The sequence below is a fragment of the Rufibacter roseolus genome, assembly GCF_017916365.1.
In the GTDB taxonomy this organism is placed as follows: domain Bacteria; phylum Bacteroidota; class Bacteroidia; order Cytophagales; family Hymenobacteraceae; genus Nibribacter; species Nibribacter roseolus.
The window spans coordinates 518,715-634,057 of record NZ_JAFMSU010000003.1 but is presented as its reverse complement, the minus strand read 5'-3'; the positions used below and the strand labels follow the sequence as shown (position 1 = coordinate 634,057).

Sequence of the window (115,343 nt, the reverse complement as noted above, 5' to 3'; positions counted from 1 at the left end):
ACAGAAAGACCAAGAAGACAAGATTTTAAAGGCCTTTTAATGGAGAATGGTGCTTTTTACATAAATAAAGTATCAAGCATAAGAAGAGATAAAAATAGGTTGAGTGGAAAAATTGCTATTTATGAAATGGCAGAATATACCGCCACAGAAATAGATGAAGAGGATGATTGGATAATTGCTGAAGCTCTGATGAGAAAGCATAGGTTTGAAGAAAAAAAAACCAAGATAAAGCCTAAACTGTTCTTATCCGATATTGATGGTGTATTGACAGATGCAGGTATGTATTACAGTGAGAATGGGGATGAATTAAAAAAATTCTGTACATATGATGGTAAAGGCTTTGAACTTTTGCGGGAGGCTGGAATAAAAACGGGGGTGGTTACTGCTGAAGATAGGAAACTTAATCAGAAAAGGGCTGAGAAGTTAAAGCTTGATTTTGTATATCAAGGAGTAAAAGATAAGCTTACATTTGTTAGAGAGTTGTGTAAAAGAGAGGGAATTTCATTGCAGGAGGTAGCATATATAGGCGATGATTATAACGATTATGACCTGCTTTGTGAAGTTGGTATTGCTGCAACTCCAGCCAATTCTTTTCCAAAGATTAAACAAATACCTTCTATAATTCACCTTGAAAAAAGAGGAGGTGAAGGTGCTGTAAGAGAGTTTGTAGAAATAATTCTTAGATAAAATTTTGTAAATATTCCAAGCTAAAAAAAATAGACTCTATGAAGTATTTATTCTTTGTTCAAAGTAATATCACTAAATACTTAGTTAAGTATCATATACAATTGAATAACCTTCAGGAGGAAGATATAATAATACTTTATTATAGAGTAGGTTTGGAAGATTTAGAGGATATTAAAGGTCAAAAGATTAACTTCTTAGATACTTTTTATAGGAAATTTGTTACAGTTAATAAGAAAATATGGCAAGTGTTTTATTTAACTTGGTATTCTATATATAAAGTAGATGAATTTATAGATAGTAAAGTTAAAGGTTCCTATGAGCTTTTCGTCCCTCAATTTTTTTGGGATACAGTTCAGTTGCTTGCAACCAACACTAAATGTAAAAAAATTACTTACATTGAAGAAGGTGATATGTCCTATGCAACTGAAGATGAATTGGTTCAAAAATTATCTTTAATGACAACACGTAAAGAAGAGTTGCAGAGGATGGTGTTTTCCATGGGTAGATTATTTAGAAAACACCCATCTCCAGAAATTAATAAGGTTCAAGAGGCTATTTGTTTTAATTCTCAGGCGTTTCCGTTTAAATATATAAAAAAGCATGTTTTTAATTTTAGGGATGTGTTTAATGAAAAGGATTACAATTTTTCTTATAACTACAAAGATAGCACCATATTTGCTCTAGAGTATGTGAATATAAAGGAACCTAAGAGCGAAATTTATTTGAAAAATATTGTTAATGTATTTTCAATACTTAAAAGTAGTGATACAGAGATTATTTATTTTAAACCCCATCCTAATTATTTAAATGATCAGGATAGTTTAAATAGATTAATTGACTTAGCAAAAGTAACTAGCTTAAATGTCTTATTAATAAATGATCCGATAGAAATGATTATTTTGAGGTTTGATAAGGTTAGAGTTTTTTGCCATCAAAGTTCATTAATAAGGTATTGTTGTTACGCAGGAGTAAAGCCATTCGTTTGGGGAGTAAATATGGTAAGAAAGATTGATAGATTACAAAACCCTGAAGTATATAAATTTATGCATAATAATTCTGACATGATTGAGTTTGTAGGCTTTTGACTTTTTAAGTTATAGTTGCATTTTGTTTTTAAGTTGATTGTTTAGAATGAAAATGTTAGTTGCTCCTTTATATTCCATAATAGTTCCAGTTTATAATTATGGAAATTTTCTTTCTGAAACTTTGGAGAGTATCCTTAATCAAACTTGTGAAAACTGGGAGTGTATTATTGTTAATGATGGATCTACTGATAATTCAGAAAAGGTTGCTAAGGATTATGTGCAAAAAGATTCAAGATTCAGATATATATATCAAAGAAATGCAGGTTTATCAGCTGCAAGGAATACAGGTATCAAGATATCCAATGGTAAGTATATCCAACTCTTAGATGCAGATGATTTAATCGAACAAGATAAAATAAGACTTCAAGCTAATTTTTTAGATGAGCACCACGAAGTTGACCTTATATATAGTGCTATGGTGTCATTCAGAGATTCTTCTCTTAAAAGAGAGTATAAGGATTTACTTGTACATGGTAAAGAGAGAGTGTCTGGAAAAGGAAAATTTATATTATCTAATTTATTGACAGATAACTTCTTTTTGCCAGGTTGTCCTCTTTGTAGAAGAACATTATTTGAAAAAGTTGGAGACTTTTGTGAACAGTTAAAAAGTTTTGAAGATTGGCATTATTGGTATAGAGCTGCATTGTTAAACCAAAGTTTTTATTTTGATAATCGAGATGGAACTAAGCTGTTAGTTAGAAATCACACTAATAGTATGGCAAAGAATGTGTATAGAATGCTAGCTAATAAAATTAAAGCAAGAGATCTTTTAATTAAGGAAATAGATTTTCTTGCTGTAAACAAAAGTGAGCTTTTTTCTCATGATTTTTTAGTGAATACTCTTAAAAGTCACCTTCTGTTAATTAATAAGGATAAGATGAGATTGAATTTGTATTATGATAATTTCATAATTGGCCTTTTTAGTGCAGTAAAATTTGCTTATTACTCAAGAAAACCCGTGTTAGCGTTTAAGGATAGCGTATATTTAACCAAGGAACGCTTAAAAAAGTTTTTTAATAAAAAAGAAGTGTGATAGGCTAACAATATTAAGTTTCTAAAAAAAAAAGCCTTTGTTAGGATACTTTGGATTTTAGTAATTTATAGTTAGTGCTTTGTTTCGATTCTAACAATTTATAACAAGGATACGCCTGATATAAATAATTTTGAGTTTATTTTAGCGTTTAAGCATAGGTGGTAATATATTTATGAAAAGTAGTTTAGTTTTTGAAGTTCTTTCGAGTTTTACATCTTATCTAAATAAAAGGGAAAAGCGATATGCTGTATTAATGTTTGTGCTATTGTTAGTGTCTTCTGTTTTGGATGTATTTGGGTTAGCTTCCTTAGTGCCTGTGATTATGGCTGCCTCTAAACCAGACATGATACTATCAAATAAGTACTTGAAATTTGTTTACCAATCCTTGGGATTTTCAGACGTTAAGTATTTTTTAATATTTCTTATTGTTGGAATCTTTGTTTTCTTTCTTTTTAAGAATCTATTTACAATTTGGATAAATTACAAACAAGTAAGGTTTACTGCAAGAATAGGTTTGAATATTATCAACCGGCAATTTGATAAATATACCAATTTGCCTTATTGGCATTTATCAAATTTAGGATCTAGTAGACTGGTGAACCAGGTAAATACGGTTCCATCAAATTTTATTAATGTTACAACCCGGCATTTATTTACCTTCTTCTCTGAGGTGGCAATCATTTTTGTAATTGTTCTTGGAATTTTATTCTACCAACCAATTCTGTTTATTTTACTTGTCGCCATCTTAGCTCCTTCTACTTATTTGACTTATAGCTCCTTAAAACAAAAGTCTGAAAGGGTAGGCAGAGAAACAAATAATCTTCGGCCAGTTTCTTTCTCCATCTTGACAAATACATTCAATGGATATGTTGAACTAAAGCTAGCCGATAAGATTAACTACTTTAAAGATAAATATATTAAAAATCAAAAAGAAGTACAGGATCTTGAAGCTAAGACACAATTAATTAATGCAATCCCGCTCAAGACCATTGAGATGGTAGCTATTTTAGGAATAGTAATAATTTTCCTATATGGCTTATTCTTGCCAGAGTACTCTGGAAGTATTGTGGCTATTGTTGGATTATTTGCCGCTGCTGCTTACCGGCTTATGCCTTCTATAAATAGATTGCTTACGGCAATGATGTCAATGAAGCAAACCTTCTATACTGTTAAAGATTTGAAAAATTTTCAAGAGTTTGAAAAAAACACAGATTCACCAGTTGTTCAGAAGCCGCTTAAGTTTCAAAAAGAAATAGAGTTTGACAACTTATCTTTTAGTTTTCCTGAAGCTAAAAGAAGTGTACTTGAGAATGTATCACTAACAGTTAAAAAAGGGGAAAAGGTTGGTTTTATAGGTGTTTCTGGTTCAGGAAAAACCACCTTAATGAATATACTTCTTAGGTTTTACATAGAACAAAAAGGTAAGATTCTAGTTGATGGAATTCCATTGACAGATGAAAACCTTAAAGATTGGTATAAAATGATTGGGTATGTAAAGCAAGATACCTTTTTAATGGAGTCATCAATCAAAGATAATATAACTCTAGGCGATGTATCTGTTGATATGAACCGTTTGGAGTATGCGTTGAAATATGCTTCCTTAATAGATATGGTGAAGGATCAGCCAGATGGGGTAGATACATTGATAGGGGAGCGAGGCTCAAAATTATCAGGGGGGCAAAAGCAACGGGTTGGTATTGCTCGAGCTTTATATAAAAACACTCAAGTATTGATACTTGATGAAGCTACCAGTGCCTTAGATACAAATACAGAGAGAGAAGTGAGCGAAGCAATCAATAATTTGTCAGGTACAGATCTAACCATTTTTATGATTGCGCACAGAGTGACTACCCTTAGAGATTGTGATAGAATATATGAACTAAGAAATGGAAAGATCATCAAAGAATGGACGTATAAAAATTTGATTGATCATGTAGTCTAATAGTATACTATTGATTTCATGCAAAAGTATGTAATTGGGCAAATTGTTGTGAATCTATAAAATAGCTATAGGTTTTTAATGATTAAAAATTTACAATAAATGGGGTGTTAAAAAGGGTGGCCTCATGAATCAGAACGTTTAAATCACAATGGTTAATACTAAAACATCTATCATTTATTTGGCGCATGGGCCGAAACATCTTCATAAACAATCAATCTTCTCAATTTTAACTCTGTGTTATCATTTAGAGTTTGATTTCTCTAATTTGAATTTAGTAATCTATACTGATGATCAACCTTTGTTTGAAAAGCACCTTAGTGGAGTACCTCTTCAATTTGAGCATTTAGATTCTAACCGAATTAAAGGTTTTATCAAGAATGAATATGTTCATAGAGTAAAGATTTGTGTTATCCAGGACTGTATGAAGAAGTATGGGGCTAATGTTTTTTTTGTTGATGGAGATACATATTTTTTAAAGTCGCCGGTTAGCCTTTTCAATAAGATTTCCAAGGATTGTACGGTTTTTCATATGTTTGAATTCACCATAGCTGATGGAGGAGGTGTTCATGAGGTTCCTATGTGGCTTACCTTGAGAAAGTTAGCTAGAGACTATGAGTATAGTTTAAAAGGGCAGACATTTAAATTAGATTTTAATAGTCAAATGTGGAATTCTGGGGTATTAGGTTTAAGTGTAGATCACTATCAATCTATAGATGATGTACTCGCCCTTAACGATCAAATGACTGAAAAAGCAAAATTTAAGACTGCTGAACAGTTCTCATTTGCTTATGTACTTGGTAAGATAACCAATTTGAAGGCTGCAAATGATTGTGTATATCATTATTGGCAAAGTGGTTTAAAAGAACTTTATAATTACCATATAGATTTATTTCTTAATCAAAATAGTAAGGTTGCTTTAAAGGAAAAATCTCGTAAGGCGTTAAATCTTATTGGCCAACAAGATGAGTTAAGTGTTCCTGGCAAAACTCTGTTTGAACGATTTGGAATAAGGTTGAAGCTGATCTGGAAAGTTGCTAAATATGGCCATATATAAAGGGCGAAGTTTCCTGTTTAGTTATATATTTTGATCATCTGGTTTATAATAAATAGTTGATTTTGCTTACCTGTCTCTGATATGAAAGTTGCTGTTGTTGTTAAAAAGTTTCCAGTTTTATCTGAAACTTTTATAATTAACCATATTACATCATTAATTGATAAAGGTGTAGATGTTAAAATTTTGGCGTATCAAAAAAACATTTCACAACCATCTCATCCTCAATATGTTAAATATAATTTGCAAGAAATAACAACATACAGTGAGTTTGTGCCAAAAAGTAAAATAGTACGGCTGTTGGTTTTTTTTAAGTTGTTGATAAATAATGTTTTCTTTCAAAATAAGTTTAGTTTCTTAAAGACTCTTGACGTTAGAAAATTTGGCTTTAAGGTGCTTGACCTTGATTTATTTTTTAAGGCTCAATTTTTAGTCAAAGAAGCCAATTTTGATATTATCCATAGTCATTATGGGCCTATTGCTGATGATATAAGAATTTTAAAAGAAATAGGTTTAATTAAGGGTAAAACGATTGTATCATTCCATGGCTATGATTTTTTAAAAAAAGATGTTCTTAAAAGATATAAAAATTACCAAAAATTATTTAAGGAAGTGAACGGGGTAGTTGCAAATTCTTTATTTACCAAGGATAAGTTGATTGATTTGGGGGCTGATCCTATGAGAATTGAAGTGATTCCCGTCATTCCTAGCTTTGAAGTAATTGGTAGTGGAAACAAGATAAATGACCATTTGGATGGACATAGGTTTAAGATTCTTACAGTTGCTCGTTTAGAGGAGGTTAAAGGAGTTCAGTATGGGATTGAAGCAGCCTTCTTATTTAGAAATAAGTTTCGTGTCCATATTCATTATGATATAATTGGGGGTGGTTCTTGCTATAACTCTTTGTTGCAAAAAATAAAGGATTATAATATGGAAGATTCAATTTTTCTACATGGACCAAAATCACAAGACGAGATTGCTAGCTACTATCAAAATGCTGATGTATTTGTATTGCCAAGTATAATTGAGACCCAGGGATTAGTGTTGCTTGAGGCACAAATGAATGGATTGCCAGTTATAGCATCTAGATCTGGTGGGATACCTGAAAGCTTGATTGAAAATGAAACGGGGTTGCTTGTCGATAAGCAGAACGCTGAACAAATAGCAAATGCAATGTTTAGTCTTTATTCCAATCCATCTTGGCGCATGGAGATAGGGGGTAAAAGTAAAAATTTTGTAAGAGACAAATTTGGTCCAAATCAGTTAACTGATAAACTACTTTCCTTTTATCACAAACAATTAGACTTGTAATTTTTTGGTTTGCAATTTCTTTATAATTAACGATAATGGTGAGTAAAAGTATTAAGTTAAGTGTTGTTGTTCCAACCTTTAACAGAGGTGATAAAATTGAAAACGTTCTAAATAGTTTAAAAAATCAATATTTTAAAGATTTTGAAGTTTTAGTTGTCAATGATGGTTCTACAGATAATACCGAAATCATTTTAAATGAGCTACTTCAAAAGGATTGGCCTTTCCCATTACGTGTGATACACCAAGAGAACAAAGGACGTTCTGGTGTAAGAAATAGTGGGTTTTCTCTAGCCCAAGCTGAAATCATTGTTTCCATTGATGATGATATGCGTTTGGATGCCCATTGTCTTGAAGAACACTATAAGCACCATTTGCTATATCCAGGTTCCATTTTAGCTGGTGAGCAGAAAGAGGATATACGGATTGCTAAAACTGATATTCAAAAGTATGTGGCCTATGCTCGGGTTGATTGGAATAAATCTTTGCAGAATGTGAGCTATCCTATGAAACCTGAAGAAATATATATAACGGCTGCTAACTTCTCTATATCTAAAACTACTTTCAATAAAATCGGAGGATTTGATGAGAAGTTAAGGGCCGTTGTAGATTATGACCTTGCTATGAGGGCTACTCTTTTGAACATTCCAATTTACTACAATTCCAATGCCTCAGGCTGGCATGATGATTTTATTACCTGTAGATGGTATGTTTTAAGAAGAAGACAAGGAACTTTAAATGAAAATAAGTTACAAGAATTGAAGCCGGAACTTGTTGCTCAATTCCATAGGTATAAAGATGAAAACATTTCAGCTTTTAAGAAATGGTTGTATGGCTTATTGGCGCATAAAATTTTAGTTACAATAATTGATCATTATAATTTTTTGCCCTATGTTCTTCCGGCCAAAATAAGATTTAAACTGTACCCTGCTATTGTAACTGCTTTAGGTAAATATTATCCAGATAAGAAGATTTAGATTTTTTATTAGGTATTTTGTTTGAGATATAATTTGATTTTCATGATTGCCAAAGTTAAGAATGTTATTGTAAACTATTGCAGATATATCAAATACAGGTATTTAAATAATGATTCAATTGAAACAAAGGATAATAATGATGAAAATGGGATTGTATATATTGATATAAGTAGTGATATTTTTCATCGCTATTTATATCTGTTTGTTAAATTTTTTCATTTAAGCGGTTATAAAATATACTTTAAAGCAAATTTTTCGTTTGTAAGTAGGATTTCCAATAGGTATTCTAAGTTATTACTAGAAGAAAGACTTATTACTTTTTGTGATTATTTGCCAGTGGATGCCACATTGATCCTTTGTGATAAAGTTGATCATAAATATAAAAACGGGAAATTTTTGTCAGCCGACTATTTTTCTTCTCTGATTTCAAAAGATATAAACGCAGCTTCATTCTTTCATGTGCCAATGGCTATGCACCCAGCAGCCTACACTTTAGGAAAATGGAATGTGGATTTTATTGGGGAGCATAAGCGCAGTATTTTTTTTGCTGGTAACTTCGATAATAAACTCTATTCAAGCTTTCATGAAGGTAATAATTTCAATATGTTAGGCAGGTTAGAGATTTATCAAATTGTCAAAAATCTAAAAGAAACTATTCTGCCTCTAAAGTTTGAAGATTTGTTGAATAACAATTTTTTAAATAAGATAGTTATTGTTGATAGAGAAAATTTTGCAATTCCAATAGAATCATTAAGAGCTACTATTTCAAGATTCTCATTTTTTATAGCCTGTCCTGGAATTGTTCAGCCTTTATCTCATAACGTCATTGAGGCTATGTCTGTTGGAACCATTCCCATAATTCATCAAGATTATGCTACGCTTTTTTCTCCTCCTCTAAGTGACGGTATCAATTCAGTTGTTTATAATGATTCTAATTTTTTAGGAAGGATTATGGAATGCTTAAACATGGACGTTTCTAAAATAAATGGAATGGTTAGTGAAGTCAGTAAGTATTATTCAGAATTTCTGACTCCTTGTTCTGTTGTGGAGAATTTAATGAGCAATTGTTCTAAGGTTGTTTTTTTAAATGCAGAGCATACTAGTGTAAGGTTATTAAATAAGGGTTAATATTAAAATATTTTAATCAAAATGATTAATTCTTATCATGTTAACCTTGCATTTGGGTGGTTAGTGGTTTTTATTTGGCTTTATGTGGGTTGATTGATTAATTATGTTTTTAGTTTAGATTTTGATAACCTAAAAACATAAGGCTATTTATTGAAAGTAACTAATTTTTATTCCTTACGTGTCTAAAATGTAGGTAATGTATTATTTACAATAGTAATTGTAGAGTTTTTTGGATATGTTAGAAAGTAAGAAAACTGTATTGCATGTAATTGATACCTTAGGAAGGGGAGGGGCAGAAACACTTTTAGTTGGCTATGTCAGGGAGTTAAAAGATTACAATCATATTCTTGTGTATTTGAGTGAAAACAATGAATTTGAAAATGAGCTCCAAGATGTTAATGTAATCAAGCTAGGTTTCTCTAGGAAAACTACCTTGCTGCTTTATTCATTGAAGCTTTACAACATCATTAAGATGTACAAAGTTGATTTAATTCATTCTCATTTATATTGGTCCACAATTATAGCAAGGCTTTCTAACCTAAAAAAAATACCCCATTTTTTCTCCATTCATAATAAAATTAATGAAACAGTTTTTACTAAGCATCCTTACACTAAGGTTTTAGAAAAACTAACCTACAGTAAATCACAAACTGGGTTGGCTGTATCAAATGCAGTCAAGGAAGATTATATTCATTCAATTAAACCCGCAGGTGATATTAAGGTGTTATATAATTATATTGAAGATAAGTTTTTTGAACAAGCAAGCTCTCTTCCAGTAAAGCCAAAGAGTAATGCCAAATTAAAACTGGTTTCTGTTGGCAATCTTAAACATCAAAAGAATTACCCGTTTTTAATTAAAGCTTTTTCTAAGCTCAATAATCAGTCTGTATGCTTAGATATTTATGGAGCGGGTCCTATGTATAATGAATTAATGGACTTAATCAATAAATACCAGCTTTCTGAAACTGTGCGACTTCAAGGGTCTGTTCCTCACCTGGAGGAGGTGTTGCCTACTTATGATGCCTTTGTGATGGCGTCAACAGTTGAAGGATTTGGATTAGCACCCATAGAAGCCATGGCTATGGGGTTGCCATTGCTTCTTTCTAATATTAATGTATTGCAGGAAGTGGCTTCTAGTCATGCCTTTTATTTTGATGCATATAATTCTGATGAATTTGTAACTCTTATTCATTCCATCATCAAGCAGGAAGTGGATTTGTACAGCCATGTTCATGAAGGAAGAAAGTATGCCCATGGTTTTGCCAAGCGTAAGTACTTGGAGGAACTTTCAAACTTATATTGTAACGCTCTTAAAGGTGTCAGCTAAAATGTTTTTAATTCTGTATATTTGTACTCTTTTTATACAGTGAATTTTTTGTTAAGTTTTTATAGAATTTTTTAGCTTTTGATTTTCTGCTAAAAGGTTTAAAATAAACTAAAATGTCTTCTAGTTATAATAATATTTCCAGCACCAAGAATATTTTATATCTGTCCTATGATGGTATGACTGATCCCTTGGGGCAGTCGCAAGTACTTCCATATATAGTGGGCTTGAGTGGAAAAGGGTATAATTTTACCCTTGTTTCCTGTGAAAAACCAGAGCGGTTTAAAAGTAATCGGGCCATTATAGAGAAAATATGTAAAGAGCATAATATTGATTGGCAGCCTATTCCATTCACCACCAAGCCACCTATTCTGGCTAAATACTACGATATTTACAAAATGGAGCAGAAAGCCATCGGGCTTCATAAAGAAAAAAAATTTACTATGGTGCATTGCCGTAGTTACATCAGTGCTGCTATTGGTGAACGGATGAAGAAGCGCTTTGGAGTCAAATATTTTTTTGATATGCGCGGATTTTGGGTGGATGAAAGGGTAGATGGAGGAATGTGGGATCGTAAAAACCCATTCTTTGATTTAGCTTACAAGTATTATAAAAAGCAAGAAGGAAAATATATAGCAAATGCTGATATGATTGTTAGCCTAACAGAAGCAGGCAAACAAGAAATAAAGCGATGGGGAAGCTATCAACAAGCTCCAATAGGAGTTATCCCATGCAGTGCTGATTTTCAGTTATTCTCTTTAATAACTGCTGACAGAAAGGCATCTGCACGGGAATTGTTAGGGTTTTCTGAGGAAACATTAGTCATCAGTTACTTAGGATCTATTGGCACCTGGTACATGCTTGATGAAATGTTGGAAGTATATGCCTTAATTAAAAAGAAATATTCTAATGCTAAGTTCTTGTTTATAACACCTGAACCACCTGAAATGGTGTATGATGAGGCAAGGAAACATGGGTTAGAGAAAGATGATTTTGTAATTCGTTTTGCCAAACGTGATGAGGTGCCAGTATTCGCGGCGGCATCAGATATTAATTTGTTTTTTATAAAACAGAGCTACTCTAAAATCGCTAGTTCTCCTACCAAATTAGGTGAAATCTTAGCCCTTGGCATCCCTGTAATTTGTAACTCCAAAGTGGGTGATGTAAAGGAGATTGTTGAGTTTACTAATTCCGGTATTGCGATAGATGAATTTGATGCTTCAAGTTATGAAAGAATCGTTGAATATATTCCTGAGTTGCTAAAGAAAGACCCAGCCACAATCCGGCAAAACGCCACTGAATATTATCAGTTAGATAATGCAATTGAAAAGTACTACCAACTTTACAAAAAGGTATTGAAATGAAACAGTCTGCTGGGCAAAAAGGTGTTTCAGAACCTGAGTTGTATGTGTTTGATATCTGTGATACGCTTTTCTATTCCAACACTACTTTTGATTTTATCAAATTTGTGCTTGAAGAAAAAAAAATGGTAAGTAAGTGTCGCCTATTTGATCTTTATACAAAAAGAAAATCTCCCTTCTTCTTAAGCCTCTACCTTCTGCAAAAATTAACAAAAGTAGATTGGCCTAAAAAGTTGTGTTTAAAATTACTTGCAGGAATTACTAAAGAAGAACTGTATTTGTTGGGTGAAGCTTTTGAAAATCAATTCCTTGTTTCAAGAATGATTGCAGAAACGCACCAGATGCTTGAACGTTTAAAAGAGGCAGGTAAGTCTATCGTTTTAATTTCTGCCAGCATTGACCCGGTAGTAGCTGCCATTGCTTCTAAACTTAAAGTTGAATACCGTTGCTCTGAGTTACACTACAATTCGCGAAACAAATTCACAGGTAATTTAAGTCGTGAAATGACCGGGCAGAAGTTGATAGAGTTACGGCGAATGCTTTCCCGCCATGATGCTCCTTTTGCCGTTGCTACTGATAATTTCTCTGACAGGAGCCTTGTAGAGGCGGCTTGTCAGCGGTATGTAGTAGTGTACAATACCAAAGCAGTACAGTTTTGGCAAGGGCTAGATGCCCAATTTATTAAACTTTCTTCTTAATGGGTGTTCTTAAATTTTTATTTCCTTTTACTTACTTTTTCCGTAGTCGTTTACAAACTCTCACTGATATTGTATTCCATTTATATTATGAGTGGGTTTTAGCGTTTGTTTTGTTATTCTATTTTTCTGGTAATGAGATAGGATCAAGTGTTGTAAATTTCCTGCTTGCCTATATTGCCTTTATTTCTATTTATGAAATTGGGTATTTAGGGAATGATGTATATAGTGTTAGGAATGAATTAAATCCCAGATTAAGAGTTAAAAATTTTAATCCGAGTAATTTTCAATTGCTGATTTGGGTTTTGTTTCGGATTGCTATTTTTTTAGGCATTACTATCTATCTAGATGTGTTGGATAGTGCTAAGTGGTGGACTTTTTACACAGCAATTGTTTTGTTTTTCTATCTTCATAATGTAATTAAGCAGAAAGAATTAAAAACGTTTACCTTTGTCAATCTAGCTTTCACTCGTTTTCTGGCCCCAATTTTTATTTTCTTATCAAAAGAACAATTGCTCCTGATTATACCTTCTGTTTTAATTTGTTATGTGTTTTATCGGACTCTGACTTACATGGACAGTAAAGGGCTTTTAAATGTGCCTTCTCGTAAGAATGCCTCCTTTAAGGTATACTATTACTTGTTATTAGGAGGTGTAAGTGTTCTTATTGCCATAATAGTAGAATCTTTCATGCCAGTTTTTATTAACTTCTACTATCTACTTTTCTGGATTGCTTTTTATATAAAAGACAGGAGTACTAAAAGAAATGCTTTAACAGTAGATGCGTGAAATAATTGTTATGAGTGAGAATGCTTTCTCTTCAGCGTGTTTAAAGAGCTTTGTGTTTTCTTGTAACTTGCTTGCACGATAAACAGAGCTGAGAGATAGAAAGGCATGAATGGAATTTTATATCGTACTAGAGTCCCAAAGTTTCCGCTATTTGTTCCCACCGCAAAGGCTAGAATTATAGTAAATAGAATTGAAAAGTTTACAACAGGTAGTGAAACTATTCTTTTTATGGTTTTAAAGAAACCAGCTTTGAAAAATAGTTTTAATGTTAGGATTATAAATATAAAAGATTCAATCGCCGATAAAAGCATTACAGGGTTTCGCACTTCCCATAGATACGGGCGATAAAGGGCAACGTTTATTGCTTGTGGAGCTACTGCCATCATACTTACAATTGAACCATCAAACTCTCCAATATTGTACGCTGAGTTATTCTCCTGATATTTTGTTAAGTAATCACTATTGATTTTCGTTCTTTCACCAATCTTGTCTACATCATATCTTTCATCTCCCTCTGTAATATTCAATGCCCCTATTACAGCAATAATTGCTCCTGTTATAAGAAAGAATGGTTTAGCAATAGATCTTAAAAAGTTGTTTTTTATTCTTGAGCTATTCTCATTAAAAACCCAAAAGAGGGCAGGTGGAAGGAAGGATAATATTATATATACCTTTACCATGAAGATCACATAGAAGGATATTATTATAGCTAATAAAGATAAAAGAAATCTTTTCTTCTCAATGAAGCCTTGGTAAAAACCATAAAATAACCATCCTAGTGCCCCTAAAGTAATAGAGTCTTTCATCAAACCAGAACCCCAAAAAAATACCGACGGCAAGAAAAATATAGCGAAAGCTAAGTTTTTATGTAAGGAAGGATATAGTTTATAAAATGTTGAGTACATAGCCCATATTCCTGAGAAGCTTATTAGAGCATAGAATAGGGCAATTACTGAATAAGTATTAAAAGCCAACAAGCTAATGATAGAGCCAAATTTTACAACAAAAAATTCAGTGGAGGAAGTGTACCACCGCATTCTTGATGTGTAGTTGATGGTAGCTGCATCATATTCTCCTGAAGAAAATAGTAACTTTAAACCTAAAGATGGGGATTCTGAGAACGCAGAATGTACTATTTTAATATGGTTGAAATAGTTGAAAGTGTCTCCTGTTGGTTTCCCTGCACCATAGTAGAATTGGTAAATCAATCCTAAACTTATAGCGCCTATCAACTTTACACTTAAGGCTGAGATAAAATATCTTTTTAGCGTTTTGTTCCTTATTCTTGTTTTTAACCAATATGCAATGGTATAAATTAACAACAAATAAATAGGAGCGAGAAATAAGTCTTTTAATTCCATTCTGTTTTTTTGAGTCTTACTTCACTTTCCTGTTCTTCCTTAAATAAGCTTTCGCTTCCTTCTCTGCGTCAGATTTTGAATCTTCTAGCTTCATAACTACTTCATAGTATTGCTTTGCCTGCCGCACATTTTTCTCTTTGTCACTGATTCTGGCCAGGTTGACAAAGGAAGAGATGTAGTAACCAGATTCCTGTTCGTTGATCTGTTCGGCAAAGCTAATACATTGCTGGTAGTATCCTTTGGCCTTGGTGTAATCTCTGTTCCGGTACTGGTTGATGTAGGCCAAATAGAAGCTGGCGTAGCGACCGCTGATGGCTTCGTAGCCGAAGACTTTGCGGTTGATCTTGTCCAGGATCTGGGTAGAAAGCTGCTCTGCCACGGTAAAGTTCCCTTCGGTGAAGGCCATACGGGCGTAGAATCGTTGGAAATAGGGGTTGTCTGGGTAAGTGCTTGCCAGGTATTGGGCCAGCGACATAGCTGAGGCTCCGTTTCTGGCATCATTTGCGTAAATCTTCATCAACCAGTACTTGGCCTCAGTGCCAGTGTAGAATCCGTTGAAAGCGACCTGCTGCAGTTGCTTTAAGCCTAAGTTCTTATTGCCTTTGGGGAAGAAGTAAAGAACCGGACGCAGGAGGGGGTAGTTTTCATGTATCCAAATAGAGTAGTAGTTGAAGAGCGCCTCGCCAAATAGGAACTCGTCACTGAGGCCGTTGGCTTTTTTGCTTTTCTGGAGGTAATCTAATGCGCGATTGCTGGTGATGGCTGCTTTGCGCCAGTTTTTCCGCTCAGCGTGCAGCCGGGCACTAAAGCCATTGGCGGCTGAAAGAAAGAAAGCTGCCTCCAGGTTGTTTTTGTCTTTGTCGTAAAGATCCTCGGCCAGGGTGATGGTGGTGTCCATGTAGGCGAGGAAATAATTGTCAAAACGCGTATCAGTGATGTTAGAGGGTACCATTTTCCACCATTGGCTCAGGCCGATGAGGAAATAGGGCATGGGGTGTTTGGGATAGCGGCGGCGCAAGGATTTGAACTGCTTTTCAGCGGTTTCAAACTTGAAATTGTACATGTTGTCCACGGCGCCTCCCAACTCATTCATGATGCTCTCGTTCAGCAAAAGCCAGCCTTTGATGTTCAGGGCCTGGGGTAAAACATCCACCGAGTCCAGAATGATGCTTGCTTGGAGAGAATCCAGCAGTTTCTGGTCTATCTGTTTCGTGGTGTCAATAACCTGGGCCCTGGCTTGGATAAAGCTGAAGAGAAGAAGAAATAAAAAAAGGGTCTTTTTCATCAAATTTTTAAACTTCCTAAAACGCGACAAGCTCATCAGCGGAGTGCGATTTAAGAGGTGGTATAGCCCTCCCACAACATGCACTGGCTTCTGTAGGGTTCAATTTACGTAGTAATACTGAGGCTGTTTTGGCTTCGTTTTTACAAAAATAAGTCAAAAATACCCGAGGCCCTTGCTCCATCTTCTTTTTATAAGCGAAAAGAATAATAGCAAGGTTTTTCGGGAGGTATTCAAAGGCCATGTATCAGCGCGAGGTTGCTAAAATGGCAGCACAGGTCTATTTTTTATCCTTTTGTTGCGTAAACCTGAAATTCAGTCCTCTCCTGCATCTCTAGAAAGAAATCTGCTACTTTTGAAAAAACGAAAAACTATGCAATTATTGCGTGACCTCTGCCAAATCCATGCCCCGTCCGGGAACGAAGTGAAAATGAAGGAATTTCTGCTGAGTTATGTGCAGGAGAATCAGGCGAAATGGAAGGTCCAGCCGCAGGTCATCCACGGAAAAGGTTTTCAGGATTGCCTCTTGCTGGTGTTCGGTCAGCCCAGAACGGTCATTTTCGCACACATGGATTCTATCGGGTTCATGGTGCGCTACGGGAAGCAGTTAATCAGAATCGGTGGACCTGACGTTGAAACTGGCTACAAATTGGTAGGGGAGGATAGCCAGGGACAGATTGAGTGTACGCTGGTGGTTGACGAGGAGGAACGGGAGCTGCGCTACGAGTTTGAGCGGGAGATAGAGCGGGGCACCGAGTTGGTTTTTAAGCCTGATTTTAGGGAAACGGAGGAAACCGTGCAGTGCTGCTACTTAGACAATAGATTGGGCGTGTGGAATGCTTTGCAGGTAGCCGAGTCCCTGGAAAACGGCATCATCGCTTTCGGGTGCTGGGAGGAGACCGGCGGTGGATCGGTGGGGTATTTGGCCAAATACATCCACGAGACCTACGGCGTCACCCAGGCCTTGATCTCTGACATTACCTGGGTCACTGAGGGCGTGCAGGCCGGGCAGGGTGTCGCGATCTCCCTGCGCGATTCCCTTATCCCCAGGAGAAGCTTCGTGCAGAAGATCATCCGTCTGGCGCAGGAGGGTAACATTCCGTTTCAGGTAGAAGTGGAGAGCGCGGGCGGTTCAGACGGCAAGGAACTGCACTACGGAAATATTCCCTGGGATTGGTGCTTCATTGGGGCCCCCGAGGACAATGTGCATTCCCCGGATGAGATCGTGCACAAGAATGACATTTACGCCATGATGGACTTGTATAAGCACCTGATGCAGAAACTATAAAAGAGCCTGCATAGAGTATAAGGTATATTTGTTTTTTAGGGCAGAAAGGTTAGCTTGCAGAGAGCTTCTATGCTCAAAATCCAAACTAACCAACAAAGCCTTACTTTATGCAGACAATTCTCTACGCAATACCGGCCTTCGGGCTGGTTGCCTTGTTGTACACTGCCATTAAATCGGCGTGGGTTACCAAACAGGATGCCGGCGATGAAAAGATGAGCACCATTGCCCGCTACATTGCCGAAGGTGCCATGGCGTTCCTGAAGGCAGAGTATAAAGTGCTCACGTATTTTGCGATCATCGCTTCGCTTTTCCTTCTTTACCTCGGCTATGCCGGGGAAAAATCATCACCTATTATTGTACTGGCTTTTTTGATCGGGGCCATTTTCTCGGCCCTGGCCGGATTCATTGGCATGCGCATTGCCACCAAAGCCAACGTCCGGACGGCCCAGGCTGCCAAGACCAGTTTACCTAAAGCCCTTGATGTTTCTTTTGGCGGCGGATCGGTGATGGGTATGGGCGTGGCAGGTTTAGCCGTATTGGGCTTGGGCTCACTTTTCATCGCTTTCTATTACTGGTTTGTGCAACGTGTAGGCGCCTCCGCCAGCAGTGAGGAGATGGAAAAGGCGCTGGAGGTATTGACTGGTTTCTCTTTGGGTGCCGAGAGTATTGCTTTATTCGCTCGCGTGGGCGGAGGGATCTACACCAAAGCCGCCGATGTAGGAGCTGACCTGGTGGGGAAAGTGGAGGCGGGTATCCCCGAAGATGACCCCCGGAACCCCGCTACCATCGCCGACAACGTGGGCGATAACGTAGGAGACGTGGCCGGTATGGGCGCCGACTTGTTCGGGTCATATGTGGCGACTATTCTGGCTACTATGGTGCTGGGCCGCGAAATCACCGTTATTGACAACTTCGGGGGCTTGTCGCCCATCATTCTGCCCATGCTCATAGCGGGCTTAGGCATTATCTTCTCCATGATCGGGACATTGTTTGTGCGCGTGAAGGAGGGCGGCAGCGTGCAGGCGGCCCTGAACATGGGTAACTGGTCCTCGGTAGCGTTAACCGCTATTGCCTCTTACTTTGTCATTGACTGGCTCATGCCCGATACTTTGAACCTGCGGGGCTATGAGTTCACCTCCATGGGCATTTTCTATGCCGTGATCATTGGCCTTATTGTGGGAACGCTTATTTCCATTATTACGGAGTATTACACCGCCATGGGCAAAAGACCGGTAGACACCATTGTACAGCAATCTTCCACCGGGGCCGCCACCAATATCATTGCGGGTTTAAGCGTGGGTATGATGAGTACCGCCATGCCGATCATTGTCTTGGCCGCCGGTATCGTGTTTTCCTATTCCGTGGCCGGTTTGTATGGCGTGGCCATTGCCGCCGCTGGTATGATGGCTACAACCGCCATGCAGCTTGCCATTGACGCCTTCGGGCCTATTGCTGATAATGCCGGGGGTATTGCCGAGATGAGCGAATTGCCCAAGGAAGTCCGTCAGCGCACCGATATACTAGATGCGGTGGGCAATACCACTGCCGCTACGGGTAAAGGATTTGCCATCGCTTCTGCTGCTCTGACCTCATTGGCCTTGTTTGCCGCCTTCGTGGGGATCTCCGGCATCAGTACTATTGACTTGTACAAGGCCCCGGTTCTGGCCGGGTTGTTTATCGGGGGCATGATTCCGTTTGTTTTCTCGGCTTTGGCCATTAGTGCGGTGGGTCGGGCGGCCATGGCCATGGTGCAGGAAGTGCGCCGCCAGTTCCGCGAGATCCCAGGTATCATGGAAGGCACCGGCAAACCTGAGTATGATAAATGCGTGGCTATCTCCACGCAAGCGGCCATTAGGGAAATGATGCTGCCGGGAGCCATCGCGTTGATTGTACCAATTGTCATTGGGTTTGGCCTGAAGGGGGCGTTTGAGGAAGTGTCCAGCGCCGAGATCCTGGGGGGCGTGTTGGCCGGCGTGACTGTGGCGGGCGTTTTGATGGCCCTTTTCCAATCCAATGCTGGTGGCGCCTGGGACAACGCGAAGAAATCCTTCGAGAAAGGTGTCATGATCAACGGCGTGATGGAATACAAAGGCTCAGACCCGCACAAGGCTTCCGTTACCGGCGATACCGTGGGCGATCCGTTCAAAGATACCTCAGGTCCGTCCATGAACATCCTTATCAAGCTTATGTCCATTGTGTCTCTGGTGATTGCCCCGCACATTGCTGTGCGCGAGACGCCACCTGCGGCACCTGAGACCCGCCCGGACTTAGAAAGCTCTAGGCAGGTAGATGGCAAACCAAACCTGGCCTCCACAGCGCAATACCCCCAAGAGGCCCGTTAAGTAACCGCTAACCTTTGCTGACGTAAACTCAGCTTCCCCGTCGCCCTTTTCAACAGAAAAGGGCGACTTGTTTTTAATTTAGGGCAGTTTTGCGCAAATTTGATGCTTCTTATCCTCAAGACAGATGCACCACCCAACGGTTAAAATCCTAGACAAGCAGTTCAGTATCTACCTTCCAGAGCGGAAAATCCTTCATAGCGTGGAGATTGTGGCTGCCCGGCTAAGCCATGATTACCGCGGGAAAAAGCCGCTGTTTCTATCGGTGCTCAACGGGGCGTTCATGTTTGCCTCTGACCTGATGAAGGAGTTGACCATTGAGTGCGAGATCTCCTTTGTGAAGCTTTCTTCCTACGAGGACATGCAAAGCACCGGCCAGGTCAAAGAGATCATCGGGCTAAAGGAAGAAATTAAGGGCCGTCACGTGGTGATAGTGGAAGACATCGTGGACACGGGGCACACCATCGCCAATCTTTTAAAGCAACTGCAGTCGAAGGAACCGGCTTCGGTAGAGGTGGCCACGCTGCTCATCAAGCCTGAATGTCTGCAGCACAATCTGGACATCAAGTACCCAGCTATGTCCATCGCCAATGATTTTGTGGTGGGCTACGGGCTGGACTACAACGGTCTGGGCCGAAACCTGCGGGATATCTACAAGGTAATGTAAGAGCCCAAGCTGTTTAGGGCTTGTTTTCTGAAAATCAGGCCTAAAACAGAAAAGCCCAGCGGCACCGGTCAGCTGAATAGCTGTCATTTCCAAGATTTTATTCTTACTTTTGTTTCCTCACAATTTCCATACCCATGCTGAACATCGTACTCTTCGGTCCTCCAGGGGCAGGCAAAGGCACGCAGAGCCAGAAATTAATTGAAAAATACGGGCTTATCCACCTTTCAACGGGTGATTTGCTGCGCTCAGAGATTTCTGGGGGAACAGAACTTGGCTTGAAAGCAAAAGGCCTGATGGACGCTGGTTTGCTGGTGCCCGACGAAGTGGTGATTGGCATGATTGAATCCAAGATCGCGGACAACCGCGATGCTGCCGGGTTCATCTTTGACGGTTTCCCGCGCACCGTGCCGCAGGCTGAGGCCCTGGACGTGCTGCTCAGCAAATACGATCAAAGCATCAGCTGCATGATTGCCTTGCAGGTGTCTGAAGAAGAACTGGTGAAACGCCTGCTGCTCCGCGGACAAACCTCCGGCCGTCCAGACGATGCGGATGAGACCCTCATTCAGAAGCGGGTGCAGGAATACAACACCAAAACCGCTCCGGTGGCCAACTACTACGCGCAGCAGAACAAATTCTTCTCCGTGGACGGCATTGGCGAAATTGATGAGATTTTCGCAAAAAGCTGCGAAATCATCGGGGCTTGCCAGTTGACCCTCAACAACAAGTAAAAGATACCCGTCTGCTCAGGCAAAGGAACGTTTTTGCGCTTTCCTGCTGTTCTGGAGAGACGTACATTTTGATACATTACGTTGGAAGCATTCCCCGCAAAGGAATGCTTCCTTGTTAACATAGCATTTACTTTACCAATACCACAGTGTCATCATCCAACTTTATTGACTACGTCAAGATATGCTGCCGCTCGGGGCACGGCGGAGGCGGTTCTGCCCACTTGCACCGCGACAAGAAAACGGCCCATGGCGGGCCAGACGGCGGTGACGGAGGCCGGGGAGGGCACATCATCCTGAAAGGAAACTCTCAGCTCTGGACGCTCCTGCACCTGCAGTACCAGAAACACGTGATCGCCGAGAACGGCGGCTATGGCGGTCCTAGCCACTCCAGCGGTGCTTACGGAAAGGACATCATCCTGGAAGTGCCCATCGGGACTATTGCCCGGGACGCGGAGACCGGCGATATCAAAGCCGAGATCACGGAGGACGGCCAGATGGAGATCATCACACCCGGTGGCCGCGGAGGATTGGGCAATGCCCACTTCAAATCGCCCACGAACCAGACGCCGCTGTACGCCCAACCCGGCGAGCCCGGCCTGGAGGAATGGACCATCCTGGAGCTGAAACTTCTCGCCGATGTGGGTCTGGTAGGTTTCCCCAACGCCGGTAAATCCACGCTGCTGTCCGTCGTATCGGCGGCTAAGCCGAAGATCGCTAATTACCCGTTCACCACGTTGGTGCCTAACCTGGGCGTGGTGGCGTACCGCGACTACAAATCCTTCGTGATGGCCGATATCCCCGGAATTATTGAAGGCGCCTCGGAGGGGAAGGGGCTGGGCATCCGGTTCCTGAAGCACATTGAGCGGAACTCCATCCTGCTGTTCATGATCTCAGTGGAAAGCCCCGACATTGCCGAGGAATACGAGATTCTGGTGAACGAGCTGAGGACCTATAACCCGGAGCTGCTGCACAAACAGCGCCTGCTGGCCATCACCAAATCAGATATGATTGACGATGAACTGGAGGCCGAGATGCGGGAGACATTACCTAAAGACCTACCCACCGTGTTTATCTCCAGCATGACCAACAAAAACATCATGCAACTGAAAGACATGATCTGGAAAGAGCTGAACAACGCGTAAACCAATCGCTTGATCCGTTTTAAGGCCGTTTTGCAAAAAGAGGCTTAAAATAGATAGCGTCTTTCTCCTGCCAACAGGTGTTCAAAGCCCGGTAGTGGCTGTCATTGCTGCTGAGCGGAAAGATGCGTTTTACGCTTGAAAATGCCAGAATGACATAAAAACGGGTTTGGCAAAATAGTTGCCTCTAGTCAGGCACCTAGAAAAGAAGCATAAACATCTGAAAGGATAAAGAACATATATGAGTACAGCAGCTGAACAAAATCCTCAGGAACAAGAGAATATCCAGCCTGAAAACACCGAGGCAACCGAGTCTACCGCAACCGAGCAGGCTGAACAGCCCAACGGCGAGGCCACCGCTACCGAAGGCGGCGCCTCAGAAGCCGATGAGCTGCGCGACAAATACCTGCGCCTGCACGCCGAGTTTGACAACTTCAGACGCCGCACTTCCAAAGAGCGGTTAGAGCTGTTCAAGACTGCCAACCAGGAACTGATGGTAGCTTTGATTCCGGTGTTGGATGATCTGGAGCGTGCCCAGACGGCCATGAAAGATGCACAGGACGTGAACGCCGTGCGCGAAGGCGTGGAGCTGGTGTTCAGCAAGTTCCAGAACCTTTTGCAGCAAAAAGGCCTGAAAGCCATGGATGCCGTGGGCCAGCCGTTTGACGCCGATGTGCACGAAGCCATCACACAGATTCCGGCCCCATCGGAGGAAATGAAGGGGAAAGTGATTGACCAAGTAGAGAAAGGATATTACCTCAATGACAAAGTGGTTCGCTTTGCCAAGGTGGTAATTGGAGCATAAGAAGCCATGGCAACCAAAAGAGATTATTACGAAATACTGGGCGTAGCCAAAGGGGCCACGGCGGATGAGATCAAGAAAGCGTACCGCAAGATCGCGATCAAGTTCCACCCCGATAAAAACCCCGATGACCCTACTGCTGAAGATAAATTCAAGGAAGCAGCCGAGGCCTACGAGGTCCTGAGCGATGAGCAGAAACGCCAACGCTATGACCAGTTCGGTCACCAGGGCGTGAACGGCGGTGGCGGCTTTGGCGGAGGTGGCATGAACATGGAAGACATCTTCTCCCAGTTCGGTGACATCTTCGGCGGTGGCGGAGGCGGCGGGTTCGAGAGCTTCTTCGGGGGCGGCGGACAGCGTGGCGGCAAACGCGTGCGCAAAGGCAGCAACCTGCGCATCAAGCTTAAACTCAACCTGGAGGAAGTAGCCAAAGGCGTAGAGAAAAAGATTAAGGTGAAACGCTACGAGGCCTGTAACGTCTGCGACGGAAACGGTTCCAAAAACGGAACGGCTTTGAATACCTGCGGTACCTGCCAGGGCTCTGGTCAGGTGAAACGCGTGGTGAACACCATGCTGGGCCAGATGGTATCGGCCAGCACTTGCCCTACCTGTAACGGCGAAGGCAAAACTGTGAGCCAGAAATGTGATGCCTGCCACGGTGAAGGACGTCAACTCCGCGAAGAGGTGATCTCCATCAACGTACCAGCCGGCGTGGCCGATGGCATGCAGCTGTCCATGGGCGGCAAAGGAAACGTGCCGGAGCGCGGTGGTATCCCCGGTGACCTGTTAATCCAGATTGAGGAAGAACAGCACCCAACCCTGCGCCGCGACGGTAACAACGTCATGTTTGAGCAGTACGTGAGCTTCGTGGATGCCACTTTGGGCGCTAGCGTGGAAGTGCCTACCATCGAGGGTAAGGTGAAGATCAAGATTGATCCGGGCACCCAGTCCGGCAAGATCCTGCGCCTGCGTGGCAAAGGTATCCCAGACATCAACGGTTACGGTAAAGGTGACCAGCTCATCCACATCAATGTTTGGACGCCTAAGAACGTGAACCCAGAGGAACGCCAGATCCTGGAGCGCCTCCGCGAGTCCCAGAACTTCGTGCCGAACCCCGGCAAAAACGAGAAAGGCTTCTTCGAGAAAATGAAGGAGTACTTTCAATAAGATGAGTTCTGAGTCTTGAGTCCAGAGTCCTGAGTCAGGAAATATATACATCACCCGCTTTCTGCATAAGGAAGCGGGCGATGTCGTTTTATAGGCGTTTTCAAATGTAGCGGCGTTACCCTGTAACGCCATGTTCCCATGAAGCAGAGGCACCTCTTCTAAAACAACCCTTTCTGCATCACAGGGAGAGGTTGTGGCAAGAACAGGTTTTTCAGGTTTGAAACTGATCAGCTGCGTAGAACCACGGCGTTACAGGGTAACGCCGCTACGTTTCAGGTCCATTTTCCGGAAAACCGCCTGTAAACGGATTTTGCCCCCACTTGCAAACTGAAACGCTTTGACTTAGCTTTAGCCTGACGAACTAACCGCTAATCTCTTGCAACCCATTCTTCAGATCCAGGGCGTAAGCAAACTTTATGAAGCGCACCAAGCCCTGAACAGGGTCTCTTTTGAGGTTCCCAAAGGCAGCATTTTCGGGCTGCTGGGACCCAACGGGGCCGGAAAAACCTCACTCATTCGCATCATTACCCAAATCACCGCGCCAGACGAAGGGCGCGTTCTGTTTGAGGGTCAGCCGCTGCTGCCGCACCATGTGCAGCAGATTGGCTATCTGCCCGAGGAGCGGGGCCTGTACAAGAAGATGAAAGTAGGGGAGCAGTTGGTGTATCTGGCCAGGCTGAGAGGCTTGGAGAAAGTAAACGCTACGGAGCGCATCAAGGTGTGGGCCGATCGGCTGGATCTGAAGCCTTGGCTCAACAAAAACGTGGAAGACCTCTCCAAGGGCATGCAGCAGAAAGTGCAGTTCATCGCCACCGTGCTGCATGAGCCTAAGTTGCTCATTTTGGACGAACCTTTCTCAGGTTTCGATCCGGTGAACGCTAACATCATCCGGGATGAAATCCTGAAACTGCGGGACCAGGGCTGTACCGTTATTTTCTCTACGCACCGCATGGAATCGGTGGAGCAGATGTGTGACTACATTGCTTTAATTAACAACTCAGAGAAAGTAATGGAAGGCAGCGTGCGGGACGTCAAAGCCAGGTACCGAAGCCATACTTACCACGTGGAGGGCACCGGCAAACTGCTTATCATGTCGCCGGACTTTAAGGTGCTCACGCAGGCCCAGCAGGGCGACCAGTTCAGAGCCGAGGTGCAGTTGGAGCCGCAGATCGGGCCAAACCAATTGCTACGGTATCTCATTGAACGGGTAGAGGTGCAAGGCTTCCAGGAGAAGATCCCCAGCATTCATGACATTTTCATCCAAACCGTAACCCAGAAATAAACCCATGGACAAGATCTGGCTGGTGTTCCAGCGCGAGTACCTAGTGCGCGTGCGCAAGAAAAGCTTTATTGTGATGACCATCCTGGGGCCGCTGCTCATGGCCTTGGTCATGATTGTACCCATCTGGTTGGCCACCATGACTGATGATACCAAGGTGGTGCAGGTGCTGGACGAGAGCGGTTACCTCAAAGGCAAACTCACCTCTACCGAGGAACTGAAGTTCATCAACGTGCCCGGTCCAGTGGAAACGGCCAAGGCCACTTACTTGGAATCAGAGGATGCCGCTTTGCTGTACATTCCTAAACTGAACCTGGACAAGCCGCAAGGCATTCAGCTGTTCTCCCAGAAAAGCACCAGCCTGTCCATGAAAACCAACCTGGAGAAGCGGGTAAGGGAAGAACTGGAAGAAGTGAAATTCGCCAACTCGGGCATTGATCAAAAAGTACTGGAGAAGATCAAAACCCCTGTGAATATCCGGACGGTGAACCTGAGTGCAGAAGGAGAGAAAAGCAGCGATGTGGCGGTTACCAGCGGCGTTGGTTTCATTGGTGCTTTTCTCATTTACCTGTTTATTTTCCTGTATGGCGCGCAGATCATGCGGGGCGTGATAGAAGAGAAAACCAGCCGTATTCTGGAAGTGATGGTTTCGTCGGTGAAGCCGTTTCAACTCATGGCCGGCAAGATCCTGGGCATCGCAGCGGTAGGGCTGACCCAGTTTCTCCTGTGGATTACTCTTACCACTGCTATCAGCGGGGGAGTAACCGCCCAGTTCGACCTTAACCGGTTCTCCGATGCCCAGATAAACCAAACCGTGCAAGGAATGAAGGATGACCGCGATGTGCAGCAGGCGCAGGAAGTGCATGAGGTGGTAAGTGCCGTCCAGAACCTCAACCTGCCATTGCTTATTGGGAGTTTTCTGTTTTACTTTTTAGGCGGATACCTGCTTTACGGTGCTTTGTTTGGGGCGGTAGGCGCCGCCGTAGACTCCGAGACCGATAGCCAGCAGTTCATGCTGCCCATCACGGTACCGCTCATTCTGTCGTTCATCGTGGCACAGACCATCATCGTGAAGAACCCCAACGGGCCGGTGGCCTTCTGGATGTCCATGGTGCCGTTCACCTCGCCGGTGGTCATGATGCTGCGCATGCCTTTCGGGGTGCCTACCTGGGAATTGCTGCTCTCCATGTTCCTGCTCATCGCGGGCTTCATCGGGACGATTTGGGTAGCAGCGCGCATTTACCGCGTGGGCATTCTCATGTACGGTAAAAAGGTGAACTACCGCGAGTTGTCTAAATGGCTCTTCTACAAAGGCTAGGATTAGTGATTAGGTGTTAGTTTTCAGTGGTTAGTTTTTAGGCTGTTTTTCTGAAAACAGGCAGAAAATAGTTTGCGGCAGAAACCGTCAGGTAACTAACAGCACTTATTCCCCTACTAACAACTAAACACTAACAACTAACAACCCCTTTAGCCCGATTTCCCAAAAACTGCTCTGAAACATGAAAAAGATATGGTTGCTGTTGGTGTCAGTTGTGTTCCTTTCCTCATTTACCATGGATAAACCTGCGTATCGCCTGTTCCAGGGCAATGGCAAGGCGGTGAAGTATGAAAGAATGCTCAAGGAGCTGGCTTCCGCCGATGTGGTGTTTTTTGGCGAGCAGCACAATGATCCCATTGCGCATTGGCTGGAGTTGGAACTGACCAAAGACCTTTACCAGGCGCACGGCAAACAGTTTGTATTGGGCGCCGAGATGTGGGAGACCGATACCCAGGCCGCGGTGGATTCCTTTCTGCTGGGCCAGCTGGAAGAGCCCCGCTTCGCGGAAATCAGCGGCGCCTGGCCCAACTACGCCACCGATTACAAACCCACGGTGCAGTTCGCCAAGGCCAATTCCATTAAAGTGATTGCCACCAACGCGCCCCGCCGCTCGGCCCGTATCGTGGCCCGTGAGAGCCTGAAGGGTTTAGAGGCCTTGCCGGCCATAGAAAAACAATGGCTCGCGCCGCTGCCCATCACCGTTGATCTGGAATTACCCGCCTACAAACGCATGCTCAGCATGTTTGGGGATTCGCACGGCACCTCGGCGGCCTCGGCCCAGATTGTGGAAGCGCAAGCCTTGAAAGATGCCACCATGGCCCACTTCATCAGCAAAAACTTACAAGCTGGTCAGCACCTGTTTCATCTCAATGGCGCCTACCATTCTGACCATCACGAGGGCATTGTCTGGTATCTCCGCCGCCTCCGCCCCGAGCTGAAAATCATTATCATCACCACCGTTCTGCAACCGGACTTAGAGAAATTAAGCCCTGAGCACGAAAAACGCGCCGATTACGTGCTGGTGGTGCCGGAAACCATGACCAAAACTTACTAATGCACTAAATTTTTAAGGTGCTAAAATTCTATTTAGGGCCTTTTTGGGGTGTTTTACTAAAAATAGATCGAAAATAAAATGCCAGACCCAAATGCAGAGATGATTCAATTAGCTATTTCTCGTTTTTAGCTCTTTATAAAAATGAACCAGTTTAGTTAAGGAATGACGCCAGCTGCAGTTCTGACGGAGAGTGTGTACGACGTTACGGTGTAACGTCGCTACAGTGTAATATGTAGCGTCGTTGCACTGCAACGACGTCTCCGGTAGGATGGAAGGGCGCTACCTTCCCAGAGCAAGACTAATATTGAGAAAATTACCCTCTACGCCATACCTTGGCCTTTACTAAACAGCTTTAATCAGGCATAAAAAAAGACCTGCTAGAAAACAGGTCTTTTGAGAAGTTGAGGCGGGGATTGTTAGGCGGAGAAAGAGCTGCCGCAACCGCAGGTGCTTTTGGCTTGCGGGTTGTTGAAGACAAATCCGCGGGCGTTCAGGCCATCTTGGAAATCTACTTCCATGCCCATTACATACATGCCGTGTTTTTTGTCCATGATCAGCTGTACGCCGTCCAGTTCGTAAATCTCATCGGCATCCTTGGCTTTGTCAAAGCCTAGCAGGTAAGACATGCCAGAGCAGCCACCGCCTTGTACGCCAATCCGTAAACCGTATTCTTCGGGTACGTTTTTATCTTTCATAATCACTTTCACCTCGTGCAGGGCACGCTCAGTGAGTGAAATTGGGGCTTTTTTTATAGTCGTGCTTTCCATAACAGTGGGTTTTGCGCTGTAAAGTTACTAAAAACTAAGCTGTTTCTACGCTTCGGCGCTATACTATGGGTAACCGAAAATCAGGGAAAATGATTCAGCGGCCACCACATCAATTTTTTACCGATATTTACTTTGCGATTACGCGTACTATTTGACTCAGGCTTGTTTCTGCTTCAGACGGCATGAACCAGGGCCACTAACAAAAAAACATGACCACAGACACTTCCTCCATTGTACTTTTAGTTTTATTGGGCTCGCTGCCGGCCCTGGTGGTGGGCGGCGCCATGTATCTTTTAACCCAACGGTATCTGGAGCGCGATTATCGCAAAAAGGTGCTGGACATTCGGCTGAAGAACAGTGAGACCATTCTGCCCATCAGGCTGCAGGCCTACGAGCGCATCATCCTGTTTCTGGAGCGCATCACGCCTAGCAACTTACTTTTAAGGGTGAGCCCCTCTGGGTTAACCGCTTCAGATTTCCAGGCCCAGCTGCTGCAGGAAATCCGGGCCGAGTACACCCATAACCTTTCTCAACAGCTGTACATGAGCGAGGCGGCCTGGCAGCAGGTGAAGAAAGCCAAAGAAGACGTGGTATCTATGATCAACCAGAATTACCAGAACCTGCAGGACAAAAGCCGGGGAACGGAGCTGGCCAAACGCGTGCTGGAGACCGTCTTGCACAACGAGGTAGACCCCACGGCCCATTCCATCCAGTTCCTGAAGCGGGAGCTGCACGAGATTTTTTAACTATTTAGTCTAGATGAAGCCTTTTAGAATGAACAGAAATTTATTGGTTCTTTTGGTTTTTGTATTGGGTCTGGTAAGTGTCTCGGTGCATGCCCAGGATATCTCCCTGACGAAAAAGCAACTCCTCAACAAAAAAGTAGAAATCCTGGTGCCGGCTGCGTTTGGGGAAATGACGAAGGAACTTCTCAAGCTTAAATATCCCTCAGAGCGGCGGCCTACCATGGCGTACACAGACAGTTCGGCCAAAACCAATGTGGCGGTTAACTAACTTGCTACCTCGGCGGCCCAAGGGCAAATGGAAGCCTTTAAGCAAAGCATGATTGGTAGTTTCAAGACCTCTATTCCTTCGGCCAAATGGGTGAGCAGCGGCGTGAAGGTCATCAACGGAAGAAAAGTAGGTTACCTTGAGTTGGTGACGCCAGCCATAGACCAGGAGATATACAACCTCATGTTCTTCACAGATGTGAACGGAAAACTGTTTCTGGCCACCTTTAATTGTCTGGAGAAAGAACGCAGTACATGGCAACATACGGCCCATCAAATCCTGAACTCATTGAAGGTAAACTAAGGCAAAGAATTGTATTTTGCTTCGGTTACTTTAAGTGCCCATGACCATCTTCAAACTGTACATCAGCGGATGTTTGTCTTCCATGCCTTTGATGCGCCAGAAGCCATCGGGTCCCTGTACCATGTTCGCGAAGCAGTTATAGTAGGAGTAAGGCAGTTCCTGTATTTCTCGCAATTGCAGGTTCTGGTTAAGCAGGGCGCCTAAGACTTCGCTCAATGCGTGGTTCCAAGAGTACTCGGTGTAATGGATAGGCGCATCGCGGTCTGTATACGTGCCCGAAGATTCTTCAATGATAGGGCCGCCGTTGTTGAAGTAGGAGTACTGCACGCGGGTGAATTCATTGTCAAACATCCAGACGGCAGGGTGGAACTCCGCCAGGAAAAAAGTGCCGCCCGGTTTCAGGAAGTGCGCCACCACCTGGGCCCACTTCTCCAGATCTGGTAACCAGCCTATAACGCCGTAAGTAGTAAACACCACATCAAATTGGCCTTCCAGGTGCTGCGGCAGGTCATACACATTGCAGCACACAAACTCCGCATCCAGCCCCAATTCTTCATTCAGTTGCCGCGCCAGCACGATGGCTTCATCAGACAAATCAACGCCGGTGGCTTCTGCGCCCAGCCGAGCCCAGGAAAGCGTGTCCTGCCCGAAATGGCATTGCAGGTGCAGCAGCTTTTTTCCGCTGACATCGCCCAGCGCTTCTAGTTCAAGCGGGTTCAGGCTGTTTTTGCCCTGTTTAAAGGAAATCAGGTCATAAAAGGCGGAGTCTTTGTGCACACCCGTGCGCAGGTTCCAGGCATGTCGGTTCATCTCAATGTAGTCGGCAGAGGCATCCATGGCGTTTTCATCTTGTTTAGATGAAAATAAGCAAAAAACGATTAGCACAGGATGTTGGCCGGGAGTTAGCCGATTATAAAGGAAATCCTTGTGCTTCGCCTAAAACGGGAAAGACAATTGACCGCCCTGGTGCTTGCCGTAGTTGAGGTTAGAGACCGTAATGCCCAGCAGCCGGACGGGTTTATTGGGGAACGCCGGCGTGCGCAGCAGGTCCAGGGCAATGTCCAGGAGCACTTCCTCGGCGCGCACCGAGGAGAAGAAGGTCTTGCTGCGGGTGTTGTTCGTGAAATCGTGGTACTTGAGCTTGAGCGTGATGGTCTTGCCCGAGGCCTCCAGCCGGTGCAGGTCATAGGCCACTTCCTCGGCCAGGCGCTGCAGCTCCGGCAGCATCTCTTCCTCGGTCTCCAGATCCTGCCCGAAGGTGCGCTCCGAGCCGATGCTCTTGCGGATGCGGTTGGGTTCCACCGGCCTATCGTCCTGCGCGCGGGCGATCTGGTAGAAATAGGAGCCTGATTTCCCGAAGTGGCGGCGCAGGTCCATCTCAGAACGGTTTTTCAGGTCGGCACCGGAGTGGATGCCCAGCTGCTTCATCTTGGCCGCGGTCACATCGCCTATGCCGTAGAACTTCTCAATGGGCAGCGCCTCCACAAAGGCCTCGGCCTCGTCTGGCAGCACCACCGTGAGGCCGTCGGGCTTGTTTTTCCCCGAGGCCACCTTGGCCAGAAACTTATTGAAAGACACGCCCGCCGAGGCCGTGAGCCGCGTCTCCTGCAGGATCTCGTTTTTGATGCGCTGCGCGATAAGCATGGCAGACCGCAACCCAAACTTGTTTTCCGTCACATCCAGGTACGCCTCGTCCAGGGAAAGCGGCTCCACCAGATCGGTGTAGCGCAGGAAAATCTCCCTTATCTGCCTTGAGACCTGCTGGTAGACCTCAAAGCGCGTGGGCACCATAATCAGGTGCGGGCATTTCCTGAGGGCCAGCTGCGAAGGCATGGCCGAATACACGCCAAACTGCCGCGCCTCATAACTGGCCGCCGCCACCACGCCCCGCGCCTTGGTACCGCCCACGGCCACGGGTTTCCCGCGCAAAGCCGGGTTATCACGCTGCTCCACCGAGGCGAAGAAAGCGTCCATGTCTATGTGGATGATTTTGCGCAAAATTGCTGTCCTTGGATAGTAAGAAAACATGGACCCAAAAGGGTTTTTAGACCTGTTTTTGGGTGCGGCGCAAGCCTTGTTTGAATTTTTTCCTCCTGATTTTCAGCCGAAAAACATTTGCAGGCTTTGCATTGTAAAATGATTCGTGAACTTGCGGCGTTAGTCTACGTACTGCGAAGTTAGCCTTTGAAACCTACTTGGGCTAGTCTGGCAGGTAGGTTCTTTTTATTTACCCTTAAAACCATACACTCTTAACCTCCTTAAACTATGAAAATCAAATCTTTACTGTCTCTTTTAGTATGCGGTGTGGCAAGCCAGTTCATGATTGGCTGTTCTTCAGGCCAATACTATGACTTTAGCGCGCCCGCTACTACTTACCATAAAGCTGCTCCTGCTACGTCAGCACCGGCAGAAACCGTTGCCCCTGCGCAGGAGGCGGTCATTGCCCAGGCAGAGCCTACAGAGGCAAATGCTCCCATTGCACCTGTAAATACAAAGTCTGCTACAGCTTTGGAAGCCAACGCCGTTAAGCCGGTAGCCTCAAGGGAAGTGGCCCGCACGGCTCCTTTGACCTCTGCTGCGGTTGCGTCTGCTCTGGAAGCCAACCCCCACATTAAATCTTTGGCCAATGACCTGGCCTCGGCTAAAACCAAGAAGGATGTGAAAATGGCCACCAAAAAGATCATGCGCGAAGCCAAAGCCGTGAAGAAAGCCAACGCCATTAACCAATACATCAAAATCGGTTTGATTCTGTTGGTGGCGGGTGCTTTGCTGTCCATCATCCCAGGACTGGGCCTGGTGGGCGCATTGGCGGCCATCGTAGGTCTGGTGTTTATCCTACTGGGCTTGCTTGAAATGTAAATGGCCCAAGGGCTGATCCTACAACAGCACAATCGGCACCGTCTGCAGAAGGCGGTGCCGATTCTGTTTTAGAGCCATTTGAACCAAAACGGCTCCTAAACAGAAACCTCAGTCATCGTGCCGATGCAGGTAATAGATCACGTACCCCAGCGTGGTGAACGCCGCCCTGATGGTCCAGCCCAGCGGCCTGCCCCAGTTATCGGCCCAGAGAAGTAAGAAGTGGTTTGCCCCAAACGTGGCCACTAATAGGGAAACCAAACCAACCAGGAACATTCCTAATCCAATGAATTTCATGGGCGCGCTGAAGTTTTTGTGGAAGATTGAATATAAGCAACGATGCTTAAACCGTCCACATTCCATAACTCTTGGTCAGAAAAATTTCAAACAGATTATATTAAAAGAATCGCCTTGGTTTTGGGCCTGTTTCTTTAAAAACAGGCCCAAAACCAAGGCGATTTGATTTGCTCTTTATCGGCCGAAAGGCCGGTTAACTATTTAGTTGTTGTATTGCTCTGGAACGCCGCCGGTGCCGGCTTGCGAGGGAATCCCCAGTTTGCGTTCGCGCTGCTGCTGGTATTGCTGGAACTGAGTCACGGAAAGCACCCCTTTCAAAGACTCCAGGCGGGTGGCGCTGATAAGGTCCATGGTGGCTTTGAGCTGACGCGGGTTGTTTTTGTGGTCTTTCTTGGCCTGCTCCAGCTGCTGGATGCTGGTGAGGTTAATAGCAGTCACCTTGTTCACCTGCGCCGGATTCAGCTTCAGGTGCTGGGTCATGGTGCTGGTCATGGCTTTGGCGCGGGCCTCGGGGGTAACCGCCGGTGTCTGGGCCTGGCTTGTGAAAGTAGTGAAGGCCAAGGCCAGCAAAAAGATAATCCTCTTCATATGCGTAAATGGTGTAAATCTAGATTATGTGGGCATTTACAGCCTGGGCTCAAAAGCCAAAGGCCGCAAATTTAGTTCCCACCTATCTTGGGCAAAGATACAAATACCGGGCCAGCTTGCGTTGGCAGGTCAGTAATAAAAGCCGGTCGTGGGGCGCGGGGTTCCGCCAATTTAGTTTTATCTTTGAAGTCCCTGCGCTGCCATTTTAAACGCGTAAAACAGGGAACAAAGTCTTTTCAGAACGATTATTTAGCATGCCAGAAAACCATTTCAAGACGATTGCGGGGGAGCTGCAAGTAAACCAAAAGCAAGTAGAAGCAACTGTGGCTTTGCTGGACGAGGGGGCCACCGTGCCCTTTATTGCCCGGTACCGCAAAGAAGTAACCGGCAGCCTTGACGAGGTAGCCATTGCCGCAATCCGTGACCGCGTGGAACAGCTGCGGGAATTGGACAAGCGCCGCGAGAGCATCCTGAAATCTTTGAGAGACCAGGAGAAACTCACCCCAGAATTGGAAGCCCAGGTGCTGGCCGCCGAGACCATGGCTGTGCTGGAGGATATTTACCTGCCGTTCAAGCCCAAGCGCCGCACCCGCGCCACCATTGCCCGCGAGAAAGGCCTGGAGCCGCTGGCGCAAAGGCTGTTTGAGCAAGCCAACATGGACGTTGCCTCAGAAGCTGCCGCGTTTGTGAGCGAAGAAAAAGAAGTAAAATCAACCGAGGAAGCCCTGGCTGGTGCCCGCGATATCATTGCCGAGTGGGTGAACGAGAACCCCGAGGCTCGTGCCAATATCCGGAATTTGTTTGAGAAGAAGGGCGTGTTCAAGGCGCGCGTAATTCCGGGCAAAGAGGAGGAAGGCCAGAAATACAAAGATTACTTTGAGTGGGATGAGCCCATCGAGAAAGCCCCATCGCACCGTATCCTGGCCATGCGCCGCGGCGAGAAGGAAATGGTCTTGATGCTGGATGCCCAGCCAGAGGAAGAAGCAGCGCTGTCTATCCTGGAAGACCAGTTCGTGACCGGCCACAACGCCGCCGCCGAGCAGGTGAAACTTGCCATCAGGGAAAGCTACAAGCGGATGCTTCGCCTGAACATGGAAACCGAGGTGCGCCTTTCCTCTAAGAAACGTGCCGATGAAGAAGCTATCCGGGTTTTCGCCGATAACCTGAGACCGATGCTCTTGTCTGCGCCGCTGGGCCAGAAACGCGTATTAGCCATTGACCCGGGTTTCAGAACCGGCTGTAAAGTGGTGGCCCTGGACGAGCAAGGCAAACTGCTGCACTACGAAGCCATCTTCCCGCACAACGGAGCCCACCAGGCTACAACCGCTGGTCAGCAGGTGATGGTGATGTGCCACAAATACCAGATCGAAGCCATTGCCATCGGGAACGGAACCGCCAGCCGTGAGACCGAGACCTTCGTGCGCGGACTCGGCTTACCCAACAACATCGCCATTATTATGGTGAACGAGAGCGGCGCCTCTATCTATTCCGCTTCAGACGTAGCGCGCGAGGAGTTCCCGGATCAGGACATCACCGTGCGCGGTGCCGTTTCCATTGGTCGCCGGCTCATGGACCCATTGGCTGAGTTGGTGAAAATCGATCCTAAATCTATTGGCGTAGGCCAGTACCAACACGATGTGGACCAGAATGCGCTCAAGCACAGCCTTGATGATGTGGTGATGAGCTGCGTGAACGCCGTGGGCGTAGAAGTGAACACCGCCAGCAAGCAGTTGCTGACCTACGTTTCGGGGCTGGGGCCGCAGTTGGCGCAGAACATTGTGGACTACCGCAACCAGAACGGGCCATTTAAAACCCGCAATGAGCTGCGCAAAGTGGCTCGCCTGGGCGACAAAGCCTTTGAACAGGCGGCTGGCTTCCTGCGCATCAGGGGCGGCAAGCACCCGCTGGATGCCAGCGCCGTGCACCCTGAGCGTTATGCCCTGGTGGAGCAGATGGCCAAAGACCTGGGCGCCACCGTGGAGGACCTGCTTAAAAACGCTGACCTGCGTAAGAAAATAGACCTGAAGAAATACGTGTCTGACACCGTAGGTCTGCCTACCCTGCAGGACATCATGAGCGAGCTATCCAAGCCGGGCCGTGACCCGCGCGAAAGCTACGAGGTGTTCAGCTTCACCGAGGGCGTGAACGAGATCAAAGACCTGCGCCAGGGCATGAAACTGCCGGGCATCATCACCAACATCACCGCCTTCGGGGCGTTCGTAGACATTGGGGTGCACCAAGACGGTCTGGTACACGTGAGCCACCTGTCTGACCGTTTCGTGAGCAATCCACATGAAGTGGTGAAAGTAGGGCAGAAGGTAGAAGTAACCGTGTTGGAAGTGGAAGTAGGTCGCAAACGCATTGCGCTCTCCATGAAATCAGATCCGCAGGCCGCAACTGCCAGGCCAAGCCGTGGCAATAATGACCGCAAGCCGGGGAACACCGGAGGCAGCAATCGCCGTGACGCTCCGGTAGAAGAGGAAGACATGGCTACCAAACTTAACAAGTTGAAGAACATGTTCCGGTAGACTTTTAATTATGAAAACAAAAAGGCCAGTGATTTTCACTGGCCTTTTTGTTTTGGGTGCTTTTAGGAAAAGGTGGCTCTAAACGGAATATCTCTAATTGTCTACTCCCCTTATAAGGCTTGAAAAAGGAAGCACGGTACTTGATTGTCCCCCTTTGAAGGGGGTAGGGGGATGACAAGGACGTTTCATGAACCCTTCACTTCTGTTAACGCAAGGGCAACCACAAGGGATTGCCCCTACATTTCGAGTATGCCAAGATCTGCAAGAGTAATCATCCCGGGCCTTCAAAAGGGGGGGACGGAATGCGTGGGAAGGTCTTGAGCCTCTACTTAGCCTGCGCTGAGGAGGCCCTTTTAGATTTGATCAACTCCATGGTGAATTCCAAGTCTACATCCCGCTTCTGGATAAGGTCCTGCGCAGTGTACTCAACCGGGTAATCAGGCAGGATGCCTCGGTCTTTGTGGGGGTAGCCAGATACGGCCATAAAGTAGTTCCATTGTGGGACGGCTAGTTCCAGGTCTGTATTTGGCAGTTTCACGGGCACATGGAAACCGCTGGTGTTGCCGTAATAGCCGCCGCCGGTCTCGCGGCCTATAAAAGTAGCGCGCTTGTGGTGGTGGGCTATGGCGCAGAATTCTGAGGTAACCGAGAAACTGTACCCATCTGTAAGGATGTAAACCTCACCTTTGAAAGGGTTCTTCTGGGGTTTCTGCTCCCGCAGCGTTTTCTTGAACCGGAAGGTGTAATTGCCACCCTTAGTCTTGGAAATGAGCCTGCGGTAAAGAGGGTACATGCCAGGTAGCCAGATAATGTTCTTTTCAAACGTGAACTTCTCTTTCTTGGGCACCAGCATGCTGTCATAGTACCTGAACTTCTTATCAGTAAGGTAAGAGTAGAGCAGGGCGCCCCATTTGTCAATGCCGCCTTCGTTACCTCGCAGGTCAATAATGAGGTGCTGGGTGTTCTTGGCATTCATCTGCCAGAAAATGTCTTTCATTACCTTCTCCACATCCATCTCGTTCTTATAGATGTTGAAGTTGTCTATGGACAGCAAGGCGGTATTCTGGTCTTTGTAGGCTACCCTAATGGGCGGTTGCTGGGGCCTCTCTCTTTCTTTTTCCAGCTTCTGGATAGTTTCCAGAGTAACAGCCGGCACTTGCGCGGTCTGCACTGAAGGACTGCCGGGAACTCGGAAAGCAATCTCATAGCTAGGGGAGGCGCCAATGTACGTGCCGTAGTAGAAAGGTAAGAACTTGTCCAGCGAGAGCCACTTCACGGCCTGGCTGTTGCCATCAGAAAAGAAAACGGTGGGCAGAAGTTTCTCTACCATTTTTTCCGTGGACAACCCATTGATGGAGACAATCTCAGCACCCAGCGGGATAGCGGAGGTGCCTGCCATGTTGTACACCAGGTGCGCCTGCTTGCCCGTGAAGTGCAGTTCCAGCGGGAAGAGCTGGTCCAGGTTGTAGTAGTATTGGCCGTGTTTCCGCTCGCGGGGCATCCACTTTACGTGTCCATCTTTTAGGGCCACGATGAGCGGGGTGGCGGCCACAAAGAACTCCTGCTGGGTCATGGGCCGGTTGAGGGTTTGGGCTACACTGTCAAACAGCTCCTCAAAGCGTGCTTTGGAGGTGTAGCGGTACATGCCGGGGTGCGCCTCGTTTAGCACCTGGTGCATGAAGTGGAGATCCTCCTGCAACTGGGCTGGCGTGAACTGCTGCGTGGGGGCGGACGCAGTGGGGTTTGTCTGGCTCAGGCCCGGATACGAGCCCAGCATGAACAGCGAAAATAGACAGCGTTTCAAGAATGTTGATTTCATAGGTTTTAACTGATTGAACGCTGCAAACCTACACGGCCCTGAGACGCGAATCGTCCGGCCCGCTAAGTTCAGACTTGTTTAAAGAGGTGTTTCTATCTAATCCGCTAAGTTCAGACGGCCTTCTGCGTGAGTTTTGATGTATTCAGACGGCGTCTTTCCAGTCTGTTTTTTGAAAACCGCGTTGAACGTGGCCTTTGAGTTGAAACCGGCTTCCTCGGCCACGGCTAGGTTGGTGAAGTGCTTGAATTTAGGGTCCACCAGCATGAGTTGGGCCTCGGCCACCCGGTAATGGTTGATGAAATCATAGAAGTTCTTGCCCAGACGGTTATTGATGATCTGGGAAAGGTGGTGCTTGGAGACACCCAGCTTCTCGGCCAGTTCCTGGATGGTGAGGGTAGGCTGCAGGTAAGGTTTCTCGGTTTCCATGAAGGAAAGCAGTTGCTCCAGGTACAGCTGACCGTCTTCTTCTTTTAAGGCCGATTTCTGGTATTTAGGCCCTAAACCCGAGGGAACGGCATCAATGGCGATTTCCTGGTGGGTTTGCAGCACGGGGGCAGGCACGGGCTCTGGGAGAATAGCCACGGTCTCAGAAAAGACCGGAGGCGCAGAGGTGAAAATGCGGGGCTGTGAAAGCGTCTTGTACCCGATCCAGTAAATGAGGGTGATTACCCCGAAGTAATGGAGGTGGTAGCGGTAAATCTCGGTGAGAACGGGAATGTCCCACTTCTTCGCGTAGAAAGAAACCGTAGCCACTGCCACAATCAAAAGCATGAAGAAGAGGAACTGCCGCAGCCATTGCAACCTGATCTTTTCCAACTCAGAAAACGCCTCCATGATCCTGGCCCGGTACCGTTTGAGCACCCCTAAGGAAAGGATCACGTAGAAAATGACCATGGCCAGGGCCAGCTGCCCAATAAACCCGAAGTCATCTTTAGAAGCCAGCTCAAAGTCATTGAGATAGGCAATTTTCTCCTCCCGGCTTTTCAGGTAGTAAGGCAGCAGGTTGAAGAACACCAGCACCGCCGGCGTGAAATGAATGGCATCCAGTCCGCGCAAGCGGGGTCTTTCATGGGTGAGCTTCACCGTGAACAGGTAGATGAGTGGTGCAAAAAGCATGGGCAACAGCCAGCTTACCTTGCTCAGGTGCGGAAACGTGAGAAAAAAGTCACGGGTATCAAAGGCCACCAAAACAGACTGCAGCGAGATAAGCAGAATAAGGGTAGCCAGCAGCCGGTTGGCCAGCTGGTTTGCCTTGCGGGTGGCCAACAGGAAAGCCAAAACCAGGCCCTGTACCGCTCCGCCCACTAAAATGATCTGTACCGTTTGCGTAGACATCGCCTTTTATGCTTTACCTACCCAAAATAATCAAAAATCCCGGAAGGTGATTCCTGCTTTCCTGTCAATTCTGCTTATGGTTATCCGTTGGTCACTTCCCTCTTTGGGGCCCGTATAGAAGGGCAGGAGCAAACCGCAAAGCTGGCCTTTTGGCGCTGCTTTATCAAAAGCATAGCCTTGGCAGCATGGAAGAGGTTAAATATTACCTATGTACAATTCATTTGTTGTTTGCCTCCAAAACCTGTTTTCCCCAAAATAAGTTAATAGAATGATGAAGGTTGCCCTAGGGGTTATCCAGATAAGCCTTCCCGCGCCCTGATAAGGGCCATGAAAAAGACAACCTTAAACCATGGAGACTGAGTCTTACCTGCAAATGGAAACCGACCGGCTGCACCTGCTTCTGGTGCTGCACTGGCAAGGTTTTGTGCCCAGTGATGCCTACCGTGACGGCATGACCGAGGCTTTGCAGGTATCCCGCAAGACCAACCTCCAGAGTTGGGTCATGGACATGAAGCACATGAAAGTCATCCGGCAGGCCGATCAGGAATGGACATTAAATACCTGGTTTCCGCAGTTCCAGTTGCTGGGCATCAAGCGGTTGGCTTTCGTGATCTCAGACGATATCTTCAACCAGATGGCAGTCAGCAGCATGGTGGCCACGCTTCGGCCTAAGTTCCACGCCGAGGTGGAGTACTTTCAGGAGGTGAACTCCGCCATGCGGTGGGCCCAGGAAAAGACCTCCGGACTTAGCGATTTTGGTCTGTTTTCCGTAAAATAGCCCCAAAACGATTTTTCATTCCGCATGAACATCCGCAAAAAAGTAAAAGTGATTCTTCCCCTGGAAGGTGGCCGCTTTGTGGCCCTGGGCGTATTTGTGAAAGCCGCCGAGCAGGCGCAGTGGTCAGACCAGGAAATCCAATCGGTGATAGACGAGGTGGTGGAGGCCGAGGAAGCCGAGGCGTTGTCCATTCTGCAATCGTACACCGTTTCCTAACCGTTTCTTTGCCATGCCGCTAAGCCCCAGATTGGAAGCCAAACTGAATAAAACCTTTGCGCCGGAGAGCCGCGTGGACGATGTGTACTCCGGCAACGACATCACCTTCATCACGGATAAGCAGGGGCACCCCATCACCTTATATATAGGCAAACGCAAGCCAGACGGCAGCATCACCGGCGAGCGCTATGTGCGCCGCCTCAAGTTTGAGGCCGATGGCGTCACGCTCAAATCCAGCCACTGGGATGCCAAAGGCAAAGTCACCCGTTTCTGATTCGGGGCCGTTTTTAGGAAAGTGGCCCTGAAACGGCCGTTCTCCCTTATTCTTTATAAATCCATCTTTCTTCAGGAATTCCCAACTCTTTCCAGATTTCCCGCCGTATTTGCGGGCAAACCCTACGGCCATGAAAATACTGGTGATTGAAGACGAACCCCAGATGCTGGACACGCTGGTGCGCTCTTTAAAGCAGGAGCAATACCTGGTAGAAACCGCCACTGATTATGAAAGTGCGCTGGAGAAAGTGGGCGTGTACACCTATGACTGCATTCTGCTGGACATCAACCTGCCCGGCGGCAGCGGACTGGAGATCTTGGAGGAGCTCAAAAAGCAGCAGAAAACCGAGGGCGTGATCATTGTCTCGGCCCGTAACTCCGTAGATGACAAGATCCAGGGCCTGGAACTGGGCGCCGATGATTACCTTCCCAAGCCGTTCCACATGGCCGAGCTGCACGCCCGCGTGAAATCCGTTTTGCGCCGAAGGAAGTTCGATGGCCAGCACCTCCACCAGCTCCAGAACGTGCAGATAGACCCCGATAAGCACCAGGTTTGGGTGGCTGGCCAGGAACTGGTGCTCAACCGCAAGGAGTTCGATATCCTGCTCTACCTGGTCACAAACAAAGACCGACTGGTGAGCAAAACCGCCTTGGCCGAGCACGTCTGGGGCGACTACATTGACCAAGCGGATAACTACGAGTTCATCTACTCCCAGATTAAGAACCTGCGCAAGAAACTCAAAGACTGCGGCGCCGGAATAGAAATCCAGGCCATTTACGGCATCGGGTATAAACTGGTGGCGGCATGAAACTGCTCAACTACGCCACCTCTTACTTTGCGGGGCTGCTACTGGTGGTAATCTCCGTTTGGGCGGCGCTCTTCTACTTCAACATGCTGGACGAGATCTATGACAGCATGGACGACGGCCTGGAGAACCAGAAGATCCTGGTGGTGCAGAAAGCCACCCGGGACAGCACCGTGCTTCGGCAGAAAGAATTTGAGGCCGGGTATTTCAGCATCAAGGAGATTCCGTTCACCTTGGCCGTGCACCGTAAAGACCGCTACCAGGACACACTCATGTACATGCAGAACGAGCAGGACTTTGAGCCCGTACGCATGCTCACCACCGTGTTCCGGAAAGAAGACCAGTACTATGAACTGCGGGTCATTACCTCCATGGTAGAGGAAGACGACCTCATTGAAGACTTGCTCTATTCGCTTCTCTGGCTGTATCTGGGTTTGGTGGGCAGCATTCTGGTGCTCAATAACCTGCTCCTGAAACGCATCTGGAAACCTTTCTACCACATTCTGCAGCGCCTGCAAAGTTTCCGGCTGGAAGAGGCCAAAACGGTACCGGTGCAGAAAACGAACATAGAGGAGTTTCAGCTCCTGAACCAGACCGTGGAGAAGCTGTTGCAGCAGAACGTGGCCACCTACCAGAACCAGAAAGCCTTCATTGAAAACGCCTCGCACGAGTTGCAGACCCCCCTGGCCATCAGCCTGAACAAACTGGAGCTCCTCGCCGAGAGCCAGCCGCTGCACGAAGACCAGTTGCAGCAAATTGGGTCCGTGATGGAGAACTTGGAGCGCCTCACGCGCCTGAACAAAACCCTGCTCTTGCTGTCCAAGATTGAGAACCGGCAGTTTGCGCAGGAAGAACCGGTGCCTCTGGAAATGCTTCTGCAGAAGACCTTGCTTGATTTTGAGGATCAGTTGAGTTATAAAGACATTGCAGTGGATTTGCAGGTGCAGGAAAACGTATCGCTGCAGATGAACCCAGATTTAGCTGCCATGCTGGTGGTGAACCTGATCAAGAACGCCATCGTGCATAACGTGAACGGAGGCTTTCTGCGCATCGGGTTGTCTAAACAGGAACTCACGGTAGAAAACGCCGGGCAAGAGGCGCCGCTGGACGGGGCAAAAGTTTTCACCCGTTTCTACAAAGAAACCTCGGCGGCGACTTCCACCGGGTTGGGGTTATCCATCGTGAAAGCCATCTGTGACTTGTATGGTTTTCGGGTGGCGTATGGTTACCGGCAGGGGCACACGTTTACGGTTACTTTCCAGAAAGCCGTGGCATCGGTTTAGAGTCCGTTTTTAGAAAACAGCGCCTGAAACGCTTCTACTTCATTGCTATAAATGGGCGCATGAAGCTTCAGAATTTTTCTCTTTCCTTTTAAGATTCCCAATTCTTTCCTGTTTCGGGTCTGACCTTTGGCTTACAATAACTTTAGAAGCTAACCTTTAGACCTATGAAAAAAGCACTGATTTTAGCCATGCTGCCCGCTGGTTTCACCTTCTGGAGCTGCAACCAGCACATCACGCCTACACAAATGCCTTCTCTGGTGCAGAATGCCCTGCAAGTGAAATTCCCGGCCGCCAAAGACGTTGAATGGGAAAAAGAAGGCAACCTCTACGAAGCTGAGTTTACCATGGGGACAACAGAACATGCGGCTTTGGTGAACCCTGCCGGCCAGGTGCTGGCCCATAAACAGGATATCGTGGCCTCAGAACTTCCGGCCCCTGTTTTGGCGGCCGTGCAGCGCGATTTTAAGGCTTACCTCCTGGATGACCTTGAGAAGGTGGAGCAAAACGGGAAGGTGCTGTACCAGGTGGAGTTGGAGAACAGCAACGGCGACCTCAAAAAAGTGTACGACGCCAACGGCAAGTTAGAGGAGACCGCTTTCTGGGATTAGCCTGCCTGCCACGGTAAAAGTGCCCGTTTTCAGGGCCATTCGGTAAAATCGACTCGTAAACACTTTTAATAATCAGCAGGATTCCAGACGAGGCATTCCTGCGCATTTATCCATCAAATAAAGAACCTAGATATGAAACGTTTTCAGATAATATGCCTGAGTTTGTTGCTGTCTGTGGCAGCCATGGCCTGTGACAATAGCACTGCGCAGGGTTTAGCGCCCGAAAAACCTAAAAAGGCCAAAAAGAAGAAAACCCTGGAGCCCGCGTCGGCGGCGGTGCAGGTAAACCAGAAATGGGAGGTGCCCGAGATCCTGCGCGAGGTATCTGGCATTGCGTTCCTGGGAGACGGGCGTTTTGCCTGCGTGCAGGACGAGGCCGGCGTAATCTTCGTCTACAACACCAACACCAACCAGATTGAAAAGCAGGTAACCTTTGGGGCCGCCGGAGACTACGAGGGCATTACGCTGGTAGGCAATACCGCTTACGTGGTGAGAAGTGACGGGCACCTGTTTGAAGTGGGCAATTGGCAGTCTGTAGCGCCGCAGATAAAAGAGTATTCCACTCCGCTCACTGAGGCCCATAACGTGGAATGTCTCACCTATGACGCGAAACAGAACCGGTTGCTGCTGGCCATCAAAGGCGAGGAGCCTGGCGTACCAGATTTCAAAGGCGTGTACGCGTTTGACCTGGGCTCAAAATCCTTATCGGCGGAGCCCATCTTCAGGCTGAACCTTAAAGATCCCCAGTTGCCCCAGGGAAAAGCCAAAACCCTGAGCAAAGGCTGGCAGCCCTCCGAGATCGCTATTCACCCGGTAACCGGGGATATCTACCTCACCGAGGCCTCCAATCCGCAGTTGTTTATCCTGAACCATGACGGCAGCATCAGGAAGCGGCACAAACTGGACGATGCGGCTTTCTACAAGCCAGAGGGGATTGCGTTCAGCCCTTCGGGTGAGTTGTTCATCTCCAACGAAGGCAAAAAAGAGCCCGCCAACATCCTGCGGGTGAACCTTGCCCAAACAAGATAAGCCCCTTTGCTGTTCTACCCTCTAAAACCTGCGCGTTATGATTTTAGATAGAAACCTGAAGTGGGAGGTCATTGTCCATTACACCTGGAAAAGCATGCTGTATTACCTGCTGCTCTCGGTGGCGGTGTTCCTGCTCCACGACTATTTTGAGGTGCTGCAACTGCATTTGCCGTTCAGTACCCTTACCGCTTTGAGTACCGCCCTGGCCATTTTCCTGGGTTTCAAGAACAGCAACGCTTATGAACGTTGGTGGGAGGCCCGCCAAATCTGGGGGCAGTTGGTGAACAGCAGCCGTTCCTGGGCCCGGCAGGTCATAACCATGATCATCCCCACCGACCCGCAGGATGCCGAACTGGTGAAGAAACTGCAGTACCGCATGGTGTATCGACACCTGGCGTTTGTGCACGGCCTGCGGGTTTTCCTGCGCAAGCCAAAGCCTTACAACAGCACCCGCCAGGAGGAGATCTTTGAGGAGACGAACGAGTACACAGACACAGTAGCCTTTCTCTCCCCGGAGGAGTACGAGGCTTTCTGGCATAAAAACAATCCACCCAATTACCTGCTCAACGTGCAGGGCGATGACTTAAAGGAGGCTTTCCAGCGGGGCTGGCTCTCAGATTACCGGTTTGTGCAACTGGAGCAGACGCTGGTGGAGTTCAACAACATCCAGGGCCGGAGCGAACGGATCAAGAACACGCCTTTTCCGCGGCAGTACAGTTTCTTCTCCAGGGTGTTTGTGTTCATCCACGCCTCGCTGCTGCCCTTCGTGTTTGTGGAGGAGATCGGGTGGGCCAGCATCCCGGTGTCGGTGATCATCTCCTTCGTGTTTCTGTGCCTGGATTTGGTGGGCGAACGCATGGAAGACCCGTTTGAGAACCGCCTGGAAGATGTGCCACTCACCCAACTCTCGCTGTCTATTGAAACCAACCTCAAAGAGCACTGGGGCGATAAGAACTTCCCTCAGCCCAAGGACCTGAAGCAAGGCATAATGCTGTAGCCCTGCGTCCGTTTTCATGAGGCTTTTATTTAAAAGAGGTTCTCCCGTTTCAGGCGTGGTTTGGAGAAAACACGCCTGAAACGGGAGAACCTCCTTTTTGTCAACAGTCCGCAGGGAAGCCTCAGAACCGTTCCTTGCTCACGGTCCTTGCCGGGGCTATTTGGGTGAGAATGGCCTGTCCGGTAATGAGCAGTCCCACAATGAAGTGCGGCTCCCAGATGTAATCATGGAAGAAAAACAGCCACGGCGACAAAGCCAGAAACAACCCAATGGCCAGGTCACTCATGAGGTGCGCCGACATGGGTATTACTTTCATGACCCCGGTCTCGTTGCGGGTTATAAGGGCCTGCACCAGAATGAGGGCACCCACCCCAATGGGAATGTAACTTTCTATCCCGCCCCGGTAAAAGCCAAACAGCCACGGAGAGGCAATCAATAAGATGGCAATGAGATAATCCATGAAACCATGGATAGTGGATGGGATAATCCGCATAAGAACCTCCTTCTTTTAAACCTATAAACAACTCTATTTTTATACGAGGCAGAAATGAGATGGCTTGTAGTGTTTTGACTGATTTTTAAGTAGTTACTATTCGGTAAGTACGGTTTGTGAGAAAAAATTTCTTCTTGTCAACTCTGATTTACAGCCAAGGATAAGCTTTGTAACCCTATCATAATTAGCGTGGTGCTGGGGTGGCGCGTGGAAGAGACGCAGGGTTGCCATCGCATGAAGTCTCATGGTAGTCCTCTGCTCAGATAGAAGCATCCCCCCCGTGGTGAATGCCTGAACCTTACACCCCAAGCCAATGACCGAGAAAAAATCATTTGCCCTGCGCATGATCGCAGATATAATGAAAGCCTTGGTGAAGTGGGCCGCAGATGCGTTCAGAAGTACAATGGCCGAAATGAATGAATTGTGCAGGAAGCGTTTAGAAAATCGGGCCGATGGCCTAAGTCCCCGCCGGATTCCTCAAACGAAGAAGCGCTTCTTGACAGCTCTTTGGAAAGCACCACACCGTTTCAGGGCTGATTTCCTGAAAATTAACTTGGAACCCAAAATGGGATTATATTTTGCCTGTTTTCCTCTGAGCCTGCGCTGGCCCAAACCAGAGCAGGCTTATTTTTTATAGTATAAAAACCGCTGATAATAAGGGTTCTTACATAGCGGCGTTAAAAGGATTTTAGATAACTTATGCCATAGTTTATGCGCTTAGACTATTGAGAACCTCATCTTACAATCTAAACAACAGCACTATGGACTACGAAGTGAAACCAGCAGAGGGAAGGCTAGGGATCCTCATACCGGGCTTGGGCGCCGTCGCGACCACGTTCATCGCCGGGGTGGAGGCCGTGAAGAAAGACTTGGCCAAACCGGTGGGCTCGCTCACCCAGATGGGCCGCATCAGGTTAGGGAAACGCACTGAGAACCGACACCCGCTCATCAAAGACTTCGTGCCGCTGGCGGAACTGTCTGATATAGTGTTTGGAGGTTGGGATGTGTACTCAGACAACGTCTTTGAGGCCGCCGTCAACGCCAGGGTACTGGAGCCCATGCTGCTGCACGCCGTGAAGCCCGAACTGGAGCGCATTGTGCCCATGCAAGCGGTTTTTGACAAAGCCTATGCCCGCAACCTGGTTGGGACCAACGTGAAAGAAGGCGCTGACAAGATGGAACTGGCCGAGATGCTGATGGAAGACATCCGCAACTTCAAGGAGATCAACAACTGCGACCGTCTGGTCATGGTGTGGTGCGGCTCCACTGAGATCTACATTGAACACGCCGAGGTGCATGAGACGCTTGCCGCTTTTGAAGAGGGACTTCGGCAAAGCGATCCGCGGATTGCCCCGAGCATGATCTATGCTTACGCGGCCCTCAAAATGGGTGTGCCCTTCGCCAACGGCGCCCCTAACCTCACGGTAGATATTCCCGCCATGGTGGAGCTGGCCAAAGAGAACGGCATTGCCATCTCCGGTAAAGACTTCAAGACCGGTCAGACCCTGATGAAGACTATCCTGGCGCCGGGTCTGCATGCTAGGGCGCTAGGCGTGAAAGGCTGGTTCTCCTCCAACATCCTGGGTAACCGCGACGGATTGGTTTTAGACGCGCCCGAGAACTTCAAAACCAAAGAGGTCTCCAAACTGAGCGTTTTGGACGAGATATTCAAGCCGGAATCCAACCCCGAGCTGTACGGCGATATGTACCACAAAGTACGCATCAACTACTACCCACCCCACGGCGACAACAAAGAGAGCTGGGATAACATCGACATCTTCGGCTGGCTGGGGTACCAGATGCAAATCAAGATCAACTTCCTGTGCCGCGACTCCATCTTAGCTGCGCCATTGGTGCTTGACCTGGCTTTGTTCACGGATCTGGCGCAGCGCGCGGGCATGAGCGGTATCCAGGAATGGCTGAGCTTCTACTACAAATCGCCGCAGACCGCCGAGGGACTGGCTCCGGAGCATGATATCTTCAAGCAGCTCATGAAACTGCAGAACACCCTGCGTCACCTCATGGGCGAGGACCTGATCACCCACCTGGGGCTGGACTATTACCAGGACTTGGTAGATACCTTATAATTCTAGCGTATGGGTGGCAAAACGCCAGGTCAAATCCGCGGGGCAAAAATGAAAGAAAGAGGGCATTGCTAAGAAAAAGGGCACAATTGCTTGCCTGATTAGCCATTTAGGCAACTATTGCGTATGAGTGCTCACAGGATGGATGCGGTTCCACTTTCCAGGCAGCCACAGGACTTTCAGAGCCCATAGGCTGGCAAACGGGAAAGTGCTTAGAAGGCCTAAAGTGAAGTGGGCTCAGGGCTGCATCCACCGCTTTCTTCCATTTTTGATTTACGTAAAACTATATCAGATGCTCACCTTTTTAAAGGCGCAGACGGCCTCTATGACCGCCACGGTAGTAGACTTTCTGGTGACCGTACTGGCTGTGGAGTTGTTAGGGGCTTGGTATGTGCTGGCCACTGTTCTGGGTACCGCCTCGGGCGGGATCACGCATTTTGCCCTGGGCCGGGAATGGGTTTTTCACGCTGAGGATGCCAGTTTGCTGGTGCAGGCTTCCAGGTACTTCATCATCTGGATGGGGAGTCTGTTTCTGAATGCCGCCGGTGTCTTCGTGATCACGCATTACTCCGGGGTAAGTTACCTTATCTCAAAAGTCATTGTCTCTATCCTGGTGGGGGTTGGCTACAATTACCTCATGCAAAAGAAGTTCGTTTTCAAAAAGGACACCACATACAGCTAATCCCTTGACCTTGCACCCATGGAAGCAACCGGAGAAAAAATGAAGGTAGATTCTACTTTTGAGAAAAAGAAAGGCACCGGCGAGAAAGCCTGGAAGGTGTTTCTGCAGCAGGGAATCTACAAAATAGTCAATCCCTTTGTGCGGCTCCTCATCAGGTTGGGCTTTACTCCCAACGCCGTTACCACTACCGGTTTTATCCTGAATGTGGGGGTGGCCATCATCTTTGTGGTTGGCGGGGAGAGCGAGAACCGCAATGATTTCTCCTATGTGGGCTGGGCGGGGTTCCTGATCATGATGGCCGGTTTGTTTGACATGCTGGATGGGCAGGTGGCGCGCATGGGCAACATGGGCTCTACCTTCGGGGCGTTGTATGACTCGGTGCTGGACCGCTACAGTGAACTCATCATGTTCCTGGGCATCTGCTATTATCTCATGGCCCACCATTATTTCCTCAGCTCGCTCTTCGCTTTTATTGCCATGATCGGGTCTATGATGGTGAGTTACACCCGCGCCCGCGCCGAGGGGTTAGGAGTGGAGTGCAAAGGCGGTTTCTTCCAGCGGCCCGAGCGGGTGGTATTGATTGCCCTGGCGGGGATGTTCTGCGGTCTCACGGCTTACCTCATTGGCGGCGACTACAAACTGCGCGTACCAGGTCTGCCTTTCCACATCTTTGAGACCATGTCGGTGTTCACCATTCCCATTACGGTGTTGGCCATCTTCACCAATGTCACCGCGTTCACCCGGTTAATGGAAGCCCGCAAAGCCCTTGAAATGAAAGAGAAAAATCAGGCCTTGAACCAGTAGGCACCCAGCGGAAGTATTCTTTTCAACTTCAGATTTAAGCAAAAAAGCGTTTGGGGACCGTTTCCCAGAAAACGGGCCCCAAACGCTTTTTTGCTTAGTCACCTATGTGGCGGGTTGGCGTCAACAGTTCCAGCATGGGTTCACCGTCGCGTTTGGGAAGGGGAAAGCCCAGCAACTCGGCCATGGTGGCGGCCACGTCTACCTGCGAGCGGGGCTTGGAGGCTACCGTGCCGGGTTTTACATCGGGACCCAGCATGAGCAGGCTGATGTGGCGGCAACCCTCGCAACTGTCGCCGTGGTCATCAAAGCGGTCGCCCAGGTGGCGGCCGTGGTCGTTGGTGATGAGCAGGGTGGTGTTGTTGCGGTAGTGGGGCTGTTTCTGGAGCCATTTCCATAAATCGGCCACTAAACGGTCACTCTGCTTGATGGCTTTGAGGTAACCTTCCCAGTTGCCTTCGTGGGCCTCAGAGTCGGGCTCGCGCAGGTTGATGAGCACCAGTTTGGGCTTGTGCTGGGTGAAAACCTGTTTAGCGACCCTGATGGTGGTGGTGTCTGGGCGATATCCGGAGTTGAGGCCGTTGTTCCCGCTGCTGGTGGAAGGCGCGAACTTAGCGGCTTCGTCTGAGCTGTAGGTCCGGGCCAGGATCTCCAGTTTGTCTTTGCTGGTAATGACCCAGGCATCGGTGGCAGGAGCGCCCGTGTGCTGGCGGTAGTAATGGAAAACGGACGGAAGCTTAGGCAACTCGCCACCGGTGTTCCTGATCTGCTGGTAATGGCCGGTGGTGAGGGCCACGTGCCCCGGGTTGGTCTTGGTGACGCCCTTGTTATAGAATTTGGGGTGGAAAACGCCTTTGGGCGCCAATTCCCGAGCCATGTGCGGAATGTTGCTGAACGAAGCGTCTCCCCAGGAATCTGAATACCGCACCCCGTCAATCACCACCAGTACCACGTTCTGGGTGGCGTAGGTGCCGCTGGGCTGAAGTACAGCGGAAGCGGGCTGCGGTACCACGGCCGCTTTCTGTTCTGAAACAATAGGTCTTTGCTCTGAGGCAAAGGTTGGGTTAGACGGTTGGCAGGATGAACTCAGCAACAAGCCAGAAAAGACAGAATGCAGTAGGAGACGAATAATCATGTAGTGCTCAAAGGTTTAAAGCCTGCTTTTACGGATATAGCAGGTATCGGGCTCTCACTTTTTTGAAATAGGATAATTCATCGGCCCAGGCCGAGAGGATGTCTTTGGGTTGGTCACCGGCCTGCAGGCGCTGGCGGGTGACATCGGTTTTCCAGAGGCCGTCCAGGCGGGTGTTCTTCCACTCCAGTTGGGTAGGATACAGCGCTTTCAAGGCATGGATAATGTACACGGTGGCCTTAGCCGATTCGAACTTATTACGGTCGGTGACTATCGCCTGGGCGCCGTAGCAGGTCTGGCCCACAAACTTGGGCGGATAGATCCGGATACCGTCTACCACGCTGTCTGGTTTGAACTGCACCGGCTTGAAGGTGACGCCGGCCAGTTTGTAGCTGTTGAGTTGCCGGGCCAGTTTCTCTCCGTCAATCCAGGGCGCGCCAATGAACTCAAAGGGCTGCATGGTGCCCCGGCCCTCCGAGACGTTGGTGCCTTCCAGGATACAGGTGGCCGGGTACAGCGTGGCCGTGGTAAGATTGATCATGTTGGGCGAGGGCTTAACCCAGGGCAGGCCGGTCTGGTCAAACCACTGGCCTCGGCTGTAGCGGCGCATGGGCACCACCATGAGCTCGGCCTGGGCCAGTTTTTTTGCTTTTCGCTCGCCGTTGAACATGCGGGCCAGTTCGCCCACCGTCATGCCGTGGGTAATGGGCAGGAAATTGGGGCTGGTTACGGGTTCATTCGCGTTTTTGCCTACTCCGCCGTCCAAGTACAGGCCGGTGATGGGGTTAGGACGGTCCAGCACAATCATCAGTTTCTGGTTCTCGGCGGCGGCCTCCAGCACAGCCTGCATGGTAGCGATGTAGGTATAGTAGCGGGCACCCACGTCCTGGATATCGAAGATGAGCACGTCCACGTCTTTGAGCATCTCGGGGGTGGGTTTGCGCACGTTGCCGTACAGCGAGATGACCTTGAGGCCCGTCTTTTTGTCCACGTCATCAGAGACGTGGGTATCAGCCTCGCCCCGGATGCCGTGCTCCGGGCTGAAGAGTTTCACCACCTTTACATCTGAGCGGGCGTGCAGCAGGTCCACAATATGGCCTTTGTCTGGCATGACGCCGGTATGATTCGTGAGGATGGCCACGCGGCGGTTCTGAATAAAGGGCAGAAACTCGGGGGTGACCAGCCGTTCAATGCCGATGATCACCCGGTCCTCGGGAACAGTTGCTTTGGCTCCTTTCCGGTCCTGGGAAAAGGCCGGGGAGAGCACCAGAAAGAAGAGACACAAAAGCCAAAAGACACGGGAGGGCAGAAGTCGGATCATAAGGCCAATATAGCAAAGTTGCTGGTTTTTATCTCCTTATCTGCGCCCCTGTTTTACAGCTGATTTTCTAAAAATGGCCCTAAAAGGCAGATGGTAGGAATTACAATCCGTCGCCGTACCGGAATTTGTCATTCACGGTCACGGGCAGTTTGCCTTGTGGGGTGAGCTCGCCGGTGAGCAGCCGGGCCGCGGCCGCCTGTACTGCCGGTAATTGCTGGTAGCCCACCACCAAGGCCGTGGCCTGGTTCACGTCTTCAAAGCGGTTCAAAGTGTAGGCATTGTCAAACAGCACCACCACGCTCCGCTTTTTCCGGATGAGTTCGTTCACCAAAGCACGCTCCTGCGGGCTGAAACCCAGGTTATTGCTGGGCCTGATGCTGGGCCCGTAAATACTGATGAGCAGCAAATCATACTTGAGCAATTCCTTCCGGAGTTTCTCCAGGTCTTTTTTGTTGGTTCGGCGGGGCAGGAAGAAGTCTTTTGTGGTGAGCTTGTTTTTGATCTGTTTCTGGAAAAACGTGCTTTTGGTGCCACCCACGGCCAGACTGGCTACCGTGCGGCGCTTTTTCTCTTCCAGCGGAATGATCTTGCGTTTGTTCTGCAGTAGCGTGAGCGACCCTTCTGAGAGACGCCGGAGCATTTCATGGGCGTGCGGGGCATGCAGGTCGCGGTAAAGGCTGTCAATCACAATGGGTTTGTATTTGTTCAGCCCTACCCAGTACTTGGCGGCCAGGACCTTCCGGCACCGGCGGTCAATCTCCTTCTGGCTCAACCGTTTCTCCCGGATGGCGGTTTTGATGGCCTGCAGCGCCTGGGGCACGCTTACCAAACGTTCCAGCACATCATTGCCGGCCTCCAACGCCATGACCTCGGCCTCGCCGGGTTTGAAGTACTTGGTTACGCCTTTCATCACCATGGCATCGGTGAAGATGAGCCCGCTATAATCGAGTTCCTTCCGGAGGATGTCCGTTACGATAGGTCTGGAGAGGGAGGCGGGCAGGTTGGCGGTGGAGTCCAGTTTGGGCAAATGGATGTGCCCCACCATGATGCCGCCCACGCCGCTCTGGATGAGGTGCCGGAAAGGGTACAACTCCAGGGAATCCAGCCGGTTGCGGCCGAAAGGGATGATGGGCAGGTCATAATGCGAGTCTACATCGGTGTCGCCGTGGCCGGGGAAGTGCTTGGCCGTGGCAATGATGCCGTTGTCCTGCATGCCCATCATCTGGGCCAGGCTCTTGGAACTGACATCATTCTTGTTCTCCCCAAAGGCCCGGTAACTGATAATGGGGTTATGCGGATTGTTGTTCACGTCCACCACCGGCGCGAAGTTGAGGTGCATGCCCAGGCGCTTGAACTCAAAAGCCATCTCTGCGCCCATCTGGTAGATAAGGCTGTCATTGTTGATGGCGCCCAGCAGCATGGGCAATGGGTACTGCATAGCGCTGTCCATGCGCATGCCAATGCCGTTCTCGGCGTCCATGCCAATCCAGAGGGGAATCTTGGAGGCGGCCTGCAGACGATTGGTCATTTTTGCCTGCCTGATCGGGCCGCCCTGGAAAAAGATAAGCCCGCCCACCTTGTACTGCCTGATGAGCCGGAGAACGTCTTCTTCGTGTTGCGGTCCTTTGTTGGAGAACACCTCAATCATCATCAACTGCGTGATGCGCTCATCTGGGGTCATGCGCCGGAACACCGAGTCTACCCACTTGTTCTTCCGGTTTAGCGTGGTGATAAGGGCGTTGGGGTATTTGATGGTGTCTTCCGGTGAGATGGGCTCGGGCTTGAAAACCACCGTCTCCTCTGCGTGCGGATTCTTCTTTTTACAACCCATAAAGCAAATACCGGCCAGGAAAAGCATAAGGCAAAAGGGAAGAAAAGCACGGGTTAGGGCAGAGAGTTTGGGCATGTTGGGTTGGCAATAAGTTCTGTTTTCCGGGGCCGGGGGAGGAGAAAGCACCCATCTAAAAGCCTTTACCTTACGCTATCTTTCCAGGTTGGTTGACAGCTGAGCCTAAATAGTAAAATCATTTTTTGAGGAGGCAAACCTAACGGTTTAAAGGGCTGCACATGACCGCCTGTAAGAGCCTTGGATTGGCAAAGAGCCGGTAAAAGGCGAGCTGTTTCACCATCTGATGGGCGCTTGGCAACTGCAGAAATGCCTTGAAAGCGAATTCCTGTTCCTAGCCTGTTTTCCGCAATGAGCACCTAAAACAGGAAGTAGCAGACAAAGAAAAAAGCCGTTGCCGGAATTAAATCCAGCAACGGCTTTTAGGTACATGCGCCTGTTTAGAGGCTACTTTTTGAAAATCTCGGCGAAAAACTGTTTCATGGCTTCCCAGGAGCGGCGGTCGGCGGCGGCGTTGTAGGCAGCGCCTTTGCTGATGTCTGTGCCGGCCTCGGGGTTGGTAAAGGCGTGCACCGCCCCGCTGTAGGCGATGAACTGGTAGTCTACTTTGGCATCATTCATCTCCTTGAAGAAACCGTCCAGCTCGGCCTTGGGCACAAACGGGTCAATGGCGCCGTGCGCTACCAGGATTCTGGTTTTGATGTTGGCGGCATCGGCGGGGTTAGGCGTGCCCAGGCCACCGTGGAAACTCACCACCCCGGCTACATCGGCACCGCTGCGGGCCAGTTCCAGCACCGTAGTTCCCCCGAAGCAGTACCCAATAGCAGCCACTCTGGCGGCGTCTACGTTGGGTCGTTTCTTCAACTGGGCCAGGCCGGCATTTACCCGCTGGCGCAGGAGCGGAATGTTGTTCTTGTATTTACCGGCCTCGGCACCCATGGCCTCCGGAGTGGTAGGGCGCACGCCTTTGCCGTAGATATCGGCCGCGAAGGCCACGTAGCCCATTCTGGCCAGTTGGTCGCATCTTTTCTTGGTGTAGTCACTGAGGCCGTTCCACTCGTGCACCACCAGCACCGCCGGGAGTTTGCCTTTCTTGGTGGCATCATAAGCCAGGTAACCTTCCAGCGTGGTGGCGCCTTCTTTGTACTCTACCAGTTGCGTTTTAATCTGCTGGGCCTGGGTCGCAACCTGCGCGGTAAAGAAGAGCAGGAAAGCGAAAAGTAGTTTTTTCATCATGTTTTAGCGTTTTAGGTTCATCATTGGTATCCGGCTCAATATCCAAACCCGGATAAAAAGAAAAGCGGAACTGCCACTAAGGTAACAGTTCCGCTTTATATTGGCTGGGCGTAGAACCGCCCAATTTCTTAATTGTTCTGGAAACCCCGCTTACTTCTGAGAAACCAGTAAAACAGGTGCATTATTTCAGGGCCTAAATTCTAAAAACAGGCGCAAAGCAAAACCCTGGTTTGTGGGTTAGAACCGCAGGGAGGCATTCACACCTATGGCGCCGCTCTGCCAGTTAGGAGAGACCACCCAGTTCCGTTTCTGCAGTTGGTTTTTCACCTTAGTGAAGGTCCAGTAACTAACCTTTCCGGTCAGGTAGCCCAGGGCGGCGCCCGCCAGTACATCAGAAGCCCAGTGTTTGTTGTCATTGATGCGAGACAAGCCTACCAGCGTGGCTACCCCGTAGGCTACCTGAGGCACCCACTTGCTGTCTCGGTACACCGAGGCCAGGGCCGTTGCCGCCGCAAAGGCGTTGGACGTGTGTGATGACGGAAAGGAGGTGTTCTGTCCATTGCCATCGGCACCGTCAAACAGGTGGCTGTCATCTGTGTTGCTGGGCCGGTGCCGCTGGAAGCTTTTCTTCAGGAAACTGGTGGAAACAGCGCTCAGGTAAAAGCTCCCCAAACCCACTATGGCGGCTTCCCGCATTTTGGGCCGTTTGGCCAAGGCACCCAGCGCAAACATGGTGGCAAAAGTGGCGTGCAGCGGAAGGGAAGTGCCCATAGGCTCTACCAGGCTGGCGGCTTTGTCTGAAATGGAAGTGCGTTCCTTCTGTGAAATAACGCGAAGGGGGCGGTCATACCGGTTATAGGCGGTAATGAAAATCCCGGTCGCCAGCAACGCCGAGGAAGACTTCAGGAGCAGGCTTTTATGTTTTTTGGTCCAGGAAAGCTGGGGTGCCTTTTGAAGGAATTGGGTAGTGTCTGCAGGAGCTTGTAAAGATTCGGGTCCCAGGGAGGCGGCAAATACCGAAACCCTGGTCATGTAGAGAAGTGCTACAAGAAGGAGAAAGGGTCGCATAGAAACTTAAAATTCTGAATGTCAAAGGGTAGTGTTTGGTAGTGTTCTAGGAAGTGGAATTGGCTCTTTTTAGTTTCCCTGAATCTAAACTTTCGATGAAAACCGGGAAATCGGCTGCCAATGCGGGAAATCAGTTGGCAAAATAATCTGGTAAGGGCATGAGAAAAGGCAGCTTGTCTTTAGTAACGGATTGACTTTTAGTAAATTGTTGTAAAATAAGAAGCCCTTCCGGTGGGGGAAGGGCTTCTTATTTTCAAGGGAAAATACCAGGTGCGTCAGACGCGGACTTTAATTGTCGCCCTGCATTTTTTTCTGGATGGCCTGCTGCAGCTCCATCATGTGCGGCTCCACCTTAGACTGGCCAATCTGGGCGCTTTTCATAGTGATGATAGACTGTTTGGAGGCCAGCTTTTTGCCGGTGGGCGTTAGGTAGAAGGTGTTCATGTCTTTGAGCTCTTTCTCGGTGAACTCATTCATGTACAGTTGGATCAGATCGGCTTTAATGGCATCCCAGTTCATGTATTTGGAGAAGAAGGACCGTACTTCCACCTCGGCGGCTTTCATGGCCGGTACCTGTTCCATCTGCATGGTAAGCATCTGCTGAAGGTTGTCATCAATGGTCTTGGGGCTGCCCATGGTCAGGAGCAGGGTTTCTGCGGCTTTGTAATGGCTGCTCTGGGTCTGCGTCTGGGCTTGCGCCATGGCACTGCCTGCTGAAACCACTAGCAGCATGACCCACAGAGAGAATAACTTTTTCATTTTTTCAGGTTAATTTGTTCCATAAATACGTATAGCGGGGCACAATAGCCAGTTTTAGGGCTTATTTATTTTGGACAATCCTGGCGCAGGAACTGCTTGCCTTTGTCTGCGTACCACAGGAAACCAAGATTCCCAGATCTATCTTAAAGCCATCTATACACATGAAAATAACCAAGAGAGAAACTGCCTACCAGGGGCACTACCGCTTGCAAGTGTACACCGTGCAAGACAAAGGCAATGAGTTTGAGCGCGAGGTTTTCCAGACCGGTCAGGCGGCGGCGGCGCTGGTCTATGACACAGAAAAACAGAAATTCATCTTCGCCAAGCAGTTCAGGCCGGCCATTGAGCAGAACCTGGTAGAGGCCGTGGCGGGCATGCTGGACAGCGAAGACGAGAAGCCCGAAGACGCCATTACTCGCGAGATTGAGGAGGAGATTGGCTACGCCGTAGACAAACTCCAGAAAATCTATGAGTTCTATCCCTCTCCGGGGGCTTTCGCTGAGAAGATCTACCTTTTCTACGCCGAGGTAAGCAAGAAAACGGGCGAAGGCGGCGGCAAAGACGACGAGAACGAAAACATCAAAACCCTGGAACTGTCCGTTGACGAACTGGCCAAATACGCATTCATTGACGGCAAAACCCTGCTGGCCGTGGAGTGGGCCAAAGCCAATGTCCTGCCTGACTTACAGACAAAAAAGAAAGGAAAATAGGGAACCTCTTCTAATCTTCATGCGGGCCCATCAGAAGATAAAAGGCTCTTCCCCAAGATTCCGTTTCCGGCCTGTTTTGTAGAAATCAGCTCATAAACATAGGTGCGCCTTTCGTCTGCTCAGTCACGAGTGGGTGAAAGGCGCTTTCCTTTTAGCGGCTTAAAATAGCGGCTATTAATTAACTCTCCATGGTTCTGCCCGTAAACAGGGAAGAGCATTTTTAAATTTTGGATTGGTTAGCGAAAATGGCAAGAGTAAGGTTCTGCGGAAGTGGTTTTTGAGCCTCGTAGCAGCGCTACGAAGGCGATGAAAGCGCGAACGCAGGTTCTTGCTATGGCCTTTTGCAGCACCAAAGACAAAGTTTAAATATGCTCTGAATCAGTTTATTGTAATCACTTAAATTTGACCCAACTATGGAAGATCAAAATAAGAACCAGGGAACGCCCCATCAGGAGGGTTCTGGAAGCAATAACAGCCAGGACGGAAACCGTGGGGACGGTGTATTTGCGGATCATAACTACGGTACCAAAGCCGAAGGCGGCAACACCGCCAATTATGACGCAGATGGCGATTTCGTAGACTTCAACGGCAAAGAAGACGGCGGAACCCCGCATGTGGATATCAATGGCGGCGGAGACATCCAGGGTCGCCGGGGCGGAGGCTACGGTGAAAGAGAGCAGGAACTGGGCAAACACCCCACCGAGCACACACGGCCTATTCACGGTGCTGAAAGCGACAAAGACACCGGCTACGGCACCCACGCCGGGGGCTTGAGCGATAGCCACAGCGGCTTTAAAGGCAACCACAACGGCAACGATGGAACCGGCGGCGGCCGCAGCAGCGGACATGCCGGCCACGGAGGCGACCCGGATGATGAGAAATACTCACCCAACAAAGGCGGCAAGGATCAGAACAATGATCCGGACGTAGCAGGCCGCGGTGCCAGAACAAACTAAGGAAAGCTATTTCTGAAAAACAGAAGGCCTGCCTCTTGAAAAGGGGCAGGCCTTCTGTTTTAGGGCTGTTTTCTGGAAATCAACCTTGAACCCACCCGGAGATGCTCAGACACCAAAGAAAAGTTTTCTTCCGTACAAGAGGTGTAAAATACTGACGGGCCGCGCAGATGTAGCCGCCAAAGTCAGTTACCCAAAGAAAGACCTACCTACATGAGCCTGACAGAATACAACCAGAAACGCCACTTCAACCAAACCCCCGAGCCCGAAGGTAAGGAAGCCAAGCGCAAAGGTGCCCTGTGCTTTGTCGTGCACCGGCACCAGGCCTCTAAACTCCACTATGATTTCAGGCTGGAGCTGGATGGTGTGCTCAAAAGCTGGGCCGTGCCCAAAGGCCCCTCACTTAACCCATCTGACAAACGCCTGGCCGTAGCCGTGGAAGACCACCCGGTGAGCTACGGCACCTTTGAGGGCGACATCCCCGAGGGGAACTACGGCGCCGGCCACGTGGACATCTGGGACCAGGGCACTTTCCACGCCGTGGGCACCTTGGACCGTGCTGAGGGCGAACAGCAGATGCTGCAGGAACTAGAGGCGGGCAGTCTGCACTTCGTGCTGGAAGGTCAGAAACTACGCGGTGAATTCAGCCTGGTCAAGATGAAAGGCCGCCAGGAAGACGCCTGGCTCTTGCTCAAAAAGAAGGACGAGGATGCCACCGATGCTCCCTATGATGCCGAGGATTTCGTAGACGAGCCCGCCACAAAATCGACCAAACCCGCTTCCGCTAAAACCAAAGAGAAGCCCAAAGCCTCGGCCAAAAAAGCTGAAAGCAAAACAGGTTCTGCGGAGATGCCCCATGACATCGTGCCAATGACGGCCAAACTGACCGACGGTCCATTTGATGACGAGAACTGGCTTTTTGAGGTGAAGTGGGACGGGTACCGCGCCGTGGCTGAGGTGGAGAACGGTAAGGTGCAGCTTTACTCGCGCAACGGGAAATCCTTTAAAGAGAAATACCGCCCTGTGGTGAAGGCCCTGGAAAGCCTGCCCCACCAAGCCGTTTTTGACGGGGAATTGGTAATTCTGGACCAAAACGGCAAAGCCGATTTCCAGGCATTGCAGAACTACCAGAACACTCCCTCAGAGCACCTCTACTACTACATCTTCGACCTCTTGTACCTGGATGGCCAGGACCTGCGCGACTTGCCCCTGATACAACGGAAGGAAAGACTTGAAGCGGTGCTTTCTAAAGCCAAGGACCCGCTCCGCTACAGTGAGCACCGGGTGGGCGACGGGACCAAGTTCTTCAAGGAGGCCCAGGAAAACGAATGGGAAGGCATCATGGCCAAAGCGGCCCAAAGCAAATACCTGGTGGGCAAGCGTTCGCAGGAGTGGCTCAAGATCAAAACCCACCTAAGGCAGGAAGCTATTATTGCGGGGTACACCGAGCCGCAGGGCAGCCGCGTGCACATTGGAGCGCTGGTGCTGGGCGTGTACGAGGGCAAAGAACTCAAATACGTGGGCCAGAGCGGTAGCGGGTTCAACAAAGAAAGCCTGCAGGAACTCATAGAAAAGCTGGAGCCGCTGAAGCAGGAGAAATCGCCGTTCCAAGAGAAAGTGCCCCTGAGCCGCAAGGTGACCTGGGTAAAGCCCGAACTGGTCTGCGAACTGGCCTTCGCGGAGTGGACCGCCGACGGGCAGATGCGCCAGGCTATCTTCAAGGGCCTGCGGGTAGACAAAAAAGCCAAAGATGTGGTGCACGAACAAACTGTCTCTGCCCCAGAAGCGCCTCAGAAAACCACTTCCCAGAAATCAACCAAAAAACCAAAAATGGCCTCTAAACAGGAAAAAGACGATGACACCCTGGTGCTGGAACTGGATGGCCAGCAGATTCCCATCTCGCACCCAGACAAACTGTACTGGCCCGAGGAGGGAATCACGAAAAGAGACCTGGTGATGTATTACCAGACCATGGCCGATGTGTTGTTGCCCTACCTCAAAGACCGGCCGGAGTCTCTGCTGCGGCACCCCAACGGTATCACCAAACCGGGCTTCTTCCAGAAAGACGCCGGTGACCACGCCCCTGATTGGCTGCAGACCACAACTATCAAAGCCGAATCCACGGGTAAAGACGTAGATTACCTGGTGTGTCAGAACAAAGCCGCTTTGGCATACCTGAACAACCTGGGCTGCATCCAACTTAACCCCTGGAATTCCCGCCTGCAGAACCTGGACACCCCTGATTACCTGGTGCTGGACCTGGACCCCGGCGAGAACACCTATGACGAAGTGGTGGAAACGGCGCTGGCCGCGAAGGGGATCCTGGATGAACTGGAGATACCCGTCTATGCCAAAACCTCCGGCGCCACCGGCATGCACTTGTATGTGCCTTTGGCCGCCAAGTGGCCCTTTGAACAGGTGAAAGAACTCGCGCATCTTTTGGCCCAGCGCCTGCATGACAAGCTTCCCAAACTAACCAGCCTGGAGCGCAGCCCCAAAGAACGCCGGAACCAGATCTACATTGATTTTCTGCAGAACGCCATCGCGCAGACCATCGCCGCGCCTTATTGTGTGCGACCCAGAGCCGGCGCCACCGTTTCCACGCCGCTTTTGTGGGAAGAAGTCAAAACCGGATTGCACCCTTCGCAGTTTACCATAAAGAATGTGCCTGACCGCGTCCAGAAACTGGGTGATCTCTTCAAGCCGGTGCTGGGCGCAGGCATTGACGTTGCCGCCTACCTTAAGAAACTGAAATAATAGACCTATGAAAGATTCAACCAAGACATCACTCTTACTGGCCGGAGCCGGCCTGGGCGCTTTGCTGGCCTTGCGCGCCCGCGCCCGCCGAAAAGCGGAATTCTCCTTTACAGACCGCACCGTGCTCATCACCGGCGGCAGCCGCGGGCTGGGTTTGGTGCTGGCTCGCATGTTCGCTGAGCAGGGCGCCAAAATAGCCATTTGTTCCCGTACCCGGCACCAACTGGATGCCGCCCGCGAGGAACTGGAAGCCGGCGGTGCCACCGTCCTCACCTTTGACTGCGACGTAAGTGACCAGCACCAGGTGAAAGCCATGATTCGGGAGATCACCGAGCGGCTGGGGCCGGTAGAGGTGCTCATCAACAACGCCGGCATCATTGCCGCCGGGCCGCTGGAGGAAATGACCGTGGAGGACTTCAAAGCCGCCATGGACATCCACTACTTTGGGTCGCTGTATACCATGCTGGAGGTGATTCCGGAGATGAAAGCCCGGGGCGAGGGCCGCATCGTGAACATCGCCTCAGTGGGCGGTAAGGTGAGCGTGCCACACCTGGTGCCGTACAGCGGCAGCAAGTTCGCGCTGGTGGGCATGTCTGAAGGGTTTCGGTCTGAGCTCATCAAAGACGGTATCTACGTCACCACCATTAACCCGGGGCTTATGCGTACCGGCAGCGCCCGCAACGCCTTCGTCAAAGGCCAGAACGAGAAAGAGTACACCGCTTTCGCGCTTATGGATGCCAATCCTTTGATTTCCCTGGCCGCTGATAAAGCCGCCCGCGATATCATCAATGCCTGCCGGTACGGGAAATCCGAGGTTACCCTGGGGCTCAACGCCAAATTCATCAGTATGCTGCACGGGCTTTTCCCCGGCACCACTTCAGATCTGATGGGCTTGGTGAACATGTTTTTGCCGGGGCCTGGCGGCGTAGGGCAGGAGGCGGTGCGCGGCTACGAAAGCGAAACCGAACTCACGCAATCTCCCCTGAATGCCCCCAACCAGGAAGCGGCCCGCGAAAACAACGAACTGTAAGCAGAGCCAGCGCTGCCTGAAATATGGCTGCTTCGTTATAAGCCCTGGTACCTGATTCAGGATTGTAACCCTTTGCCTTTCATGATTTTCAATAGTAACAAGCCTTCGTTTTTTCGTACACCTAAGCTTAAAAACCAAAAGATAAAACTATGAGTGATACCACAGTAACCAAAATAGACGGCGCCTACTCGCCAAAAGGAGAGGACGGCGAGAAATACCTGGCCTCGGGCAAAACGGTGTCCATGCGCCTCTGGGAGAAAGAACAGCCCGGAGACTCCAAACCTGAGGTGCGCCGCGAGTACGAAACCGTAGGCTACGTGATCTCGGGCCGCGCCGAGCTGCACACCGAGGGCCAGGTGGTTTTGCTGGAACCGGGCAACTCCTACGTGGTACCCAAAGGCGCCTCGCACACCTACAAAATTCTGGAGGAATTCACGGCCGTGGAGGCTACCTCGCCCCCGGCGCAGGTAAAAGGCCGCGACGAAGGCTGACAGATCAGCGGCAGGCTTTCTGACCTGAAGAAAGCCTGCCGCTGATCATGTTGGCTTTAAAGTTGTAGATAATTTCCTGGCTGATTTTAGTGTGTTTTATGGTAAACTTAGAACATGTGCGGGTACTTGGTGTTTATGAGGTGAGGCGGCTTACACCTTAGTCGTGAAAATGGATAGAGAAGAGCAGAAGAACTTTTTGGAGAGCATAGGAAGGCTTGATTTTGAGCAGGCGCGTATCAAGCACGTTCTGTTCAAATCAAAGCTGAGGGCTTTGCTGTACGGCGCAGACATTGACACCGAGCCGGTGATCTCTACCACTGGCTGTTCGCTGGGCAAATGGATTTACGACGTAGCCATGCCCCGCATTGGTCATCTGCCGGAGGTGAGGGAACTGGAAAGGGTACACAATGAAATGCACGTGATAGCCCGGCGCCTTTGGCAGCTCTACCAGCGAGGGCAGCAAGACCAGGCCCTCAAAGAACTGTCTCAGATTGATGATACCGCCCAACGGCTCCTGCACCTGTTAGAAGTCATTGAGCGCAAAACCGTTGTCTGATTTACCTGCTTGGTTCTGTGTACAGGACCCCAAAAAGCAGTTCAGCTTCCTGCCTAAAAGAACCTTTTGCCTCCGCTTTAGTACAAGAAGACAGGCCCATTGTAGAAAATGGGCTGCCATGTTTCACTTAAGCTTAAGAATATGCCAGATAAATCAAATAACCCTGCCAACTCAGAGGAAACCAACAACTCTGCGAACAGAATGGAGCAAGGCAAACAGTCAGAGCACCAGCGCCAGGATATCAGTGACCATGACAGCTACAGACGTAATGTCACTGGTTATGATGCCTCTAAGCAGGACGAGAACTTCTCTGGTACGGAGAAAGCCGGCGGTGGTAACACCATTGACGAGCGCGACACCAACGACGGCGATTCTAACCAGGAAAACAACTATTAATTTGATGAAAAAAGCCCTTGAGAATGACGCTCAAGGGCTTTTTTGCGCACGCCAAGGAACTAAAAAAATATTTTTAACACCCCTCTTCCATAGGTGGGTTTAACGGCTGTTTTTCTAAAATTGGCAGAGAACTTGCTATTAGGTGAGTACGCAATGATTTGACAGCTTTGGCGTTGAATCAAATAGCGTGTTCTTCTGTTATAAAACTACATGGAAAAGCATATGAAAAAGGTTCTTTTATCAGTACTTACCGGTCTGTTTCTGACCGGTGCATCGGTGGCGACACCGGCTGTGGCTGAAACAAAGGGAGGAGCTGCAACCGCATATGCAGCACCTGCCGCGGTAGGGGCCAGAGATATCATCACTGAGATTATTGACGTGGTAGGGCTGAAACCTCGGTTTGAGGTACGCGCTGCCAACGTTCCAAATGCAGCTGCCGTGATCATGAACGGCAAACGCTATATTCTCTACAATGAGAACTTCGTGAGCACGCTGAACAATGCGCTTAGAACAGACTGGGCGGGGGTTAGTATCCTGGCCCACGAGATTGGGCACCACCTCAACGGGCACACCCTTACACAAGGCGGCAGTAACAAACAAGATGAATTGGAGGCCGATGAGTTCTCCGGGTTTGTGCTCCGGAAAATGGGTGCCAGCTTAAGCGAGGCCCAGGCTGCCATCAAAGCCTTAGCCGACGAAGAAGATAATTACACGCACCCGGGCAAAAGCTCCCGCCTTACTGCCATCAGCAGAGGCTGGCGGAACGCCCAGGAGCAGATCCTGGCCAGCGCTAAGGCCGGTACGCCAAACCGCACAGTGACCGGCGTAAGCCGCCCTATCATGTCTGAGTCTACCGTAGCTGCCAATACCACCAGCAGACGTCCTGCCACCAGCACCAGAAGAGGTTCTGAGCAGATCCTGCGCCAGGTGAAATTACAGAGCGCCCCACAGGAGCGCCTGTACGTAACTACTTCCTATAACCTGGTACGGGAAACCGAAGACGGCCTGGAAGTGATTGGCAAGCTGCAGAAAACCAAAAGCAGCAAGTTTCCTTACGTGCTAGAGAGCCGCTACTTCTCTTACCTGTTCGTGAGCACAGACGGATTGCTCCTGAACGAATCTGGTCAGCGGGTAGGGGTCTTAACCACCACCTAAGCCACTTCAAAGTATAAATCCCAAAGCGCCGCTTTCTGCAAAGAAAGCGGCGCTTTTGTTTTCAGCCTATTAAGTGTTTTTGGCCCGATTTTCTTAAATCAGTCTTGAAATGTAATTAACTTATAATACTATCATCTTTAGCTTCAGGGAGTAGGGGTGGATTCCCCCCTCCTTTAAATTCTCTGGTTCAAGTTTTCAACTTGGACCTACCATGGGCTGAAGTTTGCAACTTCAGTGAGGCGACAGTCTCAGAAAAGACTACATTGAGTTAGTTGCTTCTACTTCTGTTAGCTAGTACAGGACGGTAATACAAACCATTAAGCCCTTGCATTTCGATTTGTCCCCTGACAGACCGAAATGCAAACCTTAAACAGGTCGGCCATTGGGTTGGCCTGTCAGGGGACAGACCAAGGGGAGGCAGCGTGGAGTTAAGGTCACAGCATCAGCAACTTCCAGACATTTTAGGTCCAAGTTGAAAACTTAAACCAGAATTTTTTGGGGGATGAATATTCTCTGGGGAGGTAATAAGGGATGGTTCACTATTACCAACTTCAACGCACCCACCATTTCCACAACCCACTTTCCACCTACAGAAGCTTCCTTCCGTTTACAGGCTGTTTTTCTTAATACAAGCCCAAAGCATTCCCGCAAGTGCAGGATTCCGATTTTTGCCGTACCTTTTGGACATGAACCGTTCTAAGTCTCTCCCAGCCCTTTTGGTGGCTTCCTTCAGCGTTTTTACGCTTAGTTTCACTTCTTGCGCTCAGGACGTAATTCAGCAGCCTGCCCATAGCCAGGCCCTGAAAGACGTTCAGATCCTCGCCGCCGATTCTTTGGGCGGAAGGCTGCCCAATACGCCAGGCCACGCAAAAGCGCAGCAATACCTGGTGCAGCGGTTCCAGAGCACCGGGTTGAAGCCAGTGGGGAACCAGTACCAGCACACTTTCAATTTTACGCCGCGCAACGCCACAAGTGAGGTGCAGGGCGTGAACCTGGTGGGTATGATCCCGGGTAAATCAGACAAGGTGATTGTGATCTCCGCGCATTATGACCACGTGGGCACCCGCAACGGCAAAGTCTTCAACGGCGCCGATGATGACGCCTCCGGCATTGGCGCTATCCTGGCCATCGCCTTTCATTTTCAGAAACAGAAGCCGCAGCACACGCTGGTGTTTGTGGCCTTTGATGCCGAGGAACAAGGCTTGCGGGGTTCCAAAGCCTTTGTAGCCAACCTGCCTTTCGCCAAGGAACGTATTCTGCTGGACGTGAACCTGGACATGGTGAGCATCTCAGAGAAGAACGAATTATATGCCTCCGGGGCGTACCATTATCCCACTTTTAAGCCGCTCATAGAAAAGGTAAAAGTGCCTGAAGGACTGAACCTGCGCTTCGGCCACGACCGTCCGGAGCAAGGCCATGATGACTGGACTCAGCAGTCTGACCACGGCAGTTTCCATAATGCCAAAATCCCTTTTATCTACTTCGGGGTGGAGGACCATCCGCATTACCACCAGGAAACCGATGAGTTCAGAAACATTCACCAGGCTTTCTACCTCAAAGCGGTGGAAACCATTCTGCGCACGGTGCAGGTTTTGGATAAAGAACTGCCTAGCTAGAAGTTAGCCTTTAACCACCAGTTTATATATCAAAATCCCTTTTTGCCTCATTTCATGAAAATGAGGCAAAAAGGGATTTTTTATGTGGTATCTACTATCCTGCTCCGCTTCCTTTAGAGGGCTTTTTATGGCATAATATGTGCTAAACATGCTCCAAAGTCTATATTTGCACTTATTCAAGAAGTAAAACCCTATAAAATATAAACCGTTTAAGACCTAGTGCCTAAATTGATGTTTAACCAACAACGCAAGCATGGTCAAAAACCAAACATATGGACTTCTACTTTTAATTCTTCTGCCCTTTTTGAAAGAAATTTCAGGGTCAACTACGCCGGCACCCGCTATGCCGGCCATAAATCACCCGGTAGTCATCAAGTCTCCACCCAAGCTACCAGCCTCTGAGGATGCGGTGCACATCAACGTGGATGCTTCTGTCTACTTTCCAGAAGAAGCGCAGACCGACGAAGATCCCTTTGTCACCGCCGATGGCTCCCTCATCAACGAGCAAAATCCCCGGCAACACCGTTGGCTGGCTTTGTCCAGAAACCTGCTGTCCCGTTGGGGCGGCCAAATAGAGTACGGCGATTCAGTGCGTGTGGAAGGTATTTCGCCACAGCTGGATGGCATCTATGTGGTTCGCGACGCCATGCACCGCCGCATCAAAAACCGGGTAGATATTCTGGTTGGCCCCAATGACAAAATCATGGGTTACTGGGAAGATGTGAAACTCATCAAATTATAGGAAACTTCTTTGTAGAACAGGGAAGGCCTCGTCTTTTATAAGGCGGGGCTTTCTTGTTTTAAGCATTTGTCTGGTTTTTAAGTAAAAAATTTGTTGTTGATAATCAGAATGTTGTGAAAATGAATGCTTGTGTTTTGCTCCTTGCTGAGTGGGGGTAAAGCGTTTTTGGCACGGTTTTTCCATTTAGGCAGATACAAGCCCGGGACCGGTTGAAGATTTGAAAATACAAGCGACATGAAAAAGACATTACTAATAGCGGTGGTTCTGCTGGCAGGACTTCTGAATAAAAGCTTCGCCCAGGATGGCGGCGGGGTGAGAATAGGGATCAAAGGTGGATACAGCGTAGCCGGTTGGCAAGGCGAAACCGTGAAGAGTTTTGGCGAGATGCTGGAGTATACAGACGGTAACGTGCAGACCAGAATGCGGCAGGGTTTCCACGCAGGGGCTTTCCTGAGCATTCCGCTTTCTAACGGGTTTGAGTTTGAGCCCGGCGTGCAGTACTCACAGAAAGGAATGGTGCTGGAAGGAAGAGTACCCGGCGATGCGGCCCAGTTTGCCAACGCCAAAGTCACCTTAACTAATAAAGCGGAATACATTGATGTGCCCTTGCTGGCCAAAGTGTACCTGGGCAGTGGTTTCAACCTGTTTGCCGGCCCGCAGGTGTCTTTCCTGCTCTCCAACAAAGTGAACGTGAACGCCGGGGCCTTTGGGTTCTCTGCTTACAACAATGATTTTGAGTGGCAGAACAGCCAGCGTAAAGTGGATGTGGGCATGTCGGCGGGAGCCGGGTACCAGTTCCAGAATGGATTCAACGTGGGCGGTAGCTATGACATGGGCTTCACCACCATTGACCAAGGGGCAGATTACAAGTCCTACAACCACGGGTTCAAAGCCTCGGTTGGTTTCAGGTTCTAAAGATTTTTAAGTTTAGTGAATGTGTTATAGGATGAGGAAAAACGGCGGACATTGTCCGCCGTTTTTTTTTGTGTGGTTGCTTAGCGTGACTGATTTGCCTTGCTGGTTCTGGCAGAAGTCTGCCCGTCTGATCCCAGTTTGCCTTTGGCAAGGTTGGTTACGCCGGCAATAAGACGGTCGGTAGGTATTCTTTTGGTGATAAGGCCGTAGATAAGCGCGGCTCCGGCGGCACCGGCGGCCACGTACAAGGCGGTTCTCCAAGTTTTGTTTGGAGTAGAAGTAACCGCGGTAGCGGCAGTAAGGCCGGTAGGTGCCTCTTCTTCGTATCCGGCTGCTTCCCAAAGCTGGTGCAGGTAAGAAAGAACATCGGTAGAGGCTTCACGCTGGCGCAGGATAATGCCGCGAACTTCGGCTGGCAACTCATGGTCCAGGGCATCGCGGTAGGCTTTCTGGGCCCACTCTTCCCCGTAAATGCAGGAGCCCAGAATGGCTTCCTCGCTGCTGCCGGTAATGGTGGCTTTGAAATCCATCCATTGGCGGTAGAGTTTTCCTTTGGCTGTGGTATCACGCTCGGGGCTGCCGCCGTGTTGCTGGATTACTTGGTTCAGTTCATTGGCGAACGCTAGGCGCTGCTGTGAAAAACGGCGGTACGCGTCCTGGCGGAGCGTATCAGTGCTTTCCTTGGCGGCACGCTCGTAGCCTTCCAGGCCATCATGGACAAATTCGTTTAGTTCAGACAGAACCTCCACGACATTTTGTTTCTTGTTAGTTGACATACGTTCGGTTATGGTTTATGAACTTTTATGAACGTGAACTACCGTGTCAGGTTTAGGAAAAATACGCAGTATGCTATATTGTTGGAACACAAGGGCCCCTGACGGCTTTAGAGCCGTTTAACAGAAAACAGGCGTAAAACGCCTTAGGCTGAAGAAATACGGGCGAGGTCCGCCCATGGAGTGATTATTCGCAGGCCACGAAGAACTGCAGCATGCCAGTGCGGCCGCTGGCCAGCAGTTTCTCTTTGTCTTTCTCAGAAAGGCGCTTCACTTTGGGCCCGAAACCAGCCGTACTCACCGAGACGGTTCGGTCCCAGTCGGCCGGGGTAAGGGCATGGCGGTTCAGGTTCTCCAGGACCATGCGGTAGAAGGCGTTCATGTAAGAGGGCAGGTCCACAATCTGGTGCGGCGCCAATCCCTTTCGTTCCGCGTCAAAGGCAATCTGGTCATCATGGTCCAGCCTGATACCCAGCGTCTCGGGGTTGATGAAGCGTTTTTCCTGCGGCCCGGCAGTTGTTCTTCCGCCGGAGAAATACCGCTGGTCATCAAAAACCATGATAGGAAAGTTGGCCAGCAATCCGCCGTCTACCATCACCCAAGTTTCCGCGTTGGGCAGCGGCTTGGGGTGCACGCCACCCTTTGGGTCCATGAATACCGCCTGGAAGAACAAAGGCACGCTCATGGAGATCCGTACGGCGTCTTTCACACGCATCTGGGGGTATGTCTCGTGGCTGAACACCTCTGCGCGCTGCTCTGACAGGTTGGTGCCCGTGATGTACAAATCCCGGAAGCCGTTTTTTCCCGCCAGGGCGTGCAGCTCCGCGAAGGTCAGATCAGGGTTTCCGCTTTTCTTGTCTATGAGCGAAGCCAGCCACTGCGTGAACTTCTCGCCCCGGTACCAACCATAGTTTTTGGCCATGCGGTTGAATCCACCCAGGAACAAGAAACGCCCATCGGTGAATTGCTGCAAAGGCGTCTGGAAAGTAATCTCGGTGATTTCCTGCGGTGAGTAGCCCATGGCCAGCAAGCAAGCCTGAATGGCTCCCGCCGAGGTGCCTGCCACCCGTTCAATGGGTTGCAGTAAGCCGCGTTTCTCTAGTTCCATCAATGCCCCGCCATACGCAATACCCCTGATGCCGCCGCCTTCCAGGGCCAGGTTCCGGTACACTGGTTTGGAGACCGTATCCTGCGCCCGCAACCCTGTGGGCAAGAAGAGTACCGCCGCCAGCAGGCAAAAGCAGAAAAGTTGTTTCAAGGCTGATTTCCGGAAAACAGGGCTAAAAGAGGAGGGCATATTAGTCTATCTCAAATTGCATGGGCAGGTTGAACGGCAATTGGCGGCGTTTGCTCCGGCCGTTCAGGTCGGTGAGGAAGGTGTTGATCTGGTCCTGGTACTCCAGGTGGTAATCTTCGTGGAGGTGTTTCAGGATGAGCGACATGGAGCGTTGCACCAACCGGGCCGTGGACACATAGAAGCCTTTGTAGATGCTATCAAACTGACCGGTGAAGTTATCAAAGATCTGCCCTAGCAGGTACAGGTGCAGTTCCACTTCGCCTTTACGGTCTTTGGTGACCCGGTAGTACCGGGCAATCTCCTGAGAGCACTTCTTAAGGGCACGGTTCAGGGCTTTGCTCAGGCTTCGGCCATTAGCCGTGAACAAAATGTCATGGATGGTCTCGGTGCTGCGCTCGTAGAGGGTTTCCAGGGTAACATCGTCCAGCAACTCAAAGGCCAGAGTATCATATGCCTCAGCGTCTTTGCGCACCAGCCGCAGAATAAGGGCTTCCTTCTCTTTCTCACTTAATTTTTTCAACGCCTGCTTGAAGTCAGCGGAGGGTACGGGCATGCTTTGTTAATTAGGAATGAAGAATTGGGAATTAGGAATTGAAGCCGTTAAGAGTGCATGAGGCTCAATTCTTTAGCAAAAGTACGGCTTTGTTAGCAATTGCGCCACAAGGACCTGGGTCTGTGCTGATATTCTCTTTTCACCTCGATTCTGGTGCTTATTGAGGCTGGTGGCCGGGTGATATGACGCCTCGCTGGATGGTGCGGAAGTAACTCACCTTTCTTTAAAATCCGTAATTTGGCCCGCAAACACATGCAAGAGTTCATGAACCATACAGATAGATTAGCCGGCATCCGGCAGCAGATGCAGGCGCAGGGGGTGAGTGCCTACATCATTCCATCGGCAGATCCGCACATCAGCGAGTACGTGCCAGACCGTTACAAGTGCATTGCCTTTGCCTCGGGCTTCACCGGCTCGGCGGGTACTTTGGTGATTACCCAGGATTTCGCCGGCCTCTGGACCGATGCCCGTTACTTTGAGCAGGCCCAGGAGCAGTTGGCAGGCTCCGGCTTTGAGCTGGTGAAACTGAAAGTGCAGCACGCGCCGGAGTACATCCAGTGGCTCGCCACTAAACTGCAGAGCGGCGAAACCGTGGCCTTTGACGGCCGGCTTATGTCCCTGACCCTGGCTCAGCTTCTGGAGCAGCAACTGAAACGCCGCGGCATTCAACTGGCCAGCGACCGTGATTACCTGGAAGCAGTCTGGGAGAACCGCCCAGCCCTGCCTACCGCTCCAGCGTTCCTGCTGGATGAGCAGATCACCGGGAAACCCCTGGAAGACAAACTGCGGGAGCTTCGCGCGGCCTTGCAGGAAGCCGGAACAGCGTATCACCTCATCTCCTCGCTGGATGATATTGCCTGGCTCTTCAACGTGCGAGGCAGCGATGTGAAATGCAATCCGGTGGTGTTGAGCTTCGCGCTGATCAGCCAGGACCAGGCCGTGTTGTTCATTGAGGAAGCCAAACTGAGCCCGGAAGAAAAAGCCCGTCTGGCGCTTGCCGACGTGACCCTTCAACCCTATGAGGCGGTGGGCCAGGCCTTGAACCAGTTGCCCGCTGAGGATTCTATTTACCTAGACCCTAAACGCACCTGCCAAGCTTTGTTTGAGCAATTGCCCGCCCAGATCAGCGTGTTCCAGGAAACCAATCCCACCACGGTATTCAAGGCGATCAAGAACCAGGCGGAGGTGACGCACACCCGCACTACCATGGTAAAAGACGGCGTGGCCCTTACCCGGTTTTTCATGTGGTTAGAGGAAAACATCACGAAAACGGAAGTCACCGAGATCTCTGCCGCCGAGAAATTGAGAGAGTTCCGGGCCGGGCAGGAGGGCTTTGTAGGCGAAAGCTTTAACACCATTGCCGGCTACCGTGAGCACGGCGCCTTGCCGCACTACAAAGCCACGCCAGAGAGCGACGCCGTGCTGAAACCCGAGGGCCTATTCCTGCTGGACTCCGGCGGACAGTACCAGACCGGCACTACCGATATCACCCGCGTGATCTCCCTGGGGAACCTCACCCAGGAAGAGAAAACCGATTACACGCTGGTCCTGAAAGGAACCATTGATGGCTCTACCGCCCGGTTCCCCAAGGGCACCCGCGGCTACCAGATAGACGCCATCACCCGCAAACCGCTCTGGGACCATGCCCGCAACTACGGACACGGCACCGGCCATGGCGTAGGCTTCTTCCTGAACGTGCATGAGGGGCCCCATACCTTCAATCCCACGCCATTACCCGTGGACATTGAACTGGGCATGATCACCTCGGTGGAGCCTGGCATCTACCGTCCCGGCCGCTACGGCATCCGGATAGAGAACCTGGTGCTCACCGTGGTTGGTGAAACCAATGAGTTCGGGGAGTTCTATACCTTTGAGACGCTCACCCAATTCCTGATTGACACTGCCCCGGTGAACAAAGACCTGCTGGAGGCGCACCACATCCAATGGCTGAACAACTATAACCAGGGAGTGGTGGAGAAACTAGGACCGCATTTGACCCCGGAAGAATTAGCCTGGCTTACAGAAAAAGCGAAGGCGATTTAATCTCAACTTCAGTATACAATTAACCCAAAGAGGCTTCCACTTATCATAAAAGTGGAAGCCTCTTTGGGTTAATGTAAGTATGATGGAGGCTTTTGCCTTCTTTTGTAAAAATGGCCCTAAAACGAAGGGAAGGACCCAGACTCAGGCAACCAGCACCAACGTACCTGCAATGATGAGCCCGGCGCCAATGGCGGTTTTAAGGGTCAGGGTTTCGCCCAGGAAAAGGACGGAGAGCAGAATAGCGATGGCCACGCTGGCTTTGTCTACGGGAGCTACCTGCGAGACCTTACCCAATTGCAGTGCCTTAAAATAAAAGATCCAGGAAAGACCGGTGGCTACGCCAGATAAAAGCAGAAAGGTCCAGTTAGTTCTGGAAAGGGTAGTAACGGTGCCAAGGCTTCCTTTCACCAGGACAATGGACCAGGCTAATACCAGAATGACCACCGTCCTGATGGCCGTAGCCAGGTCTAAATCCATGCTTTTGATGCCTACTTTAGCGAAAATGGCCGTTAACGCCGCAAAAACAGCCGAGAGAAGCGCATACATCCACCACATATTCTACCAGGTTTGGTTCAGTAACTATACGGAAAGCGGTGAGGTCTGAGACGCGAGGGGTTAAACAAGCGAGGCCGCTCCAACAATTGGAGCGGCCTCGCTTTGGTGTTTTTCACCTGATTCTGCTAAATCGTGCCTCAAACAAGATTACTTAGCCATGTACTGGTCGCGTATGGACTTGAACTCAGAACCGGCTTTCCACTGCGGCCACTGGTTGGAGAAGGCCAGGCGCTTGCCCACCTGGTACAGCAACTGCAAATCGGCGGCGGCACCATCCGTCTTGAAAGCGGCGTTCACCTCGTCATTGGGTTTGTGGTAGACGTTGGCCGTGAAGTTGTCCAGGAGCTTTTTGCCCTCGGCTTTACCCAGTTGCACGTGGTCAATGCCCATGCCGGTGAACAACGCCGGAATACCCATTTTCGCGAAGTTGAAGTGGTCAGAGCGATAGTACAGGCCAGCCTCGGGGTTCGGGTCACGCGCAATGTAGCGGCCTTCTTTCTGCGCTTCCTCAGAAAGGATTTCCTCCAACTCAGACTGTCCTATGCCAATGAGCACGATGTCTTTGGTGGTGCCGTAGGGGTTGAGCATGTCCATGTTGAGGTTGGTCACGGTTTTCTCCTTGGGGAAGGTGGGGTTCTCGGCGTAGAACTGTGAACCCAGCAGACCTTGCTCCTCGGCAGTCACCGAAAGAAACACCACGGTTCTATCTGGTTTCTGACCTTGCGCCTGGAACGCCTTGGCTACGGCCAGCAACCCGGCAGTGCCGCTGGCGTTATCGGCGGCGCCGTTGTAGATGCTGTCGTTCTGCTCGTTTTTCTTCCCGATGCCCAGGTGATCCCAGTGCGCCGAGTACACAATCGCTTCCTCGGGCCGTTTGCTGCCGCTGATCTTCGCGATGAAGTTGTAAGATTTGTCATACCGCACTTTGGCTTTCAGGGAAGTGCTCATGGTAAGGCCCAGTGCGTTTCCTTTGAAGCCAGGTTTGGCGGCCCGCTGCAGTTCTGCCTGGAAGTTCTTGCCGGCCGCGGCGAACAGTTTCTCAGCCACGGGCGTGGTAATCCAGCCTTCCATGGCGCAGCGGTACGAGTCCTTGCCTTTAGGATCGAGGTAGAACTTAGAGGTGTTCCAGTTGTTCTGCACCACTTTGAAGCCGTAGCCGGCGGGCTCGGTGGCGTGCACAATGAGGCAGCCTTTGGCTCCCTGGCGGGCGGCTTCCTCCAGTTTGTAGGTCCAGCGGCCATAATACGTCATGGTGCGGCCTTTGAAGAAGGTGGTGTCAGAAGAGTAGAACCCCGGATCACTCACCAGCACCACCACTACTTTGTCTTTCACGTTAAGCCCGGCGTAGTCGTTCCAATTATATTCCGGCGCCACAATCCCGAAACCGGCAAACACCAGCTCGCTGTCTTTGATGGAAACATTTTCCTCGGTGCGTCTGGCCCAGATCACGTACTCATCCAGCCCTTTCAACGTCATGGACTTTTTGCCTTTCACGGTCATGGTCTGGGCAGGGGAGGAGGTGATTTCCACCATGGGCACTTCCTGCAGGTAGCTGTTACCATTACCTGGTTCCAAGCCCAGCGCCTTGGCTTCCCCCTCCAGGTAAGCGAGGGTTTTCTTCTCGCCGTTGGAGAACGGTTTGCGGCCCTCCATGGCATTAGACGCCAGCGCAGTCACATAGGTACGATAGCTGTCTTCCGTCACCCGCACTTCACGCACAACCGATGCCTCCGTTGTAGCGGAAGTAGTATTGTTGACAGCAGCCGTATTCTGAGGACTGGTGGATTGGCAAGCGGAGAAAAGACCTAAACTGAGCGGAATAGCCCCAAAATGAAATCGTTGAAGCATGTAAAGAGTTGTTGTTTGGGTGTTTAATGTATAACGGTTTGACGCAGTACCTTTAGATAAAGCTAACGAATGGCTTACACCTGAAATGAAGCTGGGTGTAAGAAAGGAGTATTTCTTCAACAGCTATTTTAACTCAAATACCACTTTCACGGTTATAGCCACAGAAACATTCTGCGAAATATCTATTAAAGAAGCCTCTGCTGGAGCCGATGCAGTTACGCCATCACCCAGGTAATTACTGAAAGTAGGGTCTGATTCATCGGCTTCGGCAACCTTTACAATTCGCTTCACCTTTCTGTCAGCGGCGGATGCAAGAATATCTGCTTTCTCTTTTGCTACGGCTACGGCTTTGGCTAGTACTTCTTTTTTCATAGCTTCCTCCTTGGATGAAGAGAAACTGCTGTTAAAGTTGTTAACTCCTGCCCTGATTAAATTTTCCTGGATGCTGGGGTAATCTTTGATGGAGTCAATGGTAAAAGTGACTTCTTGCATTCCCTCAAAAATCAAAACCTCGTTTCCATTTGCTGGACCGTAAACAGAGGGGTGTCTTACTACTGAGAAAAGAGTATACTTTACTTTTTGAGCGGGCACATGAAAGTCGTTCAGTATCTTGAACACTTTTGCTTCTAACAATTTATGTTGTTCATACACCTTGTCCAGGCTAAAAGTATCTATGGTGGAAAGGTTGATATGAAAAGTAACCCGGTCTGCAGGGGCTTCCACGGAGGCTGCACCAAGCACTACGATTCGGTTCTCAGGTGAAATAATTTGAGTGTACCCAGCTGTAGACAGCAGAAGAAAGAAGGCGATTAGAAGTTTTTTCATAGAGGCGGTAAGCGTAGTGCTTTCAAAGATAGACATTGCCGGGTTAACAGAAAGGGCGCCTCTGTGATGGAGGCGCCCTTTCTGATTCTGGCCTGTTTTCTGCAAAACAAGTGATAATCGTTCTTACTTCAGATGCTCGTCAAAGTACTCAGTCACCTTCTTGTAGAGGTGCACGCGGTCTTTGCCGCCCACGTTGTGCGGGTGGCCAGGGTACACAAAGTAATCCAGCAGCACGCCTTCGTCCACGGCTTTTTTCAGGAAGGATTGGCTGTGTTGCCATACCACCACATCGTCAACGGTGCCGTGAATCATGAGCAGTTTGCCTTTGAGGTTCTTCACCTGGTTGAGGAGGTTGGCCTGCTCAAAGCCCTGTGGGTTTTCCTGGGGCGTGTCCATGTAGCGCTCGGTGTACATGACCTCGTAGAGGCGCCAGTCAATCACGGGGCCGCCGGCCACGCCCACTTTGAAGACACCGGGTTTCTTTAGCATGAGCGAGGTGGTCATGAAACCGCCGTAGCTCCAGCCGTGCACGCCCAAGCGATTGGCATCTACATAGGGCAGGCCCTTGAGGTAAGCCACACCTTGCATCTGGTCGCTCACCTCGGGTACGCCTACCTGCCGGAAGATGGCCTGCTCAAAGGCGCGGCCCCTGTCGGCGGAGCCGCGGTTGTCCAGGGTGAACACGATGTAGCCTTTCTGGGCCATGAGCTGCATCCAGAGGTTGGAACCGCCCAGCCAGCCGTTGGTGATCATCTGCGCGTGCGGACCGCCGTACACGTAGACCACCACCGGGTATTTTTTCTTCTCATCGAAGTTGGGTGGCGTGATCATGCGGCAGAACAGATCGGTGGTGCCGTCCTCGGCTTTGATGGGGAAAACGGTGGTCTCGCCCAGTGCGTAACCTTCCAACGGGTTAGGGGCTACCAGCAGCGTTTTGGTGATTTTGCCGGCATCGGTGTCCAGAATGCGGATGGTGCGCGGCGTGGCCGGGCTGCTGTAGTTGTCAATGAAGAACTGGCCGGTTGGGCTGAAGGTGATGTTGTGCACGCCGCTGCCCTGGGTGAGTCTGCCGGTGCGGCCGGTGCTGAGCTCGGCGGCGTAGAAATGGCGCTCCAGCGGGCTCTCGGCGGTGGAGGTGTAGTACGCTTCGCGGCCGTTTTTATCAAAACCCACCAAATCCGTGACTACCCAGTCGCCTTTGGTCAGTTGCCGGATGAGCTTGCCGTTGGTGCTGTACAGGTACAGGTGGTCAAAGCCGTCGCGCTCGCTGATCCAGACAAACTGATCTGGGTGGTTGGGCACGAAGTACATGGGGTGCTCTGGCTCAACCCATTTCTCGTTCTGCTCCTCAAACAAGGTTTTTACAAAAGCCCCGGTGGCGGCATCGTACTGGTTCAGCCACATGTGGTTCTGGGCGCGGTTCACCACTGCCAGGTAGATGGATTTCTCGTCTGGGCTCCAGGTCAGGTTGGTGAGGTACTGCTCGGCGGGCTCGCCGGTCTTCAGGAAAACCGTCTTGCCAGAGGCCACGTTGTACACGCCCACCGTCACGTGGTGGCTCTTGCCACCAGCCATGGGGTATTTGATGTTGTTCAGTTTGGCCGGCACGGCGCTGATGTCTACCAGCGGATAATCAGTGACCATAGTCTGGTCCATGCGGTAGAAGGCCAGGCTGTTGCCGCTGGGGCTCCAGAACGTTCCTTTACTAATCCCGAACTCTGAGCGGTGCGCCGCCTGTCCGTTCATAATGGCAGGGTTATTTTCCTGGGTGATCTGCTGGTTCTCTTTGCCGGGCTGAGAGATGAACAGGTTCTGCGCTTTGGTATAGGCCACGCGCTGGTGGTTAGGGGCGAAGTCGGGGTTCTCGGCGGCGGCATCCAGTCTGTAGAACACCTGTCCGGCTTTGGTCTGCGGGTTGTACCGGAACACCGTGCCGTTTTGCTTTAGAACCACCTCGTTGGCGTTAAGCCACTCCAGGCCGTTTACGTTAGCGACTTTGCCGGTGCCGGCTTTTTCCAGGGCGGCGTTAAGGTCAGCGAGCGAAAGAACCGGACGGGCGTTTTCCCGCACCGAACCGCGCATGAGCTGGTCCATTTTGTCGCTCACGTAGCTGTAGTCATTGGTGCCGGGCACCCAGTTGAGTCTGCGCAGGTTGGCGGGCGAGAGGCTGGAATTCATGAAGGCATCTTCCATGGTCAGCAGCTTCTGCTGGGCCGTTGCCGTAAAAGAAGCCATAAGTGATAGCCATAGAAACACTATCAGCTGAAGGGGTTGTCTGTACATGTTGGTTTTGGGGTTGAAAGATGAAAAACAGCCGTTAAACAGCCGTCTGTGCAACGGCTTTACAAGACAGTTTTTCTATCAAAAATAAGGCTAAACTACCTTATTTATCGGAACAAGAGGTGTTTTTTAACTGTTTTACTTTTGCTGAGACCCAAACAGGTAGAGCTTCCTAAACTCATGTTAATTGCTTAATTTTGCGTTATGGACATTCTAACTGAAATTCTGGAGCAGGAAGACGTGCTGTTGTTGGAGGAAACCACCGATATGCGCGAGCTGGTGGTGTACAACGATGACGTGAATACGTTTGAGCACGTGATCAATACACTGGTGCAGGTCTGCCGCCACACACAGGAACAGGCCGAGCAATGTACCATGCTGATTCATTACAAAGGGAAGTGTACCGTGAAACTGGGCACTTTCACCGAGTTGGAAATCATGTGCACTGCCATCCATGACCGGGGTATCTCAGCGGATATCGTTTAACCCCTGAATTAACTGGATGAATTTTCCTTCAAAGCTGATTGAGAATGCGGTAGAGGAGTTGGCCAAGTTACCCGGCGTAGGCAAGAAAACCGCCTTGCGCCTGGTGCTGCACCTGCTCAAAGCCGAGACCGAAGATACCAAACAACTTTCTGAGGCGCTGGTACGCATGCGCACCGGCATTAGGTACTGCAAAACCTGCCACAACATCTCAGACGTGGAAGTATGCAGTATCTGTTCCAATCCGCTCCGCGACCGTGCCCTGCTCTGCGTGGTGAGCGACATGCGTGATGTGATTGCCATTGAGAATACGTCGCAGTACAAAGGCGTGTACCACGTGCTGGGTGGCGTGATCTCCCCGCTGGAAGGCGTGGGCCCGTCAGACCTGCACATCCAGTCACTGGTGGAGCGTTTGCCAAACTCCGGGGTGAAAGAGATCATCCTGGCCCTGAGCCCCACCATGGAAGGTGATACTACCGCTTTCTATCTTACCCGCAAACTGAAAGACTACCCGGCTCGCATCAGCAGCATCGCCAGGGGCGTGCCGGTGGGCGGCGAACTGGAGTACACCGATGAGATTACCCTGGGCCGAAGCATTTTGGACCGTACCGCTTACAGCCAGATCTAGGTTTTAGGCTTATTTTAAAGAAAACAGGCCAGAAATGGCTTCCAGAGCAGGAACATATGTTCCTGCTTTTTTTATGTTTGTAGAATTTTCTGAACTTACAGAAGCATTACCGGCCACATCCACTACGACCCAACGTTCGCTGCTTGAAAGACCTTTCCGTCATTATTGTCAATTACAACGTCAGCTATTTCCTGGAGCAATGCCTGCTTTCTGTGAGAAAGGCGGTGCGGGGGCTGCAGGTAGAGGTGTTTGTAGTAGACAACAACTCCGTGGACGGATCGGTGGAGATGGTGCAGCGGCGCTTCCCCGAGGTCATTCTTCTGGCCAACAAAGAGAACCTGGGTTTTTCCAAAGCCAATAACCAGGCCATCCGGCAGGCCCAGGGCAAGTATGTGCTACTGCTCAACCCAGACACGGTGGTGGAAGAAGACACCTTCTGCAAGTGCTTCAAGTTCATGGAAGAGCACCCCAAAGCCGGGGCCCTGGGGGTGAAGATGATGGACGGGGCCGGGCTGTTCCTGCCCGAGTCTAAACGCGGCCTTCCCACGCCTTGGGTGGCTTTTTCCAAGGTCTTCGGGCTGGCGGCCATGTTCCCTACTTCCTCGGTGTTCAACCGCTACCATCTGGGCCACCTGCACCCAGATCAGGTGCATAAAATCGATATCCTGGCGGGGGCTTTCATGTTCATACGCGCCCAAGCCCTGGAGAAAGTAGGCCTTTTGGATGAGGACTTCTTCATGTACGGCGAGGACATAGACCTTTCTTACCGCATCAAGGAAGGCGGCTACGACGTGGTGTACTTCCCCGAGACCCGCATCATCCACTACAAAGGCGAGAGCACCCGCAAAACGAGCGTGAACTACGTGTTCATGTTCTACCGGGCCATGATGGTCTTCGCGGAGAAGCATTTTAGCGGCCGGCAGGCCAGACTATACTCATTCCTTATTCGGTTGGCCATTTACCTACGGGCGGCCATTGCTATTCTGGTCAGGGCTTTTCAGCGGGTAACGCCGCTTCTGCTGGATGGGCTTTGTCTGGCCATTGGCGCGGTGGTGGGCGAGAAAGTAGTGCCTGATCCTCTGCCCTTGGGTTTTACGCCCATGTGGGGCGCATACCTGGCCGTCTGGCTGGGCAGTGCTTTCTTCAGTGGGGCCTATGACAAACCGGGCCGGCTTTACCGGCTGGTCAGCGGCATGCTGTGGGGTAGTATCCTGCTCATGGCTTTCTCCAGCATCGTGTCCATTGTAGGCGAGACGAACAAGAAGCACCTCTTGGTGGCCGTGTTGGTGGGTTTGGTGGGTATGACGCTCTGGCGCCTTATCTGGCATTTTAAATCTTACGGGCACTGGCGGTTCGGGGAGCCCAAGGCCAAGCGCATTGCGGTGGTGGGCAGTAGTCGGGAGGTGAAAAGGGCCTCGGTGCTGCTGCGGCAGGCCGGCGCCCAGAAACCCTTGGCACACCTGGAGCCGCAGCATACCCCGGCAGACCTCAGGCAGATAAAGGAGGTAATTGAGATTTATAAAATCAACGAGCTCATTTTCTGCGGCAAGGACCTGGCCGTATCCCAGATCATTGAATGGATGGTGCAGATCCATAACAGCGCCGTGGAGTTCAAGATCCTGCCTGAGAACAGCACTTACATCATCGGGTCCTCGTCAAAGAACGCCCGCGGCGACTATTACGCCCTGCACATTGAGGTGAACCTGCTCAACCCATACCACCGCCGGAACAAAGTGGTTTTGAATTCACTTGTGAGCGCGGTGCTGCTGATGCTGTCGCCGTTTTTGATCTGGCGCATCAAAGGGAAAAGGCAGTTTCTGAAAAATTGCCTCGGAAACCTGGTGGGCCTTTACCAGTGGGTGGGACTTAAAGCCACCGCCACGCCGGAGTCTAAGCCCGCCATTCTCTCGCCGGTAGACAAAGTCTCTAACCGGCGCATTAGTCCGGCGGCGGCCCGACAAATGGAGGTAGTCTACGCCAAAGACTATACGCCTTATACTGACCTAGTTATCCTGGCCAGGAATCTCTCTAATCTGGGAAGATCCATCTAGGAAAACAGAACCCTTTCCGTTTTAATTAGTAGAAGAGGCATAGGCCAGACGTATTCCCTCCAGAAGATACTTTCTAAGCAAAGAGCGCGTTTTAAGGAGATACATATGCCTGTTTCTTCCTTATTTTCCAGTAAATGGCCCCAAAACCGTGAAAGATTAATTAAATATTCACGAATCAGCTATAAAAACAGCAAAAGGTCCTATTTTTGATCCCACACCTTTATGTCTTCTCAAGAGATGCTTACTACCGAACAAAAAGTATTATCAGACCGCATTACCTCACTTGCCGAATCACAGACGATTGCCATGGCCAAAAAGGCCCGCGAACTGGCAGCCAAAGGCGTGGATGTAATCAACCTAAGCTTTGGGGAACCCGATTTCCAGACCCCTCAGTACATTAAAGACGCTGCCAAGAAAGCCATTGACGATGGCTATACCTTCTATACGCCCGTAGCCGGCTACCCAGACCTGCGCAAGGCCATTGTGGAGAAGCTGCGCCGCGACAACGGCCTGGAATACGGCCCAGAGAACATTGTGGTATCCACGGGTGCCAAGCAGTCCATCGCCAACGCGGTGATGTGCCTCGTGAACCCCGGCGATGAGGTGATTATCATCTCTCCCTACTGGGTGAGCTACGAGGAAGTAGTGAAACTGGCCGAGGGCATTCCGGTTCCCGTACGTGGCGCCCTTGAGAACGACTACAAAATCACGGCCCAGCAACTGGAAGACGCCATCACCTCCAATACCAAACTGGTGATGTATTCTTCGCCGTGTAACCCCACCGGGTCTGTGTTCACCAAAGACGAACTGGCTGCGTTTGCCGCCATCCTGGAGAAACACCCGCAGGTGCACGTCATCGCCGATGAAATCTACGAGTACATTAACTTCACCGGGGAGCATTACAGCCTGGCCCGCTTTGAGTCTATCAAAGACCGCGTGGTGACCGTGAACGGCTTCTCTAAAGGTTATGCCATGACCGGCTGGCGCGTGGGTTACATTGCTGCCCACAAAGACATCGCCGATGCCTGCGACAAAATGCAGAGCCAGATCACTAGCGGTACCTGCTCCATCGCCCAGAAAGCTGCCCAAGGCGCGCTGGAAGGCGGAAGAGCTTCTGCCGAGGAAATGAGCGCTTCTTACCTGCGTCGTCGTGACTTGGTATTGGGCCTCATGAACGATATACCCGGCATCAAGACCTACGTGCCGCAGGGTGCCTTCTATATCTTCCCGGATGTGAGCGCTTTCTTCGGGAAGTCTGCCGGCGACATCAAAATTGAGAACGCAAACGACCTGGCCATGTACCTGCTCAACGATGCCCACGTTTCCCTGGTGGAAGGTGGCGCCTTCGGGGCACCGGAGTGTATCCGCTTCTCGTTTGCCGCCTCAGACGCAAAATTGATTGAAGCTTTGGAGCGTATCAAGGCTAGTTTGGCTAAACTAAGCTAAAAGCGAGTCTCGCATTTTCTTCTTACCTTTGACAGACATTGGATAACACGCCTACAGATAGGGTGGGTTATCCAATGTTTTGTTTCAACCCTATTTATCTTTCTGAATGTCCATTCAGCGCACCGTATCCTCCCTTTTTGACCGTTTCAGCCAACTGCGGGTGTTAGTGGTAGGGGATGTGATGATTGACGCCTATCTCTGGGGAAAATCGTCCCGCTTGTCGCCGGAGGCCCCGGTTCCCATTGTGAACAGAACCAAAACCGAGCAGCGCCTGGGTGGGGCCGCCAACGTGGCCCTAAACGTGCAGAGCCTAGGCGCCACGCCGCTGCTGTGCTCCGTGGTAGGCGATGACCCAGAAGGTGCCGATCTCATCCGTTTGCTGCGGGAGCAAGGCCAAACCGATGAGGGCATTGTCCTGAGCCCTGAGCGGCCCACCACCGTGAAACAGCGTATCATCTCGGGCGGCCAGCAGTTGCTGAGGATAGATTCAGAAGTGGAGATGGATTTAACGCCCACTGAGCGGCAGGCCCTGGTACAGCGTTTCCAGGGGCTTCTGGAGAACGCCCACGTGGTCATCTTCGAGGATTACGACAAAGGCGTGCTGAGTACCGAAGTAATTGAGGAGTTGCTCACGCTGGCCAAAGGAGCCGGGGTACCCACGGTAGTAGATCCCAAGAAAAAGAATTTCCTGTCTTACAAAGGCAGCACGCTCTTCAAACCCAACCTGAAAGAACTCAAAGAAGGCTTGAAAGTAGATTTCGCGGATGCGAACGTAGAAGCTTTTGAAGCCGCCGTAAACCAATTGCAACAGAAGATGGACCTGGAGAATGTGCTGGTCACCCTCTCAGAACGCGGAGTTTTCTGCCAATCAGCAGTCCAAGGCAAAACCTACCTAGATGCCCACATCCGTTCCATCTCCGATGTATCAGGTGCAGGCGATACAGTGGTGAGCATCGCCGCCTTGAGCCTGGCTGCCGGCCTGCCGCTGCCTGCCTTGGCGGAACTGGCCAACCTGGGCGGAGGTCTGGTCTGCGAACACGTAGGCGTGGTGCCTATTAACCGCGATCAGCTCAAATCAGAAGCCCAGAAATCGCAGGTGCTACAGAAAGAGCTGGCTTCGTTTGAAGTGACTACCTGAAGTATAGGTGTTTTGGGGCTGTTGTTGAGAAAATGGCCTTTAAATGGGATTGTGGTTAAAGGCTGATTCTTATAAAGTGCAGTAACCTTTTAAATGCTGCTAGTGCAGCAGGCAAGTTGCAAACTTGCCGTCATGGCAACCACAAGTTACGCTAGCGCTAAACTTGCGGTAGGGGGATGAAGTGGTATGAGGTAAGGTCTCGTACTTTAATATCTATTACCTAGAAATCTAGTAAAACCCGTTATCTGGTTCAAGTTTTCAACTTGGACCTAAAATGACCTGAAGTTTGCAGCTTCAGTAAGGCGAAAGCCTCAGAAAAGGCATTCCCAAGTCTAAGGAAATAGATGCTCTTTAAATAGAAAACGGCCTCCTGCTCATCTGAACAGGAGGCCGTTTTTTTATATCGTTTTCTGAAAAACGGGCAGAAAATACTTACCTGTGGCTGTACTCTTTCACCGTCTGGATAAAGCATTTCACCTTCTCAGGATCGGTATCGGGGTACACGCCATGGCCTAGGTTGGCGATGTGGCGGTTAGGCCCGAAGGCTTCCAGCATTTTGATGGTTTCGCGTTTCACACCGGCAAAGTCGTTGTAGAGGGCGCAGGGGTCCAGGTTGCCTTGCAGGGTTTTGTTCGGTCCCACAGCGGCGCGGGCGTCTTTCACGTCCATGTTCCAGTCCAGGCCAATAACCTGGCAATCCAGCTGGGAGAAATCCGCGAGGGAGAAGAAGGCGCCCTTGGCGAACACCGTCACCGGTACTCCTTGAATAGCCTGGCAGATCTCCGCGATGTAGCGGTAAGAAAACTCTTTATAGTGCGCCGGAGGCAGAATACCCGCCCAGGAATCAAACACCTGGATCAGATTGGCGCCGGCCTCTACCTGCGCCTTAAGGTAAGCAATGGTGGTATCAGTGATCTTGCGCAGCAGTTGGTGCGATAACTCAGGCGCCTCGTACAGCATCTTGCGAGCTTTAGAAAACGTCTTGGAGCCGCTGCCTTCCACCATGTACGCGAAAATGGTCCAGGGCGCGCCCGCAAACCCGATGAGCGGCACACGGCCGTTCAGTTCGCGCTTGGTGACTTTGATGGCTTCCAGCACGTAGTTCAGGTGCTCGTAGGGGTCGGCTACACGCACATTTTCTACATCAGCGGCGGTTTTGATGGTGTTAGGGAAGATAGGTCCCCGTTTCTCAATCATTTCGTAGGTGCAGCCCATGGCCTCGGGCACCACCAGGATATCGGAGAAAATGATGGCGGCATCCACGTCCAGCAGATCCACCGGCTGAATGGTCACCTCAGCGGCCAGTTCTGGTGTTTCCACTAGTTCCTTGAAACCGGAGAGGCGTTCGCGCACAGCGCGGTATTCCGGTAAAATACGCCCAGCCTGACGCATGAGCCATACGGGAGTTCTTTCAGTAGGCTGCCCCATGGCGGCGCGCAGGAGCAAGTCGTTCTTTAATTGCATGCCGCAAAGATAAGGCAAAACAATGAGTACTGAGTTCTGAGTCTAGGGTCCGGAGTCAGAAATTATGGAAAGCAGAGCTTATAAACCAGAATTGGTTTTGGGCTTGTTTTAGTAAAATCGGCTTTAAAATGGGTGGGTGGCTTATTTGAAAAGGGCTAGCAGAGCCGTTACAATGAAACTCACACCCAAAGACAGTACAATGAAGCCCATGATTTTGGTGAGGGCGGCAAGGCCGGCTTTGCCCATGAAGATCATGAGGCGAGGTGAGAAAAGCAGGATGGTGTAACTCACCGCGCCCAGCAGAATGATGCCCAACACCGTAAGGACCATGTCAAAATAGGTGAGCGACTTGGTGAAAAGGCTGATGACCACCGCAATGGACCCCGGGCCCGAGAGCAAGGGCATGGCCAGCGGGGTAAAAGAGATATCTTCTTTTTCTACGCCCTCGGCGACCACGTCTTTGGAGATCTTCTTGCTGTCCTCTTTAGGGTTGAGCAGGTCCAGGCCCGCCCGCATGATCATGATACCCCCCGCAATACGCAGATCATGAATCCGAAGGCCGAAGAAATCCAGCACGGCTTGCCCCGCCAGGAAGAAAACCGTCAGGATCATGATCATGTACAGACAAGCCCTGAAGGCCTGCTGGTTCCGGCGGGCGGGGGAGTCGTCGTGGGTGAGCGTGAGAAATACCGGCATGGCGCCAAACGGATTCACCACCGAAAACAAAGCCGAGAAAGTTGCGAGTAGAATTTCCATTGCGCCCAATAATACGCAAAATCAGGATATTACCTAGTACAGCCCTCCGGTAGGTGGGAGGGCTGCACCGATAAAGGGGAAAATCAGGATTTAGGCGAAAAGCCGCTGCCAGATACCGGTTTGCTTGGACTTGGCTGGGGTAGACATGCGCTTCTGCTGCGCCAGTTGCAAACGCAGAATGGATTTCACCAGCGGGTAGTGGGCCTGTCCATCGCGCTGCAGCACGCCAATGACGCCCGGTTGCCAGCAGTCCAGGATTTTTTTGCCGTCAATGGACGAGGTAAGGACAAACAGATGCGTACGGTCCAGGTGTGCCGTAAGAGACTTCAGCAAGCGGGTGTCCGGCTCATAGCCTAAGGCTGCTTTGCCGCCTAACACAATGATTTCACGGGTGGAGTTGCGGCCTACGCCAAACTGGCTTTCAAACACATCATAGCTTAGCGTCTGCACCTCAACCCGTTGGGCGTATAGATTTTGCTTATTCAAAGCTTGTACAAGTGCGGCTGCCAGGGTCTGGTCATCTTCCAAGAGTAAGAGCCTATAGGAAGTATTCATAGATAGGTTTAGATAATTCTATTTTAATCTAAGCAAATATGGAGTTTGCTGATTATGAGTATTATATAATGATAAATTGGAAACGTTATCTTCTACTTTCCTTCAAAGATATCCTTTTTTCCAGAAATTTTTATGCTGAGCAGACTTTTGAGATTAAATAAAGAATCTGTGCAAGAAAAAATGCCGCTGGCTGCCCTAAAACTTGTAGCTTACCCGCATAAGCCTGAGATTTGGGTTTCGGCTGAGGGTATGGCCTTCAGCCGGAAACTCATATTCCTTATACTTGTGACTTTCCGGTTTTAAAATGAACAATGTTAGATTAGGTATTCTGGGCGGCGGTCAACTGGGTCGCATGCTGCTGCAGGCCGGTTTGGATTTCAACCTCTACACCCTGGTGCTGGACCCAGACGAATACGCGCCCTGCCGCCATCTTTGCGAGGAGTTTGTGCACGGTGATTTCAAAGACTACGATACGGTGTATGCCTTCGGGAAACGCTGTACGCACGTGACCATAGAAATTGAGCACGTGAACGTAGATGCCCTTTTTGCCCTGGAGAAAGAAGGCGTGCAGGTGTATCCTAAGCCTGCCTCGCTTAAGACCATTCAGGACAAAGGCCTGCAGAAAGAGTTTTTCAAACAGAACAGCATTCCTACCTCAGATTTCAGGTTATTGCAGGATGCCGCTGAGCTGGAGACGAACCTTGACTTTCTGCCTGCTTTCCAGAAACTGCGGCGGGGCGGCTATGACGGTAACGGCGTTACGCGACTTTCCTCTGAGAATGATCTGGCCAAGGCTTTTCAGGCCCCCACTGTGCTGGAGAAACTGGTGGAGTTTGAAACCGAGATATCGGTGATCTGCGCGCGCAATGTGCAGGGCGAGGTGAAAGCCTTCCCGGTGGTGGAACAAGTCATGCACCCAGAGCACAACCTGGTTGATTACCTGTTGGCGCCGGCCCAGATTGCCTATAAACTGCAGCGCATGGCTATTGAGATTGCCACCCACGTTACTACCGCGCTGGACATTGTGGGACTTTTGGCCGTGGAGATGTTTGTAACCCGCGATGGGCAAATCCTGGTGAACGAGGTAGCCCCGCGTCCGCATAACAGTGGTCACCACACCATGAAAGCCAACGCCACCTCGCAGTTTGAGCAGCACCTGCGTGCGATTTTGGGCTTGCCACTGGGCGACACTGAGCCGCACTGCCCGGCGGTGCTGGTGAACCTGCTGGGTGAGGCCGGCTATTCCGGCGAGGCCGTTTACCGAGGCCTGGAAGATACATTGCAGGAGCCTGGCGTGCACATTCACCTGTACGGGAAGAAGTTTACCCGGCCTTACCGTAAAATGGGCCATTTAACGGTACTGGCCCCTACCATTGCAGAAGTAAAACAGAAAGCAGATACCCTTAAAAACCGACTAAAAATTATTGCATGAGCCAATCTCCTGATAAAAACACGCCACTGGTAGGTATTATCATGGGCAGCCAGTCAGACCTGAAGGTGATGTCTGGCGCCGCCGATATCCTGGAACAACTGAACATTCCCTTTGAAGTGACCATCGTATCGGCGCACCGCACCCCGCACCGCATGCTGGAGTACGCTGAGGGGGCCCGCAAAAGAGGCCTCAAAACCATTATCGCCGGGGCCGGCGGTGCCGCCCATTTGCCGGGCATGGTAGCGGCCCTCACCACTTTGCCCGTGATTGGCGTACCGGTGAAGTCCAGCAACTCCATTGACGGCTGGGATTCTATCCTTTCTATCCTGCAGATGCCTTCCGGGGTGCCCGTGGCTACCGTGGCCCTGAACGGTGCTACTAACGCCGGATTGCTGGCCGCCCAGATTTTGGGCAGTACCAACGCCGTAGTGGCCGATGCCCTGGAGAAACACCGGGCTGTGCAGCATGACAAGGTGATGCGCTCTGTGGAGCAGCTGCGCCGCGGCGATATAGAAATGGACTAGCCCTTGCTCACGCTAATATCAATAAAAACAACTGCCACGCCCGGGTTCTCCCAGGCGTGGCAGTTGTATGAAGAGGCCTTCCCACTGGAAGAGCGCCGCACCTTGGCGCAGCAGACAGAACTACTCTCAAACCCAGCCTATCAGTTCCTTTCCATCTTAGACCAGGAAAAGTTCGCCGGATTCTTTGGGGTTTGGCAGCTGCCGGAGTTCACTTTTCTGGAGCATTTTGCCGTGCTGCCCTCGCTTCGCGGCAAAGGGACAGGCGCCCAGGCCTTAACGGGATTACTGGATATCATTCTGCAGCCCATGGTTCTGGAAGTAGAGCCTCCGCACTCAGAAATCGCTCAGCGCCGCATCAGGTTTTATGAGCGGCTGGGCTTCCATTTGAATGATTTTGAATACCGGCAACCGCCCTATGTTGCCGGAATGCCATGGGTGCCGTTATTGCTCATGTCATACCCCACTGTTTTAGCCTTAGAGGAGATTGAAAAGGTGAAGATACAGTTGTACCGTTACGTCTACCAACAAGCCGTTTAAGGGCCAGTTTCTGAAAAGGAGGCCTGAATCGCTTCTCCGGCTATTAAATGGTAAGAGGTTTTTAGGCCCGGTATCTCCACTCCAGGATAAAGCAATAGATCATCACCAAGGCGCAGATCGTGAGTCCCAATGATTCCCTGGCTTCCTCAATGGCGGGAGAGCGGCTCATGTCAAAAAAGATGCCCTGGTACACGGGCGGCCAAAGCAAGAAGGCGGCAATGGCATACCCCAGAAAAGCCAGTGCATACACCCACCTGAACAGCTTGCGCTTATAAGCCAGAAAGCAAAGTACCGCTGCCGACAGATAAACTGGTACCCAAACAGCAGGATCAGGGTCGTTCAATTGCACAAAGGCAAACAGAACGAACATCAGCATAAATACAAGCAGAAGCAATACCCGGAATTTCATAGGAGTTTAAGAATAGCTTTTTCTATATTCTTCACTAATGTAAAATTTTCTAAACAAGGTGCAATAGCAACTGTTTCACTTACTTAAAAGTATCATAAGTAGAACTCTTTTTCTATTGCGTGCCTATGAAAATACTTATCCGCTTTATTATAGTTTCTTTTGCGCCCCTGCTGTTATCCGGATGCTACAAGATCAAGGGTCATTACGGTGGTCCCAAGAGCTTTGAGCCGCAGACCCGCGCCCTGCAACCCGCGGATGTGGCTTTGCCGGCTGGCTACACCATTGAACCGGTCACCTCGGGTTTGAATTACCCCACCGGCATCACCTTTGACGAGCAGGGCACCCCTTACATCACGGAGGCCGGTTACGCCTACGGCGAGGTGTGGCTGCCGCCAAAACTCCTTCGCCTAAATCCCGATGGAACGACCACCCAGGTTGCGGCCGGCGATAAAAACGGCCCCTGGACCGGCGCTGCTTACCACGATGGCTTTTTCTACGTCTCGGAAGGCGGGGAACTGGAGGGCGGACGTATCCTTAAGATTTCAAAAGCCGGGCAGATTACCCGCCTGGTAGAGAACCTGCCCAGCATGGGCGACCACCACACCGATGCCCCCGTCGTTGGCCAAGACGGATACCTGTACTTTGGGCAGGGAACGGCTACCAACTCCGCCATTGTGGGCACTGATAATTACCACTACGGCTGGCTCAAGCGCAACCCCACCTTCCATGACATCCCTTGCCAGGACATTGTGCTGACGGGCCAGAACTTCACCACCTACAATCCCTTAACCGAAGATGACAAGGACGAAGTCACTACTGGCGCTTACCTACCCTTCGGGACTCCCAGTACGCCTAACCAAACCATCAAAGGGGCCATTCCGTGTTCCGGGGCCATTTTTAGGGTGTCTCTGCAGGGTGGGCCTTTAGAGTTGGTGGCTTGGGGCTTAAGAAACCCATACGGATTAGCCTTTTCACAGAACGGTCAGCTCTACGTCACGGATAATGGCTACGATACCCGCGGCAGCCGGCCCGGCTACGGCGCCGGCGATGTGCTCTGGGCTGTGCAGCCGGGCAAATGGTATGGCTGGCCAGATTTCGCGAACGGGCAGCCCATGGCCTCAGATGACTACAAGACCCCGCACGACGACCCTAAATTCCTCTTGGCCAAGCACCCGGGCACGCCGCCTAAACCGGCTGCCATCCTGGGGGTGCATTCCTCCTCTAATGGCCTGGATTTCTCCCGCAACGCCGGTTTTGGTTATGTGGGGGAGGCGTTTATTGCCCAGTTTGGCGATATGACCCCGGAAGTAGGTCACACCTACGGTCCGGTGGGTTTCAAGGTGGTGCGCGTAAACCCTGCCAACGGCGTGGTGGAGGATTTCGCCACAAACAAAACCAAGATCAACGGACCCGCCTCTATCCTGCAGAACGGCGGGCTGGAGAGACCCATCGCCGTGAAGTTTAACCCAACCGGAAACGCCCTCTACGTGGTGGATTTCGGGATCATGCCGATGACCGAGCAAGGGCCAGCCCCCAAGCAGAAAACCGGGGTAGTTTGGAGAATCACTAAAACCGGAGCCAGATGAAAAAGCTATATAACACCTACAAACAAACCTGGCTGCTGCTGGCGGTAATTCCCATTCTGGTGCTCAGCAGTTGTGGCACGGCCCGGCGCAGTGAGCCTATCATGGGACCTTTGGCCCTGCAGACCCAGCAACTGGAGAACGGCCGCGTGGTCTTCATGCAGAACTGCCAGCGGTGCCATCCGCTTGGCGAAGCCGGTTTGGGCCCGTCTATCAACAACATCCCGCTGCCGGGAGTTGCCCTGCGTTTCAGGGTACGCAGCAAAGCCTTTTTCCTGGGCATCGGGCGGATGCCATCCTTCAAAAAGCACGAAATCTCCCGCGAGCAGATGGATGAACTGGTGGTGTATCTCAAAGCCTTGAGAAGGCATAAAAGAACCGAAGCCGTGGCGGCCCAGTGATTTCTTCCGTTCTAAGGCCGAATTTAAAACGGAGGGCAAAACGGAGGCCTACACCCTGACCTGCTTTCTGGTAAGAAGAAAAAATGAACCCACAACCCGCGCACATTTACCTCATCCGGCACGCCAGGCCTATCATCAGCCGGAAAGGCTTTTTCAGTAAGGCGCAGGCTCAGCAGTATATCAGTGACTACAACTTGGCGGAGGTGGAGAAGGTCATAGAAAGGAGCGAGCATCTGCCCATGGACCGCATCAAACGGGTATTCTGCAGTACCTTGCCCCGCGCCAAAGCCACTGCGTGCATGTTGTTTGGGCCCGAGGTGGAACTCATAGAAGACGCAAGGTTTAGGGAATTTGAGAACCGGATATGGGGGCTGCCCTTAGGTAAGTTTCCGCTGAAGTGGTGGCAGGTAACCTCCCGTATTCTGTGGCTCTTGGGTTTGAACCAGAAAGATATTGAGAGCTTCAAAAAGGCCAAAATACGGGCTACCCAAGCCGCGGATCATCTGGTACGGGAAGCAGAGGTCCATGGCCTGGCTGTGCTGGTGGCGCACGGTTTCCTGAATGAATTCATCAAAAGAGCCCTGAAAAAACGCGGCTGGAAAGTTCTGCTGGACGGTGGCCGAGGCTACGTAGGCGTGACGCAGTTGGAAAAATAAGCAAGCCGTTTAGCGCCCGTTGTGGGTAAATGGGCGCTAAATCAAGACAAGAAACCTTATGGAAACAAAGCTCGTGGATTAAGCAATTACGGCTTTTGACCTGTGAGAGGAGCTTTCTTTTCTCTCCAGCGCCGCTTGCCGGAGTGAGAAGAAATGGAGGGTATAGGCCAGCGGCACCAGGAAAGAAGGAAGCAATATCATGGGGAAGGTGGTAAGGATAGTGGCCCCGGGTTCTTCAAAAAAGGCCTGAATAGGACTGGGTAGTGTGAGCAAGGCATTGGTCACAATAATGAGGAGCAGCCCCAAACTAATCAGATGATAGAGAAGTGCCAGTCTGTGGTGACGCCGATGTCCTGCATAGCAGACTACCGCGAAAATTGGCCCGAGGATGCCAGACAGGATATCCCAGTTACGACCTTCAAACGTCAATCGCTCCGGAATTGCATTGGCCAGGAACAACCACCACAGGAAGATCTCCACCGGTATTCTGAAGGCCTGCAGGTAAAGCAACCCTGCCGATGGTAAATTCCGCAGGAAGTTCTGGGTTTTAAGATGGAAACAGATCACCAGTATAGTTACCAAAGGTGGGAGCAAGGCCGGAACCATGTTCAGGGGCGCGATGGCGAGGTTAGAGGTAAAGCCGCTCAAGGCCAGAAGGCTGGCCAGCACCAACCAGGTTAGGAGCAGACTGCCAATGATCCAGGTTTTTCTGGTGGCCTGAGCCGATGAGTAGCCCATGCGGAGGAACGTGTGGCGGGTGCCGGCCATAACCAAGGCCAGGCACAGAAGACTGAGAACGGCAAACCCAGTCTGGGCGAGAAATAGAGAATCTGTTTTCATAACCAAACCATGTTGTTATGGTGTAAAGATGCAGCCTTCAGCGCCTAATCTGTTTGACAGAAATTGCTAATTTCTCTCTTGCCGGAACAAAGCCGGTGAGCAGCCCATCACCTTCCTGAAAGTGCGGCTGAACATGGAAATCTCGGGGTAGCCGCATTGCAGCGCCACTTCGCCAATAGTCATTCTGGTTTTCTGCAGCAGGGGCAAACTGCGCTGGATGCGGTGCTTCAGCAGGAACTGGTGCGGAGTGCTGCCATGCACCTGGCTGAAGGCCCTCAGGAAATGGAATTTAGACAAGCAGGCCACCTGGGCCAATTCTCCCAAAGTTGGATTCTGATACGGGTCAGCCAACAGGTAATCAGTGGCTAGGGAAACGCGCTTGAACAGCTCGGCCCGGGCACCTGCTTTGACGGCAGATAGGCTCCGAAGTTGCCGGTGCAGTTCTTTTTTATGCTGTACCAAAGCCTGCAGCAATGGCACAAAGTTCTCTTCCAACTGTAAATCTGGTACCTCGGGAGCGGCACCCAGTAGGTGTAGTCTCTGCAGGGCTTGGTTCAAGGCGGGTGTTTTCCGCTGCAGCAAGTTGGGGAAGTCTGAGAGACCCGTACCCAGCGCCGGCGAGAAAGGATTGTCCAGCAGGTACTGTGGCTGGTGTACCGTGGCTTTGAGGTAATCTTCCCACAGGTTCTGGCCCAGGTGCAGGTTAAAGGTCTCTACCGGTTGGTTCTGGCTGTCAATGTCCAGGGTGTAGTGCTGGGCCCGGTTCGTCAGGAAAAAGCAATCATCGGGGACCGCCACTTTTTTGCTGCCCGCGCTCACGTAAGAGGTGCCCTTAAGGTTGGTGAAAAGCGAGAACGGCCCTTTGATATTGGGACGGTGACAGCCTCGGGTCTGAGTATTGAGAATAACCAACGGCCACTCAAATCTCTCTTTCTTTGGCTCTGCTGCCGAAGGCCCGTTCTCTTCCTGAAAAGCCGTCTCGGCTCTCTCCTTCAACTGCCGGTAGTCAGGAAACTCTTTCAGGAACATTGTCGGGCCGTTTCCTTGAAATTAAGCTAAAAAACGCACAAAAGGAAGCAGAAAAACGTGATTATTGGGGCAGGTGCCTAGAGGTTTTGCAGGTAATTAACCACTATTAGAATACCCAATGGCTTCCGTCTGCAGTTGGTTTCTGGTCGATATTTAACCGCAGACCAAGCTTTCAAACCTGAACAAAAGCAAAACCATTTCTGCCCCGTTTTTCAGATATCAGGCCTAAAGCGGAGCAGTTTTCGGCTTAATAAGGAAACGCTCTTTTAGGCTTCGGGGCCTTCTTCACCGATGACGCCGTGTAGCCTCCTTCAAACAAGCGCCCGAAATTGATTTTGAGTTTCTCGGGAATATCGTCAAAGTGGCTGCAGTTGGTATGGGTAAGGGCGCGCAAGGTGAGTTCAGCGCAGGCGTAGGAGTCGGCGGCGGCGCGGTGGTGCTTGAACTGGATGCCATGGCGGTTGCAGAGCGATTTCAAATCATACTGCGGCAGACCTTGCCACACCTGTTTGGAGAACTGCACGCTGCAGGCGTAGTTCAACTCCGGGAAGGGCAGGCCATAGGTGTTCAGCGTAGCGCGTAGCACGCTCATGTCAAAGCTGGCGTTATGGGCAATGACCAACTGGTTCTGTAGCATCGGGTGCAGTTCCTGCCATACTTGGTCAAAGGTGGGGCTGTTCTTCACATCCTGCGGTTTAATGCCATGAATGGCGATGTTCCAGCCGTTGAAGTAGGGGTAAGATTTCGGTTTGATGAGCCAGGCCTCCGTCTTCTCTATTTGTCCGTTCCGTACAAACGTCAATCCAATCTCACACGGGCTGTCGCGTTCTGCCGTGGCCGTCTCAAAATCAAGGGTGATGAAATTCATTCTCTTCCTGCACTTAGCGTTTCCATGGCAAGTTACAACCAATTTCGGGCAATGACCCGATCCTGTTTGAAAGAACTTAAACCATACCAGGCCTCAGTCAGTAGCGGGGTTGAAGTGAGAAGAGAAAAATGCTTTGTGGAGGTGATGAAAGGGAATGGCCTGCCGTGAAATAAAAAAAGCCACCCTTTCAAGAGTGGCCTTTGTGCTGGTGTTGGACTTCAATTACAGTCCGATTGGATTCAAAACCTTCTTGAAATCCAGATCAAGATAGTCCGCAGCAAACAAGGCCTCTTCTAACGGTTTATTCCCTTCCTGTCTGATAGGGTATAAACATCCTTCTTCATCCAATAACGCGACCGGGCTAACTTCAGGCAGCACCTTCAGGGTGTTCTTTGCTAGTACCAATGTTTCCTCTTCTAAAAAGGCGGGGGTACCGTTTCGGGAGTAAATGGCGTAATGCATGTTAGTAAAATAGATATTAACCAAATATTACGGGTGTGTTAAGTTGTTGGTTATCAGTATTTGTTCGGTTTTGTGCTGTATTAAGTAAAACACGCTTAAAATGACGTAGAACATGGAATAAACAAGGTTTTTTATTCGCTGGTCTAGGGGTAAAACAAAAAAGCCCTACCGCAAGGCGATAAGGCTTTCTCAACTAAACCTATTTTAAATTACTTAACTTCTTCGTAGTCCACATCGGTTACATTGTCACTGCTGGCAGACTGAGTGGCACCGCCTTGTCCATCAGAACCTGGCTGTTGTGCACCTCCAAAACCACCATCAGCACCTGGCTGTCCGGCTCCGCCAGTGGCAGCGTACATCTCCTGAGAGGCCGCTTGCCAGGCATTGTTGATGCTCTCCATGGCGCTGTCAATCGCGGCGATGTCTTTAGACTCGTGCGCTTTCTTCAGGTCACCAAGGGCAGCCTCAATGGCAGATCTGTTGCCGGCAGACAGTTTGTCGCCGTACTCTTTCAACTGCTTCTCGGTCTGGAAGATCATAGAGTCAGCCTGGTTCACTTTCTCTACTTGCTCTTTGGCAATGCGGTCAGACTCGGCGTTGGCCTCAGCCTCTTTGCGCATGCGCTCGATCTCCTGCTCAGACAAACCGGAAGAAGCCTCAATTCTGATTTTCTGCTCTTTACCGGTGCCTTTGTCTTTGGCAGACACGTGCAGGATACCGTTGGCGTCAATATCAAACGTTACTTCGATCTGCGGAACGCCACGTGGTGCTGGTGGAATGTCTGACAAGTGGAAACGACCGATGGTGCGGTTGTCGCGGGCCATTGGGCGCTCACCCTGCAACACGTGGATCTCCACGCTTGGCTGGTTGTCAGAAGCGGTTGAGAAGGTCTCAGACTTCTTGGTTGGGATGGTGGTGTTAGACTCAATCAATTTGGTCATCACCCCGCCCATGGTCTCAATACCCAATGAAAGCGGAGTTACGTCAAGCAACAACACGTCTTTCACCTCCCCAGTCAATACACCACCCTGGATAGCGGCCCCGATGGCTACTACCTCATCTGGGTTCACACCCTTAGATGGTTTCTTGCCGAAGAATTTCTCTACTTCTTCCTGGATTCTTGGAATACGGGTAGAACCACCCACCAGGATCACTTCGTCAATGTCACTTGGCTGCAAGCCAGCGTCTTGTAACGCCTTGCGCACCGGCTCCATAGAACGACGTACCAGGTCATCGGCTAACTGCTCAAACTTGGCACGAGACAGTCTGCGCACTAAGTGCTTAGGACCAGTCTGCGTAGCCGTGATGTATGGCAGGTTGATCTCAGTCTCTGAAGAAGAGGAAAGCTCAATCTTAGCTTTCTCAGCCGCTTCTTTCAAACGCTGTAATGCCATTGGGTCATTGCGCAGGTCCATGCCTTCTTCGGCTTTGAACTCATCGGCTAACCAGGCAATAATCACTTGGTCGAAGTCGTCACCACCCAGGTGGGTATCACCGTTGGTAGACAATACTTCAAACACACCATCACCCAACTCCAGAACAGAGATATCGAAGGTACCGCCACCTAAGTCGTATACCGCAATTTTCTGATCGGCGTGTTTTTTATCCAGGCCGTACGCCAGGGCAGCGGCAGTAGGCTCGTTGATGATACGTTTTACATCCAAACCGGCAATCTGTCCGGCTTCTTTCGTAGCCTGACGTTGTGCGTCGTTGAAGTAAGCAGGAACTGTAATTACGGCCTCGGTTACTGTAGTACCCAGGTAATCTTCAGCAGTTTGCTTCATTTTTTGCAAAACCATGGCAGAAATCTCCTGCGGCGTGAACTGACGGTCGCCAATCTGTACGCGTACGGTGTTATTGCTGCCAGACTGCACGTTGTAAGAAACGTGGCTGGTTTCATCTTTTACTTCTGAGAAACCGCGACCCATGAAACGCTTGATGGACGCGATGGTATTTTGTGGGTTAGTGATAGCTTGACGTTTAGCAGGATCACCTACTTTACGCTCACCGTTCCCGTTGTCCAGGAATGCCACGATGGACGGTGTAGTCCGGCGGCCTTCGCTGTTCGGAATCACCACTGGTTCGTTACCCTCCATTACCGCAACGCAAGAGTTGGTAGTTCCTAAGTCAATGCCTATGATTTTTCCCATTGTCTATAGTTTTATTTTAGTAGTTCCTAGTTTAAACTTGATGTTCTCTCATTAACAAGAGATGTGCCAAGGCCGGATTTCTGCCGTTTTGTGACACAATGTCATTTCTGGCAAAAGACAGTAAAAAGGCTATACGAAGTTTCGGCAGAAGGTGGCAGGCCAAGCGGCGCTTTTGGCTAGTTTTTCAGAAATGAGCTCCAATGTAGCGGCGTTAAACTGTAACACCGTGGTTCTATGAAACGGAAAGGTTCTATTACCGCTTTTCCGTGCTTCGGAGCGAAAAATGATTAATGTTGAAAGCACCATTTTGGATGATGGAAGCAGTGTAGCTTCGTGGCGCCACGTCGTTACGATGTAACGACGCTACAATTTTGTTTTAAGTCCGATTTTGGGAAATAATACTGAAGTAAGGGTCTACTTGCGCTTATACGGCCTCACAAAAGTGTTCACCGGCTTGGCCAAGCCTTTCAGAAGCTTTACTTCTTCAAAAATCAGTTCCCGGTACTCACCCGGCTGCAAAGAACCCAATTGCAATGGCCCAATGGCCACCCGCACCAAACGGAGCGTTGGGTAACCCACGGCGGCCGTCATTTTACGTACCTGCCGGTTCATGCCCTGGCTGATTTTGATCTCTACCCAGGTGGTAGGAATGTTGGCCCGGAATCGGATGGGCTTGGAGCGTTCCCAGAAGGTGACATCTTCCAGCAATCTGGCTTTGGCGGGCGTGGTTTTCTTGCCCTGAATGAGGACGCCTCGTTCTAATTGGTCCAGCGCTTCGTCTGTAGGCACGCCTTCCACCTGTACCCAGTAGGTTTTCTCTACCTTAAATTTGGGGTCAGAGAGACGGTGCTGCAGTTGCTTGTCATCAGTGAGCAGTACCAGGCCCTCGCTGACATAGTCCAGCCGGCCCACGGGGTACACGTTGTGCACCGCCACATAGTCTTTGAGGGTAGCACGGTTATTCTCATCGGTGAACTGGGTGAGAACTTCAAAAGGCTTGTTGAGGAGGAGGTACTGCAAGGTGGTAGCGGTTGTATGACAGACAAAAGTACGGCTTTGATTCTGTTTAGGGCGTGTTTTTCTGAATTCAGGCTTAATCTGTCACTGCCTGGTGAAAAGGAGAGAGGGAGGCTTATTAAAATGCGCGTGATCAAATCAACGGAAAATAATGGCTGCAATCGTTTTCGACCTAATTTTTGGAAAACAGGTCAAAATCGGCTTTGTTACTTACCTTGAAAGAATCCGTATAGGGATTTGGGAATGAGAAAGATCCCGTTGGCTTGGTGGGGTTCACCCGTAGCAAGGCCTGATAAAATGTACTGTACCAAAACCTGAAACTATGAAAAAGTGCCTGATCCTTTGCGCCGCCATCCCCATGTTCTACTTGGCGAGCTGTAATTCCACCACAAAACCCAAAGAGGGAGACGTAGAGCCCACTGCCACCGAAGACCGGGACCCCAGCGTACGGGCTCAGGACTACGAGACCGGCGCCGCCGATAACCGCGCAGACACCATTCCGCCGGCCACTGATTCTGCCGGGACAACGACCGGGCAATAAAACACCACAAACAAAAAGGCTGCTTTTCAAAGCAGCCTTTTTGTTTGTGGTGAAAACCTGTTTTGGGGCATTTTCTACAAACTGCCGTAGAAACGCCGCAGCGCCCACTCAGCACACGCCAGACCCAGCAGCAGGAAGTAGAACCAGGGTTGCTCCAGCAGGTCTTTCTCCTCCTCGTGGCTGCGCAGGATGGTTTTGAACTTGGCCTTGGTCAGGTCCTGCTCCAGTTGCGCAAGTTGGGTCGGATAGTACAGGCGGGTCTCTGAGCGCTCAGCGATCTGGCTCAGCAAACTGTGGTCGGCCACGGCCATGAGCGATTCCAGGTTCTGTTCCTGCACCACAAACTCGCCGGCGTCTGTGTAGTTCTGGTTTTCTACCCTCGCTGAGGCGGTGTAACGGTACACGCCTACGGGCAGGTTGCCCAGGCGCAGACCTTCGCCGCCCTGCTCGTGCCGGAAACGGTGCCGCGTTTGTTTGCCGCCCTCATGCGTGAGCGTAAGCGAAATGTCTTGCCCGAAGATTTCCTCCTGCACGGCATTGAAAATATCGGCCTGGAGGGCCACACCTTCAGAAGCCTCAAACTCATCTTTGACCGGGTACACATGCAGGCGCTTCTGGTTGCGGCGGTTGGCCAGCAGTTGCACCAGGTGGGTCATAAGTTCATCGTAGATCTGGGAAGAGCCGTGGTCCACGGACTCGGTGAGGCGCCATTGCCAACTTCCATCGGTGAGGAGTACTGCCGAGGGAGTAGGGGCCGCGGGTTTGTAGACCAGGAGCGGTTTGGTGGTGCGTACGGCGCCCACCTGCTGCTGCAGAATGACCTCGGCGGCTGGCGCAATCCGCCATTCTCCGAAGGTGACGGGCGTGGGCGGCCAGGCCTTGATGCGGGTCTGGGCAGTGGGCTCGGCGGAGAAGCGCTGGAAGGCGGTATTGAGCAGAGGCTGCACCTCGTCAAACTGGGGCGATGGGCGGTTGAGCTGCACGCCGGCTTGCAGGGAGTTAAATGCGTTGAAATCGGTCTGGGCCCCCAGGATGTAGAATGTGGGAACGCGGGCGGTCCTTAATCGGCGGAGCCAGTCTGTGCCCACCCCGGTGGCATTGGGGATCTGGTGGAGGATGGCCGCGTCATAAGGAGTCTTGAACGATGGGTTCTGGAAAGGCCCCAGCACTACCTCCACGTCTAATAATTGATTTGTGCGCAACGCGCTTCTCAGGGCTTTGATATCGGGGTGAGGGGCGGCGGCGGCTACCAGCACTTTCAGTTTGCCTTTGATCACCTCCAGGTACGCGTGCCGGCTGTTGTTAAGGTTGGTGAACTCGCCGGTGAGCGGTTGTACCAGCACCTGGAAGTGTTTCTTGCCCGGCTGGGCAGCGGTTACCTGAAAAGAAGTCTGTACCGTGCCGCCGCGAGGCAGAGTGACGGTTTTCCGCTGTACGGTTTTCCCGTTTTCCTGCAGCAGTACCGTGGCGGTGGTGCCGTTAAAGCCGTTGTGCCGCACGCGCGCCACCACCGGGAAAGAGGTACCCGTGTAGTTGATTTTGTTGTATTGTACTTCCTCCAGCACCACATCGCGCTTGGCTACGGTATCGCCTAAGGCCAGCGGGTAAATGGGGGCGTTGTAAAGCTGGAAAGTTGGGGTGGGGCCCTGGTTATGGATGCCATCTGAGATGAGCACGGTGGCGGCCAGGTTCTGGTTCCGGAATGCACGGTCGCCTTTCTCTACCAAGGAGTGCAGGTTGGTCACCGGCGCCTGGAGCGGGGTCTGGGCAAAAGAAGCCGCAGCACTATCGCCATCCTGGAAAGATTGTTTCACCACCTCCAGGCCGCTTTTCTGCAGCCTTTGGGCCAGCGCGTCCAGGTCCTGCAGGGTGCGGTTCAGCTCAGTTTTGGAGGTGAACAGCCCCACCGATTGGGAGTTGTCCAGGGCCAGCACCACTTTGGGTTTCACTTCCTCCTGCCTGATGCGGCGGGTATACGGTTCCAGCAGCAGGAAACACACCAGGGCCACCAGCAACGCCCGCAACGATGCCAACAGCAAACGCAGGCCTGTGGGCCAAGGTCCGCCCCGGCGGTACATGAACCAGGAAACACCTATCCCTGCCGCCAGGCAAAGCAATGCATACCAAGGAGAATAAGCAGTGTGAATTTGGAGTGATTGCACAAAGGGTGAGTTAGGTCACAGGATCAAGGAGCAAGATAAAACATGTTCAACAGAAGACATACATCTTTTCTTCTGAACTGCCCAGAAGTCTAAGTTATTGCCTGTAACCTGGTTTAGGGGCTGTTTTTCTAAAAGCAGGCCCTAAACCTTATTAGGCTGTAATAACGAAGAACCTGCCGTTGCTACACCTATACCTGATTTCTCAGTCCTGGTTGTCTTCTCCCATAGAACTAAGTTGCCGTCTGGCGGAGGAAACCAAATGGACCATCACTTGGAAGTGCCCCCACAATGAAAAAGCCGATGAAGGTCTGCACCAACATCGGCTTTGAAGAATATCAGCAATTGACAATTAACAATCAGCGATCAAACTAGGTCAGCATGCCGCCGTCTACCTGCAGGGTCTGGCCCGTTACGTAGGCAGACAGGTCAGATGCCAGGAACACAGCCGCGTTGGCCACATCCTCAGGCGCACCACCGCGTTTCAGCGGAATGGCTTTTCTCCACTCGGCTACCACGTTGGCATCCAGTTCATCGGTCATGTCGGTTTCAATGAAGCCCGGCGCGATGGCGTTGCTGCGGATGTTTCTGGAGCCCAGTTCCAAAGCCACTGATTTGGTGAACCCGATGATACCCGCTTTAGAAGCGGCGTAGTTGGCTTGTCCGGCATTGCCTTTGATGCCCACCACTGAGGTCATGTTGATGATGGAACCGGTCTTGGCGCGCATCATGTGCTTGGTGGCAGCTTTGGTCAGGTTGAAGACTGATTTGAGGTTGGTATTGATAACGGCATCCCACTGATCTTCAGACATGCGCATGAGCAGGCCGTCTTTGGTGATACCGGCGTTGTTCACCAGCACATCCAGTTTCCCGAAGTCCTTCACCACAGATTCTACCAATTGCTCGGCCTGAGTAAAGTCAGAGGCATCTGAGCGGTAACCTTTGGCCTGAATGCCATACTCGGCTAATTCCTGCTCCAAAGCCTGACCTTTCTCCACGCTGGAGAGATAGGTGAAAGCCACATTGGCACCCATTTCGGCATATTTCTTCGCGATGGCCCGGCCAATGCCTTTAGAGGCGCCGGTTACTAAGGCAATTTTTCCTTCCAGTAATTTCATAGTGCTTCTTTAAAGGGCCATCACCAAAAAGTAGACGGTCCCGGTTCTCAGGGCCAAATATACTAATTGCAGACGGGAGCCAAAGTAACACCCTAAGGTTTTCACCACGAGCTTCCGTTTACGGCCTGTTTTTAGGAAAATTGGTTGAAAAGGAGGCAAGGAAAGAAGCTGCCCAAAGCCTTCTACTAACAGAAAGCTTAAGTCGATTGCACGTATTCCGTCCCCCTTTGAAGGGGGTAGGGGATGACCAATCGTATTGATTATGGCATTTCCGAATTGTAGGGGCCATCCCTTATGGTTGCCCTTGCGTCGGCCACCGTAAGACAGGTTATTGGTGATAACACCAACAACGGTGAAAATGGCAAACGGCGATTGTGAAGATTCGCCTCCTCGGTAGGGTAAGGTCCCTTCTGAGGTGAAGCTTATTGTTTGCAGATCGGCAAAACCGGTTTGAGGCTGCCGCCTCACTGAAGTTGCAAACTTCAGATCATTTTAGGTCCAAGTCACAGACTTGAACGAGAGAAATCAAAGAATAAAAATGTCCTTGCCTTGAAATGAGCATGGGCCGGAATGCGTGATACCCAATGAAGGCAATTTTTTTAAATCAATGACCTTACTTGCAGAAACGGTTGAGGAGATTGCCGGCATCGGGGGAGCCCAGTTCAAAGGCTCTTTGCCAGTCTGAGCAGGCGGCGCGCCGGTTCTTCTGGGTATGGTAGAGGACGCCTCGGTTGTAAAAGGCCTGCACCATGTTGGAGTCCAGGGAAATAGCTTTGCCATAGTCCTCCAGGGCCAGGTTGTACTGCTTCTGGCGCATGCGTACGTTGGCCCGGTTGAGGTACGCCACCGCATAGTCTTCCTGCAGGGCAATGGCCTGGCTGAAATCCTGCACCGCACCTTTGATGTCTTTAAGCCGTGCCCGGTTAAGGCCGCGGTTGTTATAGGCCTTGGCGTAGTTAGGCTGGTGTGTGATAGCCTGGTTATAGTCTTCAATGGCTTGTTTATACTGGCCCCGGTTCTGCCTGATATCGCCACGGAATTTGAAAGACTCGGCATCAGTGGGCACCAGGAGAATGGCCTGGGAGAAATCGGCGAGGGCGCCGTCAAAATCATCCATCTCGTATTTGGCCACTCCGCGCAGGCGGTACAGGCTTCCGTCATCGGGTTTCTTGGCGATGGCCGCATCATACTCCCGTATGGCACCAATGTAATCGTCTTTGCTGGCGCGCTCCAGCCCTTCGCGGTAATGGGTTTTGGCGGTTTTGCAGCTGCTTGCGGCCAGCGCCAGCAAGAGGCAGAACAGGTAAATATGGGTAAAAGGGCGGGCAGAAAGTGTCAGTTGCATAGTGTTGTCTTACTCCTGCTACATACTGATTTTATTAAATATAGTTATAGGTAAATATTTTACATATTTGTTCGTTAAGCTTTCTATTCCTCTTGTAGGAGCCTGAAAAACAAAAAGAAGAAGACGGTTGGGTCTGGCTGAAAAATTTATCCGGAACCGTCATCTTCCTAGGCATCTCTGAGAAAAATACCTTATGAACTTACGTATGACTGAACCCAGAGTAAAGAACATCAAGACAGAAGTCCTTTCTGATAATTGGTACACCCTGAACAAAGTGACCTTTGACTACCGGAAGCCGGACGGCGCCTGGGAAACCCAAAGCCGCGAGGCCTATGACCGAGGCAACGGCGCCACCATTCTGCTTTATAACCGCCAGAGCAACTCCGTTATCCTGACCAGGCAATTCAGGATGCCCACTTTCCTCAACGGCAACGCAGACGGGATGCTCATTGAGACCTGCGCCGGTCTGCTGGACAATGACAACCCCACCGACTGCATCAGGCGGGAGACCGAGGAGGAGACCGGCTACAAAGTGTCAGACGTGAGAAAAGTGTTTGAAGCATACATGTCACCGGGTTCTGTCACCGAGAAGCTTTACTTTTTTGTGGCCGAGTACAGCAAGGAGATGAAGGTAAACGAGGGCGGCGGCCACGCCGAGGAACAGGAGAACATTGAGGTGCTGGAACTGCCTTTCCCGGAAGCCCTTCAATTGATGAATACCGGCGAAATCAGAGATGCCAAAACCATCATGCTGCTGCAGTACGCCCAGATTCAAGGCTTGCTGGGCAACTAACCTGTTTTTGCCCGATTTTTCCAAAATCACGCCTTAACCAAAGTGCGGTAGAATTCAGAGAATTGTGCTACCTTGGTTTATCTACTATCTGTTTACCTATGAAACGTATGAAGCCGCTTTTTCTGTTGGGAATCTGCTTTCTAGCAGTCTTCTCCTTATTTGACCTCTCGGCGCAAAAAGCCGCCGGAAAGAGAAACCCAGCGACCGGAGCCTCCAAAAAAACATCAGAGCCCCAAACCGTAGTGTACCTGGTGCGCCACGCCGAGAAAGCGGCCTCCAATGGTAACATGACCGATGACCCCGATTTGTCAGAAGCAGGCCAAAAACGTGCCGAGGTCTTGAAAACCAAGTTTGCCTCAGCACCGGTAGCCGCGCTTTTTGCCACCAAATACAAGCGCACGCAGCAAACCCTGCAACCTCTGGCCACAACCCTGAAGCAGACAATCCAGGTTTATGACGCCCGCGATTTTGCCGGACTGTCGCAGAAGATAAAGCAGGAGTACGCCGGCAAAACCGTAGTAGTGGCCGGGCATTCCAACACCGTTTTGCCCCTGGTAGAAGCCCTGGGCGGCAAGAAACCCTTCGCTGAGATTGCCGATCACCAATATGACTACCTCTTCAAAGTAACCCTGCGCGAAGGCAAAGAACCCCAGGTAGACGTGCAGCAGTACGGCGAGGCTTCCGTGGCGCCTGCGAACTAGGTTTCAGGAAATAAAGAGTCGCTTTTGTTATCTAAAACTTATCAGCATGGGTTTGGTGATTCTTCTGGGGTGCTGCATCCTGATAATCTATCTTATGAAAAAGGCAGGTGATTTACGCCAGTCAGACGCTTCCAAGATGGGGTTTATCAGCTTACCAGATGATGGAGGCAGTGACGCTGGTTGCGACTCAGACAGTGGGGACTGCGGGGGCGATGGGGGAGACTGCGGCGGAGACTAACCATCACCTTTGTGCCCTGACTTTGTAAAGCTCAAATTGCGGCTGTTTTAGAGAAAAAGGCCGCTAAACCCTTTCACTTATCAGGAAGCGTTTTTTGCTTCATTGCCCCAGGTTTTTCAGGAACCCAACTCCTACCCATTGCACGGGAAAAAGCCAGGTGCTTTATTTGTCTTTCGCTACCCGCTTTTGTACCCCCTTTGAAACGCCTGCTTTCTTTTCTGCTCATTTCGCTTTTCCTCTTCCACAGCGTGGGCAGCTCGCTGGTGCTGGTGATGCTGCAGGCGCAAGTGCGCTCAGAAGTGAAAAGACGCATCAAAGAAGGCCTGCCCCCAGAGCAACTGCATCAGCTTTCCTTTACCCCTGAGCAGGTGGCCGCTCTGGATTGGAAAGAGCAGGGCCGGGAGTTCCGTTACCAGGGCATGATGTATGATGTTGTGCGCGTGCAGCGCCAGGCGGGCTTGCTGCTCTACCACTGCGTCACCGATACCGAGGAACAGGATTTGTTTGAGGCCCTGGACGAGTTGGTGCAGGACTACATGACGCGCTCCACCAAGCAGAAGAACCTGAAACAGCTGGTGAAAAACCTGGCCAAAGCCTACCAGACCACCAAAATCACATACCCGCTGCATTTCCAAACAACTGCCACCCCGGCAGCTTTCTTCTATCAATTCTCCCTTTCCGCTATCTGGCAGGACATCCCCGTTCCGCCACCCAAACTGGCTTAATCCTCATTCTTGTAAGTTCCAGGGCAAACAACCCTCAATTTCTGGTCATCCTGAAAACCAATGGGCAGGCGGGTAAAGCCTGGATGAACGCTGTTGCCGTTTATCGCCCGTTTTTTCAAGGATAAGCAGAAACCATGAAGTGTCGCGTAAGGCTGCTCCTTTGTGCATGGCGGGGTTCCTCAGGAATCGTCATGATAATGGCTGGCCTGCTTTGCCGTGATGAATCATTTCTCAATTAACCAAAACCAATTATCCGGGATAAGACTATCTCTGGGCCGCAGGGAAGGCTGTGTGCTGTTTTGAAGATAATTTTTAGAAAACCGCCAAGAAATGGCAGGGAAACCTGTGCCTGCGTTTGCCGCTGTGCCTCAAAATGGAGGCACCAGAACCGTCTTTTCCCCTCAATTTCCCCTTTAACTTCTTATGAAAAAATACATACAATTACTGTGCTGCCTGCTTTTGTCCCTCACGGCAGCGGCGCAGGACGGCCAGCTAAGAGGCCGCGTGTACGATGCCTACAGCAGAACCCCGCTGGTGGGCGCCACGGTGCTGATATCTGCCACCCAAGGCGCCACCACCGATGCCAAAGGCGAGTTCGCCCTGGACTGCTCCGGCGCTTCTCCCATCACCGTCAAATTCGTGGGCTACGAGACTTTCAGCGGCTCGGTGAAAATCTGTGACCAGTACCTGCAGATCGGGCTCACGCCTTCTAATACCAACCTGAACGAGGTGGAGGTAAGCGCCGCGGCCTCGGAAACCAATTCGGTGCTGCGCCAGCCGCAGTCCATCGGGCTGTTGACTCGCCGTGAATTGACCCGCAGCGAAGGCATCTTCCTGGAAAGCTCTTTGAACCTGGTGCCGGGCGTGCGCATGGAAAAACGCACCATGAACGGTGGTCAGCGCATCCTTATCCGGGGCTACGGCTTGCCGCAGGCCAACGGAAACCAGCTCAACTTCAACGGCGCCGGCTACAAGGCCTACCTCAACGGAATCCCCGTGACCGATGCCGAGGGCGTGACCGTGCTGGACGATGTGGATTTCTCTACGCTGGGCAAGGTGGAAGTCATCAAAGGCCCTGCCTCCAGTTTGTATGGCACCGGCATCGGGGGTGTGGTGAAGATGTTCACCCTCCGGCCCGAGGCGCAGACCACCAGATTGGTGCAGGAAGGCGTGGTAGGTAGTTACGGCCTCTGGGGCACCAACACCCGCCTGGAAAGCGCCAACGAGCGGGCGTCTATCCTGGTGAACTACGGCCACCAGAACTATGACAGCTACCGCGTACACACCAACTCTAAAAAGGACTTCGCCACGTTCGTGGGCGATTTCCGGAGTTCAGACAAGCAGAGTATCTCGGTGTACGCCGCTTACAACAACTCCTACAACGCCATGGCGGGCCAGCTGGACAGCGCTTCTTTTTATAACAAGGAGAACGAGGGCGAGGCCAAATACCTGGAAAACAACGGCAGGGTAGCCTACGAGAGCTTCAGGAGCGGCTTGTCGCACACGTACGCTTTCTCAGACGTGGTCAGCAATAACACCAGCGCCTACTTCAGCAACTACCGACAGGAGCAGGCCTCGGCGGCGGGTCTTAACAGCAACATGGCCTACAACCTGGGCGGCCGTACCGAGTTCAACTTCAACCTGGCCAACGTGGGGCAGGGCCTCACCGGAACCGTGGGCGGCGAGTACCAGAAAACCAACTCGTTCCGGAAAACCAACAGCCTGGGAGCGGGCGGCGCCCTGGGTGGCATCACCGCCGATCTGGAAGTAGCCGCGGTACAGTACTCAGCTTTCACGGAGTGGAACCTGCAACTGCCCCTGGATTTCACCGTAATTGCGGGCGCCAGCGCCAACCGCGTGGAGTACGGCATCACCGATAAACTCACCAACTCAGCCAATGCTTCGCACGCCGACCAATCGGGTTACAAAACCTTCAAGACCGTGGTAACGCCGCACGTAGCCCTGCAGAAACTGCTCACGCCCAACGTAACGGTGTACGGCTCGGTGAGCCAAGGCTACTCGCCGCCGGCTTCCACGGCCGTAGTGATTCCGCAAGCCGGTCGGGTGCTGGATAATCTGAAACCCGAGAAAGGCACGCAGTACGAGGTGGGCAGCAAAGGCAGTCTGCGAAACAAGAAACTATCATACCAGGTGGCACTCTTCAACCTGAAGGTGACAGACAAGATCATCACCCAGGCCTACACCGATCCGGAATCTGGCTCCGTCCTGTACACCATCAGCGCGAACGCCGGAGAGCAGACGAACAAAGGCCTGGAAGTGGCCCTAAACTACAGCCTCATCCAGAACGAGGAAGGTTTCGTGACTTTGGTGAAGCCCTTTGTGAACTACACCTACTCAGATTTCACCTATGACAACTTCACCCGCGAGAGCATTGTGAAAGTGGGCACCACCAACACCCGCGTGGTGACGGATTACTCGGGTCAGGCCGTGATTGGCGTGCCCAAGCAGAATTTCAACGCCGGGGTAGACGTGGAGCTGAAGTCGGGTTTTTATCTGTACTCTACGTTCCAGCACGTGGATGACATGCCTATCACCTATGACGCCAAGCACCGCGCCCCCAGCTACAACCTGTTCAATGCCAAGATTGGTTGGCGCAAGATCTTGGGCAACCACGTGTCGCTGGATGTGTTTGCCGGCGGCAACAACCTTACCGGTGACCTGTACTACAACATGGTGTTCCTTGATGCTTACTCCACCTCCAATAACCCCAACATCTACTTGCCCGCTGCCTACAAAGCCACCTACTTCGGCGGCCTGAACTTCGGGTACAAGTTTTAAGTAGTGCGTTTCCGTTCTTGGCCTGTTTTGACGAAAACAGGTCGAAATCGGAAAACCTGTGAGGTTTCCAAAACCTCACAGGTTTATTAAGAATCAACCATAGAATTTCATTCACAGAATCCTTTTTCCTGATCATCTCTCCTTTGTCATCCTGAAAGGACCTTGTGGGCAAGCAGTAACAGTGCTTGAGTAAACGCTTGTCTAGTTCGCCACCAAGATCTTTCCAAGATGACAAAAGAGAGATAGAAGTGAAAGGAAGAGGGAGAGTCATGATGATAAAGAAGGGAGTAGGGTCAAAACCATAACTCTCATCACCTCAAAAACCAGAAACAAACATCGAAATGAGAAAATACCTGATTCTGGCGAGTGCCAGTTTGGCTTTGCTGTCCTGCGAGCGTTTCCAGAACAAAGACCAGAAACAAGAGAATAGAGAGCGCATTGTGAGCGTCTCCAAGCAACACACAGAGATCATGTACGCGCTGTGCGCGGAACAGAACCTGGTGGCGGTGGATGTCTCCAGCACTTACCCCGAGGCGGCGAAGAAACTGCCCACGGTGGGTTATCACCGGGCGCTGAGTTTGGAAGGCCTGGTAGCGGCCAAACCTACCATGATCATCCATGACGGACCGGCCAGCATAGGGCCGGAGCACGTGGTGCGGCAACTGGAGCAACTCAAAATCCCGATGAAGCAGTTTCCCGTGAACGGCACCACGCTGGATAGCACCAAACTGCTCTTCCAGGAGATGGGCCGTTATTTCCACCGGGAGAAACAAGCCGATTCGCTGGCGCAGAAGGTGGACACGGAAATGAAGCAGGCGCTGGCCAACGCGAAGAACTACCCAGATAAACCTAAAGTGCTCATCATTCATTACGGGCAGGCCAACAACGTGTACCTGGTGATGACAGGTAAAAGTACCGGGGCCAAAATGGTGAACTGGGCCGGCGGCACCATGGCCGTGGACGGAGAGCGCGGCATGAAACAGCTCTCGGCAGAAGTAGTGGCGCAGTCAGACCCGGACGTGATACTGCTCACCGATTTCGGGTATGACAAGCTGGGCTCCAAACAGAAGATAAGCGAGCTGCCGGGCGTTTCGGCGACGAAGGCTTTCAGAAATAATCGTATCTACCGGGTAGAGGAGCATGATCTGGTGTACCTGGGGCCCAGAACCGGGCAGAACGTGTTGGCGCTACAGAAACTGATTCACCAGAATGGGCAGGTTCAATAAGCAATACCAACGCCTGTACCCGGTGCTCGTGCTCTTGTTGGTGGTGGTCACGCTGCTGTCTATCCGGTTTGGGGCGGTGCAGATCTCGTTGCTTGAGATGAATTCAGCGCTGAGCCAGGTCTTCTCCCAACCCGAGAACCTGAACCTGAACGAGCGGATTTTCCTGGAGATCAGGTTGCCGCGGGCGCTCTTGACGGTGGTGGTAGGCGCTACGTTGGCCGTGGGCGGCGTGCTCATGCAGTCTTTGTTCCGGAACCCCATTGTGGAGCCGGGCCTGGTGGGTACCTCCAGCGGCGCGGCCTTCGGGGCGGCTTTGTACTTCGTGCTGGGCTCGGTGTTCAACTTCGGGACGGGCGAGTGGACCCTGCCGCTGGCGGCCTGCGCAGGCGGGGTCCTGGCAACGGGGCTGGTGTTCACGCTGGCGCAATCCAAGGAGACGGGCAAGAGCTCCATTGTGGGGCTGCTGCTCACGGGAATCGCCATCAATGCCTTGTTTCTGAGCGGGGTAGGATTCATGTCCTACATCGCCCGGGACCCGCAGGCGCGGTCTATCACTTTCTGGACGTTGGGCACGCTCTCGGGGGCCAACTGGCATTCGGTGGGGATTGTGGGCGCCGTTTCCATTACCTGCATCCTGGTAGCCTTGCGCCACACCAAGCACCTGAACGCGCTCATGATTGGGGAGGAAGAGGCGCAGTACCTGGGCGTCAACCTCAAGAAACTCAAGTTCACCATCCTGCTCATCAACGTGGTCATGGTGGCGGTGGCTACTTCGTTTACGGGCGTCATCAGCTTTGTGGGCCTCATTGTGCCGCATCTGCTACGGCTGCTGCAGGGCTCTGATAACCGGGTTCTGGTCATCGGGAGCGCGTTGATGGGCGGCATCCTGCTGAGTCTGGCAGATTTGGCGGCCCGGCTCTTGCTGCAACCCGCCGAGCTGCCCATCGGGATTGTGACCTCGGCGGTGGGGGTGCCGGTCTTTTTGTTGTTGTTAAGGAAGAAAAACGTCTATCTCTAATGCTTCAGGCCCAGAATATCACCTACAGAATTGGCAGCAAAACCCTGTTGCAGGACGTCTCCACCACCTTTGAGCCAGGCAAGCTTACCCTCATCATCGGCCCGAATGGCGCCGGGAAATCCACCCTGGTGAAAGTCCTTTGCAAGCAGCTGAAGCCCGCGCAGGGCACGGTGCTGTTTGAAAATAAATCTCTCTCTGATTATTCAGATTTGGCCTTGGGCCAGCGGCGGGCGGTGCTGTCGCAGAACGTGGATCTAGCGTTCCCGCTGAACGTGTGGGAGGTGGTCATGATGGGCCGTTACCCGCATTTTTCCATCAAACCCACGCATAAAGACGAGCAGGCCTGCGAGGAAGCCATGCGCTACTTTGAGGTTTGGGACATGGCCGAGCGTAATTACCTTACCCTGAGCGGCGGCGAGAAACAACGGGTGCAGTTTGCCCGCGTGATGGCCCAAATCTGGTACCCCGTGCCGGGCCAGTTCCGCTACCTTATCATGGATGAGCCGCTCTCGTTTCTGGATGTTCACTACCAGTTTCAGTTCATGCATCAGGTCAAGGACCTGCTCAGGCAGCATCCAGATTTAGTCGTGGTGGGTGTGGTCCATGACTTGAACCTGGCCGCCAAATTCGCGGATAAGATTGTGTTGATCCACCATGGTCGGGTACTGGCCGAGGGCAGCAAATGGGACGTGCTCACGCCGGCTAATATTGAAGCCGCCTATCGGCTCACCCCCGTGGTCATGGCCGAAGAAGAGAAAGACTCGCTTAATCTGTTCTTTGAGTAAAACCGAAGAATTAGAACTTCTACAGAATTCCCGTTTAGGAGCTGTTTCTAAGGAAATGGCCTCTAAACGGGAATTCGTTTTTAGGGCTTGGATACGCTAGGAGCCGGAGAATTTACATGCCGCATGAACAACAGGTGCAGCAGCAGAGCCAATCCGGAGAAAATCAGACCCACCGCCACCACACCGTTCCATTTCCAAAGGTGCCAAGCCTGGCTCGCGATGAACGTGCCCGAGGCGCCACCCGCAAAATAGGTGACCATATAAACCGTGTTGAGGCGGTTGCGGGCCTCGGGGATGAGCGAGAAAATAAAAGTCTGGTTAGAGATGTGGGTGGCCTGTACGCCCAGGTCCAGCAGAATTACGCCAATCACCAGGCCCACAATACTACTGCCGGAGAACCCGAAGACCACGTAAGAAAGCAAAATCAGCGCGATGGTCACCGTGGTAACGGTATAGGCATTTCCCCTGTCGTTGAGGCGGCCCATGTAGGAGGCGCCTAGGGCTCCGGCGGCTCCCACCAACCCGAACAATCCGGCGGCATCGCTGCCCATATTGAAAGGCGGTTCCTGCAGCAGAAACACCAGCGTAGTCCAGAATGCCCCGAAGGTGGCGTAGCACAGGGCTCCGCGCAAGGAAACGAGCCGCAGCATGGGCTGCTCTTTGATAAGGTGAATCAACGATTTCATCAGGTTTTTGTAGCTGCCCTTGAAACCCGGGTGCACCTCGGGCAGCAGGAAATACAGGGCCGCCCAGAGCGCCGCCATCATACCGGCCGCAATGTAGAACATGGCCCGCCAGCCCAGGTGCGCGCCCACAAATCCGCTCACCGTGCGCGACAAGAGAATACCGATCAAAAGGCCGCTCATCACAAAACCCACCGTGCGGCCCCGGGCCTCGGGTTTGGCCAGGTGCGCCGCCATGGGCACTAACAATTGCGGAATAACCGAGGTAGCCCCGATAAGGAAGCTGGCCACCATCAAAGACTGGATGTTCACCGCCACGGCCGCCAAAAGCAAGGCTATGATAATGGCCGCGAAATCAATCATGATCAAACGTTTACGGCGCAGCATATCGCCCAGCGGAATAATAAAGAGCATGCCCACGGCGTACCCGATCTGGGTGAGCATGGCCAGACTTCCCGCCGAGGCCTCTGATACCCCAAACGTCACCGCGATTTTGCCCAGCAGCGGCTGGTTGTAATATAGGTTGGCCACCACCATGCCCGTGGCTATGGTCATAACCCAAAGGTTGAGTTTGGTAAGTTCCGGATGAGCGTGGGCGGAGGAGGCGGAAACGGAATGAGTTGTCATAAGCAGGTAAAAAGTCCGCAAATATACGCGCTTTGCAAGTGGCGCCGGCGGTTATCTCAGGAGCGGGTATACGTCCCATGCCGCCGATGGTCTATGGAAAACCGGTTTCTTTCAGGATAGGGAAAGTAGTTTTTGAGTCGATTTCAGGAAAGCGGCTCTAAAACGCCCATTTAGTTATCGCAAGCTGACCGCTGATATTCACTGGGGAGCTTTGTAAGAAGCTATTACTTAACCCAAAACCGCTCATGGAGCTTTCTGAAGAGACCCATTCGTTGCTGCAGGCGGGCCGGTTGAAGCAAGGGCGTGAACTGGTCGTGGGTAGGATAGAAGCCCAGGTAAAATAGCCAGAACCCCACGCTGAGGGCAGGAATGGCGCCTAATTCTTCCTCGCTGAGGTGACGGTGCTCCCGGTAAGCTGCTACAAAAGTGGCGAAAGCCGTGTCGGCGGCATCCTAGGTCATTTTCCCGGAAAGCACATCCAGGCAGATTTGTTGCCAAAAGGTCATGAGGTCATTCACGAGCCAGCCGTATCCGAAGAAGTCAAAATCAAAGAAGGTGAGCTTCTCATCACCCTCAAAGTGGAAGTTTTTGGGCATGAAATCAAAGTGGCAGTAACCGCTGGAGAATTGCGTGGCATCCAGGCTGGCCAGTTTTTCCTGCGTTTTTTGCACCACCTCCTGAAGCCAGGCGTACTCTTGGGGGAAATCGGCAAAGGCGCTTTTTACGTTTTCCAGGGGCTGGAGCAGGGTAGTCTCCGCGTCAAAAGTCCACCGGGAGTTGTTGAGCTGGATAACGGAGGACACATTATGGAACCGGGCCATCTGTGCGCCCAGCACCGTTAGCTGCTTCTCGTTCAGAATAGGTACGGAGTGTCCCGGGGCAAAGGTGAACAGCACGGCATGGCGGGTGCCTTCGGCCGCGGGCAAGGCCTGGATCAGTTGTCCGGCCACGTCTTTCACGGGGTGAGATACCGGAACCCAAGCCTCCTGCAAAGCCAGCAGCAGTTCCGTCTCGGCTTGTATCTGCGGGAGCGAGCGGTGGGTGGCGCGGTATATCCGCAGGATATATTTTTCTGAGGCCGTCTGCACTAAATAGGTGTCCCCAACGCCTCTCAGCAGGAACTGGCAATTTGTTGGTCCCAATCCGTAAGCAGTTGATAGAAAGGAGGCCAGCGCCGAGGTACTGAACGTGGAGTAGGAGGTGGGGAAGAGGGACTGCATGGCAGAAAGTTAGGCAATACCGAAGAAGAAGTGCGGTGCCGGTTTTGAAAAATCAGGCAGGAAAAGGAAACACCCCTGGGGTTGGTTTTGGGTGGGGTAAGATTGGTTTTAAAGATTTTGTAAGCTTAACCCTTTGTGAATCTTCTCGTTTCAAAATGGAAGTAACTGAACCATCACTACAATCATTTAGAAACTATGAATTTAAACCAAGATCCAACCCAGCAGCAAGACCCTCAGGAGAAGTTTGACAAACCGCCCTTCAGCGAGTCTACGCAGAGTGAACCGGGCGAAGAGTCGGAGATGGACATAAAGCCGGACCACGGCGAGGAATCTTACAAAGGCTCGGGGAAACTGACCGGCCGCAAAGCCATCATCACCGGGGGCGACTCAGGGATTGGGAAAGCGGCGGCCATCGCGTTTGCGCGGGAAGGCGCCGATGTGCTGATCTCGTACCTCAACGAGGAAGAAGACGCCCGAGACACCGCCAAATGGATTGAGAAAGCCGGCCGCAAAGCGGTGCTGGTGCCCGGCGACATTACCGATGAGGCCCACTGCAAGGCCATTGTACAGCGCGCCGTGGACGAGTTCGGGCAGATTGACATCCTGGTGAACAATGCCGCGTTCCAGATGGCGCGGGAGTCTATGCAGGAGATCTCCAGCGAGGAGTTTGACAAGACGTTCAAGACCAACGTGTACGCCATGTTCTACTTGTGCAAAGCTGC

110 protein-coding genes (2 of these 110 cut by a window edge) are annotated in these 115,343 nt (G+C 50.5%); 72 read left to right on the top strand and 38 right to left on the bottom strand.

Translation table 11 applies throughout. The features are described from left to right. The 12 genes from J3P35_RS18490 to J3P35_RS18435 all read left to right on the top strand — a co-directional run. On the top strand, positions 1-687 hold the 3' portion of the coding sequence (locus J3P35_RS18490; protein WP_210466241.1) for an acylneuraminate cytidylyltransferase. The gene continues 462 nt to the left of window position 1, outside the view; only the last 687 of its 1,149 coding nucleotides appear in the window; its start codon lies beyond the left edge, outside the window; the stop codon is at positions 685-687. A gap of 38 nt (positions 688-725) precedes the next feature. Then, positions 726-1,772, top strand: a complete 1,047-nt coding sequence (locus J3P35_RS18485; protein WP_210466240.1) for a hypothetical protein — start codon at positions 726-728, stop codon at positions 1,770-1,772. Positions 1,773-1,818: 46 nt separating this feature from the next. Beyond that, positions 1,819-2,805 carry a glycosyltransferase family 2 protein gene (locus tag J3P35_RS18480; protein WP_210466239.1) on the top strand — a complete coding sequence of 329 codons (987 nt, stop codon included), beginning with the start codon at positions 1,819-1,821 and terminating at the stop codon, positions 2,803-2,805. A 172-nt stretch (positions 2,806-2,977) separates the two neighbouring features. Further along, complete coding sequence (locus J3P35_RS18475; protein ID WP_210466238.1) at positions 2,978-4,747, top strand: ABC transporter ATP-binding protein; 1,770 nt, start codon at positions 2,978-2,980, stop codon at positions 4,745-4,747. A 265-nt stretch (positions 4,748-5,012) separates the two neighbouring features. Beyond that, the gene (locus J3P35_RS18470) at positions 5,013-5,801 is read left to right on the top strand and encodes a hypothetical protein (protein WP_210466237.1); all 789 of its coding nucleotides are present in this window, start codon (positions 5,013-5,015) and stop codon (positions 5,799-5,801) included. An 81-nt stretch (positions 5,802-5,882) separates the two neighbouring features. After that, a complete protein-coding gene (locus tag J3P35_RS18465; RefSeq protein ID WP_210466236.1) occupies positions 5,883-7,109 on the top strand; it encodes a glycosyltransferase in 1,227 nt (408 codons plus the stop codon). A gap of 35 nt (positions 7,110-7,144) precedes the next feature. Next, positions 7,145-8,083 (top strand): glycosyltransferase family 2 protein, encoded by a 939-nt coding sequence (locus J3P35_RS18460; protein WP_210466235.1) that lies wholly within the window; start codon positions 7,145-7,147, stop codon positions 8,081-8,083. A gap of 42 nt (positions 8,084-8,125) precedes the next feature. After that, complete coding sequence (locus tag J3P35_RS18455) at positions 8,126-9,211, top strand: hypothetical protein (protein ID WP_210466234.1); 1,086 nt, start codon at positions 8,126-8,128, stop codon at positions 9,209-9,211. 235 nt (positions 9,212-9,446) lie between these two features. Further along, positions 9,447-10,538 carry a glycosyltransferase gene (locus tag J3P35_RS18450; RefSeq protein ID WP_210466233.1) on the top strand — a complete coding sequence of 364 codons (1,092 nt, stop codon included), beginning with the start codon at positions 9,447-9,449 and terminating at the stop codon, positions 10,536-10,538. 113 nt (positions 10,539-10,651) lie between these two features. Beyond that, the gene (locus tag J3P35_RS18445; RefSeq protein WP_210466232.1) at positions 10,652-11,899 is read left to right on the top strand and encodes a glycosyltransferase; all 1,248 of its coding nucleotides are present in this window, start codon (positions 10,652-10,654) and stop codon (positions 11,897-11,899) included. Further along, on the top strand, positions 11,896-12,594 hold the full coding sequence (locus J3P35_RS18440) for an HAD family hydrolase (protein ID WP_210466231.1): 699 nt from the start codon (positions 11,896-11,898) through the stop codon (positions 12,592-12,594). Before J3P35_RS18445 ends, J3P35_RS18440 begins: the two co-directional genes overlap by 4 nt. Next, positions 12,594-13,379, top strand: a complete 786-nt coding sequence (locus J3P35_RS18435) for a hypothetical protein (protein WP_210466230.1) — start codon at positions 12,594-12,596, stop codon at positions 13,377-13,379. Before J3P35_RS18440 ends, J3P35_RS18435 begins: the two co-directional genes overlap by 1 nt. Positions 13,380-13,387: 8 nt before the next feature. Here the strand turns inward: J3P35_RS18435 and J3P35_RS18430 are convergent, their stop codons facing one another. Both J3P35_RS18430 and J3P35_RS18425 read right to left on the bottom strand, forming a co-directional pair. Further along, positions 13,388-14,740 (bottom strand): hypothetical protein, encoded by a 1,353-nt coding sequence (locus J3P35_RS18430; protein ID WP_210466229.1) that lies wholly within the window; start codon positions 14,738-14,740, stop codon positions 13,388-13,390. A gap of 16 nt (positions 14,741-14,756) precedes the next feature. Then, positions 14,757-16,025, bottom strand: coding sequence for a tetratricopeptide repeat protein (locus J3P35_RS18425; protein WP_210466228.1), 1,269 nt, complete (start codon positions 16,023-16,025; stop codon positions 14,757-14,759). 370 nt (positions 16,026-16,395) lie between these two features. On the opposite strand from J3P35_RS18425, the gene J3P35_RS18420 reads away from it, so the two are divergent. The 10 genes from J3P35_RS18420 (at position 16,396) to J3P35_RS18375 (ending at position 27,803) form a co-directional block, all read left to right on the top strand. Continuing rightward, positions 16,396-17,310: an aminopeptidase gene (locus tag J3P35_RS18420; RefSeq protein ID WP_210466227.1), complete on the top strand. Its 915-nt coding sequence runs from the start codon at positions 16,396-16,398 to the stop codon at positions 17,308-17,310. 107 nt (positions 17,311-17,417) lie between these two features. Further along, positions 17,418-19,652: a sodium-translocating pyrophosphatase gene (locus J3P35_RS18415; RefSeq protein ID WP_210466226.1), complete on the top strand. Its 2,235-nt coding sequence runs from the start codon at positions 17,418-17,420 to the stop codon at positions 19,650-19,652. A 124-nt stretch (positions 19,653-19,776) separates the two neighbouring features. Then, positions 19,777-20,316 (top strand): hypoxanthine phosphoribosyltransferase, encoded by a 540-nt coding sequence (gene hpt, locus J3P35_RS18410; protein ID WP_210466224.1) that lies wholly within the window; start codon positions 19,777-19,779, stop codon positions 20,314-20,316. A 134-nt stretch (positions 20,317-20,450) separates the two neighbouring features. Next, positions 20,451-21,044, top strand: coding sequence for an adenylate kinase (locus J3P35_RS18405; RefSeq protein ID WP_210466222.1), 594 nt, complete (start codon positions 20,451-20,453; stop codon positions 21,042-21,044). 146 nt (positions 21,045-21,190) lie between these two features. Further along, on the top strand, positions 21,191-22,186 hold the full coding sequence (gene obgE, locus J3P35_RS18400; RefSeq protein ID WP_210466220.1) for a GTPase ObgE: 996 nt from the start codon (positions 21,191-21,193) through the stop codon (positions 22,184-22,186). A 238-nt stretch (positions 22,187-22,424) separates the two neighbouring features. After that, complete coding sequence (locus J3P35_RS18395) at positions 22,425-22,988, top strand: nucleotide exchange factor GrpE (RefSeq protein ID WP_210466218.1); 564 nt, start codon at positions 22,425-22,427, stop codon at positions 22,986-22,988. Positions 22,989-22,994: 6 nt separating this feature from the next. Continuing rightward, positions 22,995-24,152 carry a molecular chaperone DnaJ gene (gene dnaJ, locus J3P35_RS18390; protein ID WP_210466216.1) on the top strand — a complete coding sequence of 386 codons (1,158 nt, stop codon included), beginning with the start codon at positions 22,995-22,997 and terminating at the stop codon, positions 24,150-24,152. Positions 24,153-24,528: 376 nt separating this feature from the next. Then, entirely contained in the window at positions 24,529-25,434 is a 906-nt protein-coding gene (locus tag J3P35_RS18385) for an ABC transporter ATP-binding protein (RefSeq protein WP_210466214.1), read from the top strand. A gap of 4 nt (positions 25,435-25,438) precedes the next feature. Beyond that, complete coding sequence (locus tag J3P35_RS18380) at positions 25,439-26,749, top strand: ABC transporter permease (RefSeq protein WP_210466212.1); 1,311 nt, start codon at positions 25,439-25,441, stop codon at positions 26,747-26,749. 181 nt (positions 26,750-26,930) lie between these two features. Further along, positions 26,931-27,803: a ChaN family lipoprotein gene (locus J3P35_RS18375; RefSeq protein ID WP_210466210.1), complete on the top strand. Its 873-nt coding sequence runs from the start codon at positions 26,931-26,933 to the stop codon at positions 27,801-27,803. Between the two features lie 416 nt (positions 27,804-28,219). On the opposite strand, the gene J3P35_RS18370 is transcribed toward J3P35_RS18375, so the two are convergent. Beyond that, entirely contained in the window at positions 28,220-28,570 is a 351-nt protein-coding gene (locus tag J3P35_RS18370) for a HesB/IscA family protein (protein ID WP_149092542.1), read from the bottom strand. A gap of 209 nt (positions 28,571-28,779) precedes the next feature. Here J3P35_RS18370 and J3P35_RS18365 point away from each other — a divergent pair, with 209 nt between their 5' ends. The 3 genes from J3P35_RS18365 to J3P35_RS18355 are packed head-to-tail and all read left to right on the top strand — an operon-like array spanning position 28,780 to position 29,884. Next, the gene (locus J3P35_RS18365) at positions 28,780-29,316 is read left to right on the top strand and encodes a DUF7935 family protein (RefSeq protein WP_210466208.1); all 537 of its coding nucleotides are present in this window, start codon (positions 28,780-28,782) and stop codon (positions 29,314-29,316) included. A 28-nt stretch (positions 29,317-29,344) separates the two neighbouring features. Beyond that, a complete protein-coding gene (locus J3P35_RS18360; RefSeq protein ID WP_210466206.1) occupies positions 29,345-29,584 on the top strand; it encodes a hypothetical protein in 240 nt (79 codons plus the stop codon). Between the two features lie 48 nt (positions 29,585-29,632). After that, a complete protein-coding gene (locus tag J3P35_RS18355; protein WP_210466204.1) occupies positions 29,633-29,884 on the top strand; it encodes a hypothetical protein in 252 nt (83 codons plus the stop codon). 30 nt (positions 29,885-29,914) lie between these two features. On the opposite strand, the gene J3P35_RS18350 is transcribed toward J3P35_RS18355, so the two are convergent. Then, positions 29,915-30,721 (bottom strand): class I SAM-dependent methyltransferase, encoded by an 807-nt coding sequence (locus J3P35_RS18350; RefSeq protein WP_210466203.1) that lies wholly within the window; start codon positions 30,719-30,721, stop codon positions 29,915-29,917. A gap of 99 nt (positions 30,722-30,820) precedes the next feature. After that, positions 30,821-31,882 (bottom strand): DNA polymerase IV, encoded by a 1,062-nt coding sequence (gene dinB, locus J3P35_RS18345; protein WP_394371299.1) that lies wholly within the window; start codon positions 31,880-31,882, stop codon positions 30,821-30,823. Positions 31,883-32,149: 267 nt separating this feature from the next. On the opposite strand from dinB, the gene J3P35_RS18340 reads away from it, so the two are divergent. Next, a complete protein-coding gene (locus J3P35_RS18340; protein ID WP_210466201.1) occupies positions 32,150-32,743 on the top strand; it encodes a hypothetical protein in 594 nt (197 codons plus the stop codon). 108 nt (positions 32,744-32,851) lie between these two features. Here J3P35_RS18340 and J3P35_RS18335 read toward each other — a convergent pair whose 3' ends face one another. Continuing rightward, the gene (locus J3P35_RS18335) at positions 32,852-33,037 is read right to left on the bottom strand and encodes a hypothetical protein (RefSeq protein WP_210466200.1); all 186 of its coding nucleotides are present in this window, start codon (positions 33,035-33,037) and stop codon (positions 32,852-32,854) included. Between the two features lie 201 nt (positions 33,038-33,238). Further along, positions 33,239-33,625 (bottom strand): hypothetical protein, encoded by a 387-nt coding sequence (locus J3P35_RS18330; RefSeq protein WP_210466199.1) that lies wholly within the window; start codon positions 33,623-33,625, stop codon positions 33,239-33,241. 254 nt (positions 33,626-33,879) lie between these two features. Between J3P35_RS18330 and J3P35_RS18325 the strand changes: the two genes are divergently transcribed. Further along, entirely contained in the window at positions 33,880-36,153 is a 2,274-nt protein-coding gene (locus J3P35_RS18325) for a Tex family protein (RefSeq protein WP_210466198.1), read from the top strand. Positions 36,154-36,478: 325 nt separating this feature from the next. Here J3P35_RS18325 and J3P35_RS18320 read toward each other — a convergent pair whose 3' ends face one another. Both J3P35_RS18320 and J3P35_RS18315 read right to left on the bottom strand, forming a co-directional pair. Next, on the bottom strand, positions 36,479-37,972 hold the full coding sequence (locus tag J3P35_RS18320; RefSeq protein ID WP_210466196.1) for a S41 family peptidase: 1,494 nt from the start codon (positions 37,970-37,972) through the stop codon (positions 36,479-36,481). Positions 37,973-38,068: 96 nt separating this feature from the next. Then, complete coding sequence (locus J3P35_RS18315) at positions 38,069-39,307, bottom strand: helix-turn-helix domain-containing protein (RefSeq protein WP_210466194.1); 1,239 nt, start codon at positions 39,305-39,307, stop codon at positions 38,069-38,071. 349 nt (positions 39,308-39,656) lie between these two features. On the opposite strand from J3P35_RS18315, the gene J3P35_RS18310 reads away from it, so the two are divergent. The 8 genes from J3P35_RS18310 to J3P35_RS18275 all read left to right on the top strand — a co-directional run bounded on the left by J3P35_RS18310 (position 39,657) and on the right by J3P35_RS18275 (position 45,297). Then, positions 39,657-40,085: a hypothetical protein gene (locus J3P35_RS18310; RefSeq protein WP_210466192.1), complete on the top strand. Its 429-nt coding sequence runs from the start codon at positions 39,657-39,659 to the stop codon at positions 40,083-40,085. Positions 40,086-40,109: 24 nt separating this feature from the next. Continuing rightward, positions 40,110-40,301, top strand: a complete 192-nt coding sequence (locus J3P35_RS18305; protein ID WP_210466190.1) for a hypothetical protein — start codon at positions 40,110-40,112, stop codon at positions 40,299-40,301. 13 nt (positions 40,302-40,314) lie between these two features. Beyond that, the gene (locus J3P35_RS18300; RefSeq protein ID WP_210466187.1) at positions 40,315-40,575 is read left to right on the top strand and encodes a hypothetical protein; all 261 of its coding nucleotides are present in this window, start codon (positions 40,315-40,317) and stop codon (positions 40,573-40,575) included. A gap of 130 nt (positions 40,576-40,705) precedes the next feature. Further along, on the top strand, positions 40,706-41,383 hold the full coding sequence (locus J3P35_RS18295; RefSeq protein WP_210466185.1) for a response regulator transcription factor: 678 nt from the start codon (positions 40,706-40,708) through the stop codon (positions 41,381-41,383). Continuing rightward, positions 41,380-42,663: a sensor histidine kinase gene (locus J3P35_RS18290; protein ID WP_210466183.1), complete on the top strand. Its 1,284-nt coding sequence runs from the start codon at positions 41,380-41,382 to the stop codon at positions 42,661-42,663. The genes J3P35_RS18295 and J3P35_RS18290 overlap by 4 nt, the downstream gene beginning before the upstream one ends. 164 nt (positions 42,664-42,827) lie before the next feature. After that, on the top strand, positions 42,828-43,271 hold the full coding sequence (locus J3P35_RS18285; RefSeq protein ID WP_210466181.1) for a PepSY-like domain-containing protein: 444 nt from the start codon (positions 42,828-42,830) through the stop codon (positions 43,269-43,271). Positions 43,272-43,403: 132 nt separating this feature from the next. Beyond that, a complete protein-coding gene (locus J3P35_RS18280; protein WP_210466179.1) occupies positions 43,404-44,300 on the top strand; it encodes an SdiA-regulated domain-containing protein in 897 nt (298 codons plus the stop codon). A gap of 37 nt (positions 44,301-44,337) precedes the next feature. Beyond that, the gene (locus J3P35_RS18275; protein ID WP_210466177.1) at positions 44,338-45,297 is read left to right on the top strand and encodes a bestrophin family protein; all 960 of its coding nucleotides are present in this window, start codon (positions 44,338-44,340) and stop codon (positions 45,295-45,297) included. Between the two features lie 121 nt (positions 45,298-45,418). Here the strand turns inward: J3P35_RS18275 and J3P35_RS18270 are convergent, their stop codons facing one another. Next, positions 45,419-45,790: an SPW repeat domain-containing protein gene (locus tag J3P35_RS18270; protein ID WP_210466175.1), complete on the bottom strand. Its 372-nt coding sequence runs from the start codon at positions 45,788-45,790 to the stop codon at positions 45,419-45,421. A 313-nt stretch (positions 45,791-46,103) separates the two neighbouring features. Between J3P35_RS18270 and J3P35_RS18265 the strand changes: the two genes are divergently transcribed. From J3P35_RS18265 to J3P35_RS18250, 4 genes are all read left to right on the top strand, one after another. Continuing rightward, entirely contained in the window at positions 46,104-46,427 is a 324-nt protein-coding gene (locus J3P35_RS18265) for a hypothetical protein (RefSeq protein WP_210466815.1), read from the top strand. Between the two features lie 124 nt (positions 46,428-46,551). Further along, a complete protein-coding gene (locus J3P35_RS18260) occupies positions 46,552-47,877 on the top strand; it encodes an inositol-3-phosphate synthase (RefSeq protein WP_210466173.1) in 1,326 nt (441 codons plus the stop codon). Positions 47,878-48,166: 289 nt separating this feature from the next. Further along, a complete protein-coding gene (locus J3P35_RS18255) occupies positions 48,167-48,556 on the top strand; it encodes a GtrA family protein (protein ID WP_210466171.1) in 390 nt (129 codons plus the stop codon). Between the two features lie 18 nt (positions 48,557-48,574). Then, positions 48,575-49,360, top strand: coding sequence for a CDP-alcohol phosphatidyltransferase family protein (locus tag J3P35_RS18250; protein ID WP_246850352.1), 786 nt, complete (start codon positions 48,575-48,577; stop codon positions 49,358-49,360). A 94-nt stretch (positions 49,361-49,454) separates the two neighbouring features. On the opposite strand, the gene J3P35_RS18245 is transcribed toward J3P35_RS18250, so the two are convergent. The 6 genes from J3P35_RS18245 to J3P35_RS18220 all read right to left on the bottom strand — a co-directional run bounded on the left by J3P35_RS18245 (position 49,455) and on the right by J3P35_RS18220 (position 56,719). Continuing rightward, a complete protein-coding gene (locus J3P35_RS18245) occupies positions 49,455-50,492 on the bottom strand; it encodes a sulfatase-like hydrolase/transferase (protein ID WP_210466169.1) in 1,038 nt (345 codons plus the stop codon). A 28-nt stretch (positions 50,493-50,520) separates the two neighbouring features. Next, a complete protein-coding gene (locus tag J3P35_RS18240; RefSeq protein ID WP_210466168.1) occupies positions 50,521-51,810 on the bottom strand; it encodes an exo-beta-N-acetylmuramidase NamZ family protein in 1,290 nt (429 codons plus the stop codon). A 100-nt stretch (positions 51,811-51,910) separates the two neighbouring features. After that, positions 51,911-53,716, bottom strand: a complete 1,806-nt coding sequence (locus J3P35_RS18235) for a glycoside hydrolase family 3 protein (RefSeq protein ID WP_210466167.1) — start codon at positions 53,714-53,716, stop codon at positions 51,911-51,913. A 387-nt stretch (positions 53,717-54,103) separates the two neighbouring features. Then, positions 54,104-54,892 carry a dienelactone hydrolase family protein gene (locus J3P35_RS18230; protein WP_210466166.1) on the bottom strand — a complete coding sequence of 263 codons (789 nt, stop codon included), beginning with the start codon at positions 54,890-54,892 and terminating at the stop codon, positions 54,104-54,106. Positions 54,893-55,129: 237 nt separating this feature from the next. Beyond that, positions 55,130-55,924, bottom strand: a complete 795-nt coding sequence (locus tag J3P35_RS18225; RefSeq protein WP_210466165.1) for a phosphatase PAP2 family protein — start codon at positions 55,922-55,924, stop codon at positions 55,130-55,132. Positions 55,925-56,248: 324 nt separating this feature from the next. Continuing rightward, entirely contained in the window at positions 56,249-56,719 is a 471-nt protein-coding gene (locus J3P35_RS18220) for a DUF2059 domain-containing protein (protein ID WP_210466164.1), read from the bottom strand. A gap of 161 nt (positions 56,720-56,880) precedes the next feature. Here J3P35_RS18220 and J3P35_RS18215 point away from each other — a divergent pair, with 161 nt between their 5' ends. From J3P35_RS18215 to J3P35_RS18165, 11 genes are all read left to right on the top strand, one after another. Beyond that, positions 56,881-57,429 carry an NUDIX domain-containing protein gene (locus J3P35_RS18215; RefSeq protein ID WP_210466163.1) on the top strand — a complete coding sequence of 183 codons (549 nt, stop codon included), beginning with the start codon at positions 56,881-56,883 and terminating at the stop codon, positions 57,427-57,429. A gap of 413 nt (positions 57,430-57,842) precedes the next feature. Beyond that, entirely contained in the window at positions 57,843-58,385 is a 543-nt protein-coding gene (locus J3P35_RS18210) for a hypothetical protein (RefSeq protein WP_210466161.1), read from the top strand. A 210-nt stretch (positions 58,386-58,595) separates the two neighbouring features. Further along, complete coding sequence (gene ligD, locus J3P35_RS18205) at positions 58,596-61,139, top strand: DNA ligase D (protein ID WP_210466158.1); 2,544 nt, start codon at positions 58,596-58,598, stop codon at positions 61,137-61,139. A gap of 7 nt (positions 61,140-61,146) precedes the next feature. Beyond that, the gene (locus J3P35_RS18200; RefSeq protein ID WP_210466156.1) at positions 61,147-62,169 is read left to right on the top strand and encodes an SDR family NAD(P)-dependent oxidoreductase; all 1,023 of its coding nucleotides are present in this window, start codon (positions 61,147-61,149) and stop codon (positions 62,167-62,169) included. Positions 62,170-62,318: 149 nt separating this feature from the next. Continuing rightward, on the top strand, positions 62,319-62,660 hold the full coding sequence (locus J3P35_RS18195) for a cupin domain-containing protein (RefSeq protein WP_210466153.1): 342 nt from the start codon (positions 62,319-62,321) through the stop codon (positions 62,658-62,660). A gap of 169 nt (positions 62,661-62,829) precedes the next feature. Then, positions 62,830-63,216, top strand: a complete 387-nt coding sequence (locus J3P35_RS18190; RefSeq protein WP_210466151.1) for a CZB domain-containing protein — start codon at positions 62,830-62,832, stop codon at positions 63,214-63,216. A gap of 141 nt (positions 63,217-63,357) precedes the next feature. Beyond that, a complete protein-coding gene (locus tag J3P35_RS18185; RefSeq protein WP_210466149.1) occupies positions 63,358-63,612 on the top strand; it encodes a hypothetical protein in 255 nt (84 codons plus the stop codon). A 222-nt stretch (positions 63,613-63,834) separates the two neighbouring features. Next, positions 63,835-64,767 (top strand): M48 family metalloprotease, encoded by a 933-nt coding sequence (locus J3P35_RS18180; RefSeq protein WP_246850350.1) that lies wholly within the window; start codon positions 63,835-63,837, stop codon positions 64,765-64,767. Positions 64,768-65,453: 686 nt separating this feature from the next. Next, the gene (locus J3P35_RS18175) at positions 65,454-66,383 is read left to right on the top strand and encodes a M20/M25/M40 family metallo-hydrolase (RefSeq protein ID WP_210466147.1); all 930 of its coding nucleotides are present in this window, start codon (positions 65,454-65,456) and stop codon (positions 66,381-66,383) included. Between the two features lie 343 nt (positions 66,384-66,726). Continuing rightward, entirely contained in the window at positions 66,727-67,125 is a 399-nt protein-coding gene (locus tag J3P35_RS18170; RefSeq protein WP_210466144.1) for an RlpA-like double-psi beta-barrel domain-containing protein, read from the top strand. Between the two features lie 234 nt (positions 67,126-67,359). Further along, the gene (locus J3P35_RS18165) at positions 67,360-68,040 is read left to right on the top strand and encodes a porin family protein (protein WP_210466142.1); all 681 of its coding nucleotides are present in this window, start codon (positions 67,360-67,362) and stop codon (positions 68,038-68,040) included. Between the two features lie 80 nt (positions 68,041-68,120). Here J3P35_RS18165 and J3P35_RS18160 read toward each other — a convergent pair whose 3' ends face one another. The 3 genes from J3P35_RS18160 to J3P35_RS18150 all read right to left on the bottom strand — a co-directional run bounded on the left by J3P35_RS18160 (position 68,121) and on the right by J3P35_RS18150 (position 70,663). After that, a complete protein-coding gene (locus tag J3P35_RS18160; protein WP_210466140.1) occupies positions 68,121-68,816 on the bottom strand; it encodes a ferritin-like domain-containing protein in 696 nt (231 codons plus the stop codon). Between the two features lie 184 nt (positions 68,817-69,000). After that, positions 69,001-70,071 carry a patatin-like phospholipase family protein gene (locus J3P35_RS18155; RefSeq protein ID WP_210466138.1) on the bottom strand — a complete coding sequence of 357 codons (1,071 nt, stop codon included), beginning with the start codon at positions 70,069-70,071 and terminating at the stop codon, positions 69,001-69,003. A 40-nt stretch (positions 70,072-70,111) separates the two neighbouring features. Then, positions 70,112-70,663: a hypothetical protein gene (locus J3P35_RS18150; protein ID WP_210466136.1), complete on the bottom strand. Its 552-nt coding sequence runs from the start codon at positions 70,661-70,663 to the stop codon at positions 70,112-70,114. Positions 70,664-70,915: 252 nt separating this feature from the next. Between J3P35_RS18150 and J3P35_RS18145 the strand changes: the two genes are divergently transcribed. Continuing rightward, on the top strand, positions 70,916-72,706 hold the full coding sequence (locus J3P35_RS18145) for an aminopeptidase P family protein (RefSeq protein ID WP_246850348.1): 1,791 nt from the start codon (positions 70,916-70,918) through the stop codon (positions 72,704-72,706). 141 nt (positions 72,707-72,847) lie between these two features. Here J3P35_RS18145 and J3P35_RS18140 read toward each other — a convergent pair whose 3' ends face one another. The 4 genes from J3P35_RS18140 to J3P35_RS18125 all read right to left on the bottom strand — a co-directional run bounded on the left by J3P35_RS18140 (position 72,848) and on the right by J3P35_RS18125 (position 78,169). Further along, entirely contained in the window at positions 72,848-73,261 is a 414-nt protein-coding gene (locus J3P35_RS18140) for an EamA family transporter (RefSeq protein ID WP_210466134.1), read from the bottom strand. Positions 73,262-73,408: 147 nt separating this feature from the next. Beyond that, positions 73,409-75,109 (bottom strand): M28 family metallopeptidase, encoded by a 1,701-nt coding sequence (locus tag J3P35_RS18135; RefSeq protein WP_210466132.1) that lies wholly within the window; start codon positions 75,107-75,109, stop codon positions 73,409-73,411. A gap of 123 nt (positions 75,110-75,232) precedes the next feature. After that, positions 75,233-75,934 carry an SIMPL domain-containing protein gene (locus J3P35_RS18130; RefSeq protein WP_210466130.1) on the bottom strand — a complete coding sequence of 234 codons (702 nt, stop codon included), beginning with the start codon at positions 75,932-75,934 and terminating at the stop codon, positions 75,233-75,235. A 123-nt stretch (positions 75,935-76,057) separates the two neighbouring features. Continuing rightward, positions 76,058-78,169 (bottom strand): S9 family peptidase, encoded by a 2,112-nt coding sequence (locus tag J3P35_RS18125; RefSeq protein ID WP_246850347.1) that lies wholly within the window; start codon positions 78,167-78,169, stop codon positions 76,058-76,060. Positions 78,170-78,418: 249 nt separating this feature from the next. Here J3P35_RS18125 and J3P35_RS18120 point away from each other — a divergent pair, with 249 nt between their 5' ends. The 5 genes from J3P35_RS18120 to J3P35_RS18100 all read left to right on the top strand — a co-directional run bounded on the left by J3P35_RS18120 (position 78,419) and on the right by J3P35_RS18100 (position 83,960). Then, a complete protein-coding gene (locus J3P35_RS18120; protein ID WP_186642124.1) occupies positions 78,419-78,700 on the top strand; it encodes an ATP-dependent Clp protease adaptor ClpS in 282 nt (93 codons plus the stop codon). 16 nt (positions 78,701-78,716) lie between these two features. After that, positions 78,717-79,325: a recombination mediator RecR gene (gene recR / locus J3P35_RS18115; protein ID WP_210466126.1), complete on the top strand. Its 609-nt coding sequence runs from the start codon at positions 78,717-78,719 to the stop codon at positions 79,323-79,325. Positions 79,326-79,468: 143 nt separating this feature from the next. Further along, complete coding sequence (locus J3P35_RS18110; RefSeq protein WP_210466124.1) at positions 79,469-81,376, top strand: glycosyltransferase family 2 protein; 1,908 nt, start codon at positions 79,469-79,471, stop codon at positions 81,374-81,376. 237 nt (positions 81,377-81,613) lie between these two features. Next, on the top strand, positions 81,614-82,822 hold the full coding sequence (locus J3P35_RS18105) for a pyridoxal phosphate-dependent aminotransferase (RefSeq protein ID WP_210466122.1): 1,209 nt from the start codon (positions 81,614-81,616) through the stop codon (positions 82,820-82,822). 106 nt (positions 82,823-82,928) lie between these two features. Beyond that, positions 82,929-83,960, top strand: coding sequence for a bifunctional heptose 7-phosphate kinase/heptose 1-phosphate adenyltransferase (locus J3P35_RS18100; protein ID WP_210466120.1), 1,032 nt, complete (start codon positions 82,929-82,931; stop codon positions 83,958-83,960). Between the two features lie 432 nt (positions 83,961-84,392). On the opposite strand, the gene hemE is transcribed toward J3P35_RS18100, so the two are convergent. The 3 genes from hemE to J3P35_RS18085 all read right to left on the bottom strand — a co-directional run bounded on the left by hemE (position 84,393) and on the right by J3P35_RS18085 (position 86,735). Beyond that, positions 84,393-85,424, bottom strand: a complete 1,032-nt coding sequence (hemE, locus tag J3P35_RS18095) for a uroporphyrinogen decarboxylase (protein ID WP_210466118.1) — start codon at positions 85,422-85,424, stop codon at positions 84,393-84,395. A gap of 141 nt (positions 85,425-85,565) precedes the next feature. Continuing rightward, positions 85,566-86,180 carry a MarC family protein gene (locus J3P35_RS18090; RefSeq protein ID WP_210466116.1) on the bottom strand — a complete coding sequence of 205 codons (615 nt, stop codon included), beginning with the start codon at positions 86,178-86,180 and terminating at the stop codon, positions 85,566-85,568. A gap of 90 nt (positions 86,181-86,270) precedes the next feature. Continuing rightward, positions 86,271-86,735 (bottom strand): hypothetical protein, encoded by a 465-nt coding sequence (locus J3P35_RS18085; RefSeq protein ID WP_210466114.1) that lies wholly within the window; start codon positions 86,733-86,735, stop codon positions 86,271-86,273. Between the two features lie 304 nt (positions 86,736-87,039). Here J3P35_RS18085 and J3P35_RS18080 point away from each other — a divergent pair, with 304 nt between their 5' ends. Genes J3P35_RS18080 through J3P35_RS18070 form a run of 3 tightly spaced genes read left to right on the top strand, consistent with a single transcriptional unit; the run spans position 87,040 to position 89,228 of the window. After that, on the top strand, positions 87,040-88,167 hold the full coding sequence (locus J3P35_RS18080; RefSeq protein WP_210466112.1) for a 5-(carboxyamino)imidazole ribonucleotide synthase: 1,128 nt from the start codon (positions 87,040-87,042) through the stop codon (positions 88,165-88,167). After that, a complete protein-coding gene (gene purE / locus J3P35_RS18075) occupies positions 88,164-88,691 on the top strand; it encodes a 5-(carboxyamino)imidazole ribonucleotide mutase (RefSeq protein WP_210466110.1) in 528 nt (175 codons plus the stop codon). Before J3P35_RS18080 ends, purE begins: the two co-directional genes overlap by 4 nt. 3 nt (positions 88,692-88,694) lie before the next feature. Further along, positions 88,695-89,228, top strand: coding sequence for a GNAT family N-acetyltransferase (locus J3P35_RS18070; protein ID WP_210466108.1), 534 nt, complete (start codon positions 88,695-88,697; stop codon positions 89,226-89,228). A gap of 61 nt (positions 89,229-89,289) precedes the next feature. Here the strand turns inward: J3P35_RS18070 and J3P35_RS18065 are convergent, their stop codons facing one another. Beyond that, entirely contained in the window at positions 89,290-89,637 is a 348-nt protein-coding gene (locus J3P35_RS18065; protein WP_210466105.1) for a transmembrane 220 family protein, read from the bottom strand. 125 nt (positions 89,638-89,762) lie between these two features. Here J3P35_RS18065 and J3P35_RS18060 point away from each other — a divergent pair, with 125 nt between their 5' ends. From J3P35_RS18060 to J3P35_RS18050, 3 genes are all read left to right on the top strand, one after another. After that, the gene (locus tag J3P35_RS18060) at positions 89,763-91,223 is read left to right on the top strand and encodes a PQQ-dependent sugar dehydrogenase (protein ID WP_210466104.1); all 1,461 of its coding nucleotides are present in this window, start codon (positions 89,763-89,765) and stop codon (positions 91,221-91,223) included. Next, positions 91,220-91,621 carry a c-type cytochrome gene (locus tag J3P35_RS18055; protein ID WP_210466103.1) on the top strand — a complete coding sequence of 134 codons (402 nt, stop codon included), beginning with the start codon at positions 91,220-91,222 and terminating at the stop codon, positions 91,619-91,621. Before J3P35_RS18060 ends, J3P35_RS18055 begins: the two co-directional genes overlap by 4 nt. Before the next feature lie 83 nt (positions 91,622-91,704). Next, positions 91,705-92,277, top strand: coding sequence for a histidine phosphatase family protein (locus J3P35_RS18050; RefSeq protein WP_210466102.1), 573 nt, complete (start codon positions 91,705-91,707; stop codon positions 92,275-92,277). Between the two features lie 78 nt (positions 92,278-92,355). On the opposite strand, the gene J3P35_RS18045 is transcribed toward J3P35_RS18050, so the two are convergent. The 6 genes from J3P35_RS18045 to J3P35_RS18020 all read right to left on the bottom strand — a co-directional run bounded on the left by J3P35_RS18045 (position 92,356) and on the right by J3P35_RS18020 (position 98,646). Further along, on the bottom strand, positions 92,356-93,117 hold the full coding sequence (locus J3P35_RS18045) for a hypothetical protein (protein ID WP_210466101.1): 762 nt from the start codon (positions 93,115-93,117) through the stop codon (positions 92,356-92,358). Between the two features lie 66 nt (positions 93,118-93,183). Continuing rightward, the gene (locus J3P35_RS18040; RefSeq protein ID WP_210466100.1) at positions 93,184-94,146 is read right to left on the bottom strand and encodes a helix-turn-helix transcriptional regulator; all 963 of its coding nucleotides are present in this window, start codon (positions 94,144-94,146) and stop codon (positions 93,184-93,186) included. 247 nt (positions 94,147-94,393) lie between these two features. Beyond that, positions 94,394-95,014 carry a 3'-5' exonuclease gene (locus tag J3P35_RS18035; protein ID WP_210466099.1) on the bottom strand — a complete coding sequence of 207 codons (621 nt, stop codon included), beginning with the start codon at positions 95,012-95,014 and terminating at the stop codon, positions 94,394-94,396. A 222-nt stretch (positions 95,015-95,236) separates the two neighbouring features. Further along, positions 95,237-95,476 carry a hypothetical protein gene (locus tag J3P35_RS18030; protein ID WP_210466097.1) on the bottom strand — a complete coding sequence of 80 codons (240 nt, stop codon included), beginning with the start codon at positions 95,474-95,476 and terminating at the stop codon, positions 95,237-95,239. A 209-nt stretch (positions 95,477-95,685) separates the two neighbouring features. After that, positions 95,686-97,626 (bottom strand): molecular chaperone DnaK, encoded by a 1,941-nt coding sequence (dnaK, locus tag J3P35_RS18025; protein ID WP_210466095.1) that lies wholly within the window; start codon positions 97,624-97,626, stop codon positions 95,686-95,688. A 414-nt stretch (positions 97,627-98,040) separates the two neighbouring features. Beyond that, positions 98,041-98,646 carry a pseudouridine synthase gene (locus J3P35_RS18020; RefSeq protein ID WP_210466093.1) on the bottom strand — a complete coding sequence of 202 codons (606 nt, stop codon included), beginning with the start codon at positions 98,644-98,646 and terminating at the stop codon, positions 98,041-98,043. A 319-nt stretch (positions 98,647-98,965) separates the two neighbouring features. On the opposite strand from J3P35_RS18020, the gene J3P35_RS18015 reads away from it, so the two are divergent. Further along, positions 98,966-99,184 (top strand): hypothetical protein, encoded by a 219-nt coding sequence (locus J3P35_RS18015; protein ID WP_210466091.1) that lies wholly within the window; start codon positions 98,966-98,968, stop codon positions 99,182-99,184. A gap of 74 nt (positions 99,185-99,258) precedes the next feature. Here the strand turns inward: J3P35_RS18015 and J3P35_RS18010 are convergent, their stop codons facing one another. From J3P35_RS18010 to J3P35_RS18000, 3 genes are all read right to left on the bottom strand, one after another. Continuing rightward, positions 99,259-101,346, bottom strand: coding sequence for a VWA domain-containing protein (locus J3P35_RS18010; RefSeq protein WP_210466089.1), 2,088 nt, complete (start codon positions 101,344-101,346; stop codon positions 99,259-99,261). A gap of 368 nt (positions 101,347-101,714) precedes the next feature. Further along, positions 101,715-102,461, bottom strand: coding sequence for a 3-oxoacyl-[acyl-carrier-protein] reductase (fabG, locus tag J3P35_RS18005; RefSeq protein ID WP_210466087.1), 747 nt, complete (start codon positions 102,459-102,461; stop codon positions 101,715-101,717). A gap of 613 nt (positions 102,462-103,074) precedes the next feature. Further along, a complete protein-coding gene (locus J3P35_RS18000; protein ID WP_210466085.1) occupies positions 103,075-103,806 on the bottom strand; it encodes a tetratricopeptide repeat protein in 732 nt (243 codons plus the stop codon). Positions 103,807-104,011: 205 nt separating this feature from the next. On the opposite strand from J3P35_RS18000, the gene nudK reads away from it, so the two are divergent. The 8 genes from nudK (at position 104,012) to J3P35_RS17960 (ending at position 112,091) form a co-directional block, all read left to right on the top strand. Continuing rightward, positions 104,012-104,599 (top strand): GDP-mannose pyrophosphatase NudK, encoded by a 588-nt coding sequence (gene nudK, locus J3P35_RS17995; RefSeq protein ID WP_210466083.1) that lies wholly within the window; start codon positions 104,012-104,014, stop codon positions 104,597-104,599. Between the two features lie 107 nt (positions 104,600-104,706). Continuing rightward, positions 104,707-105,300 carry a SixA phosphatase family protein gene (locus J3P35_RS17990; protein WP_210466081.1) on the top strand — a complete coding sequence of 198 codons (594 nt, stop codon included), beginning with the start codon at positions 104,707-104,709 and terminating at the stop codon, positions 105,298-105,300. A 94-nt stretch (positions 105,301-105,394) separates the two neighbouring features. Further along, positions 105,395-105,538, top strand: a complete 144-nt coding sequence (locus J3P35_RS17985) for a hypothetical protein (protein ID WP_210466079.1) — start codon at positions 105,395-105,397, stop codon at positions 105,536-105,538. A gap of 197 nt (positions 105,539-105,735) precedes the next feature. Next, the gene (locus J3P35_RS17980) at positions 105,736-106,263 is read left to right on the top strand and encodes a hypothetical protein (protein ID WP_210466077.1); all 528 of its coding nucleotides are present in this window, start codon (positions 105,736-105,738) and stop codon (positions 106,261-106,263) included. A 423-nt stretch (positions 106,264-106,686) separates the two neighbouring features. After that, positions 106,687-109,062 (top strand): TonB-dependent receptor, encoded by a 2,376-nt coding sequence (locus tag J3P35_RS17975; protein WP_210466076.1) that lies wholly within the window; start codon positions 106,687-106,689, stop codon positions 109,060-109,062. 341 nt (positions 109,063-109,403) lie between these two features. After that, positions 109,404-110,288 carry a heme/hemin ABC transporter substrate-binding protein gene (locus tag J3P35_RS17970; protein ID WP_210466075.1) on the top strand — a complete coding sequence of 295 codons (885 nt, stop codon included), beginning with the start codon at positions 109,404-109,406 and terminating at the stop codon, positions 110,286-110,288. Then, positions 110,272-111,306 (top strand): FecCD family ABC transporter permease, encoded by a 1,035-nt coding sequence (locus J3P35_RS17965; RefSeq protein ID WP_210466074.1) that lies wholly within the window; start codon positions 110,272-110,274, stop codon positions 111,304-111,306. Before J3P35_RS17970 ends, J3P35_RS17965 begins: the two co-directional genes overlap by 17 nt. Continuing rightward, on the top strand, positions 111,306-112,091 hold the full coding sequence (locus J3P35_RS17960; RefSeq protein ID WP_210466073.1) for a heme ABC transporter ATP-binding protein: 786 nt from the start codon (positions 111,306-111,308) through the stop codon (positions 112,089-112,091). Before J3P35_RS17965 ends, J3P35_RS17960 begins: the two co-directional genes overlap by 1 nt. Before the next feature lie 80 nt (positions 112,092-112,171). On the opposite strand, the gene J3P35_RS17955 is transcribed toward J3P35_RS17960, so the two are convergent. Together J3P35_RS17955 and J3P35_RS17950 are read right to left on the bottom strand one after the other, a co-directional pair. Continuing rightward, the gene (locus J3P35_RS17955; RefSeq protein WP_210466072.1) at positions 112,172-113,329 is read right to left on the bottom strand and encodes an MFS transporter; all 1,158 of its coding nucleotides are present in this window, start codon (positions 113,327-113,329) and stop codon (positions 112,172-112,174) included. 524 nt (positions 113,330-113,853) lie between these two features. Further along, complete coding sequence (locus J3P35_RS17950) at positions 113,854-114,621, bottom strand: phosphotransferase enzyme family protein (protein ID WP_210466071.1); 768 nt, start codon at positions 114,619-114,621, stop codon at positions 113,854-113,856. A gap of 195 nt (positions 114,622-114,816) precedes the next feature. Here J3P35_RS17950 and J3P35_RS17945 point away from each other — a divergent pair, with 195 nt between their 5' ends. Next, positions 114,817-115,343: the 5' portion of an SDR family oxidoreductase gene (locus J3P35_RS17945; RefSeq protein ID WP_210466070.1), read on the top strand. 370 nt of this gene lie beyond the right edge of the window; only the first 527 of its 897 coding nucleotides appear in the window; its start codon is at positions 114,817-114,819; its stop codon lies off the right edge, out of view.

Coding starts and splice junctions, on each gene's coding strand:
- J3P35_RS18485 (WP_210466240.1), top strand. CDS start 726: ATGAAGTATTTATTCTTTGTTCAAAGTAATATCACTAAATACTTAGTT.
- J3P35_RS18480 (WP_210466239.1), top strand. CDS start 1,819: ATGAAAATGTTAGTTGCTCCTTTATATTCCATAATAGTTCCAGTTTAT.
- J3P35_RS18475 (WP_210466238.1), top strand. CDS start 2,978: ATGAAAAGTAGTTTAGTTTTTGAAGTTCTTTCGAGTTTTACATCTTAT.
- J3P35_RS18465 (WP_210466236.1), top strand. CDS start 5,883: ATGAAAGTTGCTGTTGTTGTTAAAAAGTTTCCAGTTTTATCTGAAACT.
- J3P35_RS18460 (WP_210466235.1), top strand. CDS start 7,145: ATGGTGAGTAAAAGTATTAAGTTAAGTGTTGTTGTTCCAACCTTTAAC.
- J3P35_RS18455 (WP_210466234.1), top strand. CDS start 8,126: ATGATTGCCAAAGTTAAGAATGTTATTGTAAACTATTGCAGATATATC.
- J3P35_RS18450 (WP_210466233.1), top strand. CDS start 9,447: ATGTTAGAAAGTAAGAAAACTGTATTGCATGTAATTGATACCTTAGGA.
- J3P35_RS18445 (WP_210466232.1), top strand. CDS start 10,652: ATGTCTTCTAGTTATAATAATATTTCCAGCACCAAGAATATTTTATAT.
- J3P35_RS18440 (WP_210466231.1), top strand. CDS start 11,896: ATGAAACAGTCTGCTGGGCAAAAAGGTGTTTCAGAACCTGAGTTGTAT.
- J3P35_RS18435 (WP_210466230.1), top strand. CDS start 12,594: ATGGGTGTTCTTAAATTTTTATTTCCTTTTACTTACTTTTTCCGTAGT.
- J3P35_RS18430 (WP_210466229.1), bottom strand. CDS start 14,740: ATGGAATTAAAAGACTTATTTCTCGCTCCTATTTATTTGTTGTTAATT.
- J3P35_RS18425 (WP_210466228.1), bottom strand. CDS start 16,025: ATGAAAAAGACCCTTTTTTTATTTCTTCTTCTCTTCAGCTTTATCCAA.
- J3P35_RS18420 (WP_210466227.1), top strand. CDS start 16,396: ATGCAATTATTGCGTGACCTCTGCCAAATCCATGCCCCGTCCGGGAAC.
- J3P35_RS18415 (WP_210466226.1), top strand. CDS start 17,418: ATGCAGACAATTCTCTACGCAATACCGGCCTTCGGGCTGGTTGCCTTG.
- hpt (WP_210466224.1), top strand. CDS start 19,777: ATGCACCACCCAACGGTTAAAATCCTAGACAAGCAGTTCAGTATCTAC.
- J3P35_RS18405 (WP_210466222.1), top strand. CDS start 20,451: ATGCTGAACATCGTACTCTTCGGTCCTCCAGGGGCAGGCAAAGGCACG.
- J3P35_RS18395 (WP_210466218.1), top strand. CDS start 22,425: ATGAGTACAGCAGCTGAACAAAATCCTCAGGAACAAGAGAATATCCAG.
- dnaJ (WP_210466216.1), top strand. CDS start 22,995: ATGGCAACCAAAAGAGATTATTACGAAATACTGGGCGTAGCCAAAGGG.
- J3P35_RS18380 (WP_210466212.1), top strand. CDS start 25,439: ATGGACAAGATCTGGCTGGTGTTCCAGCGCGAGTACCTAGTGCGCGTG.
- J3P35_RS18375 (WP_210466210.1), top strand. CDS start 26,931: ATGAAAAAGATATGGTTGCTGTTGGTGTCAGTTGTGTTCCTTTCCTCA.
- J3P35_RS18370 (WP_149092542.1), bottom strand. CDS start 28,570: ATGGAAAGCACGACTATAAAAAAAGCCCCAATTTCACTCACTGAGCGT.
- J3P35_RS18365 (WP_210466208.1), top strand. CDS start 28,780: ATGACCACAGACACTTCCTCCATTGTACTTTTAGTTTTATTGGGCTCG.
- J3P35_RS18360 (WP_210466206.1), top strand. CDS start 29,345: ATGAACAGAAATTTATTGGTTCTTTTGGTTTTTGTATTGGGTCTGGTA.
- J3P35_RS18355 (WP_210466204.1), top strand. CDS start 29,633: ATGATTGGTAGTTTCAAGACCTCTATTCCTTCGGCCAAATGGGTGAGC.
- J3P35_RS18350 (WP_210466203.1), bottom strand. CDS start 30,721: ATGGATGCCTCTGCCGACTACATTGAGATGAACCGACATGCCTGGAAC.
- J3P35_RS18340 (WP_210466201.1), top strand. CDS start 32,150: ATGAAAATCAAATCTTTACTGTCTCTTTTAGTATGCGGTGTGGCAAGC.
- J3P35_RS18335 (WP_210466200.1), bottom strand. CDS start 33,037: ATGAAATTCATTGGATTAGGAATGTTCCTGGTTGGTTTGGTTTCCCTA.
- J3P35_RS18330 (WP_210466199.1), bottom strand. CDS start 33,625: ATGAAGAGGATTATCTTTTTGCTGGCCTTGGCCTTCACTACTTTCACA.
- J3P35_RS18325 (WP_210466198.1), top strand. CDS start 33,880: ATGCCAGAAAACCATTTCAAGACGATTGCGGGGGAGCTGCAAGTAAAC.
- J3P35_RS18320 (WP_210466196.1), bottom strand. CDS start 37,972: ATGAAATCAACATTCTTGAAACGCTGTCTATTTTCGCTGTTCATGCTG.
- J3P35_RS18315 (WP_210466194.1), bottom strand. CDS start 39,307: ATGTCTACGCAAACGGTACAGATCATTTTAGTGGGCGGAGCGGTACAG.
- J3P35_RS18310 (WP_210466192.1), top strand. CDS start 39,657: ATGGAGACTGAGTCTTACCTGCAAATGGAAACCGACCGGCTGCACCTG.
- J3P35_RS18305 (WP_210466190.1), top strand. CDS start 40,110: ATGAACATCCGCAAAAAAGTAAAAGTGATTCTTCCCCTGGAAGGTGGC.
- J3P35_RS18300 (WP_210466187.1), top strand. CDS start 40,315: ATGCCGCTAAGCCCCAGATTGGAAGCCAAACTGAATAAAACCTTTGCG.
- J3P35_RS18295 (WP_210466185.1), top strand. CDS start 40,706: ATGAAAATACTGGTGATTGAAGACGAACCCCAGATGCTGGACACGCTG.
- J3P35_RS18290 (WP_210466183.1), top strand. CDS start 41,380: ATGAAACTGCTCAACTACGCCACCTCTTACTTTGCGGGGCTGCTACTG.
- J3P35_RS18285 (WP_210466181.1), top strand. CDS start 42,828: ATGAAAAAAGCACTGATTTTAGCCATGCTGCCCGCTGGTTTCACCTTC.
- J3P35_RS18280 (WP_210466179.1), top strand. CDS start 43,404: ATGAAACGTTTTCAGATAATATGCCTGAGTTTGTTGCTGTCTGTGGCA.
- J3P35_RS18275 (WP_210466177.1), top strand. CDS start 44,338: ATGATTTTAGATAGAAACCTGAAGTGGGAGGTCATTGTCCATTACACC.
- J3P35_RS18270 (WP_210466175.1), bottom strand. CDS start 45,790: ATGCGGATTATCCCATCCACTATCCATGGTTTCATGGATTATCTCATT.
- J3P35_RS18265 (WP_210466815.1), top strand. CDS start 46,104: ATGACCGAGAAAAAATCATTTGCCCTGCGCATGATCGCAGATATAATG.
- J3P35_RS18260 (WP_210466173.1), top strand. CDS start 46,552: ATGGACTACGAAGTGAAACCAGCAGAGGGAAGGCTAGGGATCCTCATA.
- J3P35_RS18255 (WP_210466171.1), top strand. CDS start 48,167: ATGCTCACCTTTTTAAAGGCGCAGACGGCCTCTATGACCGCCACGGTA.
- J3P35_RS18250 (WP_246850352.1), top strand. CDS start 48,575: ATGGAAGCAACCGGAGAAAAAATGAAGGTAGATTCTACTTTTGAGAAA.
- J3P35_RS18245 (WP_210466169.1), bottom strand. CDS start 50,492: ATGATTATTCGTCTCCTACTGCATTCTGTCTTTTCTGGCTTGTTGCTG.
- J3P35_RS18240 (WP_210466168.1), bottom strand. CDS start 51,810: ATGATCCGACTTCTGCCCTCCCGTGTCTTTTGGCTTTTGTGTCTCTTC.
- J3P35_RS18235 (WP_210466167.1), bottom strand. CDS start 53,716: ATGCCCAAACTCTCTGCCCTAACCCGTGCTTTTCTTCCCTTTTGCCTT.
- J3P35_RS18230 (WP_210466166.1), bottom strand. CDS start 54,892: ATGATGAAAAAACTACTTTTCGCTTTCCTGCTCTTCTTTACCGCGCAG.
- J3P35_RS18225 (WP_210466165.1), bottom strand. CDS start 55,924: ATGACCAGGGTTTCGGTATTTGCCGCCTCCCTGGGACCCGAATCTTTA.
- J3P35_RS18220 (WP_210466164.1), bottom strand. CDS start 56,719: ATGAAAAAGTTATTCTCTCTGTGGGTCATGCTGCTAGTGGTTTCAGCA.
- J3P35_RS18215 (WP_210466163.1), top strand. CDS start 56,881: ATGAAAATAACCAAGAGAGAAACTGCCTACCAGGGGCACTACCGCTTG.
- J3P35_RS18210 (WP_210466161.1), top strand. CDS start 57,843: ATGGAAGATCAAAATAAGAACCAGGGAACGCCCCATCAGGAGGGTTCT.
- ligD (WP_210466158.1), top strand. CDS start 58,596: ATGAGCCTGACAGAATACAACCAGAAACGCCACTTCAACCAAACCCCC.
- J3P35_RS18200 (WP_210466156.1), top strand. CDS start 61,147: ATGAAAGATTCAACCAAGACATCACTCTTACTGGCCGGAGCCGGCCTG.
- J3P35_RS18195 (WP_210466153.1), top strand. CDS start 62,319: ATGAGTGATACCACAGTAACCAAAATAGACGGCGCCTACTCGCCAAAA.
- J3P35_RS18190 (WP_210466151.1), top strand. CDS start 62,830: ATGGATAGAGAAGAGCAGAAGAACTTTTTGGAGAGCATAGGAAGGCTT.
- J3P35_RS18185 (WP_210466149.1), top strand. CDS start 63,358: ATGCCAGATAAATCAAATAACCCTGCCAACTCAGAGGAAACCAACAAC.
- J3P35_RS18180 (WP_246850350.1), top strand. CDS start 63,835: ATGAAAAAGGTTCTTTTATCAGTACTTACCGGTCTGTTTCTGACCGGT.
- J3P35_RS18175 (WP_210466147.1), top strand. CDS start 65,454: ATGAACCGTTCTAAGTCTCTCCCAGCCCTTTTGGTGGCTTCCTTCAGC.
- J3P35_RS18170 (WP_210466144.1), top strand. CDS start 66,727: ATGCCGGCCATAAATCACCCGGTAGTCATCAAGTCTCCACCCAAGCTA.
- J3P35_RS18165 (WP_210466142.1), top strand. CDS start 67,360: ATGAAAAAGACATTACTAATAGCGGTGGTTCTGCTGGCAGGACTTCTG.
- J3P35_RS18160 (WP_210466140.1), bottom strand. CDS start 68,816: ATGTCAACTAACAAGAAACAAAATGTCGTGGAGGTTCTGTCTGAACTA.
- J3P35_RS18150 (WP_210466136.1), bottom strand. CDS start 70,663: ATGCCCGTACCCTCCGCTGACTTCAAGCAGGCGTTGAAAAAATTAAGT.
- J3P35_RS18145 (WP_246850348.1), top strand. CDS start 70,916: ATGCAAGAGTTCATGAACCATACAGATAGATTAGCCGGCATCCGGCAG.
- J3P35_RS18140 (WP_210466134.1), bottom strand. CDS start 73,261: ATGTGGTGGATGTATGCGCTTCTCTCGGCTGTTTTTGCGGCGTTAACG.
- J3P35_RS18135 (WP_210466132.1), bottom strand. CDS start 75,109: ATGCTTCAACGATTTCATTTTGGGGCTATTCCGCTCAGTTTAGGTCTT.
- J3P35_RS18130 (WP_210466130.1), bottom strand. CDS start 75,934: ATGAAAAAACTTCTAATCGCCTTCTTTCTTCTGCTGTCTACAGCTGGG.
- J3P35_RS18125 (WP_246850347.1), bottom strand. CDS start 78,169: ATGGCTTCTTTTACGGCAACGGCCCAGCAGAAGCTGCTGACCATGGAA.
- J3P35_RS18120 (WP_186642124.1), top strand. CDS start 78,419: ATGGACATTCTAACTGAAATTCTGGAGCAGGAAGACGTGCTGTTGTTG.
- recR (WP_210466126.1), top strand. CDS start 78,717: ATGAATTTTCCTTCAAAGCTGATTGAGAATGCGGTAGAGGAGTTGGCC.
- J3P35_RS18105 (WP_210466122.1), top strand. CDS start 81,614: ATGCTTACTACCGAACAAAAAGTATTATCAGACCGCATTACCTCACTT.
- J3P35_RS18100 (WP_210466120.1), top strand. CDS start 82,929: ATGTCCATTCAGCGCACCGTATCCTCCCTTTTTGACCGTTTCAGCCAA.
- hemE (WP_210466118.1), bottom strand. CDS start 85,424: ATGCAATTAAAGAACGACTTGCTCCTGCGCGCCGCCATGGGGCAGCCT.
- J3P35_RS18090 (WP_210466116.1), bottom strand. CDS start 86,180: ATGGAAATTCTACTCGCAACTTTCTCGGCTTTGTTTTCGGTGGTGAAT.
- J3P35_RS18085 (WP_210466114.1), bottom strand. CDS start 86,735: ATGAATACTTCCTATAGGCTCTTACTCTTGGAAGATGACCAGACCCTG.
- J3P35_RS18080 (WP_210466112.1), top strand. CDS start 87,040: ATGAACAATGTTAGATTAGGTATTCTGGGCGGCGGTCAACTGGGTCGC.
- purE (WP_210466110.1), top strand. CDS start 88,164: ATGAGCCAATCTCCTGATAAAAACACGCCACTGGTAGGTATTATCATG.
- J3P35_RS18065 (WP_210466105.1), bottom strand. CDS start 89,637: ATGAAATTCCGGGTATTGCTTCTGCTTGTATTTATGCTGATGTTCGTT.
- J3P35_RS18060 (WP_210466104.1), top strand. CDS start 89,763: ATGAAAATACTTATCCGCTTTATTATAGTTTCTTTTGCGCCCCTGCTG.
- J3P35_RS18055 (WP_210466103.1), top strand. CDS start 91,220: ATGAAAAAGCTATATAACACCTACAAACAAACCTGGCTGCTGCTGGCG.
- J3P35_RS18050 (WP_210466102.1), top strand. CDS start 91,705: ATGAACCCACAACCCGCGCACATTTACCTCATCCGGCACGCCAGGCCT.
- J3P35_RS18045 (WP_210466101.1), bottom strand. CDS start 93,117: ATGAAAACAGATTCTCTATTTCTCGCCCAGACTGGGTTTGCCGTTCTC.
- J3P35_RS18040 (WP_210466100.1), bottom strand. CDS start 94,146: ATGTTCCTGAAAGAGTTTCCTGACTACCGGCAGTTGAAGGAGAGAGCC.
- J3P35_RS18035 (WP_210466099.1), bottom strand. CDS start 95,014: ATGAATTTCATCACCCTTGATTTTGAGACGGCCACGGCAGAACGCGAC.
- J3P35_RS18030 (WP_210466097.1), bottom strand. CDS start 95,476: ATGCATTACGCCATTTACTCCCGAAACGGTACCCCCGCCTTTTTAGAA.
- dnaK (WP_210466095.1), bottom strand. CDS start 97,626: ATGGGAAAAATCATAGGCATTGACTTAGGAACTACCAACTCTTGCGTT.
- J3P35_RS18015 (WP_210466091.1), top strand. CDS start 98,966: ATGAAAAAGTGCCTGATCCTTTGCGCCGCCATCCCCATGTTCTACTTG.
- fabG (WP_210466087.1), bottom strand. CDS start 102,461: ATGAAATTACTGGAAGGAAAAATTGCCTTAGTAACCGGCGCCTCTAAA.
- J3P35_RS18000 (WP_210466085.1), bottom strand. CDS start 103,806: ATGCAACTGACACTTTCTGCCCGCCCTTTTACCCATATTTACCTGTTC.
- nudK (WP_210466083.1), top strand. CDS start 104,012: ATGACTGAACCCAGAGTAAAGAACATCAAGACAGAAGTCCTTTCTGAT.
- J3P35_RS17990 (WP_210466081.1), top strand. CDS start 104,707: ATGAAGCCGCTTTTTCTGTTGGGAATCTGCTTTCTAGCAGTCTTCTCC.
- J3P35_RS17985 (WP_210466079.1), top strand. CDS start 105,395: ATGAAAAAGGCAGGTGATTTACGCCAGTCAGACGCTTCCAAGATGGGG.
- J3P35_RS17975 (WP_210466076.1), top strand. CDS start 106,687: ATGAAAAAATACATACAATTACTGTGCTGCCTGCTTTTGTCCCTCACG.
- J3P35_RS17970 (WP_210466075.1), top strand. CDS start 109,404: ATGAGAAAATACCTGATTCTGGCGAGTGCCAGTTTGGCTTTGCTGTCC.
- J3P35_RS17965 (WP_210466074.1), top strand. CDS start 110,272: ATGGGCAGGTTCAATAAGCAATACCAACGCCTGTACCCGGTGCTCGTG.
- J3P35_RS17960 (WP_210466073.1), top strand. CDS start 111,306: ATGCTTCAGGCCCAGAATATCACCTACAGAATTGGCAGCAAAACCCTG.
- J3P35_RS17955 (WP_210466072.1), bottom strand. CDS start 113,329: ATGACCATAGCCACGGGCATGGTGGTGGCCAACCTATATTACAACCAG.
- J3P35_RS17950 (WP_210466071.1), bottom strand. CDS start 114,621: ATGCAGTCCCTCTTCCCCACCTCCTACTCCACGTTCAGTACCTCGGCG.